The following is a 111,672-nucleotide window of genomic DNA, read 5'->3' on the forward strand; positions in this document are numbered from 1 at the left end:
CCGGCTTTGCGCCGCAGGGCTTCGTGGGCATGTTCGACAAGCTGCAGCAGGCCAACCGCATCAACGACAACGGCAGTTGGCCCTACCTGCGCAGCCACCCCTTGACCACGCAGCGCATTGCGGACATGCACAGCCGCATTCCGCCGGGTGCGGCACAGCCCGCGCGGGCTACGCTGGAGCACCTGATGATGGCTGCGCGCGCGCGCGTGCTGATGCGCCCCGGTGTCGACGCTTGGCGACAGTGGGTTGCCGAGCCGCAGGACGCCGGCTTTGCCGCACGGCCCGCACCGCAGCGGGTAGCGGCCTGGTATACGGCCACCCTCAGCGCGGTGCAGTTGGGCGACATGGCGGCTGCGCGCAAGGCGTTGCGTGCGCTGCAGTCCAGCGCAGGTACCGATGCTGCCGCGTTGCGCCAGGCGCGCCTGCTGGGTGCTGAGTTGGAGCTGGCTGCGGGCGACGCGCCCGCGGCGCTGACGTACCTGCAGGGCAGCGTCGTCACGGAAGGCAGCGGTGTGCCCGGCGCGCCCGCGCCCGCACGGCCCGAGATGCTGCTGCGCACCCAGGCCCTGCTGCGCACGGGCGCGGCGGGCGAGATGACGGGGCCCTTGCAGACCTGGGTGGCCACGCATCCTCGGGACGCGACCGTCTGGCAGGCGCTGGCGCAGGTATGGCAACAGCAGGGGCAGCCCCTGCGCGCCGTGCGCGCCGAGGCCGAGGCACACGCCGCACGCTATGACTACGCGGCTGCGGTGGACCGTTTCAAGGCGGGGCAGGACCTTGCGCGGCGCAGCAGCGCGGCGGGGGACTACATCGAAGCGTCGATCATCGACACGCGGCTGCGTGCGGTGGAGTCACTTCTTAAGGAACAGGCCGCCGAGCGCTGATTCGATCAGCATGCCCAGCAGAGAGTAGATCAGCGAACCGATCAGCGCGGCGGTAAAGCCGTGTACCTGGAAACCGTCGCCCAGCACAGAGGCGGCGGCCCAGAACATGAGCGCGTTGATCACGAAGAGGAACAGCCCGATGGTGACGATGGTCACCGGCAGCGTCAGCACGACGAGGACCGGGCGCAGCACCACGTTGAACAGGCCGATCACAAAGGCCGCGATCAGCGCAGCGCCGAAGCTGCGCACCTCCACGCCGCTGTAGAGGTAGGCCACGCAAAGCAGGGCGGCCGCGCTCAGCAGCCATTTGAGCAGTAGTCGCATGGCGCGCAGCATAGCACCGGGCCGGCGAATGCGCCGCGCCGCATGCGGCATGAGAGCGTGTAAAAAAAAGCCGGCCCATCTGCGCTTGCACGCGATGGGCCGGCTGGGCTGAACCGTGGTTTTGCCGAGTCCTGCCGTGCCGATCAGTCGGCGGCCAGCATGAACAGCAGGCCCAGGCTGGCGAGCGAGCCGGGCACCGTCCAGCGCCGTGGCGGTTTGCGCACGATGACCGGCGCGGCGGCGGGCGCTGCGTCGGTCGGGGTGTTCACCTCCTGTTCCAGCTTGGGGCGACGGGCGTCTACCACCCTGCACGCGCCATGCTCGGACTGCAGCTGCGCCAGCAGCTCGGGCAGCGGCCCCTTGGCCAATACCGTGCTGATGGGCGCACCCTCCGCCCGCAGCCAGGGCTGCAGCTGGGCAAACAGCTTGTCCGCCCATTTGGCGCGCCAGTTCTCGCGTGCGCTATGGCTCACCCATTTGCTGATGCGGTGCGTCATGCGCGGTGCGCAGGCCACCAGCACCCAGTGGATCGTGCCCGCAGTGGCGGGGGCCGTCAGCGGCTCCAGGACTTGCCGCGCGTAGGCTGCGTCGTCCACATACACGATGACCTTGTCCATGGCGGATCTCCTGTCGGGCCTGTGGGTGCGTGTGCAGGAAGGCTTGTTTCAGCCGTGCTGTGCAGGGGCCGTCTTGCCGCGCTGCGCGACGATGGCCTTGCCGACCACCAGCACCAGCAGGGCGCCGGCCACGCTGGCGGCGTACTTCAGAGTGTCGGACTGCTCCAGCTTGAACATCCACTGCCACTTGTCGGGGTTGGCCAGCGCGGGGTCGGAGACCAGCATGCCGCCGGCGATCCAGCCCAGCAGCATGCCGCCGGCGGTGATGATGACCGGGAAGCGCTCCATGAGCTTGATGACCAGTTGGCTGCCCCACACGATGATCGGGATGGAGATCAGCAGGCCCAGCACCACCAGCAGCAGCGAGTGGTCGCCCGCGTTCTGTGCGGCGCCGGCAATGGCGATCACGTTGTCCACGCTCATCACCAGGTCGGCCACGATGATGGTCTTGATGGCGGCCAGCAGCTTGTCGCTCTCGGCCACGCTGCCGTGGCCGTCCTCGTCGGGGGCCAGCAGCTTCACGCCGATCCACACCAGCAGGATGGCGCCCACCACTTTCAGGAAGGGCAGGTTCAGCAGCGTCATCGCGAAGGCGATCAGGACCACGCGCAGGATGATGGCGCCCGCCGTGCCCCAGATGATGCCCTTGGTGCGCTGCGCGGGCGGCAGCTTGCGGCAGGCCAGGGCGATCACCACGGCGTTGTCACCACCGAGCAGGATGTCGATGATGATGATCTGCCCCAGTGCAACCCAGAACTCGGGTGAAGTCAGAAATTCCATAAAGTCCTCGTTATCAGTAACCGAAAGGAGGCCCGCAGCCACTGTAGGTGGCGGTGGGCGGCTCCGCAAGAGAGACACTGCACGGTGACCAGGGACTCGTCCACCCGCGTGGGTTGCGACGCGCGAAGAGGTAAGGACGGCCTTGATCAGCCCCGCAGGGCCATCAAAGGTCTTGCTCAGCCGCGTGCGATGCGTGGCGCATGCCGGGCCCGGGCTGCCGGAAGCGGTGCGCTTCGTACTGACGACAGACCGAGAGCCTCCGCACCCCGGGGCCGATGGCCGTCAGGACTTGGAGGTCAGGAGCTACTCCCCTTCGAACCTGCGATTGGAACATGGCACGAGGGCGGCGCGCAAGCGGCAGGCGTTTTTTGCGCAAGGCGGTTTGAAGAAAATGTTGCCAGACGCGCGACGGAATATGTCTGCCATGCTATTTAAAACATAGCGAATGGCCCTGGCGGCCCCGCCGCCATGCGCATGGAACACACCGGGACGGGCGGTATCATCGGCGCGCCCTTACCCGCCATGTCCTGCATCCACGTCGCCGATATCGAAGCCGCCATCAATCATTGGCGCGCCCGCGCCCCATCGCCCGATGGCGTGGGACTGGCGCCGGAAATCGAGGCGCTGGCCGAGGTGTATGGCCGCATGGTGTTTGCGCGGGCCGAGGACGTGGCGCCGCAGCAGATGCCCGCTGCGGCGCTGGCGGCGTGGCTGGCCTGGTACGAGACCACACCCGACACACCGTGCATCGCCATCTGCTCCACCAGCCAGGGGGATGAATGGTGCAAGGGCTGCGGGCGCAGCTTTGCCGAGGTGCAGCACTGGTTGGCGATGAGCCCGATGGACAAGCGCGCCGTGTGGCGGCGCATCACCCGCGAGGGCACGGCGCTGCGCTTCACGCGCTATGCCGAACGTGCGGCCGAGCGCCCCGCCGATTGCGCCCGCGGCGCTCCCGGCGCTGGTTGACCGGCTTTACGGCGGGGCGCGCGCCGGCTAAGGTGGCCGCATGCTGCGTTTGACCCAGGCCCCCGATATCGCCATGGCCACGCTGTGGCGCGACCTGCTGTGCGAGGCCGGCATGCCCGCCAGCGTGCAGCGCCAGCATCTGGGCGCGGCGGCGGGCCACCTGCCGCCAGGGGAGTGCCTGCCCGAGATCTGGCTGACGTACCCCGAACATGCAGAACGCGCCCGTGCGCTGTTGCGGGAGTTCCAGCATCTGCCGCAGCGCCAGTGGCGCTGCCACGCGTGCGGTGAGGCGATCGAGGGCGGCTTCGAGCAGTGCTGGAATTGCGGCGCCTTGATGCCGCAGTAGATTGCTATTTATTCAGGAGCTGCTGGCGCTTGTTGGTCGGGCGCTAGAGGTGTTTTTTGCTCAAAACGCCACGTTACTTCCAGCGCAGCGGTTCCACATGCACGCTGCCCAGGGTGCTGCTCAGCGTGAGGCCGCCTTCCTGCACCGTCGCCTGCAGCTGCATGCTGCGCTCGGCCAGTGTCGCCAGTTGCTGGGCGGCGTCGGCGGGCAGGCGCCAGACCTGCAGCTTGTCCAGCCGCGTGAGCTTGTTCTCGATGCCCTTCCACCACACCTCGGCTGCGTGGTGAAAACAATAAACGATGACCGCATCGGATTTGCTGCAGGCCTTGGTCAGCGGCTTGTCCTCGGGCTGCCCGACCTCGATCCACAACCGCTTGCGACCCGTGAAGTCGGTCAGCGAAACGTCCGGGTCCTCCGGATCCGACAGGCCCGCGCCGAACGCCAGCGTGCCATCGCCCTGGCAGGTGTCCTGCAGTTCATGGGCCTGCAGCGCCAAGGCGGCCAGCCGCACCATCATGCGCTCGTCGGTTTCGCTGGGGTGGCGCGCCAGGGTGAGTGCATGGTCGGCGTAGTAGCCGTGGTCGATGTCCGCGATTTGGAGGTTCGCCTTGAAGATGGTGGACTTGAGGGCCATGGGATGCTTTCAAAATGAGAGCTGCCCGCGCTTGGCTGGCAAGCGCGGGCAGGCAAAAAGGCTCAAACCGGCTGGATCAGACGCGGCGCGCCAGCTCGGCCGCCTTGCCGGTGTAGCTGCCCGGCGTCATGGCCAGCAGGCGGTCCTTGTCGGCTTGGGGGATCTCCAGGCCGTTGATCAGCGCGTGCAGCGCCTCGGCCGTCACGGTCTTGCCGCGCGTGACTTCCTTGAGCTTCTCGTACGCGCCCTGCACGCCGTAGCGGCGCATCACGGTCTGGATGGGCTCGGCCAGCACTTCCCAGCTGGTGTTGAGGTCGTCGGCCAGGGCTTCTTCGTTCAGCTCCAGCTTGTTCAGGCCGGTCATCAGCGAGGTGTAGGCCAGCGCGGCGTAGCCCAGCGCCACGCCGATGTTGCGCAGCACGGTGCTGTCGGTGAGGTCGCGCTGCCAGCGGCTGATGGGCAGCTTTTCGGACAGGTGCCTGAGCAGCGCATTGGCCAGGCCCAGGTTGCCCTCGGCGTTCTCGAAGTCGATGGGATTGACTTTGTGGGGCATGGTGGACGAGCCGATCTCGCCCGCCTTGAGCTTTTGCTTGAAGTAGCCCAGGCTCACGTAGCCCCAGATGTCGCGCGAGAGGTCCACCAGGATGGTGTTGGCGCGGGCGATGGCGTCGAACAGCTCGGCCATGTAGTCGTGCGGCTCGATCTGGATGCTGTAGGGCTGGAAGGTGAGGCCCAGGCCCAGCGGCTCGGGCGTCTCCACGACCTTGCGGCTGAAGGCTTCCCAGTCGAAGTCGGGCCAGGCCGACAGGTGGGCGTTGTAGTTGCCCACGGCGCCGTTCATCTTGCCCAGGATCTTCACGGCCGCGATGCGCTCGCAGGCCGCCTGCAGGCGCACGACCACGTTGGCCAGCTCCTTGCCCACCGTGGTGGGGCTGGCGGTCTGGCCATGGGTGCGGCTGAGCATGGGCACGTCGGCAAACTGGTGGGCCATCTCGCGCAGCTTGAGCACGATGCGGTCCAGGCCCGGCAGGATGACCTGGTCGCGGCCCGAGCGGATCTGCAGCGCATGGCTGGTGTTGTTGATGTCCTCGCTGGTGCAGGCGAAGTGCACGAACTCGGCAGCCTTCTCCAGTTCGGGGCGGGCCTCGAACTTGGACTTGATCCAGTATTCGACCGCCTTCACGTCGTGGTTGGTGGTCTTCTCGATGTCCTTGATGGCGCTCGCGTCGGCCTCGGAGAAGTTCTTCACCAGGCCCAGCAGGTAGGCGCGCGCGCCGGTGGACAGCGGCTTGAACTCCGCGAATCCCGCGTCCGACAGCGCGATGAACCAGGCCACTTCCACCTGCACGCGGCGGTGCATGTAGCCGTGCTCGCTCATGATGGGACGCAGGGCGGAGAGTTTGGCGGCGTAGCGGCCGTCAAGGGGCGACAGGGCGGTGATGGTGGACAGGCTCATGGGCCGTCATTGTAGGTGGGCGCCTGGAATGCTGAAGGGCTGCGGCCGGCCGGCGCGCCCGCCCCTAGAATCGCGCTCACCCGACCAACCCCATTCCCCCAGGCGCTGCACACCACCATGAAACTGATCGGATCAAATACGAGCCCCTACGTGCGCAAGGTGCGCGTGGTGCTGGCCGAGAAAAAGCTGGATTACCAGTTCGTCGAGGAGAACGTGTGGGCCGACGACACGGCCATCAGCGCGTCCAACCCGCTGGGCAAGGTGCCCTGCCTGATCATGGAGGGCGGTGAGGCGGTGTTCGATTCGCGCGTGATCGTGGAGTACCTGGACACGCTGTCCCCCGTGGGCAAGCTCATTCCCGCCCTGGGGCGCGAGCGCGCCGAGGTCAAGACCTGGGAGGCGCTGGCCGACGGCCTGCTGGACGCCGCCATCCTCGCGCGCCTGGAGGCCACCTGGGCCGGCCGTCAGGACGGCGAGCGCAGCCAGGCGTGGATCGACCGGCAGCTCGCCAAGGCGCGCGCCAGCCTGCAGTCCATGAGCAAGGGGCTGGGCGACAAGCCTTATTGCAGCGGCATCCACCTTACGCTGTCGGACATTGCCGTCGGCAGCGCGCTCGGGTGGCTGGAGTTCCGGTTTCCTGACATCGCCTGGCGCACGGACCACCCCAACCTGGCCCGCCTGATGGACAAGCTGATGCAGCGCCAGAGTTTCATCGACACCCAGCCGCGCTGAACCGCCGACCCACTGGACCTAAAGAAAAAGCGCGCCTTCCGTGAGGAAGTGCGCGCTTTTTGCTGCGGAATAAAAAAAGTTGCGAAGCGCCCCGAAACGAATGAAGAGAGGGAGGGAGGAGAAGCGCCCCAGGGTTGCAGCCAGGCCGGGCCTGGAAGGCTTCGCAACGTTAAAAACGGTTATTCGGATCACGCCGCGATGGACTCGCGGCCACGGTTAGCTCCTAGAGTGGGGGTGATGGTAAAAAGTTCCAGATCTCACCCATAAAAAATTCAAAAAAAATTTCACCAAGCCTCAACGCGGCGCCGCCAGTTGCTGCTCGATGGCCTGGATCAGCGCTTTGCTGTGGGGTTCCACCGAACTTCCGTAGCTTCCCACCACCTTGCCCGAACGGCTGACCAGGTACTTGTGGAAGTTCCACCGTGGCGTCTGCCCCGCGGACGCTGCGGCGAGCTGGCGGTACAGCGGCAGGGCTTCGCCGCCCTTTACGTGGCTCTTGGCAAACATCGGGAAGCGCACGCCAAACGTGTTTTCGCAGAACTGGGCGATCTCGGTGTTACTGCCGGTTTCTTGTGCAAAGTCGTTCGACGGAAAGCCCAGCACCACCAGCCCTTGGTCGCGGTAGCGCGCGTACAGCTCTTCCAGGCCCTGGTATTGGCCGGTAAAGCCGCAGTAGCTGGCCGTGTTGACCACCAGCAGCACCTTGCCGGCGTATTGGCACAAGGCCTGCGGCGCCTCGTCCTGCAGGCGCGGCACGGTGTGCTGCAGCAGAGCGGGGCAGGCCTGGGCATCTACTGCGGGAGTCGCCGCAACATCCGCCGCCTGGGCGGCGGGGCCCAGCAGCGTGGCGCATAGGAGCAGCGGCAAGGTCAGGCGTGGCATGGTGCAGGGATGGCGGGGAGGGCAAAAGCCCGTACACGCCGCCATTGCACCATGTCTGCAGGCGGCGAAAAAGTTTTTGGCTATCGACCATGCTGAAAGCATGGGTTTCACCTTGTTGCGATCTGACCGCCCTCGATGCTGCGTAATTGCTATTAAAAATATAGCTTGTAGCGCTTGCTGTCAAAGCGCTGGAGCCCTAAAACACGCTAGACCCTAGCTGGGTGCCCGCGCCTCGCCTGCCTGCGCCTCGCGCGCATGGGGACGACGCAGTACCCGGTGGCGCAGCCATTGCTCGAAGTCGTCCACATAGGTGAACACCGCCGGCACCACCAGCAGGCTGAGCACCGTGGAGGTGATGAGGCCGCCGATCACGGCCACGGCCATGGGGGAGCGGAAGCTCATGTCCGCGCCGCCCAGCGCCAGGGCAATGGGCATCATGCCGGCGCCCATGGCCAGCGTGGTCATGATGATGGGGCGCGCGCGCTTGTGGCAGGCGTCCAGCAGCGCGTCCATGCGGCTCATGCCGTGGCGCCGCGCCACGATGGCGTATTCCACGAGCAGGATGGAGTTCTTCGTGGCGATGCCCATGAGCATGATGAGCCCGATGAGCGACGGCATGGAGAAGCTCTTGCCGGCCAGCAGCAGCGCGACGAACGCCCCGCCCAGCGACAGCGGCAGCGCCGCGAGGATGGTGACCGGCTGCAGGAAGTCCTTGAACAGCAGCACCAGCACGATATAGATGCACACCACGCCGGTGAGCATGGCCAGGCCGAAGCTGGCGAACAGCTCGCCCATCATCTCGGCGTCGCCCACGTCGATCAGGCGCACGCTGGCAGGCAGGCCCCGTACGGCGGGCAGCTGGCGTACGGCCTCGGTGACCTCGCCCAGGCCGCGCTCGCCCAACTCGATCTCGAAGTTCACGTTGCGCGAGCGGTCGTAGCGGCTGATGACCGCGGGGCCGCCGGCCAGCGACAGCTCGGCCACCTCGCCCAGGCGCACCGGGCCGTGCGCGCCGGGCAGCGTGAGGCGCTCCAGCACCGACAGGTCTTCGCGCGCAGCATCCTCCAGGCGCACGACGATGGGTACCTGCCGCTGCGCCAGGTTGAGCTTGGGCAGGTACTGGTCGTAGTCGCCCACGGTGGCCACGCGCAGCGTCTCTGCGATGGCGCTGCTGGTGACCCCCAGGTCGGCGGCGCGGGCGAAGTCGGGGCGCACGGCGATCTCCGGGCGCACCAGGCTGGCCGTGGAGCTCACGCCGCCGATGCCCGCGATGGTGCGGATGTCCCGCTCCACCGCGCGGGCGGCGGCCGCAAGCGCCTGCGGGTCTTCGCTGGCCAGCGCCAGGATGTACTTGTCGTTGGAGCCGCCCAGGCCCACCTTCACGCGCACGCCGGGCAGCTCTTGCATGGCGGCGCGCAGGCGCTGCTCGATCTCCTGCTTGCGCGGGCGCTCGCCCCGCGGCGTCATGCGCAGCGTGAGCGTGGCCTTGCGCGGGTCGCCCGCGCCCGCGCCGGCGAAGGGGTCGGCCCCGGCCGAGCCGCCGCCGATCGTGGTGTAGATGCTCTCCACATGGCCCACGCCCATGGCGCGCTCGGTGGCCAGGGCCACCACGGCGCGCGTGTCGGCCAGCTTGGCGCCGGGCGGCAGCTCCAGCGTGACCTGGGTCTGGGCGTTGTCGTCCGCCGGGATGAAACCCGAGGGCAGCAGCGGGATCAGCGCCAGCGAGCCCACGAAGAACAGCAGCGCGCCCAGTAGCGTGAGGACGCGGTGCTTCAGGCACCAGTGCGAGGCACGCATGTACGCGGCCAGCCAGCGCGGCTCCTTCTCGTGGTCCACCATGGGCTTCATGATGTAGGCGGCCATCATCGGCGTGAGCAGGCGCGCCACGACGAGCGAGGCGAACACCGCCAGCGCCGCCGTCCAGCCGAACTGCTTGAAGAACCGCCCGGCGATGCCGCTCATGAACGCGGTGGGCAGGAACACGGCGATCAGCGTGAAGGTGGTGGCGATCACGGCCAGGCCGATCTCGTCGGCGGCCTCCATGGCCGCCTGGTACGGCGTCTTGCCCATGCGCAGGTGGCGCACGATGTTCTCCACCTCCACGATGGCATCGTCCACCAGGATGCCCACCACCAGCGACAGCGCCAGCAGCGTGATGATGTTGATGGAAAAGCCCAGCAGGTGCATGCCGATGAAGGCCGGTATCACCGACAGCGGCAGCGCCACGGCGGACACGATGGTGGCGCGCCAGTCGCGCAGGAACAGCCACACCACCACCACCGCGAGGATGGCGCCCTCGTACAGCAGCTTCATCGAGCTGTCGTACTCGTCCTGCGCGATGTCCACGAAGTCCACCGTGCGCGTGAGCTGCAGGTGCGGGTGCTCGGCCATCAACTGGTCCAGCGCGCGCTGCACGCCCGCGCCCACCTCCACCTCGCTGGCGCCGCGGCTGCGCGAGACCTCGAAGCCGATGACCGGTTTGTCGCCCAGCAGCGCGGCGGTGCGTGGCTCGGCCACGGTGTCGGTCACGGTGGCCACCTGGTCCAGGCGGACATGGCGGCCGCCGGACAGCGCGATCTCCAGCGCCGCGATCTCCTGCGCCGTCTGCACTGTGGCCAGCGTGCGCAGCGGCTGCTCGGCCCCGCCCAGCTCGGCGCGGCCGCCAGCGCTTTCCACCTGCACCTGGCGCAGCTGGCGCGAGACTTCGGCCGCGGTGGCGCCCAGCGCCTGCAACTTGAGCGGGTCCAGCGCTACGCGCACCTCGCGCGCCACGCCGCCTACGCGGTTGACCGCGCCCACGCCGGGCACGGCCAGCAGCCGGCGCGTGAGGGTGTCGTCCACGAACCAGGACAGCGCCTCGTCGTCCAGCTGGTTCGAGGCGATGGCAAACGCCAGGATGGGCTGGCTGGACAGCTCCAGCTTGGTGATGATGGGGTCGCGCAGGTCCGCGGGCAGATCGGAGCGCACGCGCGAGACGGCCGAGCGCACGTCGTCCACCGCCTCCTGCACGGGTTTTTCAAGCTGGAACTCGGCCGCGATGGTGGCTGTGCCGTCGGTCAGCGTGGAGGTGATGTGCTTGAGCCCCTGGGTGGTGGCGATGGCGTTCTCGATCTTGCGCGCCACATCGCTCTCCAGCTGCCCCGGCGCGGCGCCGGGCAGGGAGGCCGTGACCATGACCACGGGCAGGTCCATGTCGGGAAAGTTCTGCACCTTCATGGACCGGAAGGCCAGCAGTCCGGCCAGCGTGAGCAGCACGAACAGCATGGCCGCCGGGATGGGGTTGCGGATCGACCAGGCGGAGAGGTTCATGGTCGCTCCTTATTTGCTAGCTGCTTGCGCTTGAGGGACGGGCGCTGCAGCCTCTTTTGGTGCTGAATCTGCGGCAGGCGCAGCCTGCACGCGCACCAGGTCGCCGTCGTTCAGGAAGGCGCCGCCGCGCGCCACGATGCGCGCCTGGGGCGCCAGGCCCGAGGTGATGGCCACGCGCTCGCCGCTGCGCGCACCGGTCTGCACGCGGTGCATGGCCACGCGCGAGTCCGTGCCTACCTCGAACACGTGCGAGAAGCCGTCGCGCACCACCACGGCCGACAGGGGCACCAGCAGCGCGTCGCGCTCGCCCAGCAGGAACTCGCCGCGCGCGAACATGCCCGCCCTTATCTCGGGGTGCGCCGGCAGGTCCACGTACACCAGCGCATTGCGCGTCTGCGGGTCCACCGTCGGGGCCAGCATGCGCACCGTGCCTTCTACCTGCGCGCCGCTGGCGGCCGTCACCACCGCCTTGGCACCGGGACGGATGCGGGGCAGCTCGCTGGAGGTGACCTCCGCGCGCCACTCCAGCCGGCCCTTGCGCACCATGCGAAACAGCTCGGTGCCTGCACCCACCACCGCGCCCACGGTGGCCGTGCGCGCGGAGATCACGCCACTGTCGGGCGCCAATACCTGGGTGTGTTTCAGGCGCAGCTGCTGGGCGTTGAGCGCCGCCTGTGCCGCCGCCACGCGGGCCTGCGCGGTCTGCGCGCCGGTGGCGTATTGCTGGATCTGCTGCTGGCTCAGCGCACCCGAGGCGCTCAGGGTGTTGGCGCGTTCGGCGTTGGCCTGCGCCTCGGCCTGGGCGGCGCGGGCCTCCAGCAGGCTGGCGCGGGCCTGGGCCACGTCGGCCTCGATGGTCTCGGGCGCGAAGGTGGCCAGCACCTGGCCGGCGCGCACCGTGTCGCCCACGTTCACGCGCACGTCGGTCAGCCGCAGGCCGCTCACCTCGGCGCCAATGCTGGCCTCCTGCCACGCGGCCACGTTGCCGTTGGCCGGCAGCCGCTGGGTCACGTTGCCGCGCTGCGGCTGGGTGGTGGCCACGGTGAGGGCGGGGCGGGGCCCCTCGGCCTGTGCGGAGTCCTCGGCATGGGTGGGGCCGCTGCCCAGCAGGACGGCGGTGGTCGCGGCAAGCCCCAGCAAAGCCAGGGCGATCAGGGTGCGGGTCGGTGTCAGGCGCGGCATGGCGGTCGAAAAGGATTTAGTGCGAAGAAGAAGGGGGGGTGGTGGCCGCCTGCGTGGAAGTCTGGGCCGCCGGCGCGTCGGCCTCGGGCGTCCAGCCGCCGCCGGCCGCGCGGTACAGCGCCACCCAGGCGGCCATGCGCTCTTGCTCCAGCGCGACCACGGCGGTGTCCGAGGCGAGGGCGGTGCGGCGGGCATCCTCCAGTTCCACCAGGCTGGCCAGGCCAGCGCGCCAGCGCTCCTGCGTGGCGGTGAAGGAGCGGCGGTAGTCCTCGGCGGCGCGCCGGGCGTCGGTGCTGCGGCGCGCGGTGCTGTCCAGCCGCGCCAGGGCCTGCTCCACCTCGCTCACGGCCTGGCGCACCTGCGCGCGGTAGGCCTGCGCGGCGCTGTCGTAGCGCGCACGGGCGGCATCCACCTGCGCGGCGCGGCGACCGCCGTCGAACAGCGGCAGCGTGACGGCCAGCGGGCCGATGGACCAGGTGTTGCTGGTGGCTTGCACCCCCGCGGCGCGCACCAACCCGCGGCCAATGGTGCCGCTGAGCGTGAGGCGCGGGTAGCGCTGCGCCTGGGCGTCGCCCACCTCGGCGCTGGCGGCCGCCACCTCGCGCTCGGCGGCGTACACGTCGGGCCGCTGCGCCAGCGTCTGCGCGGGCAGGCCGTCGATGCTGAACAGCTGCTCGGGCGGGTGCAGCGGCGGCGCGGCAGCCAGCTGCGAGCGCAGCAGGGGCTCGTCGCGCCCGGTGAGGGCCACCAGTGTCTTGACGATCACCTCGCACTGCAGGCGCTGCTGCTCGGCGCGCACCGCGCTGTCGGCCTGGCTGGCCGTGGCCAGCGCGGCGGTGGCGGGGGCGGTGAAGCCGGCGCGTTCGCTCTCGCGCGTGAGGCGGGCCGTCTCGCCGCGCGAGCGCGCATCCGCCTGCGCCACCTGCAACTGGCGCGCGCAGTGGTGCCAATTGCTGTACTGCAGAGCCGTCTCGGCCGCCACGGAAACGCGGGCCTCGTGCCACTGCGCCTGAGCACCGGCCAGGCGCTCGCGCGCGGCGTCCGCCACGGCGGCGTTGCGGCCGAACAGGTCGATCTCCCAGCCGGCCTGCAGCCCCGCCTGCGCGGTGGTGGCCACGCCGCGCACCTGCTCGTTGAAGCCGCGGCTGGCGCTGGCCTGCGCGTCCAGGCTGGGCAGCAGCGCCGCGCGTGCGGCCGTCTGCTGCGCGCGGGCCTGTGCCAGACGGGCGCCGGCCTCGGCCACCGTGGGACTGAGGGCCTGTGCGTCCACGATCAGCGCGCCCAGCAGCGGGTCGCTGTGGCGCTGCCACCAGTCGGCCAGATCGGCCACGCTGCCTTGGTGGGGCAGCGGTGCGTGCCAGGCGGCGGGTGCGGGTGCCTGCACGGCCGCGGGCGGGCGTTGCACGGCGCAGGCGGCCAGTGCCAGGGGCAGGGTGGAAAGCGCAAGGCGCTGGAGGACGGGGCGCTTCATGGTGCGGTAGACCTGCGGGCGGTGCGCCGGCGGGGGGTGGAAGAGGTCGAAGGGGAGGGCGAGGTCGGGGCCGAAGGGGCGGCAGGCTGAGCGCGCGTGCGCCGGCGCCGCTCGGTGGCCACCATGGCCATGGCGTAGTCGGCCAGGCGTTCCGCCCACTGGTCCACGGCCGCCGGGGATGCGAGCAGCTGTGGCTGCATGGCGCACACCACTTCCTGGTGGCTCCACAGCTGAAAGGCCAGTCCGGTGACGGTGAGCGTGAGGCGGTGCAGGTCGTCGTCGGCCTGCGGCAGCCCCAGGTGCCGGCACAGCAGCGCGGCCATGGCCTCGTTGGGTGCGCGCACGTCTTTTTCCAGCTCGATCTGCCACTGCGCCGTGGGCTCCAGCATTTCACGGATGTGCAGCCGCACCACCTGGCGTGCCATCTCGCCGTCGTGCAGCGGCCCCAGCGCGCCCTGGTAGAAGCAGTGCAGCGCGGCGCGCAGGGACAGGCCGGGGCGCATGAAGTCGGGCACCAGCGATTGCAGCGAGCCGAAGGGCGCGGAAAACAGCGCCGCGTACAGCGCGGCCTTGTCGCCGAAGTAGTAGCTCACCGAGGCCACGTTGACCTGGGCCTCGGCGGCGATCGCGCGGATCGAGGTCTTGGCGTAGCCCTGTTCGGAAAACAGCTTGAGCGCCGCCATCAGCAGCCGGGTGCGCGCCGGCGGCGGGCTGTCGCCGGGGGCGCCGGGGCGGGGGGGCGAGAGGGGGCGGGCCTCGTCATCGCGGCGCATTAGACCGCGATGAATCAAACGTTTGTTTGATTTTTACGGGGCGCTACATCTGCGCACGAATGGAAATTCCATGTATCAAAAGTGCCCCTTGCGCTTTATGGGTAAGCGCTAATAGCTATGAAAAATATAGCTAAATGCCGTAGCCGACTCAGCCGAACACGGCGCGCCACAGCGCGCGCACGGCGCCTTGCTCGGCGGCCAACGTCTCGGGCGGCACGCGGGTGGGCTCTTCGTTGAGCCGCGCGCGGTGCTGCACGTGGCGCAGCGTGCGGTAGGCGTCGGCGGCGGCGCGGCCCACGCCCGCAGGCAACAGGCCGGCGGCCTCGGCGCGCTGCAGCAGCGCGATGTTGCCCACGTTGCCCTGCAGCTCGGGGTGCGCCGCGGAGTGCGCCAGCACCAGGTACTGCACGGCGAACTCGGCATCCACCATGCCGCCGGGGCTGTGCTTCACGTCGAACTGGTCCGCAGGCGCCGGGTGGGCGCTGCGCACGCGCTCGCGCATGGCGACGATCTCGCTGCGCAGCGCGGCGGCATCCCGCGGCGCGGTGATCACGGCCTGGCGCACGGCGTCGAAGCGCGCGTGCAGGCCTTCGCTGCCCATCACGAAACGCGCGCGCGTCATGGCCTGGTGCTCCCAGGTCCAGGCGGTGTTGCTGCCGCGCTGCTGCTGGTAGTCGGCATAGGCCTGGAAGCTGGTCACCAGCAGGCCCGAATTGCCGTTGGGCCGCAGGGCGGTGTCAATCTCGAACAGGTCGCCCTCGCCGGTCTTCACGGTGAGCCAGTTGATGAGCTTGCGCGCGAAGGCGGCGTAGACCTCGGGGGCACGCTCGTCGTCGTCGTCGAACACGAAGACGATGTCCAGGTCGCTGCCGTAGCCCAGTTCCTTGCCCCCCAGCTTGCCGTAGCCAATGACGGCGAACTGCGGCTGCTCACGGTGGCGGTTGCGCAGCCGGCCCCAGCACCACTCGGCCGTGACGCGCAGCACGCTGTCGGCCAGCGCGGACAGGTCGTCCGCAACCTGCTCCACGGTGATGCGCCGCTCCACGTCGCGCGCCAGCGTGCGGAAGGTCTCGGCATGGTGGGCGCGGCGCAGCAGGTCGAGCAGGTTCTCGTCGTCGTCTTCGCCCGTGGACTGCAGCGCGGCCAGGCGCAGCCCCAGTTCGCGTTCGAAGTCGGCGGGCACGAAGCGCTCGGACAGCAGGGCGTCGCCCGCCAGCTCGTCGATCACCCCGGGGTGCTGCAGCATGTAGCGCGCGGGCCACCTGGCGGCGCCCAGCAGGTGCAGCAGATGCTCGTGCACCGAGGGGCGCTCCAGCAGCAGCGCCAGGTAGCTCTCGCGGCGCAGCAGTGGCTCCAGCCAGCCCACCAGGCGCACGGCGGCGTCCTCGTTGACCTGGCCCTCGGCCAGCCAGCGCCCGGTGCGTTGCACGATGCGAAACAGCCGCGCGCGCGCCTCATCGCGCAGGCCCTGCACGCGCGGATGGGTGCGCCACTCGGCCACGCGCTCGCGCACCTTGGCGGGCAGTTGCTCCAGCAGCGCCTCCAGGTCGGGGGCGGGCGACGCAGCCGCTGCGGCGCGCGGGCCGCCGCATCCGCCATTGCTGCATTGCTTGTGGCCCGTGCCGCCGAGCAGGATGTCGAACTCCTGGGCCACCAACTCGCGGTGCGCGTCCAGCGCGCGCAGGAAGTCGCAGCAGTTCAGGCCCAGGGTGCGTGCGATCCAGGCCAGATCATCGTCGCGCGTGGGCAGCACATGGGTCTGCTGGTCGTCCAGGTACTGGATGCGGTGCTCCACGCGGCGCAGGAAGGTATAGGCGGCCGCCAGTTGCTCGGCCGTCTCCTGCGGCATGAGGCCGGCGCGGGCCAGGCGTTCCAGGGCCTCCAGCGTGGGGCGGCAGCGCAGTTCGGGGAACTGGCCGCCGCGCACCACCTGCAGCAGTTGCACGGTGAACTCGATCTCGCGGATGCCGCCGCGCGAGAGCTTCACGTCGTTGGCGCGCTCGGGGTGGCCGGCGCTGCGCTTGGCGGCATGGTCGCGGATCTGGCGGTGCAGCGAACGCAGTGCGTCGAACACGCTGTAGTCCAGGTAGCGGCGGAAGACGAAGGGCAGCACCACGCCGCGCAGCGCCTGCACGTTCGGCATGCCCAGGCAGTCCAGCGGCGCCACCACGCGGCTCTTGAGCCAGGCAAAGCGTTCCCATTCGCGGCCATGCACCAGCAGGTATTCCTCCAGCGACGCCAGCGACACGGCCGGTGGCCCCGAGTTGCCGTGCGGGCGCAGGGCCAGGTCCACGCGGAACACGAAGCCGTGCTCGGTGGTGTCGCCCAGCAGGCTGTAGATGGCCTTGACCGCGCGGGCGAAGTATTCGTGGTTGGAGAGCTTGCCGCGCCCGTCGGGCTGGCCGGCGGTTTCGCCCTCGTGTTCGTAGACGTAGATCAGGTCGATGTCGCTGGAGACGTTCAGCTCGCGCGCGCCGAGCTTGCCCATGCCCACGATCCACAGCTGCACGGGCTGGCCCTGGGGCCCCAGCGGCGCGCCGTGGCGCGCGTCCAGCTCGGCGCGGGCGTGCCGGCAGGCGCGGTCCAGTGCCAACTCTGCCAGCCGGGTCACGGCCAGGGTGATGTCGGACAGCGGTGCGGCCTGGTCGCAGTCCAGCGTGATCAGCCGCTCCATCACCAGTTGGCGCAGGATGCGCAGCGCCGCGCCCAGGTCGTGGCCGCGCGCCAGCAGGGCGTCGCAGGCCTGGGCCATGGTCTCGCGGGTGGGCACGCCCGGGGGCAGCAGCGCCAGCTCGGCCTGGTAGCGGCGGTGCAGGCGCTGGTGAAAGCGCGAGTATTCCGACGGCGGGCCGCCGGCGGTCACGGGATCAGTCGAAGGCATCTGCATGGCAAGGGCTGCTCGGTGCGCTCGCGGGCCACGCCGGGGCGCGGCCGTACATAACGACACCGTGGGGTGCTGAACCCTCAGGGGATGTGCGGGTCATAATTCCTGCCATCGTTTCGCCCGCCATGACAGAGTCTCCGCCCCATCCCTCCCGCCTTCTCAAACTCGTGGCGGGCTGTGCGCGATGGGGATTGGTCGCCTTGGTGACCTTCTGGTTGCTGCTGGCGGCCGCCTGGGGGGGGCTGCATGGCTGGATTGTGCCGCGTATCGGCGACTTCCGTCCGCAGCTGGAACAGCAGGCCCAACGCGCACTGGGGGTACCTGTGCGCATCCATTCCATCAGCGCGCGCAGCGAGGGGCTGATCCCCTCGGTGGAGCTGAAGGACGTGGCCCTGCTGGACGCCCAGGGGCGCGAGGCGCTGCGCCTGCCGCGCGTAGTGGTGGCGCTGTCGCCGCGCTCGCTGCTGCGCTTTGGGTTCGAGCAGATCTATATCGAAGGCCCCGAGCTGGACATGCGCCGCGAGCGCGACGGGCGCATCGTCATCGCGGGCCTGGCCTTCCGCGACAGCGCCGAGGGCGACAGTGCGGCGGCCGACTGGCTGTTCTCCCAGGCCGAGGTGGCGATTCGCGCCGGCACGCTGCGCTGGACCGACGAGCTGCGTGGCGCCGAGCCGCTGGCGCTCACCGAGGTGAGTGTGGTGCTGCGCAACAGCGCGCGCCGCCACCAGGTGCGCCTGGACGCCACGCCGCCCGCCGAATGGGGCGCACCCTTCACCTTGCGCGGCCAGTTCCGCCAGCCGCTGCTGTCCACGCACAGCGGCGACTGGCAGCGCTGGAGCGGCGAGCTGTTCGCCCACTTCCCGCGCGTGGACGTGTCGCGCCTGCACCGGCACGCCGATCTGGAGGGGCTGCAGGTCGCGCAGGGCCGGGGCGCCGTGCGCGCGTGGGTGGATGTGCAGCGCGGCCAGATCGGCGGCGGCACGGTGGACATGGCACTCGACGAGGTCAACGCTACCCTGGGCAAGAACCTGCGCCCACTGGCGCTGCGCACGGTGACGGGGCGGGTGGGCGGTCGCTGGCTGGAGGACGGTTTTGAGCTGTCCACCCAGAATCTGCAGTTCGTGGCCGACGATGGCCTGCGCTGGCCCGGCGGCAATCTGGCGCTGCGCCACAGCGGACAGGGCCAGGCAGGCCGAGAGCGTGGCGAACTGCAGGCCGACCGGCTGGACCTGGCCGCCCTGGCGCAGATCGCGAGCCGGCTGCCGCTGGGCGACACCGTGCTCGGTGCGGTGCGCGACTATGCGCCGCGCGGTCTGGTGGAGCAGTTGCGGGCCGAATGGCAAGGGCCGCTGGCGCAGCCGCAGAAGTACCAGGTTCGCGGCAAGGTCGCAGGGTTGGCGCTGGCGGCGGACGACGCCGTGCCTACCGTCGCAGGTCTCAGTGGTGCGCAGGTGTCTTTCGATCTCACCCAGGCGGGTGGGCAGGCCGAGTTGGCCATGGCCGACGGGACGCTGCGCCTGCCCGGCGTGTTTGAGGAGCCCGTAGTGCCCGTGCAGCGGCTGGAAGCGGGGGTGCGCTGGCAGATCGAGGGCGAGCGCATCGCGGTCCAGACCAGCCAGCTGCGCTTTGCCAATGCGGACGCCCAGGGCGAGGCGCGGCTGAGCTGGCACACGGGCGACCCTGCGGCGTCGCCTGCGCGCGCGCGCTTTCCGGGGGTGCTGGACCTTTCGGGCACGCTGTCGTGGGCCGATGGCACGCGCGTGCATCGCTACCTGCCGCTCACCGTGCCAGCGGAGTCGCGGCACTATGTGCGCGACGCCATCCTTGCGGGGACCGCCAGCCAGGTGCAGTTCCGCGTGAAGGGCGACCTGCACGACTTTCCCTATGGCCATGTTCCGCGCGAGGGCGAATTCCACATCGCAGCGCGTGTCAAGGACGTGACGTACGGCTATGTGCCACCGGCGCTGTTGCACGCGGGCGACCGGCCCTGGCCGGCTCTCACGGCACTGTCGGGGGAGCTGGTGTTTGACCGCGCGGGCATGGAAGTGCGCAACGCCACGGGGCGCTTTGCCGGGTATCCCGCGCTGCGGGTGCAGAAAGTGAACGCGAAGATCGCGGACCTGCAGCACACCGAAGTGGTGGTCGGGGCCGACGTGCGCGGCCCGCTGCCCGACATGCTGGCGCTGGTGAGCGCCTCGCCCATCTCCCGGCTTACGCAGGGGGCGCTGGACCGGGCCGCCGCCACCGGCGTGGCCGAACTGCAGCTGGGTCTGACGCTGCCCATCAGCCACATCGACCAGTCCACCGTGCGCGGCAGCGTCACCCTGGCGGGCAACGACGTGCACTTTGTGCCCGAGGCGCCCCTGGTGAACGCGGCCCGGGGCGTGGTGCAGTTCAGCCAGAGCGGTTTCACGCTGGTGGGCGTGCAGGGGCGCGCCCTGGGGGGCGAGGTACGGCTGGAAGGCGGCATGAATGCGGCGCCGGCGGGGGCGGGAGAGTCCTCGGTGCGCGTGCGTGCGCGCGGCACAGCCACCGCCCAGGGTCTGCGCGAGGCACAGCAGCTGGGCCTGGTGTCGCGCCTGGTGCGCGGCGCCAGTGGCAGCGCCGCCTACACGGTGGCCGTGGGGGTGCGGCGGGGAGTGGCCGAACTGCAGGTGGCCAGCGACCTCGTGGGTCTTTCGCTGACGGCGCCCGCGCCGCTGGGCAAGGCTGCGCAGGCCCCTTTGCCCGTGCGCTTCGAGAACCGCTTGACGCCCGAGGCCGCAGCCTCGGATACCGCGCCCTTGCAGGACGAATTGACGCTGGAGTTGGGCGACGTGGGCAGGCTCAACTACCTGCGCGCACTGGACGGGCCGCAGGCGCGCGTGCTGCGCGGCGCGCTCGCCATCAGCGTGCCGCCGGCGCAGATGCCCGCGCCTCCCGCCCAGGGTGTCGCAGCACACGTCGTGTTGGGTGCGCTGGACGTGGATGCGTGGACGGCGCTTTTGCAGGAGCCCTCGGCACCGTCGGCACAGGCACAGGCAGTAGTGCCGGCACCCGCGCCCTCCGGGGAGGCGCTGACCACCGTTTACCTGCCCACCAGCCTGGCCGTGCGTGCCGCCACGCTCACGCTGCACGGGCGCACGCTGCACGACGTGGTGGTGGGGGCGTCGCGGCAGGGCGCCGTGTGGCGTGCCAACGTGGATGCCGATGAGCTGGACGGGTACCTGGAGTACCGCCCTGCCGGCGCGTCCGCGCCGCGTGCCGATGCGGCCCAGGGGCTGCTGCACGCCCGGCTGGCGCGGCTGGCCATTCCGCAGATGGCCGAGACGCAGGTCAACGCGCTGCTCGATGCGCGCGAACCGGGCACGCTGCCGGCGCTGGACATCGTGGTGGAGGATTTCGAGTTGCGCGGACGGCGCCTGGGGCGCATCGAGATCGAGGCGCGCAACCGCGGCACGGAGGGTGGCCAGCGCGAGTGGCGCCTGTCCAAGTTCAATCTGACCGCCCCTGAGGCCGTGCTGACCTCGCAGGGCCACTGGGCGCTGGTGGGCAGCGGGGCGCAGGCGCAACGGCGCACGGTGATGGACTTCGAGCTGGACATCCGCGATTGCGGCGCCTTGCTGGCACGCTTTGGCATGGACGGCGTGGTGCGCCACGGCAAGGGACGCATCGGGGGCCAGGTGGGTTGGCTGGGCTCGCCGTTGTCACCCGACTACCGCACCATGAGCGGCCAGATGAACGTGAACGTGGAGGCAGGCCAGTTCCTCCAGGCCGACCCGGGACTGGCCAAGCTGCTGAGCGTGTTGAGCCTGCAATCCTTGCCGCGGCGCTTCGCGCTGGACTTCCGCGACGTGTTCAGCGAAGGCTTCGCATTCGACTTCGTGCGTGGCGACATGCGCATCGAAAACGGTGTGGCCACCACCAACAATCTGCAGATGAAGGGCGTGAATGCCGCCGTGCTCATGGAAGGCAGCGCCGACATCGAACGCGAGACGCAGGACCTGCACGTGGTGGTCGTGCCCGAAATCAACGCCATGACGGCTTCCCTCGTGGCCACGGCGATCAACCCCGTTATCGGCCTGGGCAGTTTCCTCGCGCAGGTTTTCCTGCGCGGCCCGCTGATCCAGGCAGCCACGCAGGAATTCCGCATCGACGGCACCTGGTCAGAACCTCGTGTGGAGCGCATCCAGCGCCGCAAGAGCGCTGCGCCGGAAGGCGCAGCGAGCCCTACCGTTCCACCGGCATCAGGAGACAAACCATGAAAGTCGCAGCCTTGCAAATGGTCTCGGGCGTCGCGCTGCAGGGCAACCTGGCGCAGGCGCGCCATCTGCTGGAGCAGGCGGCGCAGGCGGGCGCGGAGCTGGCGGTGCTGCCCGAGTATTTCTGCGCCATGGGCCTGGCCGATGCGGACAAGCTGGCGCTGCGCGAAACCATGGGCGACGGCGTGGTCCAGCGGTTTCTGGCGCAAGCGGCGCGCGAGCTGGGTCTGTGGGTGGTGGGCGGCACGCTGCCGCTGGTGTGCGACCACGAAGAGCGCGTGCACAACACCACGCTGGTGTTCTCGCCCGCGGGGGACTGCGTGGCGCGTTACGACAAGATCCACCTGTTCCGCTTCGACAACGGCACTGAATGCTTCGATGAGGCGCGCGTGATCCAGGCCGGGCGCGAGAGCGTGCGCTTTGCCCTGCCGGCGCGGGATGGCAACGTGTGGCGCGTGGGGTTGTCGGTGTGCTACGACCTGCGCTTCCCCGAGCTGTACCGCCAGCACGCGCGCGCGGGTGCCGACCTGCTGCTGGTGCCCAGCGCCTTCACCTACACCACCGGCCGGGCCCACTGGGAGGTGCTGCTGCGTGCGCGCGCCGTGGAGAACCTGGCCTATGTGCTGGCGCCGGCGCAGGGCGGAACGCACGAGAACGGCCGGCGCACCTGGGGCCACAGCATGCTGGTGGACCCCTGGGGCAGCGTGCTGGCCCAGCAGCCCGAGGGCGCGGGCGTGGTCCTGGGTACGCTGGATGCGGCGCATCTGCGCCAGGTACGCCGCCAGCTGCCGGCGCTTGAGCATTGCGTGCTCTGATGGGCGGCACCGTGGAGCGCGGCGGACCGGCGGGCGGACGGGACAGGGGTGCTGCGGGCCCGCAGCAGGGCCCGCAGTCGCTGCTGCCCCCTTCGGCGCCCGAAGACGGGCCCCAGGACAAGGTACCCCGCCGGTGGCGCCGCTGGGTGGGTGCGTGGCGGCGCTGGTCCCTGTGGACGCTGCTGGTGGCGCTGGTGGCGGGCATGCTGGTCACCCAGGTATGGCTGGCTGGCCGCTACGAGGCCAGCCAGGTGCAGAGCCGCCTGGAACGCGACACTGCCGACGCCGTGGCCGACATCCGCAACGCCTTCGCGCACAACCTGCAGAACCTGCAGGCGCTGCAGGCGGGCGACCCCGATCTGGCCGCGTGGGAGGCGCGCGCGGCCGAGCTGCTGAGCACGCGCCGCGAGCTGGTGCGCATCGAATGGCGCGACACGCAGCTGCTGCTGCGCGCACATGCGGAGTCGCCCTATCGCCCCCTGCCGTGGGACGCCACCACGCGCAGCGGCACGCATTCGGAGACCATGCTGGCCTGTACCAACGCCCGGCGCATCACCGGCCCGTCGTACTCCAGCAGCTATTTCCAGCCCCTGCCCGACGGCATGGGCGCCGAGATGATGGAGGTCTGCCTGCCGTTGATCCAGGACGGACGCGTGCGCGGCTTCCTGGTGGCTACCTACGCGCTGCAGACCGTGCTGCAGGACTTGGTGGCGCCCAGCCTGCAGCGCACCCAGGAGGTGTCGTTCACCGAGGCCGACGGCACGCGGCTGGCGCTGGTGGGCGCGCTGCGCCGCGGCTCGCGCATGTTCACGGCGCAGCAGCTGTTCGACCTGCCGGGCAACACCCTGGTGCTGCGCATGGACGGCTGGCACGCCGCGCCCAGCGTGTTTCCCAACGTCCTCACGGCCCTGGTCACGGCCATGTCGATCGCGCTGGTGTCGGTGCTGGTGGTGCTGGTGCGCGACAACCGGCGCCGCCTGCGCGCCGAGCGCGACCTGGGCGACGCGCTGGCCTTTCGCAAGGCGATGGAGGACTCGCTGGTCACGGGGCTGCGTGCGCGCGACCTCAACGGCCGCATCACCTATGTGAACCCGGCGTTCTGCGAAATGGTGGGCTTTCCCGCATCCGAGCTGGTGGGCCAGACGTCGCCGCTGCCCTACTGGCCGCCCGAGCACGCGCAGGAATATGCGGAGCGGCAGGTGGTGCGCATGTCGGGCCGGCTCGACCCGCCGCGCGAAGGGTACGAATCCACCTTCATGCGCAGGGACGGAACGCGCTTTCCCGTCATGATCTACGAAGCGCCGTTGATCAACGCACAGGGCCTGCACACGGGGTGGATGGGCTCGTTTCTCGACGTGAGCGAGCAGCGGCGCGTGGAGGAGCTGTCGCGCACCTCGCAGGAGCGCCTGCAGGCCACGGCACGCCTGGCCACCGTGGGGGAGATGGCATCGCTGCTGAGCCATGAACTGAACCAGCCGCTGGCGGCCATCTCCAGCTATGCCAACGGCTCGCTCAACCTGCTGGAGCCGGCGCCGGGCGCCGAGTTGCCGTCGCCCCAGGACCTGCAGGACGTGCGCGTGGGCGTGCAGCGCATTGCAGCGCAGGCCGAGCGCGCGGGCCGCGTGATCAAGAGCGTGCACGACTTCGTGCGGCGCCGCGACCAGACCCGCGAGCCGGTCACCGCGCAGGACCTGTTCGATGCGGTGCTGCCCATCATCCGGCTGCAGGCGCGCAAGCTGGGCGTGCGCGTGGTGCTGTCGATCGAGGACGGCCTGCCGCCCGCGCTGTGCGACCGCACCATGGTCGAGCAGGTGCTGTTGAACCTCACGCGCAACGCCATGCAGTCCATGGACGACCCGCAGATCCATCCGCGCATCCTCGATCTGCGGGTGCGGCGCGCGGCCTCCAATGCGTCCAACAGCTGGCTGGAGTTCTCGGTGGCCGACATGGGCATGGGCATTCCCGAGGACGTGGCCGAGCGCCTGTTCACGCCGTTCTACACCACGCGCGTCGAAGGCATGGGCCTGGGGCTGAGCCTGTGCCGCACCGTGGTGGAGCAGCATGGAGGCTTTCTGGACCATGCGGCGCGTGAGCCGCGTGGTACGGTATTCACTTTCACCCTGCCCGCATTTCAGAAAGCCGACCCCTGATGGAACCCGCCTCCAACGCCACTGTGTACATCGTGGACGACGACGCCGAGGTGCGCGAGGCGCTGGCTTGGCTGCTGCGCTCGCGCCGTGTGCTCAGCGAGGCGTTCGCCAGCGCCGAAGCGTTCGAGACCATGCTGGCCGAGCGCACCGCCAGCGGCCTCATGCAGCGCCAGCCCTGCTGCCTGCTGCTGGACGTGCGCATGCCGGGCGGCATGAGCGGCCTGGCGCTGTTCGACAAGATGGTGGAGCGCGGCGACACCGCGGGCATGCCGGTGATCTTCCTCACGGGCCACGCCGACGTGCCCACCGCCGTGGCCACGGTCAAGCGCGGCGCGTTCGACTTCTGCGAGAAGCCGTTTTCCGACAATCAGCTCGTGGACCGCATACAAGCAGCGCTGGAGCTGTCGGCCCGGCACATCGAGGCCTGCCGCGCGCGCCACGAACTGCAGGACCGGCTGGCCGACCTGACCGACCGCGAGCGCGATGTGATGCGGTTGGTGGTCGAAGGCCTGCCCAACAAGCTCATCGCCGATCAGCTCGACATCAGCGTGCGCACGGTGGAGGTGCACCGCGCGCGCGTGTTCGACAAGATGCAGGTCAAGTCGGCGGTGGAGCTTGCCAACCTGCTGCGCGCCGCGCCACCGGCGTAAAAAAAGACGCGGGCCCTTGCGGGCGCGCGTCGTCTTCGTCTTCACATCGTCGGCGGGCAGGATTGCCGCGCCGACGGCCCGCCGCAGATCAGCCGCGGCCCTGGCGCTCACCCACATAGATCTCCACGCGGCGGTTGCGGGCGCGCCCGTCGGAGGTGTCGTTGGAGGCCACAGGTTCACGCGAGCCACGGCCTTCCACGTGGATGCGGTTGCCGTTCACGCCACGCGCCGTGAGGTAGTTGCGCGTGCTCTCGGCGCGGTCCAGCGACAGCGGGTTGTTGATCGCATCGCTGCCGGTGGAGTCGGTGTGGCCGACGATGCGCACCTCGGTGTTCGGATTGTTGCGCAGGCCCTCGGCAAAGCGGTCCAGAATGGGGCGGAAGTTGGGCTGGATGTCCGAACGGTTGGTGGCGAACGAGATATCGCTCGGGATGTCCAGCTTGAGCTGGTTGTCCGGCGTCTGCGTCACCGTCACACCGGTGCCCTGGGTGGCGGCCTGCATGTCCTGCTTTTGGCGCTCCATGTGCTGGGACCAGATGTAGGTGCCCAGGGCACCCACGCCCGCGCCGATCACGGCGCCCTGCGCCGCATGACCGCCCGTCATGGCGCCGATGGCTGCGCCGCCCAGCGCACCCACGCCGGCGCCGGTGGCGGTGCGGCGCTGGGTGTCGGTCATGTTGGCACAGCCCGTGGCCAGCATGACCACCGCGAGACTGCCGATGAGGAGAGGTTTGCGCATGAGAGAACTCCTTTGTTGTTGCTCGGTCGGCTCGCAGCCCTCCAGCGGGCGGCTGGGCCAGTGCGAGCAGCGTAGCAATCCAGCGGTGCCTCGTCTGTAGGACGCGGCGCAACGCGCGTGCGCGGCCTGGGGCCGATCGGCCTGCGTTCGATGGGCCGCGCAGATGCCAGGCCACAACCCGAGAACGACCTCAGCCGTTGGGCGGGGCGTCGTCCCGTGAGGGGGGCTCGCTGGGGGCCGCTGGCGGCTCGCCGCCCTTGCGGCCGCTGAACATGGTCCACCAGACAATGCCCACGAGGAGCACCAGTGCAAGCAATGCTTCAAGCAAAATCAGCCCCATGAATCTTCGTCTCCTGCGCCTGGTGGTATCGGCGCTGATTGTAGGAACGCTGGCCGCGTGCTCCACCCGTCCTCCGGCGCCCGTGACGCCCAGCGTGCCGTCCGTGCAGCCGCCCGCCGCGCCCACTGTACCGGTGCCTGTGCCGGGCACGCTCACGCAGTCCAAGAGCCGCTGGGTGCCGGTGGGCTGGGGCGAGCTGCCGGGCTTTGAGGGCGATGCGCTGCACGAGGCCTGGAACGCCTGGCTGCGCAGCTGCGAGCGCCCCGCGCCGGCGTTCGCGCCGCTGTGCGGCGATGTGCGCCGCCTGAGCATCGCGTCGCCCGAGGAGCAGCGCGGCTGGATGATGCAGCGCCTGCAGCCCTACCGCGTCGAGTCGCTGGACGGAGCGGCCGACGGCCTGCTCACGGGCTACTTTGAGCCCTATCTGGACGCCGCGCGCCAACCGGGCAACGGCTTCAGCGTGCCTTTGTATGCACCCCCGGCCGATCTGGCGGCGCGCAAGCCCTGGTACACGCGCCAGCAGATCGACACCCTGCCGCAGGCCCAGGCGGCGCTGGCCGGCCGCGCCATCGCCTGGGTGCGCGACCCGGTGGAAGCCATGGTGCTGCACATCCAGGGCTCGGGCCGGCTGCGCGTGCAGGAGGCGGACGGCAGCGTGCGCCTGGTGCGCCTGGCCTTCGCGGGCACCAACGACCAGCCGTACAAGAGCGTGGGCAAGTGGCTGCTGGACCAGGGCCTGGTGCGCGATGCCACCTGGCCCGGCATCACCGCCTGGGTGCGGGCCAATCCGCAGCGCGTGAACGAGATGCTGTGGTCCAACCCGCGCTACGTGTTCTTCCGCGAGGAGCCGCTGGACGCGCTGGACGCCGCCTTCGGGCCTAAGGGCGCGCAGGGCGTGCCGCTCACGCCGGGGCGCTCGATCGCCGTGGACCGCCAGAGCATCCCCTACGGCACGCCGGTGTGGCTGGCCTCCAGCGGCCCCACGGCGCAGTTGTCGCGCCTGGTGCTGGCGCAGGACACGGGCAGCGCCATCCTGGGCGCGGTGCGCGCGGATTACTTCACCGGCTGGGGCCCCGAGGCGGGCGAGATTGCCGGGCGCCTGAAGCAGGGCCTGCGCCTGTGGGCGTTGTGGCCGCGGTAGCGCTATTGATTTGGAAGCTGTTCGCGCTTGATTTATGGCGCTTTCAATACAAATTAATGCTGAAATGCCCGTAAGGCAAGCGCTGAAAGCTATCAATATGGTAGTGATTCATTCGCCCTCGACCACGTAGCGCGACACCACGGGCGGCGCGTCGCCCACGTGGAAGGCAAAGCGCCGGTCGCGCAGCGCCACGTCGGAGGCGGTGACGCGGTCAAAGCGCCGCAGGTGCTCCGTCCAGGATTCGTCCACCACGCGCTCCACGTAGCGGCGCGGGTCGGCGATGTCGTGCTGCAGCTCCCAGCTCAAGGCGCCCTGGCGCAGGCGCGCGCGGCGGCTTTCCTGCATCACGGCGCGGAATTCTGCCGCGCGCGCGGGGTTGATGAAGTATTCGATGCTGACCACCAGCCGCAGGCCGGCGGCGGGCGGGCTGTCGGCCCGCGGTGCCTGGAAGGCGCGCGAGGCGCTCAGGTCCTCCTCGCCATGGCGGTTGCTCACCAGGCGCTGTACCAGCGCCATCACCAGCACCCCGGTGAGTGCCGCCAATGCCAGGCTCATGTGCACGCTGGAGAGTGCGGCGACCTGCCCCCACAGCGCCGCGCCCACGGCCGTGGCGCCCATGATGGACATCTGGTAGATGGACATGCCGCGCGCGCGCACCCAGTTGGGCAGCGCCAGCTGTGCGGCCACCGTGAGCGAATTGGCGGTGGTGATCCACGCCGCCCCGCCCACCAGCATGGCCGGCACCGCCACGTACACGTTGGGCGCAATGGCGACCACGGCCGTGGCCAGCGCCTGCAGCAGCGTGCCGCGCGCCACCAGCTGGTCCAGCGACATCATCTGGCGCAGGCGCGGCAGGAACATGGCCGCGCTCACGGCGCCCGCGCCCATGGAGGCCAGCAGCAGCGTGAAGGTGCCTGCGCCGCCGCCCTGCAGGTCGCGCGCCACCAACGGCAGCAGCGCCAGCAGCGCCGTGGCATGCAGGAAGAAGATGGAGATGCGCCACAGCACGGCGCGCATCGGGGGCGACTCGCGCACGAACTGCAGACCCACGCGCATGGCACTGGTCAGGCGCTCGCGCCCCAGCGGGTTGGGCATGGGCTGGCGCCGCCAGCGCATGATGGTGAAACCCGCCACCAGCGACAGCACGGCATTCAGCACGAACACCCAGGCGCTGCCCGCGCTGGCGATGATGGCGCCGGCCACCAGCGGGCCAATGATGCGCGAGGCGTTCATGGCCACGCCATTGAGCGCCAGCGCCGCGGGCAACTGTTGGCGGTTCACCAGCTCCGGCACGATGGCCGCAAACACCGGCCAGCGCATCGCCAGCCCGATGCCGTTGGCGAAGGTCAGCGCCAGCAGCAGGTAGGGGTTGAGCCCACCCCAGAGGATGGCCACGCACAGCACCACCGCCACGGCCGCCACCCAAAACTGCGTGACCATGAAGTAGCGCCGCCGGTCCAGGATGTCGGCCAGCGCGCCGCTGGGCAGGCCCAGCAGGAACACGGGCAGCGTCGAGGCCGTCTGCACCAGCGCCACCAGGGCAGGCGAATCGGTCAGCGTGGTCATCAGCCAGGCGGTGGCCACGTCGTTCATCCACATGCAGGTGTTGGCCGCCAGCCAGGTGAGCCACAGCATGCGGAACACCGGTACCGACAGCGGCGCGAAGGGCGACTGCGGCGCACGCTGCGCCGCGCTGTGCTGCAACTCGGCTGTGGCGGCGGCCTCGGCGGTGTGGGCGGCGGCGGAGGCCGCGTCGGGGCCTGGCGGCGTGGGCTGTGAACTCAGCGGTCCGCTGTCATGGAGGGGCTGGGGCGGCATGTGTGGCCATTGTGACGGGAATGCGGCGCGCTTGCTGCGCCGGGGCCGCAATCTCGGCGGGTGCGAAACGGTGTTCAGCCTCTGTTGGAATTGCCGTTGCCGTTGCCGTTGCCGTTGCCGTTGCCTCCGGCATTCCCGTTCCCGTTGCCGTTGGTGTTTGCGGGAGGAGGCAACGCGGATGGAGGGTCAACTACAGCCCTTTGCCGCACGCGTATCCGCTGCGCGACCAGCACGCCGTTGGCAGACATCCGGCCCGCCACTTCCAGCGTTGCGCCGTTGCGGATGTCATCAGGCCGCCCCCCGGTTATTTGCGCGCCCGAGGCATCGATATCCGTGCCTTGCAGCGCAAAGGATTGTGCAGAGGCGAAGTTCGTCACCACACCTTCCAGCACGACGGGCGCGTCTGCCTGGCGTGAGAGGCTGTGCGCTGGCCGCAGCACGCGGGCCACGAGCACGTTGCCGGACGGTGCCTGGGCTGCATGCACATACAGCGGCATGCCGTTGTCCAGCATGCCCGCCTCCAGACCGTTCAAAAAGGCAGCCTGTGCATACTGGATCTGCATGGTGCCCAACTGGAACCGGCGGGCCACCGTATCGAGGGCCTGCACGCTGCCCCACAGCACGGGCTGTACCGAGGGGAGCGTGGCGGTGGTCAGCTGCAGCCGGGTCGCGCGCATCAGCCCACTGCTGGTGGGCAACGCATGTACCTGCACGATCTGGCCGACTTGCAAGGCGGCCAAGCCGGACAGCCCGTCGAGCACGGTCTCGTCATCGACATATACCCGCGCACCCATTACCTCGATGCGCCCCAGCGCCGCGTCCACGGCATCCACCGCCCCCCGTAGCTCCGGTATCGACAGTACCTGCGCGGCCGTACCCGTGCTGAATCCGGTATCGAGGGTGCCGTTCACTTGCACGGTCATGCCAGGTTTCAGGCTGCTCTGGCCGCTCTTCAGGCTTTGCTGACCATCGGCGTCTTCCTGCGAGACGCCTTCCACTTCCACCTGGGCGTGGCTGATATCGAAGCGCACGCCGTTCACAACCATGTACGACCCGCTGGGTGATTCGCCGAGACTGTCGACGCTGCCAATGGCCACGGAAGACATGGCGATGCCGGTGCCGCCCGAGCCCACGCCGTCGCCGCCTCCACAGGCTGCGAGCACCAGCCCCAGCGTGGTCATCAGCGCGTATATCCCAGTCCTCATGTTTTTTTCCTGCGCCTTGCAGAGCCTGCACGGGTGGTCGGCTTCACGTCCGGCGGCTCGTCCTCATGGTAGACATACACCCCTACGCGCATGCGTGCCGTTCCCATGCCTGCCGCAGAGGCATGGGCTTGGGCCATTTCCCGTACCAGGCGGTAATGCACGGAATCCCAATGTTCCCGTGCCAACTGGTGGATGCGTTCGCACTCCGACACGGTCAAGCCCGAGGCATAGACGGAGCGTTCCAGCATCCGGGGCTGCTGCCCCAAGGTATTGCTGACGGCGGCCAGCAGATGGTCCCGCACATTGTCCCCGGTGAAGGCCAGCATGTCCCGCAGGCTGGTGGCCGGGATGAAGCCGTCGCCCACCAGTTCCACCTCGCCTTCGCCGTCGCCCGTCAGCCCCCTGACCAGATTCAGGCGCTGAAGCTCCTCCAGCAGGGTTCTGTGGTGCACATCGCCGCGGGTGGCGAGACGCGCCACCAGTTCAAAGGAGGGGCCATGGCCGGTGTCCACAATAGGAAGGCGGCGCCGGCTGGGCTCCTCGGCGGCCAGCTGCAACCAGGCCGTGAAAGCCTTGGCGGCCGACGACCCTTCGGTGGCAGGCAAAGGATCGCGTACTTGGCGCACTCTGGCGGTCACGTCCTTGCGATTGAGACCGGTGGTGACCGAGATCTGGCTCAGGTTGGGGTCGGGAATGCCTTGGCTGCGCCAGAGGTGGCGCGCCTCCTCCAGCAGCAGGTCCCTCAGGATTTCTTCGAGTTGGGCGTGCTTCAGTCCCATCGCCAACGCCAGCCTGACCGCGGGGCGAAGGATTCGTACCAGCGCGGACTGCGTCCATTTCAGGCGGTCTTGCATGGGAAGGTGAAAGGGCGAGAGGCTCGTCGCTCAAGTGTGACTGCTTATGCAGCCAGCGGTGCCTAAAAAATGCGAGTGTGCCATCTGCCTGACACCAGGAGAAGGACCGCCAGGCGCGATGGCCGTTGGCGTCATGTTCCCTGAACGCGCTGGAGTCTGACCTCGCTGGAACGAAGCCGCCCCGATGCGCGGCCGGCTTCAGCGGGTTGCTGGCATCGTGGCGCCCGGGCACCAGTTGCAATGAAAATGTGATCAAACCCTTATAGGGAAAGCGGTGCCAGCTACTGAATTAGGAGTGACCCTACGCTGCGGCGCCACGCGCCACGGGCCGCACCGGGCCCAGGTGCGCCAACGGCAGCGCGCCGCCTGCCTTGACCTCGCCCAGCGAGAAGCTGGTGTGCATGTCCTTCACGTTGGGCAGGTTCAGCAGCACGGTGCGTGCGAACTGCGAGAAGCTGTCCAGGTCGCGCGCCACCACCTGCAGCTCGAAGGTGCCGGTGCCGCTGATGTAGTGGCATGAGACCACTTCGGGGATCTGGGCGATGGCCTGCTCCATGGCCAGCGTCAGGTCGCCGGTGTTGCGCTCGGCGTCCAGGCGCACGAACGCCAGTACGCCCAGGCCGATCTTGTGGCGGTCGATTTCCGCGTGATAGCCGCGGATGTAGCCCGCTTCCTCCAGGGCGCGTACGCGCCGCCAGCACGGTGCAGCGGACAGGCCTACGCGTTGCGCCAGCTCGGCGTTGGTCAGGCGCGCCTCGGCCTGCAGCTCGCGCAGGATGGCGATGTCGTATTTGTCCAAGGTTTCCATTTTTGGATTGTTTTAAGAAAGAAGCTTTCGCGCATCAGGGTAAACGCGGCAAATAAAGCAAACACATATCGGTGTCTCGCGCATACACTGCGCAGATCGGGTGGCGCCCACACGGCACCGTCCCGCACGCCGCGCCCAACAGAGGCGGCGGATCACAGAACCCACGGAGACAAGACATGAATGCCCCGCTGCCCGAACACGTCCGCCGCGCGCTGGAGACGGTCACCCTTGAGGACAAATACACGCTGGGCCACGGCCGCGCTTTCATGAGTGGGGTGCAGGCCCTCGTGCGCCTGCCCATGCTGCAGCGCCAGCGCGATGCAGCCGTGGGCCTGAATACCGCGGGCTTCGTGAGCGGCTACCGTGGCTCGCCCCTGGGCGGTTACGACCAGGCCCTGTGGGGCGCCCGCAAGCACCTGGCGGAGCACCACGTGGTCTTCCAGCCCGGCGTGAACGAGGAGCTGGCCGCCACCGCCGTCTGGGGCACGCAGCAACTGGACATCTACCCCCAGTCCAAGAAGTACGACGGCGTGTTTGGCATCTGGTACGGCAAGGGCCCGGGCGTGGACCGTTGCTCCGACGTGTTCAAGCATGCCAACATGGCCGGCACGGCGCGGCATGGCGGCGTGATCGCCGTGGCGGGCGACGACCACATCAGCAAGAGCAGCACGGCGGCACACCAGAGCGACCACATCTTCAAGGCCTGCGGCCTGCCGGTGTTCTTCCCCAGCAGCGTGCAGGACATTCTGGACATGGGGCTGCACGCCTTTGCCCTGAGCCGCTTCTCGGGCCTGTGGTCCGGACTCAAGACCATCCAGGAGGTGGTGGAGTCGTCCAGCAGCATCTCTGTGGACCCCGACCGCGTGAAGATCGTCATGCCCGAGGACTTCACCATGCCGCCCGGCGGCTTGCACATCCGCTGGCCCGATGCGCCGCTGGAGCAGGAGGCGCGCCTCATGGACTACAAGTGGTACGCGGCACTGGCGTACATCCGCGCCAACAAGCTCAACTACAACGTGATCCAGGGCCCGCAGGACCGCTTCGGCATCATCGCCAGCGGCAAGGCGTACAACGACACGCGCCAGGCACTGGTGGACCTGGGCCTGGACGACGACACCTGCCGTCAGCTGGGCATCCGCGTGCACAAGGTCAACGTGGTGTGGCCGCTCGAAGCCACCATCACGCGCGACTTCGCGCAGGGCCTGCAGGAGATCCTGGTGGTGGAGGAAAAACGCCAGGTCATCGAATACCAGATCAAGGAAGAGCTCTACAACTGGCGCGCCGACGTGCGTCCCAACGTGCTGGGCAAGTTCGACGAGATCGAGGGTGACAACTCCGGCGGCGAATGGAGCATGCCCAATCCCAGCCAGAACTGGCTGCTGCGGCCCAAGGCCGACCTGACGCCGGCCATCATCGCCAAGGCGATCGCCAAACGCCTGAAGAAGCTGGGCGTGCCCGAGGACATCGTGGCGCGCATGGACGCGCGCATCTCCGTGGTGGAGGCGCGCGAGTGCGGCCTGCTGGAGGTGAAGACCGACACCGGCGAGCGCATGCCGTGGTTCTGCAGCGGCTGCCCGCACAACACCAGCACCCGCGTGCCCGAGGGCTCGCGCGCCGTGGCCGGCATTGGTTGCCACTACATGGCCAACTGGATGCCCGACCGCGCCACGAGCACCTTCACGCAGATGGGCGGCGAGGGCGTGACCTGGGTGGGCCAGGCGCCGTTCACCAAGGACAAGCACGTGTTCGCCAACCTGGGCGACGGCACCTACTTCCATAGCGGCCTTCTGGCGATCCGCCAGAGCATCGCCTCGGGCGCCAACATCACCTACAAGATCCTCTACAACGACGCCGTGGCCATGACCGGCGGCCAGCAGGTGGGCGAGCGCCCCGAAGGGCACTCGGTGGCGCAGATCGCCCACAGCCTGCGCGCCGAGGGCGTGGTCCGGCTGGTGGTGGTGACGGACGAGCCCGAGAAGTACCACGGCCGCACGCACCCGGCCAACGCCGCGCGCACCGGCCACCCCGAGCTGCTCAACGACCTGCCGCCGGGCATTGAGGTCTTCCACCGCGACGAGCTGGACCGCATCCAGCGTGAGTTCCGCGAGATCGCAGGCTGCACGGCCATCATCTATGACCAGACCTGCGCGACCGAGAAGCGCCGCCGCAGGAAGCGCGGCCTGCTGGCCACACCCGCCAAGACCGTGGTCATCAACGAGCTGGTGTGCGAGGGCTGCGGCGATTGCTCGGTGCAGTCCAACTGCCTGTCGGTGGAGCCGGTGGAGACCGAGTTCGGCCGCAAGCGCCGCATCAACCAGAGCACCTGCAACAAGGACTATTCCTGCGTGAAGGGCTTCTGCCCGAGCTTCGTCACCGTCGAGGGCGGCCAGCTCAAGAAGCCCAAGAAGGAGAAGAAGGGCGACCTGTCCACGATGGCGCCCATCCCCGAGCCGGTGCTGCCGGCGGCCGAAGCCGCGTGGGGCATCGTCGTGGCTGGCGTGGGCGGCACGGGCGTGATCACCATCGGGTCCCTGCTGGGCATGGCCGCGCACCTGGAGGGCAAGGGCGTCATCACGCAGGACGCGGCGGGCCTGGCGCAAAAGGGTGGCTCCACCTGGAGCCATGTGCAGATCGCCAACCGCCCCGAGGCCATCCACACCACCAAGGTGGACACGGCCAAGGCGGACCTGGTGATCGGCTGCGACCCCATCGTTGCCGCGAACAAGGCCACGTTGGCCGCCATGCAGCCGGGGCGCACCTTTGTCGCCCTCAACAGCCACGGCACACCGGCCGCGGCCTTTGTGCACAACCCCAATTGGCAGTTCCCGGCTGACGGCTGCGAGGCCGCCATCGCCCAGGCGGTGGGCGCCGAGCTGCTGGGTGTGTTCGACGCCGAGCAGGTGGCCAGCCAGTTGCTGGGTGACAGCATTTACACCAACCCGCTGATGCTGGGCTATGCGTGGCAAAAGGGCCGCGTGCCGCTGTCCCACGCCGCGCTCATGCGCGCCATGGAGCTCAATGGCGTGCAGGTGGAGAACAACAAGGCCGCCTTCGAGTGGGGACGCCGCTGCGCGCACAACCTGGCCGAGGTGCAGGCGCTGTTCCAGGCCGCGCAGGTGATCCAGTTCGTGAAGAAGCCCGGCTTGGCCGAGATGGTCGCCAAGCGTGTGGACTTCCTCACGGGCTACCAGAACGCCGCCTATGCGGCCGAGTACCAGGCCTTCGTGGACAAGGTGCGCGCGGCCGAGGATTCACTGGGCCAGGGCACGCGCCTCACTGAGGCGGTGGCGCGCTACCTGTTCAAGCTGATGGCCTACAAGGATGAGTACGAAGTGGCGCGGCTGCACACCGACAAGGCGTTCACCGACAAGATCGCCGCGATGTACGAAGGCGACTACAAGCTGGTGCACCACCTGGCGCCCCCACTGCTGGCCAAGCACAACGACAAGGGTGAGTTGGTCAAGCAAAGCTACGGGCCCTGGATGCGCAAGGCCTTCGGCGTGCTGGCTCGCATGAAGGGACTGCGCGGCACGGCGCTCGATGTCTTCGGCAGGACCGAGGAACGCAAGACCGAGCGCGCGCTGATCCGCGAATACCGCGCCTGCATCGAGGAACTGCTGAAGGGCCTGACGGCCGAGCGCCTGGCGCTGGCGGTGGAGATCGCGCGTATCCCTGAGGACATCCGCGGCTACGGCCATGTGAAGGAGCGCCACCTGCAGGCCGCGCGCAAGAAGTGGTTCGCGCTCATGGACCGCTGGCGCGCCCCACACGCGGGTGCGCCCCGCCAAGTGGCCTGAGGCGGTGGGCGGGTCTGTCATGCCCGCCCATTCCTTCTGAGCCCGCCCGTCGCCGCCTGCCCCTGCCCGAGGGCAACGCGGTCGTTCACGCGTTCTGAGGAATGGGCATGCCGGCCGCACTGGACGGGCCTTCTTGCCCGGCCGGCGGGTCGGCCAGCTGCACGCGGCTGACCGGCACCGCCAGCCGCATGCCCAGCGCCTGCAGCCGGCCCAGCAACGCCAGGTTGATGCGCTGCTGCAGGTCCATGTAGAGGTTGTAGTCCGGGTCTTTGACGATGTAGACCACTTCGTAATCGAGCGAGCTGGCGCCAAATCCCTTGAAATGCGCGCGGTCGAAGCGCAGTTGCGGTTCGGCCTCGATGATGTCGCGCACCGCTTGTGCCAGGGCCTGCGCCTGCGCGGGCGAGGTGTCCTGCGCCACGCCAAAGCCAAACACGATGCGGCGCTCGCGCATGTGGCGATAGTTGTTGATGGTCTGCTTGAGCAGCTCGGTGTTGCTCATCACCACCTGTTCCCCGCTCAGGGCGCGGATGCGCGTGGTCTTCACGCCCACCTGCTGCACGGTGCCTGCGATGGGACCCACGACGATGAAGTCGCCCACCTCGAAGGGCTTGTCCACCGCGATCGCCATGGAGGCGAACAGATCGCCCAGCACGCTTTGCACTGCCAGCGCCACCGCAATGCCGCCCACGCCCAGGCTGGCCACGAAGGCGGTGATGTTCACCCCCAGGTTCGAGAGGATGGCCAGCAGCACCGTGGCCCACACCAGCGTGCGCAGCCCCCAGGACATGAGCGTGGCCGAGGCGCTGATCTGCCCCGTGCCCGCGGCGCCATGGTGGCGCCGGTAGCGCTCGACCCCCAGACTGATGGCGCGCGTGCCCCACAGCCCCAGCTGCACCGCCACGGCCAGGAACCAGAGCTGGCTCACACGGTCATGCCAACGCCCAGGCAGGTCCAGCATGCCGGTGCCCACCAGCAGCGCTGCCAGCAGGATGAGCAGACGGCTGGTTCCGGCGAGCACCTGCGCCAGCAGGCTTGCCGCGCCGGCATCGCCGCCGCCGGATTTGCGGTCGGCATGCGCGACGGCCCAGCGCAGCAGCAGCGTGAGCGCCAGGTAGATGCCCATGGCCGTGGCCGCCGCCGCCAATACTTCGGCAGCGGACATGCCCCAGAACCACTCTGTCTCCAGCCAGGCGGATACCGATGCGAAATCCATGGAAAGCGTTTCCTTTCTTGACACGGGGGGTGGGAGGGAAGGGGCCGCGGCGCGGCGCCGGCCGCCGCGGGCGGCACACAGGCATGCTACGAAGCCCTGCCAGGCGCCGGCGTAGGCCCAGGCCGACGATGGGCGCGTCGCATCCGATGCATTAACCGCCCCTGGTTCGGGGCTTTATGCTATATATGTGATAGCTGCTGGCGCTCACTAGGCGGGCGTTGCAAGGTGTTTTTATGCTGAATCCTAGAGGGCGCCCCCAGCCCGCCGGCCGCCGGCGCGCGCAGCCCTGGCCGGCAGCCCCCCGCATACAATGGCCGGCTCACCGCCCGCAGGCCCTGGCGCCTCCCGGCGGAGCCCCTTTGCACCTATTACTACCATTGGAGTTCTTCCCGTGTTGATTTCTTCTGCCTTTGCACAGACCGCCCCCGCCGCAGCCGCCGAGGCCGGCCTGATGGGATCGCTCACCAGCATGCTGCCGCTGGTGCTGATGTTCGTGGTGCTGTACTTCATCATGATCCGTCCCCAGATGAAGCGCCAGAAGGAGCACCGCGCCATGATCGACGCGCTGGCCAAGGGCGACGAAGTGGCCACGGCCGGCGGCTTGCTGGGCAAGGTGGTGGGCCTGAGCGAAGGCTACCTGCAACTGGAGATTGCGCCTGGCGTGCAGGTGCAGGTGCAGCGCAGCGCCGTGGCCCAGGTGCTGCCCAAGGGCACGGTCAAGTAAACCGTCCCAGCTGTAGGCCCACGGGCCTTGTTATGAGGGCAGTGCTGCGCCGCATCCCGCGGCCGCTGCCCCGCATGGATTGAAGAGCGCGATCATGAACCGTTATCCGGTCTGGAAGTACGCGATCCTGGTGATCGTGTTGCTCATTGGGGCCCTGTATACCCTGCCCAACTTCTTTGGCGAGGCGCCCGCGGTGCAGGTGTCGTCGGCCAAGGCCACGCTGAAGGTCGACGCCGCGGTCCAGCAGCGCGTCGAGGACGCGCTGAAAGCCGCCAACGTGGCCTCGGACTCCATCGTGTTCGACGGCAACTCGGTGCGCGCGCGCTTTGACACGCCGGACAACCAGCTCAAGGCCAAGGACGCGATCGAGAAGGCCCTGATCCCCGACCCGAGCGATCCTTCCTACATCGTGGCGCTGAACCTCGTGTCGCGCTCGCCCGACTGGCTCACCGCGCTGCATGCACGGCCCATGTACCTCGGCCTGGACCTGCGCGGCGGCGTGCACTTCATGCTGCAGGTGGACATGCAGGCGGCGATCACGAAGAAGATCGAGTCGTACGCAGGCGACCTGCGCAGCGCGCTGCGCGAGAAGAACATCCGGCACGGCGGCATCGGCCGCGAAGGGCAGGCCGTGGACATCCGCGTGCGCGACGAGGCCACGCTCACGGCGGCACGCAACCTGATCGCCGACCAGTTCCCGGACCTGGCGGTCGTGAGCAGCGCCGACGGCGACGGCATGCGCCTGCGCGCCACCATCAAGCCCGAGGCCCTGCGCAAGGTGCAAGAGCAGGCCTTGAAGCAGAACATGGTCACACTGCACAACCGTATCAACGAACTGGGCGTGGCCGAGCCCGTGATCCAGCAGCAGGGCCTGGACCGCATCGTGGTGCAGCTGCCCGGCGTGCAGGACACGGCCAAGGCCAAGGACATCCTGGGCCGCACCGCCACGCTGGAAGTGCGCATGGTGGACGAGGGCACCGAGGCGCGCGCCGCCGAAATGGGTACGGGCCCCGTGCCGTTCGGTACCGAGAAATACCTGGACCGCAACGGCCAGGCCGTGATCGTGAAGAAGCAGGTCGTGCTGACCGGCGAGAACCTCACCGACGCGCAGCCAGGATTCGACGGCCAGACCCAGGAGCCCACCGTGAACCTCACGCTGGACGCCAAGGGCTCGCGCATCTTCAAGGACATCACGCGCGAGAACGTGGGCAAGCGCATGGCCATCGTGCTGTTCGAAAAGGGCAAGGGCGAGGTGGTGACCGCGCCCGTGATCCGCAGCGAGATTGGCGGTGGTCGCGTGCAGATCTCCGGCCGCATGACCACGGCCGAGGCCAACGACACCGCACTGCTGCTGCGCGCCGGCTCGCTGGCCGCGCCCATGGAGATCATCGAGGAATACACCATCGGCCCGAGCCTGGGTGCCGACAACATCGAACGGGGTATCCAGTCGGTGGTCTGGGGCATGGTGGCCATCGCGGCCTTCATGTGCGTGTACTACAGGCTGTTCGGCGTGTTCTCCACGATCGCGCTGGGCGTGAACGTGCTGCTGCTGATCGCCATCCTGTCGATGCTGCAGGCCACGCTGACCCTGCCCGGCATCGCCGCCATGGCCCTGGCGCTGGGCGTGGCCATCGACTCCAACGTGCTGATCAACGAGCGCATCCGCGAGGAACTGCGCGCTGGCGTGGCCCCGCAGGCGGCGATCGCCACGGGCTACGAGCGCGCCTGGGCCACCATCCTGGACTCCAACGTCACCACGCTGATTGCGGGCCTGGCGCTGCTGGCCTTCGGCACGGGGCCGGTGCGCGGCTTTGCCGTGGTGCACTGCATCGGCATCCTGATCAGCATGTTCTCGGCGGTGTTCTTCTCGCGTGGCCTGGTCAACCTCTGGTATGGCCGCAAGAAGAAGCTCAAGAGCGTGTCCATCGGCCAGGTGTGGAAGCCCGAGGGCGATGAGCACCGCTCGGTGGCTGCCCGCGGCAACAGCAACTAAGAAAGGGGAAAACCATGGAGTTTTTCCGCATCAAAAAAGACATCCCGTTCATGAAGTACGCGTTGGTGTTCAACGCGGTGTCTTTCATCACTTTCGCGCTGGCGGTGTTCTTCCTGGTCACGCGGGGCCTGCACCTGTCGGTGGAGTTCACGGGTGGCACCGTCATGGAGGTGGCCTACACGCAGACGGCCGACATCGGCAAGGTGCGCGACACCGTCGCGGGCCTGGGCTATGCCGACGTGGTGGTGCAGAACTTCGGCACCTCGCGCGACGTGATGATCCGCCTGCCCGTGCAAAAGGGCGTCACCTCGGCCCAGCAAAGCGAGCAGGTGCTGAGCGCGCTGAAGGCGCAGGACCCCGAGGTCACGCTGCGGCGCACCGAGTTCGTGGGCCCGCAGGTGGGCGAAGAACTGGTGCACAGCGGCCTGATGGCGCTGGGCATGGTGGTGCTGGGCATTGTGATCTACCTGGCCTTCCGCTTCGAGTGGAAGTTCGGCGTGGCAGCGGTGATCGCCAACCTGCACGACGTGGTCATCATTCTGGGCTTCTTTGCGTTCTTCCAATGGGAGTTCTCGCTGTCGGTGCTGGCCGGCGTGCTGGCCGTGCTGGGCTATTCGGTGAACGAGTCGGTGGTGATCTTCGACCGTATCCGCGAGGCCTTCCGCAAGTTCCGCAAGCTCAACACGCATGAGGTGATCGACCACGCCATCACCTCCACCATGAGCCGCACCATCATCACCCATGCCTCCACCGAGGCCATGGTGCTGTCCATGTTCTTCTTCGGGGGCCCCAGCCTGCACTACTTCGCACTGGCGCTGACCATCGGCATCCTGTTCGGCATCTACTCGTCGGTGTTCGTTGCCGCGGCCATCGCCATGTGGCTGGGCGTCAAGCGCGAAGACCTGGTCAAGGCGCCGACCCGCAAGGAAGGCGACCCGGCCGACCCGAACTCCGGCGCCGTGGTCTGACGATGCGCGTGCGCAGCCGCCTTGTCCGCGTGCCGATGCAAAGGCCGGGGCGCGACAGCGGCTGGGGCTAATATCGGAGCCCTATGGATTTTTCGCCCACTTCCACTGCCCACCGACGGCTGGCCCACCTGGCCCGCCAGCGTTTCGTGGAGGGGCTGTGCGCCGGCTTGCCGGCGCTGGACAAAACAGTCCATGATTTCCTGACCGAGTTGATGGGGCAGACCGCCACGCAGCGCGACATGCAGTTGCGGCGCGATGCCTGGATGGGCCATCAGGCCCACCGCAAGACCTGGGTGGAACATCTGGGCCGGGCTTGGCGGGAAAGCCTGGCGCCCCCGCCCGTCACGGGGCGCGGCACCCTCAACGCGTCCAAGGCGTTCGATGGGCTTGAACTGCTGGGCGACGACGTGCTGGAGAACAAGATCATCGCCTCGCGGATGGCGCTGACCCTCACCGAGCATGTGGCCGCTCCTTTCGATGCCGCGCGGCAGCGCACACAGCATCTGGAAGGCCGTGAGCTGGCCGGCACCGATATCCTGCGCCCCGAAACCCTGTGCCTGCATCTGGTCGAGCAGTGGTTGGAGGTGGGCCTGCAGCGCGACCATTTGCAGATGGTGATCGACCCGCTGCAGCGCGAACTGGCGGCGCTGGCGCTGGCGCAGTACCAGGCCCTTGTGAAGCTGTACGACGAACAGGGCGTCGTGGCGCAGGACGACCTGCGCGCCCGCGTGCGCCGCGCGGCCGCCGGCCCCAACACCGGCAGCCCCGCCGAGCCGCCGCCCGCGTCCGGTCCCGTGGGGCTGGCCTCGCAGGCATTGCAGCAGTCGCGCGCCGCGCTGGGGCGGCCCACGGAATTTGCCCCCACGCGCCAGGCGGCGTCGGCCTTCATGCCTCCGCCCCCCGGCATGCGCGGGCAGCCGGCGATGGCCGGCATGGGCAGCCCGCTGGTGCGCGCGCGCCAGCGCGCCCAGGGCGTGATGGTGCAGCTGCGGCGCTTGCTCACGCAGCCCACCACGGGCTACGACATGGTCAAGGCACCCCCCGCGTCCGCGGCGCTGGCCCATGCGCTGGCGGCGCACCGCGTCTCGGCCGACAGCTACTACAGCGACGTGGCCACGCTGGTTGAGGACTACAGCCCACAGGCCGTGGTCCGCGTGGCGAGCGCCGTGCGCGAGCGGTCCGTGGAGTTCAAGAAGAAGGCCAGTACCGCCAGCGAGAAGGCCATCATCGAGGTGGTGGCGCTGATGTTCCAGAGCATCCTGAGCGAAGACCGCATCCCGCCCTCGGTGCGCGTGTGGTTTGCACGCCTGCAGGTGCCGGTGCTGCGCGTGGCGCTGGCCGAGCCCGAGTTCTTCAGCAACCTCACGCACCCCGCGCGCCAGCTCATCGACCGCATGGGCGCCTGCGTGCTGGGCTTTGACGCCAGCTCCATCAACGGCAGCGCGCTGGAGGCCGAGATCCGCCGCATCGTGCAGGTGATCGAGCAGTACCCCGAGACCGGCCAGCGCGTGTTCCAGCTGGTGCATGACGAGTTCGAGAAATTCCTCGCCAAATTCCTCACCGAGAAGCAGGGTACCTCGCGTATCGTCAGCGTGGCCCAGCAGGTGGAGCAGCGCGAGACGCTGGCGATCCAGTACACCATCGAGCTGCGCGCGATGCTCAAGGACATGCCGGTGCGCGAGGAGATCCGCGAGTTCCTGTTCAAGACCTGGGCCGAGGTGCTGGCGATGTCGGCCGTGCGCGACGGGGCCCAGCATGCCAGTACCGCGGCCTTCAAGCGCGCCGCGGCCGACCTGGTGTGGGCGGCGGGCGCCAAGCCCAACCGCGCCGACCGTGCGCTGGTCATCCAGAACCTGCCGGCGCTGCTGCAGAGCCTGCGCCAGGGGCTGGCGCTGATCGGCGTGGCGGGGCCCGAGCAGGACGCACAGATCAAGGGAATCACCGACACGCTGGCCGACGCTTTCCTCTCCAAGACGGCCTCGATCCCGCAGGCGCACATCGATGCCATGGCCAAACGCCTGGCGAACCTGGAGGACTACATCGGCGAGAGGCGCTGGGCGACATGCCGCTGAGTGCGGACAACATCGAGATGCTGCTGGGCATCGACGCCTCGTCCATCCACGTCATCGCCGACAACGGTGCGCCTGTGCAGGACGACATGGTGGCCTGGGCGCAGCAGCTGCCGCTGGGCACCTGGTTCACGCTGGACCACAACGGCGCGTCCACCCAGGTGCAATACGCCTGGCACAGCCAGCGCAAGCAACTGCACCTGTTTGCCACGCGCGATGGCGGCAGCTACCTCATCCAGCTGCGCCGGCTGGGGGCTTACCTGCAGGCAGGTCTGCTGGTAGCGCAGGAGGAGGAGAGCCTCACGCTGCGCGCCACGCGCGATGCGCTCACCAAGCTGGACGCCAACCCGGAGCGCCTGCTGGGTTGAGCGGTCGCGCAGCGGCCCAACGCGCACAACGGGGGCCGGCTGCGCACAGCCGCGCCGCGGGCCTCAAGCCTCTGGCATGTCCGTGGCGGCGCTGAAGCCATCGCGCGTATTGCGCGGCCTGGCATTGCACGACGGCGCGGCGTTGCGGGGTGCGACCGGTGGCGGACTGCGCGTCGACAGCTGCTATGGATGAAATAGCTTTGACGCTGGACAGAAGCGCGCCAAGCCCCGTTCTATTCCCATTCATCACCACCCCGCACCACGCGGCGCACCACGTCGGCGGCGAAGCCACGCGTGGCCAGAAAGCGCATCTGGCGCGCACGCTCCTGCGGCGTGTCGGCGGGCTGGTCGCCAAAGCGCTGGCGCCACACGGCCCGGGCGCGCTGCAGTTCGGTGCCCGCCAGCTGGGCGGCGGTGCTGCGCACCAAATCCTCGTCCAGCCCCTTGCGCCGCAGCTCCTGCAGCACGCGCTGGGTGCCGAAGCGCTCCGCGCGGCGGTGCACCACGGACTCGGCCACGCGCTCTGCATTGATGAAGTCGCGCGCCTGCAGCTCGTCCAGCAGCGCCGGCAGATCGTCGCCCTCCTGCACGTGGCGCGCGAGCTTGGCCTGCAGTTCGCTGCGCGAATGCTCGCGCTGGGCAAGCAGGCGCAGCGCACGGCCCTTGAGGGAGAGGGCGGTGAATCCCATGAATGCTATTGAAAAAAGAGCTTCCAGCGCTTGATGGTCAAGCGCTGGAAGCAGATTTCGTTCAAAAACCCCGGTGCGCGGTTACGCTTCGATCTCGCCCGTCTTGTCGGCCTTCTTGCCGCGCGCAGGCTTGTCTTCGGGCAGGTCGGCCGCCGGGCTCGCGTGGCCCGTGGGCAGCAGTGCGATGCCCAGGCTTTCGCGCACCTTGTTCTCGATCTCCACGGCCAGGCCGGGGTTCTCGCGCAGGAACTCGCGGGCGTTGTCGCGGCCCTGGCCGATCTTTTCGCCGTTGTAGGCATACCAGGCGCCACTCTTTTCCAGGATGCGCGCGTTCACGCCCATGTCGATGATCTCGCCCTCGCGCGAGATGCCCTCGCCGAACAGGATGTCGAATTCGGCCGTCTTGAACGGGGGCGAGACCTTGTTCTTCACCACCTTCACCTTGGTCTCGTTGCCGATCGCCTCGTCGCCCTTCTTGATGGTGCCGGTACGGCGGATGTCCAGGCGCACCGAGGCGTAGAACTTCAGCGCGTTGCCGCCGGTGGTGGTCTCGGGGCTGCCGAACATCACGCCGATCTTCATGCGGATCTGGTTGATGAAGATGACCATGCAGTTGGTCTTCTTGATGGTGGCGGTGAGCTTGCGCAGCGCCTGGCTCATCAGGCGTGCCTGCAGGCCGGGCAGGGCGTCGCCCATCTCGCCCTCGATTTCGGCCTTGGGCGTGAGGGCGGCGACCGAGTCCACCACGATCAGGTCCACGGCACCCGAGCGCACCAGGCTGTCCACGATTTCCAGCGCCTGCTCGCCCGTGTCCGGCTGGCTGATGAGCAGGTCGGTGAGCTGAACGCCGAGCTTGCTGGCGTACTGCACATCCAGCGCATGCTCGGCATCCACGAAAGCGCACTGGCCGCCTTGCTTCTGCATCTCGGCGATGACCTGCAGCGTGAGCGTGGTCTTGCCCGAGCTTTCCGGCCCGTAGATCTCGATCACGCGGCCGCGCGGCAGGCCGCCCACGCCCAGGGCGATGTCCAGACCCAGCGAGCCGGTGGAGACCACCTGGATGTCCTCAATGGCCTCGCCCTCGCCCAGGCGCATGATGGTGCCCTTGCCGAACTGCTTTTCGATCTGCGCGAGGGCGGCTTGCAGGGCCTTGGCCTTTTCGCTGTTGACGGCGGTTGCGTTGCCTTTGACGGTGGCGTCCATGAAATGCTCCTTCGGGTCGGGGTCACGGTGAAATCGTGTGCCTGCCTGGAAACTGTTTCCAATGACAGGCTGGATGCTTGAACAGTAGTTTATGGGCGGTTGATGCGTTATCCAATCAATTTTTGGTCAGTTTGGCTGACAATGTGCGGATGACCGCTCCCCCCAGCCTCGACGACCGCTGGCGCCAGACCCACCTGGGCCGCCTGCTGGGCCATGCCATGCGGCGCTTCGATGCGCGCGTGCTGCAGCTCATGGCGCGCGACGTGCAGGTGCCGCTGGCGCTGTCCAACCTCGCGGCGCGCGACCAGGTGAGCGCCGCGCACATCCACATCACGCGGCATCTGTCGCTGCAGGGGGACCGCCTCACCGACCTGGCCGAGCGCGCGGGCATGGCCAAGCAGTCCATGGCCGCGCTGGTGGAGCAGTGCGCGGCCTGGGGTCTGGTCACGCGCGAGCCCGATCCGCGCGATGCGCGTGCGCGCCTGGTGCGTTTCACGCCCACGGGACTGGCGTGGCTGCAGGCGTTTCGCGCGGCGGTGGCGCAGGCCGAGGGCGAGTTCCGCGCCGAGGTGGGGCAGGACGTGGCCACGGTGGTTGCGCTGGGTCTGGAGGCCTATGCCGGCGGCGAGGGCACGGCGGCCTAAAATTCAGGCAGAGCGCAGGCCGGCGCACGACAACCAGGAGAGACACCCCATGCGCATCCTCATCGCCGAAGACGACCAGGTGCTTGCCGACGGGCTGCTGCGCACGCTGCGCGGCTCGGGCGCCGTGGTGGACCATGTGGCCAGCGGCACCGAGGTCGATACCGCGCTCCTGACCAACAACGAGTTCGACCTGCTGATCCTCGACTTGGGCCTGCCCAAGATGCACGGCCTGGAGGTGCTCAAGCGCCTGCGCGGGCGCGGCTCGGCGCTGCCGGTGCTGATCCTCACGGCGGCCGACAGCGTGGACGAGCGCGTGAAGGGCCTGGACCTGGGCGCCGACGACTACATGGCCAAGCCGTTCGCGCTGTCGGAGCTGGAGGCGCGCGTGCGTGCGCTCACGCGCCGCGGCATGGGCGGCACCAGCAGCGCCATCCGCCACGGGCCCCTGGTGTACGACCAGGCGGGCCGCGTGGCCACCATCGACGGCAAGATGGTGGAGCTGTCCGCGCGCGAGCTGGGCCTGCTGGAGGTGCTGCTGCAGCGCGCCGGCCGCCTGGTGAGCAAGGAGCAGCTGGTGGAGCGCCTGTGCGAGTGGGGCGAGGAGGTGAGCAACAACGCCATCGAGGTCTACATCCACCGCCTGCGCAAGAAGATCGAGCGCGGGCCGATCCGCATCGCCACCGTGCGCGGACTGGGCTACTGCCTGGAAAAGATCCCCGGCTGACAGCACCCGTGGATGCTCTGTTATTGATAGCTGCTTGCGCTTGATGCATAAGCGCTATCGGCCAAAAACGCCCACCACCTTGAAAATCTTCCAGCGCGAGCAGCGCTCCCTCTTCGGCGAAATCCTGGACTGGATGCTCACGCCGCTGCTGCTGCTGTGGCCGGTGAGCCTGGCGCTGACCTGGCTGGTGGCCCAGGGCCTGGCCAACAAGCCCTTCGACCGCGCGCTGGAGTACAACGCCCATGCGTTGGCGCAGCTCGTCACGGTGCACGACGGCAAGGTGCTGTTCAACCTGCCCCAGCCCGCCAGCGAGATCCTGCGTGCCGACGAGTCCGACATCGTCTATTACCAGGTGCTCTCGCCCACGGGCGACTACCTCTCGGGCGAGCGCGACCTGCCGCGCCCGCCGCCCGAGGAGCAGGCGTTCTCCGGCGAGGTGCGGCTGCGCGATGCCGAGCTGCGCGGCATCGACATCCGCGTGGCCTACATCTGGGTGCGCGTGCCGCTGCCCGATGCGCCCGCCGCGCTGGTGCAGGTGGCCGAGACACGCGCCAAGCGCAGCGTGCTGGCCACCGAGATCATCAAGGGCGTGATGCTGCCGCAGTTCGTCATCCTGCCGCTGGCGGTGCTGCTGGTCTGGCTGGCGCTGGCGCGCGGCATCAAGCCGCTGCACCAGCTGGAGGAGCGCATCCGCGCGCGCAAGCCCGACGACCTCTCGCCGCTGGACCACAAGGCCGTGCCGATGGAAGTGGCGCCGCTGGTGGATTCGGTGAACGACCTGCTGCGGCGCCTGTCGGAATCCATGGCCACGCAAAAGCGCTTCCTGGCCGACGCCGCGCACCAGCTCAAGACCCCCCTGGCCGGGCTGCGCATGCAGGCCGACCTGGCGCAGCGCGAGGGCACCAGCACCGAGGAGCTCAAGCAGTCGCTCAAGCAGATCGGGCGTTCGTCCATCCGCGCCACGCACACCGTCAACCAGTTGCTGGCGCTGGCGCGGGCCGAGGGCGGCAGCGCCGTGGTGCAGCGCCAGCCGCTGGACCTGGCGCGGCTGGTGATCGAGGTGGTGCGCGACAGCGTGCCGCGCGCCATGGACAAGCACATCGACCTGGGCTACGACGGCGTCGAGCCCGGCACCAATGGCGTGTGGATGGACGGCAACCCCACGCTGCTGAAGGAACTGGTGCGCAACCTGGTGGACAACGCCATCAACTACACCCCATCCAGCGCGCAGCAGCCCGGCGTGATCACCGCGCGCGTGCTGCCCGACCCGTTCAGCCATGTGCTGCTGCTTCAGGTGGAGGACTCGGGCCCCGGCGTGCCCGAGGCTGAGCGCGAACTGGTCTTCCAGCCCTTCTACCGCGCGCTGGGGACGGACGCCGACGGCTCCGGCCTGGGCCTGCCCATCGTGCGCGAGATCGCGCGCCAGCACGGCGCCGAGGTGGAGCTGGAGGACGTGCGCCCCGGCGCGGCCATGCCCGGCGCGCGCTTCAGCGTGCGTTTCGCGGCACGCGAATCGGGGCCATAGCGCTGCCGCTGTCCGATGCTATCGATCAAATAGCTGCTCGCGCTTGATGGGCAACCGCTGGAGGGCATTTTGAGGTGGATTCAAGCAGCCGGTGCGGCCGTGCCCGCCGCGGGGTCCGCCAGCGCCAGCAGCCAGTCGCGAAAGCGCACCAGCGTGGCCAGCTGCGCACGCGACTCGGGGTAGCACAGCCAGTAGCCCAGGTCGCTCGTGTAGCCGCCGCCGGGCAGCGGCTCGGTGACGGTGCCGGCGGCAATCTCGTCCCGCACCAGGCAGCGCGGCACCAGGGCCAGGCCCATGCCCACCGACACCGCGCGGATGATGGTCTGGAACTGGTCGAACTGCGGGCCGGCCAGCGGGTCCAGGCCGTTCACGCCATGCGCCTCGGCCCAGTGCTGCCAGGCGCCGGGCACGCTCACGTGGCGCAGCAGCGTGTGGCGTGCCACGTCCTGCGGGCTGTGCAGGGGCGGCGCGCCGGCCAGCCCGGCGCGCGGGCCGATCAGGGCCACGTCGTTGCCCGTCAGGTAGTGCGCGCGTGCGCCCGGCCAATGTCCGTCGCCGAACAGGATGGAGCAATCCAGCTCGGGGTCGGCAAAGTCGTAGCCGTGCACGTAGGGCACGAAGTGCAGCGTGATCTGCGGGTGCTGCGCACGCAGCTGCGGCAGGCGCGGAATCAGCCACTTGGCGGCCAGCGTGGGCAGCACCGACAGGTGCAGCGCGCCGCCCTCGTCGCCGCTGGTGATCAGCTCCAGCGTGGCCGCCTCCAAGCGGGCGAGCAGGGCGCTCACGGCCTTTTCGTAGCGCTCCCCGGCGGGCGTGAGCGACAGGCGCTTGCGGCTGCGCTCGAACAGCGCAACGCCCACCCAGCGCTCCAGCTCCTGCACCTGCTTGCTCACCGCGCTCTGGGTGAGGTGCAGTGCCTCGGCCGCGCGCGAGATGCCCCCGAAGCGGGCCACGGTACAGAACGCCCGCAGCAGGTGCAGCGGCGGGTGAAGGCGGCGCAGGATCATGGGGTTTGCCGATCAAAACATTCCACAATGGAATGATAACAGGCACAGCTATTGCTTTTCCGTCCGCACCCCTTCGTTTATCTTTCGTGCACCATCAAAGGAGTGAGTCCATGCAACGTCGCAAACTGATTGCCGCGCTGGCGGTTACCTCTGTAGTTTCTGGAATGACCTTCGCCCAGGACAACAGCCGTCCCCTGCGCATCGTCGTGCCCTTCCCGCCGGGCGGCGCCACCGACATTGCCGGGCGCTCGCTGCAGGAACCCCTGCAGCGCCTGCTGGGCCAGCCGGTGGTGATCGAGAACAAGGCCGGTGCGGGCGGCTCCATCGGCATGGCCGAGGTGGCGCGCGCCACCGACGGGCTGACCTTCGGCGTGGCCACGCTGTCCACCCACGGCGTGAACCCGGCCGTGCTGGGCAAGCTGCCCTACGACCCCATCAAGGACTTCGTCGGCGTGACCGAGATCGTCAAGGCGCCCGGCATCATCGTGGTCAACCCCAAGGTGCTGCCCGTCAAGGACTTCGCCGACCTCGTGAAGCACCTGAAGGCCCATCCCGGCAAGGTGGAATACGCCACGCCGGGCAACGGCACCATCGGCCACATGTGGGGTGAGCTGTTCAAGAGCGCCACGGGCACCAGCATGGTGCACATCCCCTACCGCGGTGCGGGTCCGGCCACCAACGACGTGCTGGGCGGCCAGGTGCCGGTGTACTTCGACCAGGTGGCCTCGTCGCTGCCGCACGTGAAGGCCGGCAAGCTCAAGGCCTTGGCCGTGTCCTGGCACGAACGCCTGGCCGTGCTGCCCGACGTGCCCACCTATGCCGAGCTGGGGTACAAGCAGGCCAACGATGCGTCGTGGTTCGGCCTGGTGGCGCCCAAATCCACCCCCGCGGCCCAGGTGCAGCGCGTGCAACAGGCCGTGGCCCAGGCCCTCAAGGAGCCGGCGGTGCGCGATCGCCTGGCGGCCCAGGGGCTGTATGCGTCGGGCACCACGCCCGCCGAGTTCTCCGCGCAGATCGCGCGTGAAATTGACAAGATGAAACAGGTGGCAGCCTATGCCAAGATCAAACTGGACTGATTTCCACGGAGTGTGCCTATGCAAGCAGTGCTGAAACTGATCCACAGCCAGTACCTGCAGGCCGAGCCCGGCGCAGCCGGCGCCCCTGCGGCGCCGCCCGCTGCGTCACCCGCACGCATGGTCTCCCGCATCGCGGGGCGCACGCCCCTGGTGCTGGATTCGCCGCACAGCGGCACCGTCTACCCCGCCGACTTCCGCGCTGCGCTGGACCTGCCCGTGCTGCGCCGTGCGGAGGACACCCACGTCGAAAAGCTCTACGCCTTCGCGCCCGGGCTGGGCGTGGGCTGGGTGGAGGCGCATTTCCCGCGCATCTACCTGGACGCCAACCGCGACACTACCGAACTGGACGCCACCCTGCTGGACGCGCCCTGGCCCGACCCGGTCACCACCGACCCCGTGGTGCTGCAGAAGGTGCGCCTGGGCAAGGGGCTGATCTGGAAGTTCACCGACGAGGGCGAGCCCATCTACGACCGCCCGCTGGGCGTGGAGGAGGTGCGTGCGCGCATCGATCGCTGCTGGCGGCCCTACCACGCGGCGGTGGCGGCCGAGATCGACGCCGCCCACGCGCGCCATGGCTACAGCATCCACCTCAACTGCCACTCCATGCCCGCCGTGGCCGCCAGCCATGCCACGCTCTACCCGGGCCTGCACCATGCCGACTTCGTCGTGGGCGACCGCGACGGGGCCACCGCCAGCCCGGCGCTGTCGCAGCAGATCTGCGCATTCCTGCGCAAGCGCGGCTACAGCGTGGACTACAACCATCCCTACAAGGGTGTGGAACTGGTGCGCCGCTACGGCAACCCGGCGCAGCACCGCCACAGCATCCAGGTGGAGATCAACCGCAAGCTCTACATGGACGAGCGGACGCTGGACATCCTGCCGGCAGGGTTCGACCGGCTGCGCGCCGACCTGCGCGCGCTGGTGGAGTCTCTGCTGGCGACCGACCCGCGCGGCTGACCGCTGGCGGCGGCATTCAGGCGGCGGCCTCGGCAGCGAAGGGGCCGCAGTCGTCTGTACCGAGGTTCCCAACGCAAGGCCCGTTCCCATGGACGGGCCTTTGTCATTCCACGCGCTTGTGCAGGCGTGGCGATAAAAAACATAGCTGCTGGCGCTTACCAGGCAAGGGTGAATGCGGGATTTCTTCCCTACGGCCACCGGGCGCTGCCGCGGTGTGCGCCGGCAGTGCATTCCGCATTGAAATGAGATGTGTCGCAATGCTCATTGGTCAGCGGCCCGCGGGGTTACCAGAATGGTTTGTTACCAAAGACCAACCTTGAGGGAGCATTGCATGCAGCGTAGAGACATCCTGACACTGGCGGCCGCTGGCGCCATCCCCGGCCTGGCGAGTGCCCAGGCCTCCAGCAGCACCCTGCGGCTGGTGGTCCCCTTCCCGCAGGGCGGCGCCACCGACATCACCGCGCGTGTGCTGGCCGCGCCGCTGTCGCGCATCCTCGGCATGCCCGTGAAGGTGGACAACCTGCCCGGCGCGGGCGGCGCCACCGGCATGCAGGCGGTGGCCAAGGCTGCGGCCGACGGGATGACGCTGGGCGTGGCCACGCTCTCCACGCACGGCGTGAACCCCGCCGTGTACAAGAAGCTGCCCTACGACGCGATCAAGGACTTCGCGGCGGTGACCGAGATCGTCAAGGCTCCGGGCGTGCTGGTGGTGCACCCCAGCGTGCCGGCGCAAAACTTCGAGCAGTTCATCAAGCTGCTCAAGAGCCAGCCGGGCAAGATCACCTATGCCACGCCCGGTGCGGGCACCATCGGCCACATGTGGGCCGAGTTGCTGCAAAGCACCACCGGCACGTCCATGAAGCACGTGCCCTTCCGTGGCGCGGCGCCCGCCGTGCCCGACCTGCTGGAGGGCAAGGTGCAGGTGTACTGCGACCAGGTGGCGTCGTCGCTACCGCACATCCAGGCGGGCAAGCTGCGCGCGCTGGCCGTGTCGTGGAACCAGCGCCTGGCCGTGCTGCCCAAGGTGCCCACCTATGCCGAGCTGAGCCTGTTCACCAACAACGATCCGTCGTGGTTCGGTCTGGTGGCACCCGCCGGCACGCCCGCCGTCGTGGTCCGCGCGCGCCGTGACGCCGTCGCACAGGCGCTGGAGGAGCCCGCCGTGCGCAAGGCGCTGGCCGACCACGGGCTGTTCCCCTCGGGTTCGCTGCCCGCGGAATTCGGGGCCCAGATCCAGAAGGAAGTGGACAAGATGCGGCGCGTGAGCCGCTTCGCGCAGATCAGCCTGGACGCGGGCTGACGGCTGACGGCGGGCCGGCAGCGGCGCTGCCGGTGCGAAGGCCGCCATCCATCAAGGCTGCCGCGCGCCATGCCGCGCAGGCCACCGCGGTCGGCAAACCGCGCCGGCGGCGTGCCAGGGATCAGGCGCAGGGGCGCAGCGTCTTGCCGGCCAGCGCCGGCTGCAGCGTGGTGTCCAGGCGTGTGCGCAGCGTGTCGTTCACGGCCGGCAGGCGCAGCATGAAGCCGGGCGCGTCGGCGCGCTCCTGCACCACGCGCGCGGTGCGCACGCCCTGGTTGGCCAGCAGGGCCATGCCGCGCTGCGCGGCCTCCTCGGTGGAAAAGCGCCCCAGCGACAGCCCCGGCTCCAGTGCCGCGCCGGGCCGGTCGTAGGGGATCTTGAGCGCGCGCAGCTCGGCGCGCTTCTTGGCCACCGCTTCTTCGTCGGGAAAGCGCCCCATGTACACCATCCAGCGGCCCGTGATCGGCGTGGGCTCCAGGGTCCAGCTGCCCTCGGGCAAGACGGCAGCCGCCCGCCGCAGCGCGTCGGCCTGGCGCGCGTCGAACACGCCCGCCTGCAGGCAGGCCGGGGGCTCCGCGGGCGCGGCGACGGTTGCGGGGGACGACGCCGGGCCCGCCGGTGCCGCGGACGACGCGGCCCCCTTGCTGCCCTGGGGCAGCAGGCGCAGGTTCTGCGGGGCGATCTGCTGCTCCATGCGCTGCGGCTCGGACTCATCCACCGGCGCCAGGCCCCAGCCGCGCAGCAGCCCTTGCGACCAGGCGTAGTAGCCGGCGTTGGCCAGCAGCAGAAGCACGACGGCAAGGCGCAGCATGGCTCAGTCCTTCAAGGTGCGGGGGCGCGCAAAAAGCGCGGGGAACGCGGCGTGGCGGTCATTGCGGGCGCACGCTGATCTCGGCGCTGGTGACGGGCTGCATGCCGCGCGCGGTGTGCACCAGCAGCGTGCCGTCCTCGGTCACGCCGTGGGCCGTGCCCTGCGTGCCGTCGCTCAGCGTGACGGCGCGCCCGGCCAGCAGGTCGCGCTGCGCAAAGCGCGCCTGGAAGGGGGCGAAGCCATGCTCGGCAAAACCCAGCAGCGCATGCACCAGCGGCGGCGCGATGCGCTGCAGCGCGCTGGCCGCGGTGAGCGTGGTGTCCACCTCGCGCAGGCACGCGGGGGGCGTGCGCAGCCCGTCGGCCAGCACGGGCAACACGTTCAGCCCGATGCCCACCACCACGTAGCGGCTCTGGCCCGCCACCAGCGGCGGCACGGCCGCGCCGGGCGCGGTCAGCGTGGCCGTCTCCACCAGGATGCCGCCGAGCTTGCGCCCATCCTGGAGCCACAGGTCGTTGGGCCACTTGAGCAGGACGCGCGGGTGCCCGCTGCCTTCGGGGGGCAGGACGGGCTGCAGCGCCTGCGCCACGCTCACGCCCACGGCCAGCGACAGGCCCGACCAGTCGTGCGGCGCCAGCGGCAGGCCCAGCGAAAACGTGAGCGCGGGCACCACGCCGGTGTCGCGGTAGGTGGCGGCGCTGTGCCAGTCGCGCCCCAGGCGGCCGCGACCGGCGGTCTGCTCCTCCGTCACCAGCAGCGTGGGCTCCAGCCGGCCGTCGCGCGCGCGGCGCATGAGCTCGCTGTTGGTGGAGTCGATGCTGGGCAGGACCTCCACGGTGAAGCCGGGCAGCAGCGGAGCAATCGCCTCCCACAGGGCCTCGGCCGGCCAGCGCACGGGGGTGGCGGCGGGGCTCACCGCTGGGCGCTCCTGCGGCCCTGGCGGGGTTTCGCGGATTTGGCGGGCTTGCCGGCTTTGCCGCTGCCTTTGGCTTCCTCGGCCTTGCGGGTCTTTGGGGCCTTCCCGGCTTTTTCGGTGGGAGGTTGGGGCGCCAGGCCCGGCGGCGCCCAGCCGCGCTTGGGCGCCAGCAGCGTGCCGCGGCAATTCTTGCTGCCGCACCAGCAGGGGTATTCGGCCTTCAGCTTGGGCGTGTAGCGCTCTTCGATGATCAGGCCGTAGTCGTAGTTCAGCTCCTCGCCGGCGCGGATGTTGCGCAGCGCGGTGATGAAGATGCGGCCGCCCTGCTCGTCGGCAAAGCAGTTGGGGTCGCAGCTGTGGTTGATCCAGCGCGAGGAATTGCCGCCGAACTTTGCGTCGATCACGCGGTCTTCATCCACGTGGAAGTAGAAGGTGTGGTTGGGCTGCGCGGGGTCGTGCGGGTGGCGGTCCTGGGCTTCCTGCCAGCTGATGACCTCGCCCGTGTACTCGACGAGGACCTCGCCCTCGGCAATGTCCTGCACGGCGAACACACCCTTGCCATGTACGCCCGAGCGCCGGGTCTGGATGCGCCGACCGGCGGCGGGCGTGGGGGCGGCGGTGGAAGCGGTGCGGGGCATGGGGAAACTCTGTTACTTTGAATGTGTGCACACATGCGTGCGCGTGCGCGCGTGTGAGGCGGATTGTAGAAGCGCCAGCAGGGCGCGGTATGGCGTAAGAGACCCACAAAATGACCAAAACACTGGTAATTGCAGAAAAGCCCTCGGTGGCGCAGGACATCGTGCGCGCCCTCACGCCGGTTGCCGGCAAGTTCGAGAAGCACGAGGACCATTTCGAGAATGAGCGCTACGTGGTCACCAGCGCCGTGGGCCACCTGGTGGAGATCCAGGCGCCCGAGGAATTCGACGTCAAGCGCGGCAAGTGGAGCTTTGCCCACCTGCCGGTGATCCCGCCGTATTTCGACCTGAAGCCCGTGGACAAGACCAAGAGCCGCCTGAACGCGGTGGTCAAGCAGGCCAGGCGCAAGGACGTGACCGAACTGGTCAACGCCTGTGACGCGGGCCGCGAGGGGGAGTTGATCTTCCGCCTGATCGAGCAGTACGCCGGTGGCGCCAAGGGCGGGCTGGGCAAGCCCGTGAAGCGCCTGTGGCTGCAGAGCATGACGCCCCAGGCCATCCGCGATGGCTTCGAGAACCTGCGCAGCGACCAGCAGATGCAGGGCCTGGCCAGCGCCGCGCGCAGCCGCTCCGAGGCCGACTGGCTGGTGGGCATCAACGGCACGCGCGCCATGACGGCCTTCAACTCGCGCGACGGCGGGTTCTTTTTGACCACCGTGGGCCGCGTGCAGACGCCCACGCTGTCGCTGGTGGTGGAGCGCGAGGAAAAAATCCGCAAGTTCGTCAGCCGCGACTACTGGGAAATCCACGCGGGCTTTCATGCCGAGGCCGGCGAATACCTGGGCAAGTGGTTCGACCCGAAGTGGAAGAAGAGCGACGACCCCGAGGCCCGCGCCGACCGCGTCTGGTCGTACCACCAGGCCAAGGACATCGCCGACGCCGTGCGCGGCAAGGCCGCCACCGTCACCGAGGAAAGCAAGCCCACCACCCAGGCATCGCCGCTGCTGTTCGACCTGACCAGCCTGCAGCGCGAGGCCAACGGCAAGTTCGGCTTCTCCGCCAAGACCACGCTGGCCCTGGCGCAAAGCCTGTACGAGCGCCACAAGGCGCTGACCTACCCGCGTACCGACTCGCGCGCGCTGCCCGAGGACTACCTGCCCGTGGCCAGGCAGACCTTCGGCATGCTGGCCGGCAGCGGCATGCGCCACCTGGCGCCGTTCGCGCAGCAGGCGCTGGACGACGGCTACGTGCGCCCGTCCAAGCGCATCTTCGACAACAGCAAGGTGAGCGACCACTTTGCCATCATCCCCACTACGCAGGCCCCCAGCGGCCTGTCCGAGGCCGAGCAAAAGCTCTACGACCTGGTGGTGCGCCGCTTCATGGCGGTGTTCTTCCCCAGTGCCGAATACCAGGTCACCACGCGCATCAGCCAGGTGGTGGGTCACTCGTTCAAGACCGAGGGCAAGGTGCTGGTCAAGCCCGGCTGGCTGGCCATCTACGGCAAGGAAGCCGCCAACGAGGTCGAAGACGGCAAGGCCGGCGACAAGGGCCAGCCGCTGGTGCCCGTCAAGCCCGGCGAGATGACCCACACCGAGTTCGCCGAGGCCAAGGGCCTGAAAACCAAGCCGCCCGCGCGCTACTCCGAAGCCACGCTGCTGGGCGCCATGGAAAGCGCCGGCAAGCAGATCGACGACGACGAGCTGCGCGAGGCCATGCAGGAGAAGGGCCTGGGCACGCCGGCCACGCGCGCGGCCATCATCGAAGGCCTGCTGACCGAAAAATACATGCTGCGCGAAGGCCGTGAGCTGATCCCCACGGCCAAGGCCTTCCAGCTCATGACGCTGCTGCGCGGCCTGGATGTGCAGGAGCTGTGCCGCGCCGACCTGACGGGCGAGTGGGAATTCAAGCTCGCGCAAATGGAAAAGGGCCAGCTGAGCCGCGAGGCCTTCATGCAGCAGATCCAGGCCATGACCGAGAAGCTGGTCAAGAAGGCCAAGGAATACGACCGCGACACCATCCCCGGCGACTACGCCACCCTGTCCACGCCGTGCCCCAACTGCGGCGGCGTGGTGAAGGAGAACTACCGCCGCTACGCCTGCGTCGGCCGGTCGGACGACGCTTCAGGTGCTGGCGCGGGCGGCAACGGCGAGGGCTGCGGCTTCTCGTTCACCAAGTCGCCCGCGGGCCGCACGTTTGAAACCGCCGAGGCCGAGCAGCTATTGCGCGACCGCCGCATCGGCCCGCTGGAGGGCTTCCGCTCCAAGGCCGGCTGGCCCTTCGTGGCCGAAGTCACCATTGCCCGCGACGAAGAGGCGGGCAACTACAAGCTCGAATTCGACTTTGGCGACGACAAAAACGCCGAGGAATCGGGCGAGATCGTGGACTTTGCCGGCCAGGAAAGCTTAGGTGCCTGCCCCAGCTGCGGCGCCCCCGTGTATGAACACGGCAGCAACTACGTGTGCAGCAAATCCGTGCCCACCGCCCAGCAGCCCACGCCGTCGTGCACCTTCAAGAGCGGCAAGGTCATCCTGCAGCAGCCCGTGGAGCGCGCGCAGATGCAAAAGCTGCTGGCCACCGGCAAGACCGACCTGCTGGACAAGTTTGTCAGCATGCGCACGCGCCGCGCGTTCAAGGCCTTCCTGGCCTGGGACAAGGAGGCGGGCAAGGTCAACTTCGAGTTCGAGCAGCGCGAATCCAAATACCCGCCGCGCAAGACGGCTGCTGCAAAAACAGGAGCTGCCAGCGCACGTGGGACGGGCGCTGGAGCCGTAAAAGCCTCTAAACCCGCCACCAAGGCCGCCGCCAAGAAGGCCGCGGCCAAAACCACGGCCGCCAAGACCCCGCGCAAGGCCAGCACCGCCGCTGGCAAGGCGCCCAGCGCCCAGTTGGCCGCCGTGATTGGCACTGAACCCGTGGCGCGCCCCGAGGCCGTCAAGAAGATGTGGGACTACATCAAGGCCCACAACCTGCAGGACCCGCAGGACAAGCGCACCATCGTCGCCGACGACAAGCTGCGCGCCGTCTTCGGCAAGGACCGCATCGGCATGTTCGAGCTGGCCGGCATCCTGGGGCAGCACCTGGCCTGACGCCATGCTGAGCCGCGGCGAGCGCATCTTCTGGGGCGGCCTGGCCGCCGTCGTCATTGCCGGCGCCGCCGCCGCGTGGTGGACGGCCGACCAATGGACGCCCCACGCCGCCCCCTGGGCCGCGCAGGTGTGGCGCAAGATCACCCGCCCCGGCCCCGACACCCTGCCGCCGGGCAAGGCCGGCCGGCCCGCCCCCGCCGCACAGGGCGCGGCCGGTGCCGCATCGGCGCCCCTGGCGCCGCCGCGCAAATGCCAGCAATCCGATGGCCGCGTGATCTACACCGACCAACCGTGCCCACGGGGCAGCCGCGAGCAGACGGTGGACGGGGCGGTCACGTCCCTGCCGGCGCGCTGAGCGGGCTTTGCCGCGCCGCCGGGGGGCTCCCCTGCGCTTGGTGCGGCGCCGTGTCTGTCGGGCATTGACGCCCTGAATTCAAATTGCTCCTGATTGAATAGCTATTAGCGCTTACTACATAAGCGCTAGGGGCTATTTTCATCTTAAGCCGCGCACCGTGCCCCCATGCAGCCGGATGCCGCAGGCTTGGGGGTTTCGTCAGTTTGGAGTCAGCTTCGCCGCCTATAAGGTTTCAATCCGAAACAAATAGGACGGGCGGGGAAGGAATGGCGACGTTGATACCCGCACTTGGCTCATGCGCGGGACGCATGCAGTCGGGTGAACGCAGGCTGGCCGAGCGGCTGGAACAGAAACTCGAAGACGACTACCTGCTGTGGTGGGACGTACCCATCGGCCCCAAGCAGACCTTCACCGAATGCGTGATAGTGCCTCGCGCTTAATTCAATGTTTCAGCATCACGGAATAAAAGGGAGGAACGCAGTGCGTGTGCATCGGCTAAATTTTAGGCGGTCTAAATTTCTACAACGCTCAGAAATATGCGGTGCTGTATGCGCCGCACATGTGTTTGGCACGCCTTTGACTGCGTTCGTACGATTGTCTAATCCTAGTTAGCCTTACACTGACGCATCAGTATACCCCTCACATATAATTTCATACACCAATAGAAAAATGAAAAATTTCATTTATACATTTAATCTCCATGCAGCAACAATAGCGTGCATGATTTTTTTTGCAACACCCACAACCGCACAAACATCAAACTCAATTCAAATTGAGTGCCAAGTCTCAGGATCCGAATTGCTTATGGGAAACGAAAGTCAAATAAGAGATATTATTCAGATTCAAATATTTGAAAATCCAATCCCCAGGATTATGATTAAGGGAAATAAAATTCGCTTAGTCATCATAGGTACCAATGCCACCAATCCCTCAGGATTTAAGGCAATTGGTGTTAATCGAAGCACTGAGGATGCCTGGGATATGACCAGCCGTGACACCGGCCCAGACAACTGGCAATTCGAAAACGAAGCTCGCATTAATCGTTTTACTGGATCAATAGTATTACAAAGCATCAGCACTTCACCACAAGGCGTCAAAGCGACCACCAAAGCAAGTGGGAATTGCTCTGCAGCAAATCAAGGACAGCGAAAATTTTAAATTTTAACGCACTGCCCATGTTTTCATTTACGCATGATGCACTCGTTTTATGTAATTTTTCTATTCTTCCCAGTTTCAATGTTGGCCCCAAAAATTTCAGTCAAGCCAACTTGCCAAAGAGGTCAGCTTACTTCATTTTTTAGCTAAAGGAGAGTGTGTGGTTGATAAATTACCAAAGGCACGTAGAAAGGCGCTTATCCAATTGGAAAGCATTCTGGGCAATGAGTGCTACAACGCAAGTATTCAGAACTATGGACCAGGCGGCATCCGAGAAGCCGATGGGCGCGCTTTTCGTTATCCACTCATGGTTCGACTGAGTGACCAGGAAAAGCAGAAGATCAGAGATCATAGTGTGCCAGATAACATCTCCGACGAGGCGCTCCGTAGTGGGTATTACGCGTTTGGTGCAAACCAACTCGACGTAATGACAGCCCTCGAAAGGATGCTGCGGTATCTCGAAAAGCATCATGGCTTGATCATTAAATAGAATGGCTAACATTTCTTTCCAGCGGACCGCCTTTGGCATCCACTGAAGTCATTCGCTAGTTAAAGGAACAACCACCATGCGAATTGCAATTTCTATTCTGATTGCATCCGCCATTACATGGACCCCTTTAGTTAAAGCCGAAAATTTTGGCGCATGGTTCACCGGAAAAACGAATGATGACAATTTTGTTTTTGCAGCCACGGTCAACGATAGCGGGCACCTGCTTGGTCAATATTGCTCCCCAGACACCGGCAACTGTCTTTGGATGCTTGGAATTAACACAACCTGTAAACTCGGTGATAAATACCCGATATTAGCCAACTCAGATAGTGGCGCAAACCATCTCTCCGTTCACTGCAATAAACAGTTGGACGATGGGAAGTTCAGATATGTCTTCAGCAAATTTGACGAAATCGACGGAATAATTAAAGGTGGTTTGCGGATTGGTTTTGCGCTTCCATTGCAAAGCGATAATTTCCGTGTCATAAGATTTGATCTATCCGGTGCGAATCGTGCTATCAAATTTATGCATAACAACGGAGCCAAAACGACACCAAAAACAAAGGGCACGAAGGATCAGTATCTATAACCATTGCCTAAGATTCTCGGTGTTGCTCATCTCACCCTTTTCGTCCGTCGGATCTAACCCAGCAGTCAAGCCGACCCGCCAAAGGCGGGCGGCTTACCTTGTCTGTTAGGTAAAAATACACGATGAGAAAATTTTTATATCTACTTTTGGTCACCATAGTTTTTGTTACTTCTATAAGTGCATGCTCCAAATCAAAAAATGACGAGGCCAAAACTCCCGAACAAGCGATTAACCATTTAATAAACGCATATGCAGACAATGATCTTGAACGCATTAGAGGCTCCCTTGGTTCAAATCATCGATTCGGAAGTAATATAGTTGAAGGCCTAGAATGGATTGGAAATTGTCTGAAAGTGATGAAGCAGTGTATAAAAACACCAATTCAGGTAGTAGAAACTAAAACGGTTGGGAGTGAGATTGCTGTTGCAGTTATGGCGAAAAATTTGATGGGTGCACCGATGAGCGTCTGGTTTGTAACGAATTTAGAAAATGGAAGCTATAAAGTTACTGGAATGAACACCAGATACGAGTGCGTGTTCAAAACCCCAGAACAAAAGGCAAATGATCTCGAAAAACGTAAACCTGGCGACTATACATTCTGTTAGTAACCCGCGTTGGATCTAACCCGGCGCTCAAGCCGACCCGCCTACGGCGGGTGGCTTACCTAGTTCGTTAGTCATTACAGAAAGGAAAACATGGATACCAAAGCAGAAGCACCCAAGAAGAACAACGTCAACTCATTCCGTCCAAAAAAAGTTGCCGATCATGAAATTATTGATTCAGAAGGAAAAGTAGTCGGACATATCCGAGTGAAACCAAGCGGTGTACTTTGGTCACCGAAAAATGGCAAAGATTGGTTTGGTGTATCCCTTGCTGAGTTCGCGGCATTTCTTGAAAATAACGGGAAAAAGCAGAAAAAATAGGCTGTCTAACATTTCGGTCAAGCCGACCCGCCTACGGCGGTCGGCTTACCTCGCCCGTTGGGCGTCAAAGAGGCAGTATGACAACTCTCTATAGCATTGGGTACGGAAACAGATCATGGGAGGAAGTTCGCAGCTTACTCTCCGCGAGGGGCTGCGAATTTCTAATTGATGTTCGCAGTAATCCATTTTCGAAATTCAATCCCTCATTCGGGAAAGATTCCCTCGTGCACCTATGCCAAGAATCCGGGATGCGCTACGTATTTATGGGTGACACCTTAGGGGGGAAGCCTGTATCCGACGAGCACTTCGACAAGGATGGAAAAGTGAACTATATACGCCTGTCAGAGGGTGCCGAATTTCAGCACGGCCTTTCTCGACTAATCACTGCAAGCAATAAGGGGATATGCGCTTGCATCATGTGTAGCGAGCTTCGGCCACAAGAGTGCCACAGATGCAAGCTCATTGGCTCAGAGTTGAAGGAGCTTGGGGTTGAAATGATTCACATTGATGAGACTGGAATTGACATATCTCAAGATGAAGCAATACGCCGGATTACTGGCGGGCAGGACGACATATTTGGCCCCCCCCCTATAATTACTAGATCACGAGGAGCGTATAAAAAATGATCGAAATAATTCACACAATTGGGGGGTATGGGCACTCCAAGGAAGGATTCTTTAAGAGTCTCAAAGACAATGGAGTTGACATTCTTGTTGATATTCGGCAGCGGCGCGGAATGCGGGGGAAATCATATTCGTTCCTCAATTCAAACGCACTCCAAACTGAGTTGTCCAGGCAAGGAATTGCTTACATTCACATTAAAAACCTTGCGCCAACTGATGAAGTGCGTAACGCCCAGAAAGAAGAGGACAAAAAATATGCAGAAAACAAAAGAAGCCGCACCGAGCTCTCTAACATATTCAAAGAAGAGTACCAAGAAAGAATCTTGGCGAATTCTGATGTGAATGAAATTATTCAAGAAATTCAACCCTATCGCCGTCCCTGTTTCTTTTGTGTTGAAGGGCCAGCCAAAGCGTGTCATCGGTCGCTCGTTACGGACTGGATACTAAAACACAAGAATTACCCCATCAACAACATAACTGCCTTATAGAGGCGAAAGATTCGACTTAAGCGCAGGGGGAGATATGGCTATCAATTTAAGAACGTTTGGGAGTAGATCTGCAGCAATCGCTCCACAGCAAGCAGATGTTCTGATCGTATCTCGCACCAAAATGGGAGGTGGAAACGTCTGTATTGGCGGATTCGACATAAGCCAAAATCGAAATGTCCGATTGCTTACGTCGAATGGAGGAAATCAGCCGGGAGACGCTTCATTCCAGATTGGCCAGATATGGAAGATCGCCTATACGCCAAAAACGAACCTTGTTCGCCCACATTTAGAAGACGTGATGGTTCAATCTTCTCATCTCAGCACCACTCTGAGTAGAACAGCCGTCAAACGCTTCATATCTCAAAATTGCAATGTCATACCAGGGTCACTAAGCAACTTATTTGGCGGGTCAGTTCACTCACCGTTGCGCGCAGCATCCTATATTGATGCGACTAGCATTCCAGATCATAGTGTGTGCTTCTGGAGGCCAAACTCGAACCTAACGTATACAAACTCATTCAACAAAGACAAGTATCATTATACAGACCCGGAACACGACGCCTACTTTGCATACGTCGGGATCGATCCAGCCATAGAAATAATCCCCCAAGGGTCAATTGTAAGAATGTCACTTGCGCGATGGTGGACTCCACCAAACTCGGAATCAAAATCGTGCTATTTGCAACTTTCTGGTTGGTTCTAGGCAAGACACCCAACAATTCATTCAAGCCGACGCCGCTTCGCGGCGCGGCTTAACTCAGGCGTTAGACTTTTGGGCGGCGCGAATCTTGCTGCCCAAAGGCTTGCATTTACGGAGCAAAAAATGAGCACTCACCGCGTGTATAAGTCCCATGAATTCATGCAGCCAGCCGAGAAAGAACCAATACGGTCTGTTGTTGTTGAATCTTCGCATTCAGTTATCGTGGCTTGGCATGTGGAGCCCGGCCAAACTATTGCGCCACATATTCACCCCGACGGACAAGATACATGGACCATCCTTTCAGGGGAAGGTCAATATCAAATTGACGAGCAAGGCAACACCGTTGCAATTGTTCCGGGGGATATCGTAGTTGCAAACAAAGGGCAGGTGCACGGTGTTCTTTGCACCAGCGTTGGCCCACTTCGGTTCATTTCAGTGGTTGCGCCTTTGGATGCTGGTTATGAACCGCTATCAGCAAAAACATAGGGGATATCAAGTGCAACAAGCTGCCTCCGCTCCCCAGCCTAACTGTTTGGTCAAGCTGACGCCAACAGGCTCCGCCTGTTGGTACCCTCCGCTTCGCTCCGGCGCAGCTTACCGCGGGCGTTAGTCCCATTCCGAAAATCGTATGCTGAAGACGTTTGACTCCTTTCGTAGCCACTGCCGTTCTTTGGAAGGCAAAGTTCTCTATACAGGAACAAGAAATAAGCCATTTCATGTTGAAGTAGAAGGCAACACGGTTTATTTCACTCCAGAATCATCGGGCAAGCGGCGCACAGCAAATAGTGAAAAAACCGAGCGTGTATTAGCATTACTGGCAGAAACTAACGAATGGACACCTGGAACATATCAGGCCATTAGCTATCACGCCTCATATATTCTTGCAGTTGCCAAACACGCCCGTGTCTAACACGTCGTCACAGCCGACCGCCTACGGCGGCGGCTGAACTCAACCGTTAGCGTACATCATTCGCTTTTTCGACCTCCTCTCATGAAACGCAAAGTTCTACTAATTGGGATTGCTACTCCAATTATTGTTTTATCTGCAGTTGCAACAACCATATATTTTGAAAATCAAAGTACTATTAAAAATAGCGTTCGAATTTTAAAGAGAGCCGTTACAGATAAACTTAACGACCCTGAATCCGCGCGCTTTCGATCATTGCAACTCCAATCATTAGAAGGCTCAGTCGTAGATCGGTTAAAATTATTAGAATTAAAACAATATTCATTGTTATTTGAAAATTGGGGTCTTCTATTTAAATACGATCCTGAATTATTTCAACTTTGCGGAGAAATTAACGCGAAAAATGGATTTGGTGCGTATGTGGGCTATAAACAGTTTTACATTAGCGGAGGCAAAGACCCCATTCCATTTATTGCCGCAGAGAATTCAAATAATTTTCCAAAGGATATGTGCAATATAGGAAAAGATGGTGTCGTGTATACCGAACCGGATTATCAGTAAATCCATCGGCTTCCTAACCATTCGTCGCAGCCGACCGCCCAAGGCGGCTGCTGAACTTATTCGTTAGCCTGCTTTTTATTCTTGCTCATTTCAGCCCATGAATATTCAAACGCCATTTACCCTCGCAAGCGTTTATCCGCTGGGTGTTTGGCGTTCGTTCGGGCTTCGCCTGCGTAGGCTGTGCCAGTTTCAAGCCTTTTTGGCTTCTAGCCCTTGTGCAGCAAGCGCTGGCAGCTCTGGTTTTCGTAGTCCGTTGCCCGTGCGGTCACATTCTTTTTTGCGCTTTGGGTCTAACCCAGCGCTCAAGCCGACCCGCATACTGCGGGCGGCTTACCTAGTCCGTTGGACGTCGCCAGGGCCGCTCTGCTTTCCGTAGCGCCCGTGCGCCAGCCCGCGGTGTTTTTTTGCTTCCGTGTTCTAAAGTGTTTATGGGATAAATTTAGGCGCCGCCTGCGGCGGCGCCGGGGGCGCCCTTACGGACACCCCCAGCGCTCGCCGCAGGCAGCACCCCTCCCGGCCAGGGTGTTGCCGGCCTCCCGGGAGCTGTATGGATCACCAGCATTTCGCCCCCCCCACCCACGGAAAAGCGCCCCTGCCGGGGCGACGTCGCGGTCGGCCCCTGCCTCTTCGGGAATCCCCCGGCGTCGCCAAGGCAGGCTACCCCCCCTCCCTTCCCCGCATCAAGGCTCCCCTGCGGCGCGTGGCGGCCTTGACGCGGGGGCCCCTGGAGGGGGGGGTTCCCGCCTCGCCGCCCCCGGTGGCCCCCCTGCGCGTCAGCGCCCAACCACGACGTTCAAGCCGACACGGCTTCGCCGCACGGCTTAACTTTACGTTAGGCTTTAAACTCAAAAAAACATGGCAGCAAATATCACCTTTATTGAGCAAAGTGCGCCCGTAGACGAGTATGGGAGAGCCCTCTATGCAGTTGCAAGATCAGTTCTAAGAGCACTAATCGATTCGATATCGGACGAAGATCTCACTGATCTAAACACGCCACTAGCCGAAGTGCGGATGAGGCAACTGGCAAAAATTGCACGACTAGAGCGAGACAAAGGCATGAGGGGCGACGGCTTCGAATGGGCCGTTCACGAAGCGCTCCTGGGTAAGGAGCCGAGCGTTATGGAGCCAATAGCAATGGCGCTTCGACGATCTTCCAAGTCGGTAAAGGATGCCGAACCCACATCTTTAATGTTCGGGCAGGAACGCGCAAAGTACCTGGGGTTCCTGGAAGCAGTGGTGGATGAGGCAGGTAAAGACTCATATCTCCTCCCTCAAGGCCAAGGAAAGCCTTTTAATTTCGGCCCCTGGGTCTCAGTTGCCGCACAAGGCCACTTGGCAGAACCGTTGCTAAACGAACGCATCAAGAAAATCTGGAAAACTGATTTGTTTTTGTCATCAGCAGGAGACAAGAAGCATCTGGCCGCTACAGTGAAATCAAACTACGCGCAACTTGAGGGCGGCCAAGGGCTTCGCATTGGCATCGTTCCAGAATCGACTCACTTTAACAATTCCGCTGGGGTGAAGTACGATCACAAACACGGCTTGTGGGTTGTCTCCCTGGCTGACCCAAATGGCTTTATGGGCCTTTTCAACGATGCATATCATGCTGTCGCAAGAGCGATATGCACACTCGGAAAACAACCGCAGCCCCCGTACTTCGTGAAGCCGAGTGCCAAAGCGCAAAAGATTCAAGAACAGATCGAAAAGTATCCTGACGCAAAGGCCGTCGAAATTGAGGAAGCTCTAAATGAGGCTGCTCAGCAAGATTTGGTCACGTCAAAACATCAGCTAATCAGTGTGAATGCCCCAGACTGGCTTCACATTAAGGCCATGGCGCCAAAAATAATCTCACCAAAGCCCAAGTTCATAAAACTTGACTAACCAAACTCATGCGCTTCATTACAACCAAGTGGGTAGGCGGTTCAGACGGGATTTGTACGAGGGACGTCATATGAACACTGCAGCGTCCATCCTCAGCCTAACTGGTTGTTCAAGGGGACGTCAACGTGCTTCGCACGCTGTCGCCCCTTAACGTGGGCATTAGGGTTAGGCATACGACTCGTCCCACGATCATCGGCTGCAAGTAGGGGTCGTTGATACCTCCTCGCAGCTTTCCTGCGGCCCAGCGCTTCGCCCGCTACTATCTGTGCCCGCGGCGCATGTGCCGCGCGCCTGTCCTCCAGGTGCCCACCAAGCATTTCACCAAGGAGACCCACCCCCCATGTTCAGCCACGTCATGCTGGGAGCCAGCAACCCCGATCAATCCAAGCAGTTCTACGACGCCTTCCTGGGCGCCCTGGGCTGCAAGCCTGGCTTCACCGACCCCAAGGGCCGCACCTTCTGGCGCCACGCGGGCAACACCTTTGCCATTTCCGCGCCCATCAACGGCGAGCCGGCCTGCTTTGGTAACGGCGCCACCACGGGCTTTGCGGCCGAGTCGCCCGAGCAGGTGGATGCGGCGCACGCGGCGGGCGTGGCCAGCGGCGGCGTGACGTGTGAAGACCCGCCGGGCTGGCGCGAGCATGCGCCGGGCGGGCGGCTGTACCTGGCCTACCTGCGCGACCCGGCCGGCAACAAGCTGTGCGTGCTGCACCGCCCGCCCAAGGCCGCCTGACCCCCGGAGCGTTCACGCATGCAACTGTCTGAACAATGGGTGCTGGTCACGGGCGGCGCCCGGGGCCTGGGCCAGGCCATCACGCGCGCCGTGGCGCGCGAGGGCGCGGGCGTGGTCATCAACTACCACCGCAGCGATGCCGCCGCCAAGGCGCTGGCCGACGAGCTGGGCCCGCGCGCCATTGCGCTGCAGGCCGACGTGACCGACGCCGCCGCCGTGCAGCGCCTGTTTGCCACCGCGCGCGAGCGCACGGGCGCCCCCATCAGCGCCGTGGTGAACAACGCGCTGGCGCAGTTCTCGTTCGACGGCGATGCGCGCCCCAAGCTGGGCGAGATCACCTGGGAGCGCGTCAGCCAGCAGATCGAGGGCGCGGTCAAGGGCGCGCTCAACACCATGCAGGCCGCGCTGCCCGCCATGCGCGCGCAGGGTTTCGGGCGCGTCGTGAACGTGGGCACCAACCTGTTCCAGAACCCGGTGGTGCCGTACCACGACTACACGGCGGCCAAGGCCGCGCTGCTGTCGCTCACGCGCACGGCGGCGCACGACCTGGGGCCGGATGGCGTCACGGTGAACATGGTGTCGGGCGGGTTGCTGCGCACCACCGACGCCAGCAGCGCCACGCCCGAGGCGGTGTTCGACCTGATCGCCAGCATGACCCCGCTGCGCCGCGTGACCACGCCGGCCGAGTTTGCCGACGCGGTGCTGTTCTTCCTCTCGCCCTGGGGCCGCGCCGTGACGGGGCAGAACCTGGTGGTGGACTGCGGCCTCGTCAAGGATTGAAAAAGGAGTTGCCCATGGCATGGACCCACCCCATCATGGCCAAATGGCCCGCCGCGCACCCCGACCGGCTGCAGCTGTATTCGCTGCCCACGCCCAACGGCGTGAAGGTGTCGATCCTGCTGGAAGAGACGGGGCTGCCGTACGAGCCGCACCTGGTGAGCTTTGAGACCAACGACCAGCTCTCGCCCGAGTTCCTCGCGCTCAACCCCAACAACAAGATCCCCGCCATCCTCGACCCCCATGGCCCAGGTGGTGGCCCCGGCGGCCAACCGCTGGCGCTGTTTGAGTCCGGCGCCATCCTGGTCTACCTGGCCGAGAAGACCGGGCGCTTTCTGCCGCAGGACGCCGCCGCGCGCTACGAGACGCTGCAGTGGCTGATGTGGCAGATGGGCGGCGTGGGGCCGATGTTCGGGCAGCTCGGGTTCTTCCACAAGTTCGCGGGCAAGGACTACGAGGACAAGCGCCCGCTGGGCCGCTACGTGGCCGAATCCAAGCGCCTGCTGGGCGTGCTGGAGCAGCGCCTGACGGGCCGCGACTGGATCATGGGCAGCGACTACACCATCGCCGACATCGCCGTGTTCCCCTGGGTGCGCAACCTCGTGGGCTTCTACGGCGCGGGCGATCTGGTGGGCTTTGACGCCTTCCCGCAGGTGCAGCGCGTGCTGGCGGCCTTCGTGGCACGCCCCGCCGTGCAGCGGGGGCTGGAGATCCCGGCGCGGGGCATCCCGGCGCGGGGCATCCCGGCGCGGGGCTAACCCGGCGCGGGGCATCCCGGCGCGGGGCTAACCCGGCGCGGGGCTGATCCGGCACGGGGCTAGTCAGGCGCGGGGCATCCCGGCGCGGGGCTGACCCGCCCGAGGCTCACCCCACCCAGGGCACACGCGTGGCGCGGCGAGCCCTCACGCATCCGGCCCGGCGCGGCACAAGCGCACGCACCAGCGGTGGACGTGCGGCGCGCCCCGGTCAGCGCGCCGGTTCATGGTCAAAAACGGCTCTAGCGCTTATGTAGCAAGCGCAAGCAGCTATGCTTTTGATACTTCCACCAGCGCATCCACCACCACGGCGCCCTGGCCTGCGGCGCCCACCATCACCGGGTTCAAGTCCAGCGATGCAATGGCGCCGCCGGCACCCGCGATCACCTGGCCCACGGCCACGGCGACGCGCGACAGGGCGGCCACGTCCAGCGGCGGCTCGCCGCGCACGCCATCCAGCAGCGGGGCGATGCGCAGCGTGCGCAGCGCGGCCTGCACGTCGGCCTCGGAGAACGGGGGCAGCAGCACGGCGCAGTCCTTGAGCGCCTCGACGTACTTGCCGCCGTCGCCCACCACCACCACGGGGCCAAAGATCGGGTCCATGCGCGCGCCCACCATGAACTCGTGCTGGCCCTTGCGCGTGGCCGCCACGATCACCCCGTCGCGCTGCACGCCCATGGCGTCCATCTTGGCCCAGAAGCGCTCGAACAGCTCGGCCGCCTGCTCGCGCGTCTGCACGTTGAGGGCCACCAGCCCGTGCTCGGACTTGTGCGGCACCTCGGCCGAGCAGGCCTTGACGACCGCGGGCGCGCCGATGGCGTCCAACGCCGCGCGCGCCTCGTCGGCGGTGCAGCACAGGTGCATGGGCACCGTGGGCACGCCGTGGCGCGCCAGCAGGCCCAGGCTGTCCACCTCGTTCAGAAAGCCTTGCGCGTCGGCAGGCACCTGCACCTGGGGCAATGCGGGCCAGGTGGCGCGCGGGCGGCGCATCAGCGTTGTGTGGCCGGTCACCTGGGCCAGCACGGCAATGGCCTCGCCCTCGTTGGGGAAGGTGGCAATGCCGTGGGCGCGAAAGGGCGCGGCCACGCTCTCCTGCCACGCGGCCACGGCCACGGGCTTGCCCGTCGCGGCCTCGAAGGCCGCGGCGTCGCGCGCAAACCGCTCCACGTCGTAGCCCGCGCCGGCCACGGGAATGTTCAGGAAGAACAGGTCCGCCGCCGGGTCCTGCGCCACGGCGGGCAGCACGTCGCCGAACAGGCCGCTGTTGGACAGCAGCGCGGCGGTGACGTCGATGGGGTTGCTGGCGGTGGCAAAGCCCGGCAGCTTGGAGGCCACGTCGGCCTGCGTGGCGGGGCTCAGCTCCGCCAGGGACAGGCCCATGTCTTCGGCGGCGTCGGCGCCCATCACGCAGCTGGCGCCGGAGTTGCTGATCACCACCAGGCGGCGGCCCTCGGGGCGCCAGCCCTTCAGGTAGGCGTGCGCGGCGCGTGCCTGCTCATGCGGGTCGCGCACGCGCCAGATGCTGTGGTGCTTGAAGAACGCGTCCACCGTGCGGTCCTCGTTGGCCAGCGCGCCCGTGTGGGACGACGCGGCCTTCTGCCCGCTGGCCGACCGCCCGGCCTTCACCGCGACGATGGGCAGGTCGCGCTCGCGCGCGTAGGCGGCGGTGGCGGCCAGCATCTCGGGGTGGGCGATGTTCTCCAGGTACAGCAGCAGCAGCCGTACGTCGGGGTCGTGCGCCACGGCCCAGGCCATCTCGGACGCGGTCACGTCGGCCTCGTTGCCCGTGGCATGCACATGGCGCACGCCCAGGCCGCGCCCGCGCAGCAGGCCGTAGGCCATGGCGCTCATGCCGCCGCTCTGGCTCACGATGCCCACCGGGCCGTCCATGGGCGGCACCTCGATGAACATGGTGGAAAAGCCCGCGATGGCGCCCGTGCCGAAGTTGGCCAGGCCCTGCGTGTTGGGGCCGTACAGGCGCATGCCGGCGGCGCGCGCGGTGGCCACCATGTGGTCCTGCAGCTCGCGCCCGGCGGGGCCCGTCTCGCCAAAGCCCGAGGCGATCACCACGGCGGACTTCACGCCGCGCGCGGCGCATTCCTCCACCGCGGCGACGGTCTTGTCGCCGCCCACGGCGATCAGCGCCAGGTCGGGCACCTCGGGCAGCGCGGCCAGGCCGGCGTAGCTCTTGTGGCCCTGCACTTCCTCGCGCGCCGGGTTGATGGGATAGATCGTGCCCCGGTAGCCGTGGCGCTGCATGTAGTGGATGGGCCGGCCGCCGATCTTGTGGATGTTCTCGGAGGCGCCAACGATGGCGACCGAGCGGGGGTTGAGTGCGGAGGTAAGAAGGTCAGACATGATGGGTCGCGAGACGTTGGGCGTTCAGTCGCCCCGCCGCTGGCAGGGGCGTGGAATGCAATGGCAGGGACAGGGGCGCGGCGCAGGCAGCCAGCACACGCCAGCTCGGCGGCAACCCGGCCGGGGCCTGAAGCCGGCCGCGCCGCCCCCGCAGCGCCCAGCGGGGCGAGCGTGTAGCGCGCGGCGCGGCCATTCAGCGGGCCTCAGTCAATCCGGGCGCCGGAGGCCTTGACCACCTTGCCCCACTTGTCCACCTCGGCCTGCAGGAAGCCGGCGTAGGCGGTGGGCGTGTTCCAGGCGGCGGCAAAGCCCTGGGCCTCGAAGCGCTGCTTCACCTCGGGGTTGTCCAGCGCCTTCTTCAGCTCGGCGTTCAGGCGGTCCACCACCTCTTTGGGCGTGCCAGCCGGTGCCAGCACGCCGTTCCAGGCGATGGCCTCGTAGCCGGGCAGGCCGGACTCGGCCACCGTGGGGATGTCCGGCGCGCTGGGCGAGCGCTGGCTGCTGGTGACGGCCAGCGCTTTCAACTTGCCGGCCTTCACGTGCGGCATGGACGAGAGCATGGTGTCGAACATCAGGTCCGCCTGGCCGCCCATCACGTCGGTGAGTGCGGGCGCGCTGCCCTTGTACGGCACATGCGCCATCTTCACGCCGGCCGACGCGCTGAACAGCTCGGCCGACAGGTGCGTGGACTGCCCGTTGCCGGACGATGCGTAGTTGAGCCCGCCTTGCTTGGACTTGGCCAGCGCGATCAGCTCCTTCACGTTGTTGGCGGGCGTGGCGGGGTGGGTCACGATGACCAGCGGCCCGCTGGTGAGCTGCGAGACGGGCGCGAAGTCCTTGGTGATGGAGTAGTTGAGCTTGGTGAACAGCGAGGGGTTGATGGCATGCGCCGTGGTGGCCACCACCAGCGTGTAGCCGTCCGCGGGGCTGCGGGCCACGGCCTCGGCGCCGATGTTGGCACCCGCGCCGGGGCGGTTGTCGATCACGAAGGGCTGGCCCATCTGCTCCTGGAGCTTTTGCGCCACCACGCGCGCCACGATGTCGGTGGGGCCGCCGGGCGGGTAGGGCACGACCAGCTTCACGGGCTTGTTCGGGTAGTCATTGGCCCAGGCCAGCGGCGCGGCGGCAGCGGCGCACAGCGCGGCGCAGACGACGCCAATGACATGGCGACGCGGGGCGATGGGGGTGGTTTTGGGCATGTCTTTGTCTCCTTGATCGTTGTGGTGAAAAAAGCGGTCAGGCGGCCGGCACGAAGCGCAGCAGCGGCCGGCCCAGGTGTTCGAAGAAATCAGCGCGCACGCGCTCGCCGATCTGCACGCCCGCGGCCGCGTGGCCCATGAGGCGCGGGCCCTCGTCGAGCTGCACGATCGCCAGCGTGTAGGGCGCCAGCGCGCGGAAGTCCTCCGAGGGCGCGCGCGCCACCACCGTGGTGGCGCGCACGGTGGCGGTGCCGGCGGCGTCGCGCCAGTCCAGCCCCTCGTGGCCGCAGCGTTGGCACGCGTAGCGCGCCAGGGTCTGGGCATGGCCGCAGGCGGCGCAGCTTTGAAAGCGCACCACGCCCGCGCGCAGGCCGTCGTTGAAAGGGGTTGCCAGTGAGGTCATGGCGGTCAGCCCTCCGTTGAAAGAATGAGGCTCACGTGGGACGACATCACGCCCCCGTCGGCATGGATGAAGGCGCGCTGCGGGGTGCGGATCTGCCGCTCGCCCGCCTGGCCCGTCATCTGCCGCCAGGCCTCCACGGTGTGGGCCATGCCGCCGGCCACGCCGCAGTGGCCGAACGACAGCAGGCCGCCGTGCGTGTTCAGCGGCAGCGCGCCCGTGGGCGCGAAGTCGCCCGCGCGGGCCCGCGCGGCGGCGCCGGCGCGCGGCGCGAAGCCGATCTCTTCGAGCAGCATCACCAGCGTGATCGTGAACGAGTCGTAGATGCCCAGGTAGTCGATGTCCGTAGGGGTCAGGCCGGCCTCGGCAAAGGCCTGGGCGGCGGCATCGGATGCGCCGCACCGCATCACGTCGGCCATGGCGGTGAGGTGCTGGTGGCGGTGCGCCTGGCCCGCGCCCGCCAGGCGCACCGGGGCGTGCGGGCCGGGCTCGGCCGAGACGACGAACGCCATGGCGCCGTCGGAAATGGGGCAGCAGTCCAGCAGCGACAGCGGCGCGGCGATGGGCTTGGCGGCCAGCACCTCGGCATGGGTGATGGGCGTGCGCAGGTGCGCCTCGGGGTGGCGCGCGGCGTTGGCGCGCATGAGCACGGCGAACTCGGCCAGGTCGGCGCTGGTGACGCCCGTGCGGTGCATGTATTCCGAGGCCATCAGCGCGTAGTACGCGGGCACGCTGGCACCGTTGGGCACCTCGTAGTCGGCGTCGCCCACCTGGGCCAGGGTCTGGATGGAGCTGTCGCGCGACTGACCCGTGAGGCGGTTCTCGCCCGCCACCACCAGCACGTTGCGGCAGCGGCCCGAGCGCACCAGCTCACGCGCGGCCATCAGCATGGCCGCGCCCGTGGCCCCGCCCAGCTGCATGCTGTGCGCGTAGTGCGGCGCCAGTGCGAAGCGCTCGCAGAACAGCGTAGACAGCATCAGGTGCGGCAGCGTGGTGGCGTAGCCGCACAGCACGCCGTCGATGTCGGCGCGTGCCAGGCCGGCGCTGGCCAGCGCCTGGTGCGCGGCGCCGGCCATCAGGTCGAGCGCGCCGCGCCCTTCGTGGCGGCCAAAGGGGGTGCTGCCCGCGCCGCGCAGCCAGGCGGGGGAGGGTGAGGTCATCGCAATGTCTCCAGGGATGGGGGCTGTGGGGGTGTGCCCGCCTGCCGGCGGCTGGTGCGCATGGCCTCGGACCAGCGCACCTGGCACACGGTGGATTCGTGGATCAGCGCATGCGCCATGGCGGACTCGCGCGCGAGGATGCGGTCATTCAGCGCGGCAATGCTCAGGGCGGCCACGGGGCGGCCCTCGGGGTCGAGCACGGGCACGCCAATGCCGCCCATGCGCTCCACCACCACGTCCAGCAGCACCACGTAACCGCGTTCACGCGCATCGGCAATGCGCTCGCGCAGCAGCGCGGGGGTGATACGCGGGTAACGGCTCATCTGGCTGGCCAAAATTTCCAGCGCCGCCTCGCGCTCGGCATCGGGCATCCAGGCCAGCAGCGCCAGGCTGCCTGCGCCCGCGCCCAGCGGGCGGCGGCTGCCCACGCGCAGGTAGTTGGCGCGGATGGGGTAGGTGCCGTCTTCCACGTCAATGCACAGCGACTCCACGCCGCTGGGGATGGACAGCACCGCGCTGTCCTCAAACTGGCCCACCAGCCGCAGCAGGCTGGGGCGTGCCAGCGGCCGCGGGTCAAAGCGCCGCAGCGCGGCCGCGCCCAGCACCATGAGTTCGGGCCCCAGCGAGAACTGCTTGCTCTGCGCATCGCGCGCGACGAAGCCGTCGCGCACCATCACCTCCAGCAGACGCAGTGTGGTGGCCTTGTCCAGTTCGGCCGCAGCGGCAATGTCGGTCAGGCGCGCGTTGCCGCCCTCGGACATCACCCGCAGCACGCGCATGGCGCGCTCCACGGTGGACGTGCTGCCACCGGGCAGGTGGTTCACCACGGCCTTGGGGCGTGCGCTGGAGGGGGTGGGGGGCATGGCGTGTGTTTCTTTGGATGAAACGTGATCTGTCATGAAATTTAGGGATGCCCTGAATAACTCGAATGCGTAAGTGCTACAAGGTCACCGGTTTCAGATAGTGCGATGGATGGCGTTTAGCCTGGGTCTTCGCACCACTTTCCACGCCCTTGCGGGCCATCTGCACCGCCTTTGCGGCCATTTGCCTGATTTCAGGGGCACTCATCCCTGCGCCTCCAGCAATTGATGGCGCACCATCCAAAGATTGGACAGCGCAAACAGCGTCTTGAGCTGCAACGTGTTCTTCTTCAATCCCCGGTAGCGCACCTTGGTGTATCCAAACTGTCGTTTGATCACCCTGAAGGGATGCTCCACCTTGGCACGGATGCTCGCCTTGATCTTCTCCACTTGGTCTATCAGCGCGTCAACGGGGTTGTTCTCTTTGTCCAGCGCTCTGCGTTTGCCTGGGCGCATCGCGATGTGCCACCGCACTGCCTCCTTGGCATCCGGGCGCTTGTCGATACCTTGGTAGCCCGCATCACCAAACCCGTCTGTCTCCTGCCCGTGCAGCAAGCTGTTGCCCTCTACAACGTCGGCCACGTTACCCGAGGTGCCTATGACGGTATGCACGAGTCCCGAGTCCGCATCCACGCCGATATGGGCCTTCATGCCAAAGTGCCATTCGTTGCCCTTTTGGCTCGAATGCATCTCTGGATCGCGCTTTCTGTCCTTGTTCTTGGTAGAGCTAGGCGCTGCGATCAGTGTGGCATCGACCGCAGTGCCTGCCTTGAGCAGCAAGCCCTGGGCTGCCAGAAGCTCGTTGACAGTGGCCAGAATCTGCTCGGCCAGCTTGTGTTTCTCCAGCCGATGACGAAACCTCAGGATGGTGCTCTCGTCAGGCACCCTCCCATGGGCATCAAGACTTGCAAACTCCCGGTAGATCGGGGTGTCAAAGAAGGCCTCTTCCATCGCCAGATCTGACAGGGTGAACCACTGCTGCATGCAGTGGATGCGCAGCATGGTCTCCAGGGCAAAGGGTGGGCGGCCGTTCTTGCCTTCGGGGTAATAGGGCGCAATGAGTTCGACCAGAGCAGCCCAGGGAACCACCAAATCCATCTGGATCAGCAGTTCTTGCTTGCGGGTCTTTTTGGTGCTCAGTTTCAGGTCAAGGCTGCTTTGCTTCATGGGCGGGGAGGATGCCATGACTTCCTGGCTTCTAGCAGACTGCGTTCGGGGTTTTGCAGGATTTCCCTAGGCGTGGGTGCGGTAGTTGGTCAAAGACCGTGTTTCAAATTTCAATGGCTAGGGCCTGTTCACACTATTTTTGCCAGATGCGTTGCGATCAAAAAGGGCCAGGCGCAAGGCGCCAAACGAAGCTGGGGTGCTACCCCAGCGAGGCTTGGCAACGCCGCGAATGGCCCTTTTTGATCGCAACCCGGAGGGAACGGAGTGAAAACCGCGCCATTCGTCGTTGCCCTCCTAGCCAAGGCCCCGGCCTTGGCGTCGTCACGCGCCTAGATTGGCGCGGTTTTCACGCCATTCGCACTGGCAAAAATAGTGTGAACAGGCCCTAAAACAGTTGCGCCGCGATGCGAGGGCTTACCCTGATGAAAGCGGCGGCCGCGCCGCGCGCATGCCCCACAATCGCCGGCTTGCCGACCCTTGTGCGCGCCCGTTGCGGCGCACGCCGCCCTTCCATGCCCCATGCCGTTTCCTTGCTGCGCGCCGCGCGCCTGGCCCGCAGCGCCAAGCCGTTCCTGGCGCGCGGCGGCTCGCGCCGCGAGCGTTGCGAGGGCTGCCGCCTGCCCCTGAGCCACTGCCAGTGCGCGCTGCGCCCGCAGCCCGCGGTGCGCGCGGGTATGTGCCTGCTGATGGCGGACACCGAGCCGCTCAAGCCCAGCAACACGGGCTGGCTGATCGCCGACCTGGTGCCCGACACCCACGCGTTTGGCTGGGCGCGCACCGAGGTCGATCCCGCCCTGCTGGCGCTGCTGGCCGACCCGCAGTGGCAGCCGTACGTGGTGTTCCCGGGTGAGTTCGCGCAGGCCGCGCGCGTGGTGCAGGCCGTGGCGCCACAGGCCGACGCGGCTGCGCCCGCCGCTGCGCCGCAGGGCCCGCGCCCGCTGTTCGTGCTGCTGGACGCCACCTGGCCCGAGGCGCGCAAGATGTTCCGCAAAAGCCCCTATCTGGACCGCTTCCCGGTGCTGAGCCTGCACAGCGACGAGGCCTCGCGCTACCGCCTGCGCCGCTCCAAGCGCAGCGACCATTTCTGCACCGCCGAGGTGGCGGCGCTGTGCCTGGCGCAGGCGGGCGACACCCACGCGGCCGCGTTGCTGCTGGCCTGGCTGGACGTGTTCAGCGAGCGCTACCTGCTGGCCAAGCACCAGCGCCCCGTGGACCTGGACAGCGCTGCGCACCAGCAGCTGCGCGCGCTGGCCGGCGCGCAGCACACCGGTTGACGCAGTTGGTTGCACTGCGGGCCGCGGCGCTGCGCACAATGCCAGGTCTTTCGCTGACAACGCCATGCACCGCCGACTCGCCCTCTCGCACGCACTGACCGCCGCCCTGGCCCTGGCCGCCGGCTGCGCCAGTGCGCAGCCCAGCTACACCATCAGCACCCAGCAGCTGCAGCAGGCACTGGCCGAGCGTTTCCCGCGCAGCTACCCGCTGGGCGGGCTGCTGGACCTGCAGTTGCAGACGCCGCAACTCACGCTGCTGCCCGAGCGCAACCGCCTCAACGCCGTGCTGGACGTGGCGGCCAGCGGCGCGCTGCTGCAGGCGCGGCGATACACGGGCGCGTTCGATGTGGACTTCGGCCTGCGCTACGAACCCACCGACCGCACCATCCGCGCGCACGACCTGCATGTGAACGCGCTGCGCCTGGACGGTGTGCAGCCCTCTGCCGCCGGCATGCTGCAGCGCTACGGCCAGCAGTTGGCCGACCAGTCGCTGCGCGAGGTGGTGCTGCACCAGCTGCGCGACAAAGACCTGGCGCTGGCCGACGGCATGGGCCTGCAGCCCGAGAGCATCACCGTCACCCCGCGCGGGCTGCTGGTGCGCTTCGGCACCAAGCCGCTGTCGTGAATGCTGCGCTACCCATAGCGCTTCGCGCTGGATACGCAAGCGCTGCGGGCTGTTTGGATGCAAATGCGCAGCGTGAGGGCGGCTGTCCTACGCCGTTGCGCCGCCAGCGCGGTTACAAATAGGGTTTTGCCCTTCGTTGCGCCGCGCAGCGTCTGCGCGGCCCGCCGCACCATGACCACAGCTTTGCCCGCCAGCCCGTCCAGCGTCTTTGCGTCCTCGCCCAATCCGGTGGTGGTGATCACCGGCGCCTCCAGCGGTATCGGCCACGCCACGGCGCTGGCGTTTGCGCGCCGCGGCGCGCGCCTGGTGCTGGCCGCGCGCAACCCTGACACGCTGGCCCCTGTGGCGCTGGCCTGCCGCGCCGAGGGTGGGCAGGCGCTGGGCATTCCCACCGACGTGACCGACGCCGACGCGGTGCAGGCCCTGGCCGACAAGGCGGTGCGCCACTTCGGGCGCATCGATGTGTGGATCAACGGCGTGGGCGTGGGAGCCGTGGGGCGCTTTGACGATGTGCCGCTGGCCGCGCACCGCCGCGTGATCGAGTCCAACCTGCTGGGCCACGTGCACGGCGCGCACGCGGCGCTCACGCGCTTTCGCGCGCAGGGCCACGGCCTGCTGGTGAACCTGATCTCGCTGGGCGGCTGGGTGCCTGCGCCCTACGCGGCCGCCTACACGGCCAGCAAGTTCGGCCTGCGCGGCCTGTCCGAAAGCCTGCGCGCCGAGGTGGTCGACCTGCCCCAGGTGCATGTGTGCGACGTGGCGCCCACGTTCGTCGATTCGCCGGGCCTGTCGCATGGCGCCAACTACACGGGCCGGCGCATCCGCCCGCCGCTGCCCATGGTGGACCCGCGCGCGGTGGCCCAGGCCATCGTGGACCTGGCCGATGCGGCCCAGCCGCGCGCCGTCACCTGGCTGGGCCTGGGCGCGATGCCCGGGCGTATGGCGCATGCGCTGGCGCCGCAGGGCACGGCCCGCGCCATGCGCTGGTTCAGCGACCTGGGGCTGCGCCGCGCAGCGCCCGCGCCGCTCACCCAAGGCAATCTGTTTGCCCCCTCGCACCAGACCTCCATCGACGGCGGCCATCGTCAGCGCATGGCGGGATCGGCCACGGTGGTGGCGGTGCTCGGTGTGGTCGGCCTGGCGGTGGGCTGGTGGTGGGGGCGCGGACGGCGCTGATGCTCCTATTTGCATAGCTGTCAGCGCTTGATGGACGGGCGCTGCAGGCCTTTTTTATGCAAAGCAGCAGCGCCCGGCGTTTTCCTACAGCCCGCGCGCGGCCGGCTGCCTACGATGGCGCTGCCGGGGCCGCACCATGTGTGGCGCGGCATCCCACCTGCCACCGCCAGGACGCCGCCATGACCTCTCGCCCCTCCCACACCGACGCCACCGAGGCCGCGCCGCCGCCGGCCGAAAGCCACCCCGCCCACACCTTCACGCTGTACGCGTCGGGCGGGCGCGTGTACGCCAGCAATGTGCGCGACAAGCTCATCGACCTGGGCGCCCTCGCACCGCAGGCGCAGGGCTGGGCCTACCAGCTGGATGGCGACGGGCGCGTGGAGGCCGAAGGCTTTGACGATGCGCGGCAAGCGCTGGCCCACATTGCCGCCAGCATCACCTTCCTGTACCTGGACGGGCAGTTCACCGCGCTGCAGGACCTGGGCGACCGCGCCCGCCCCGACGTGCGCGGGGCGCCGCAGATCCAGGTGGCGCTGGACCCGCGCGGACAGGCCCGGCCCGCCATCGGCGCGGCGGCGTAGGCGGTGCCTTTCAACCCCACGGCCCTTTGTGCGGAGAACGCGATGCAAGTCCAACCCTATCTGATGTTCGATGGCCGCTGCGAAGAGGCGCTGGCGTTCTACGCCCAGGCGCTGGGCGCGCAGACGCAGTTGCTGATGCGCTTTCGGGACAGCCCCGAGCCGCCCGCGGGCGAATGCTCCGCGTCGGCCGCCGTGCCCGGCGACAAGGTCATGCATGCGGAGCTGCGCGTGGGGGAGACGACCCTCATGGCCTCTGACGGCATGGCGGGCGGCCAGCCGGTGTTCAACGGCATCTCGCTCACGCTCTCGGTGGCCAGCGAGGTGGAGGCGCGCAGCAAGTTCGACGCGCTGGCCGACGGCGGCACGGTGGTGGCGCCGATGGCCAAGACCTTCTTTTCGCCCGCGTTCGGCATGGTCAACGACTGCTTTGGCGTGTCGTGGATGGTGCTGGCGGACTCCGCGCCGGGCTGAAGGCGCGGGGCAGGTGACGCGGGCGGGCCTTCGCTGCGGGAGCTGGGGCCCGCGCACAGGGCGCCAGGTTGCTCATGAAAAGATAGCTGCCAGCGCTCAGCCCGACTGCCTTTGCGACGGTTTTTGCTCGAAGATTGGGCTGCCATCGTTCCACGCATGGGCCGCAGTGTCGCGCCGGCGCCCGCTGGGCAAATGGCCTTCCGTCCCCACATGATGCACAGTGCCTGCGCCGTGTCGCCGCGCCGGCCTTGGAAAGGAACCCCATGAACACCCGCGCCAGTCCCGTCCTGCAATCCCAGCCCCTGGGGCCGCTGTGGCCCACGCTCGATCCGTTCCTGTTCTGCGCCCACCATGACGACGCCTACCCCGCCGGCGACGGCGCCATGGGCGTGCAGGCGGTGGCGCTGGAGGGGCGCCAGATGGGCAGCGACTTCAGCCGCAAGGACGGCTTTTCGATGTACCACGGCGAGCACGTGCCCGGCTTCCCCGGCCACCCGCACCGGGGCTTCGAGACCGTCACGCTGGTGCGCAAGGGCCTGATCGACCATGCCGACTCGCTGGGCGCGGCCGCGCGCTTCGGCGGCGGCGACGTGCAGTGGGTCACCGCCGGCGCGGGCATCATGCATTCGGAGATGTTCCCGCTGCTGAACACCGACGCGCCCAACCCGCTGGAGCTGTTCCAAATCTGGCTGAACCTGCCCGCGCGCCACAAGATGGTGCGGCCGCACTTCACCATGCTGTGGAACGAACGCATCCCGCGCCTGGAGCATGCCGACGCGGCCGGCCTGCGCACCACGGTCACCGTGGTCGCCGGCGCGCTGGACGGCGCCGGTGCGCCGCTGCCGCCGCCCCCCGAGTCCTGGGCCGCGCAGGCGGACGCCGACGTCGCCATCTGGACGCTGCGCATGGAGCCCGGCGCGCATTGGACGCTGCCGGCGGCCCGCGGACAGGGCACGCGCCGCATGCTGTACTGGTTCGTGGGCGAAGGGCTCTCGATCGCCGGCGAGCCCCAGGGCGGCCACGCGGCGCTGGAGGTGGCGGCCGATCGGGCGCTGGAGCTGGTCAACACCGGCGGCGACACCGTGGAATGCCTGCTGCTGCAGGGCCGTCCCATCGGCGAGCCGGTGGTGCAGTACGGCCCGTTCGTGATGAACACCCAGCAGGAAATCATGCAGGCCATGCAGGACTTTCGCCGCACGCAGTTCGGCGGCTGGCCCTGGGACGCCAGCGACCCGGTGCACGGCAGCGCCCCCCGGCGCTTTGCGCGCCACCCGGGCAGCGCGCAGGACGAGGTGCCGCAGGCCTGAACGCCTGCGCAGCGGCCGGCCCGGCCGCCCGCGCGGCCTTGGCGTGTGCGGGACAATGGCGGCCTTGCGGCGGCGCCTGTCCGCGCCGCCGCCCTCCACGGAAACCAAGCCATGAACATCACCCAAGACACCGCCGTCACGCTCAGCTACCGCGTCACCGATCCCGCCACGGGCAAGCCGCTCGATGCCGGCAATGTGGCCTACCTGCACGGCGGCTATGAGAACATCTTCCCCAAGGTCGAGGCCGCGCTGGAAGGCCAGGCCCCGGGCCATGCCGTCACGCTGGACCTGGCGGTGGAGGACGCATTCGGCGCGCGCGACGAGAGCCTGGTGCGCACCATCCCCAAGAGCGAGTTCCCCCCCGGCGTGAAGGTGGGCGGCCAGTTGCAGGGGCCCGGCGCCGACGGCCAGCCGCAGATGTTCCACGTGGTCAAGATCAAGGGCCCCGTGGTGCACCTGGACGGCAACCACCCGCTGGCCGGCAAGGCGCTGCGTTTTGCCTGCAAGGTGACCGAGGTGCGCGCCGCCACGGCCGAGGAGATCGCCCACCGCCATGTGCATGGCGGGCATGGGCACCACTATTGATGCTGCGTTATTGATAGCTGTCAGCGCTTGTCCATCAAGCGCCAGCGGCCATTTTGGTTAACGCCTGCGCAGCAGCGCGCGGCGCAGCAGGCGCTCCGCGCGGTCGCGGATCTGCAGCGGGCTGTGGCCGGGTCGGGGCAGCACGCGCGCCCGGCTGCAGGCGGCCAGGAAGTCGTGCAGCAGCGGCGAGTCGTCCAGCGTGACGGCCGCGCTGGCGCGGAATTCCGGGTGCCACTGCGTCGCCGCGATGTAGCCGCGCCCGTGGCTCGGGTTGCGGCGTATCGCCTCGGGCACGCCGTCGGGGTAGCTCCAGGCCTCGATGTCGAAGCCGGGCGCCAGGTTCTTGATGCCCTGGTGGTGGATGCTGTTCACGGTGACGCGCGGCTGCTCCGGGTACAGCCGCGCCAGCCGCGTGCCGGGCACGATGTCCACCTCGTGGAAGTGTTGGTCGTAGGTGCTCGGGTTGCGGTGCTGCAGCGCGCCGGGGTGCTGGGTCTCGATGTCCTGGTACAGCGTGCCGCCAAAAGCCACGTTGATGAGCTGCAGCCCGCGGCACACGCCGAAGATGGGCTTGCCGGCCTGCTCGAAGGCCTCCACCACCGCCAGGTCGTACAGGTCGCGCACGCGGTCGCCCAGCCAAGCGTCCTTGAGCGGCACCTCGCCGTAGCTGCCGGGCCAGACGTCCGCCCCGCCGTGCATCACCACGCCGTCGAGCCACTCGGCATAGTGCTTGAGCGTGACGTCTCCGCGCGCGGTCTCGCCCGTGGGGCAGGGCACCATCACCACCAGCGCGCCGGCCGACATGATCCAGTGCGCGATGGACTGCTCCACGTACTGCAGGGTCTTGTTGGTGAACAGCGGCCGGCCCGGGTCCGCATGCGAAAAGCACGCGGACAGGCCGATCTTCAGGCGCGGCTGGGAGGGCGTCACCGACGGCATGCGGTCGGGCTGTAGCCAGGGCGGCAGGACAGTCATCGGCTCAGTTGTAACACCGCGCTTGGCCGTACGCTGTAGGAACGAGCCGCAGAGCGCGGCTGTGCGTTTTGCTTGATGCGAATCAAGCATGCAGGCGCCTACTGGGGCATGATAAAGACAGGGGCGCTACCGTCCGCCCCATCGACCCATCCACTTCACGAAGGAGAAAACATGCAGATCCAGGTGCATACCGACGACCACATCCAGGGCGGCGAATCGCTGGCCCGCTGGGTGCAGGAAGAAGCCACCGCCAAGCTGGCGCGCTTTCGCGAGCACGTGACGCGCGTGGAGGTGTTCCTGTCCGATGTGGACGGCGGCAAGTCCGGCGCGGCCGACAAGCGCTGCGTGATCGAGGTGCGCCCCGCTGGCCGCCAGCCTGTGGCTACGCGTGCCGAGGCGGCCAAGGTGGCCGATGCTTTCACGGCGGCCGTGGAGAAGCTGGTGCGCGCGCTGGGCGACGACATCGAGCGCGCCAAGGACCGCAACGGCCGCGACACCATCCGCACGGCGGAGTGAGCGGGCGCTATTGATGCAATAGCTGCCAGTGCCCGACAGCAGGGCGCTGCAACGCGCAAAAGGCCGCAGGGGCGTTGACTCCTGCGGCCTTTTGCCTTCAGAAGCTGCTGCCCGGCTGCTGCAGGAAGGCGAGCTCCTCGGCCGTGCTGGCGCGGCCCAGAGCGGCGTTGCGGTGCGGATAGCGGCCAAAGCGCGCAATGATGTCCCGGTGCGCATGCGCGAAGTGCAGGCTGCCCGGGTTGCCCAGCGCGGTGAACAGGCGCACCGATTCTTCCTGCACGCGCGGCGACTCGCTGTGCATGTAGGGCATGTACAGGAAGGCGCGCTGCGCGGGCTCCAGCCGCGCGTCCAGACCCTGTGCCAAGGCCTCCTGCGCCAGCACCAGGGCCATGCCGTCCTGCGCGAAGGCGGCGGGGGTGTCGCGGTGCAGGTTGCGCGAGAACTGGTCGAGCACCAGGATTTCCGCCAGGCGGCCCTGGGCATCGCCGCGCCAGTGCCACAACTCCCCCTGCGCGGCCTGCGCATGCAGCGCAGCGAAGCGGGTGCGGATGGCGGCGTCGAACGCGGCGTCCTTGGCGAACCATTGCTGCGGCGTGGCCTCGTCGAACCAAAAGCGCAGCACGTCGGCGGCGGTGGGGAGGGCGGGAGAGGTGGTCATGCCGCAAGTATGGGGTGCCGGCCGTGGACGTGCTTTGCTATTGAATAAATAGCTACCTGCGCTTGATGGATAAGCGCTGGAGGCATATTTGACATAAAAAACGCGCCCGAAGGCGCGTTCTCTGTGAGCGGCGGAGGCTGCGGCTTACTTGCCGGCCATCACGCGCACCATTTCCAGGCACTTGTTGGAGTAGCCCCACTCGTTGTCGTACCACGACACGACCTTCACGAAGGTCTTGTCCAGGGCGATGCCGGCGTCGGCGTCGAACACCGAGGTGCAGGTCTCGCCCACGAAGTCGGTGGCCACCACCTTGTCCTCGGTGTAGCCCAGCACGCCCTTGAGTGCACCCTGCGACTGGGCCTTCATCTCGGCCTTGATCTCGTCGTAGCTGGCTTCCTTCTCCAGCTCCACCGTCAGGTCCACCACCGACACGTCGGAGGTGGGCACGCGGAAGGACATGCCGGTCAGCTTCTTGTTCAGCGACGGGATCACCACGCCCACGGCCTTGGCGGCGCCGGTGCTGCTGGGGATGATGTTTTCCAGAATGCCGCGGCCGCCGCGCCAGTCCTTGTTGCTCGGGCCGTCCACGGTCTTTTGCGTGGCGGTGGCGGCGTGCACGGTGGTCATCAGGCCGCGCTTGATGCCCCACTTGTCATGCAGCACCTTGGCCACGGGAGCCAGGCAGTTGGTGGTGCAGGACGCGTTGGAGATGATGGCCTGGCCGGCGTAGGTGGCGTGGTTCACGCCGAACACGAACATGGGCGTGTCGTCCTTGGACGGGGCCGACATCAGCACCTTCTTGGCGCCGGCAGCGATGTGCTTCTCGGCGCTGGCCTTGTCCAGGAACAGGCCGGTGGACTCGATCACGATGTCGGCGCCGACTTCGTTCCACTTCAGGTTGGCGGGATCGCGCTCCTGCGTCAGGCGGATCTTCTTGCCGTTGACGATCAGCGTGTTGCCCTCGACCGAGACCTCGCCCTTGAAGCGGCCATGCACGCTGTCATAGCGCAGCATGTACGCGAGGTAATCGGGCTCCAGCAGGTCGTTGATGCCAACGACTTCGATGTCGGAGAAGTTCTGCACGGCCGAGCGCAGTACGTTGCGGCCGATGCGGCCGAAGCCGTTGATGCCAATCTTGATCGTCATGGTGTGAGCCTCTAGGGATGGATGGATTGCAAAAAAACGAGAACCGGGAGGGATCAGCGCGCGCGCTGCAGCGCGGCCAGCACCGTGTCAGCGACGTTCTCGGCCGTGAAGCCGAAGTGCTTGAACAGCACGCCAGCCGGGGCTGACTCGCCATAGGTGTCGATGCCGACCACCGCGGCGCAGCCGTACTTCCACCAGAAGTCGGACACGCCCATCTCGACGGCGATGCGCGGGATGCCGGCGGGCAGCACCAGTTGCTTGTACTTGGTGTCCTCGCGGTCGAAGGTGGTGGTGCTGGGCATGGAGACCACGCGCACGGCGATCTTCTTGGCGGCCAGCAGTTGCTGCGCGGCCAGGGCCAGCTGCACCTCGGAGCCGGTGGCGATGATCACGGCCTGGGCCTTCTTCTTCAGACCCACGGCGGCGGGCTCGGAGAGGATGTAGGCGCCGCGCGAGATGTCGCCCAGGTCGCTCTTGGGCGCGTAGGGCAGGTTCTGGCGGGACAGCAGCAGAGCGGTGGGCTTGTCGCGGTTGGACAGGGCCACGCTCCAGGCCACGGCGGTCTCGGCCGTGTCGGCGGGGCGCCACACGTCCAGGCCGGGGATCAGGCGCAGGCTGGCGGCGTGCTCGATCGACTGGTGCGTGGGGCCGTCCTCGCCCAGGCCGATGGAGTCGTGCGTGAACACGTGGATCACGCGCTGCTTCATCAGTGCGGCCATGCGGATGGCGTTGCGGCTGTAGTCGCTGAACGTGAGGAAGGTGCCGCCGTAGGGGATGAAACCGCCGTGCAGCGCCAGGCCGTTCATGATGGCCGCCATGCCGAACTCGCGCACGCCGTAGTTGATGTGGCGGCCCACCTGGCCGGCCTCGGTCTTGGCCACGGCGCCGTTGGGCTCGATGCGCAGCGCGGGCGTGCTCTTGGTGTTGGTGAGGTTGGAGCCGGTCAGGTCGGCGCTGCCGCCCAGCAGCTCGGGCAGTGCGGCGGTGAAGGCTTCCAGTGCGATCTGGCTGGCCTTGCGGCTGGCCACGGTCTCGGCCTTGGTGTGCGCGGCCACCACGGTGTCCACCGCCACCTGGGCGAAGTGCTTGGGCAGGTCGCCAGCCATGCGGCGGGACAGCTCGAATGCCAGCTCGGGGTAGGCGGCCTCGTAGGCGGCAAAGCGCAGCGTCCACTCGGCTTCGGCGGCCTGGCCGGCCGCCTTGGCATCCCAGTCGGCGTACACCGACTCGGGGATCGCGAAGGGCTCGTGCGACCAGCCCAGGGCAGCGCGCGTGAGGTTGATTTCCTCGGCGCCCAGGGGCTCGCCATGGGCCTTGGCCGTGTTGGCGCGGTTGGGGCTGCCCTTGCCGATGACGGTCTTGCAGACGATCAGCGTGGGCTTGTCGGCGCTGGCCTTGGCTTGGCCGATGGCGGCGGCCACAGCTTCCACGTCATGCCCGTCCACGGCGTCGATCACGTTCCAGCCGCAGGCCATGAAGCGCTGCGGGGTGTTGTCGATGAACCAGGGCGCCACCTGGCCGTCGATGCTGATGCCGTTGTCGTCGTACAGCGCGATGAGCTTGTTGAGCTTCCACGCGCCGGCGAGAGCCACGGCCTCATGGCTGATGCCTTCCATCAGGCAGCCGTCGCCCAGGAACACGTAGGTGTGGTGGTCCACCACGGCGTGGCCTTCGCGGTTGAACTCGGCGGCCAGCAGCTTCTCGGCCAGCGCAAAGCCCACGGCGTTGGCCACGCCCTGGCCCAGCGGGCCGGTGGTGGTCTCCACGCCGGGGGTGATGCCGTGCTCGGGGTGGCCGGGGGTCTTGCTGTGCAGCTGGCGGAAGTTCTTCAGCTCCTGCAGGGGCAGGTCGTAGCCCGTGAGGTGCAGCAGCGAGTACAGCAGCATCGACGCGTGGCCGTTGGACAGCACGAAACGGTCGCGGTCCATCCACTGGGGGTTGGTGGGGTTGTGCTTCAGGTGCCGGCCCCACAACGCCACGGCCATGTCGGCCATGCCCATGGGGGCGCCGGGGTGGCCGGAGTTGGCTTGTTGAACGGCATCCATTGCGAGTGCGCGGATCGCATTCGCCATTTGTTGAGAGTTGGCCATGAGGGGTGGCTCCGCAGAGGGGGCGGTGTTCTTGTGAAGAAACCCGGGATTTTACCGGGGGCCCCGCAGCCTGGGCGGCGCGGAGGCTGATGGGCTGGTTGGCGGGGCGGCTGGCTGGCCTGTTGCACGGTTGCGCGGGGCGCATGCACTACAGTGCGCAGCCATGCCCACGGTGCCTTCCTGCTTCGCAGATTCCTCCATCACGACGGCCCCCGGCCCGGCGCACGGCTGGGCGCAAGTGCCGGCCCTGCTGCTCGCCGCCGGCCGCGGCGAGCGCATGCGCCCGCTGACCGACGCCTGTCCCAAACCATTGCTCGAAGTGCGTGGTCGGCCGCTGCTGGAGTGGCACCTGCGTGCGTTGGTCGAAGCGGGTGTCGAGCGCGCCGTGATCAACACCGCGTGGCTGGGCGAGCGGATTGGCCACCGGTTTTCAGATGTTTTTGCCGTCGAAGGCAAGCAGGACAAGCGCGAGCAGCTATCAATTTCATACTCCCATGAAGGCCGGGATTTCGGTCGCGCGCTGGAGACGGCCGGCGGTATCGCACGCGCGCTGCCGCAGCTGGGGCCGGTGTTCTGGCTGGCGGCGGGCGATGTGTTCGCGCCCGACTTCACCTTCAAGGCGCAGGCCGTGCAGCGGTTCGTGGCCGGCGATGCCCTGGCCCATCTGTGGCTCGTGCCCAACCCGCCGCACCACCCGCGCGGCGACTTCGGCCTGTCGCCCGAGGGGTTGGCGCTGAATCTGCCGGCGCAGGACCCGCGGCCGCGCTACACCTACAGCACCATCGCCCTGCTGCGCGCCGAGCTGTTCACCGCGCCCTGGTGCGACATCGCACCCGGCAACCCCGAGGGTGTGGCCGCGCCCCTGGCGCCGCTGCTGCGCCGCGCCATGGATGCGGGGCGGGTGACGGCGACGCTCCATACCGGGCGCTGGACCGATGTGGGTACGCCCGAGCGGCTCGCTGAGCTGAACGCCGGCTGAGGCAGCGTCCGTCGGCTATCGGCTCAGGCGCCTGGCGCGGATGCGGGGGCCGAGGCAGCGCCCGACGCGGGCTCGGAGGGGTCTGATGCCGGCTCGGCGGGCGGCGGCGGAGGCAGCAACTCGGGCGCGGGCGCCAGCGCGGTGGCCGATGCGGGATGGGCGGGCTGCACATCGATGGCCGGGCCGTTCTCGCAGTTGCGGAACTGCCACTGGCTGGGCAGAAAGCGGGCCTGCGGCCCGTCGGGTGCGGGCTTGCCCACTTCGGCCTGCACGTCGTAGGGAATGTGCGGCACCTGGAACAGGGCGATCTGGCCCTGGCGGCACAGCAGCGCGGGTACCACCTTGTTCAGCTCCCAGTCCTTGGTGTCGGTGTTGTAGCGGTACAGCGGGCCAATACGCTGGTCCTGGGCCAGTTCTACGCGCATCGGCAGCACCTGCATCGCCTGGGCCCATACGCCGGCCACGAGCACGGGCTGCGGAAAGCGCACCGCCTCCAGGCCGCGCAGGGACACGGGCTGCACCGGCGCGCCGTTGTCGAAGGGGTCCAGCCGGTTGATCAGGCTGCCCGCGGGAATCACCAGTTCGCCGTACTGCACGTCGTGCGGCAGCACGAAGCGTTCGCGGTGGGTGCGATGCACGGCGCTGTCCTGGCGCGTCTGCTGCGCGCGTCCCGACAGGTACAGGCGCAGGCCCAGCCAGGCATCGCACACCACGGCCACGGCGCACAGGGCGACCAGCACGCGGCGGTCCAGCCGCGGCTTGTTGGGAACATCGATATACCGCGCATAGAACGCGTAGAAAAGCAGGGCCACGGTCAGCACCAGGCCCAGCAGGGGGATGAGGGTGGTCAGCAGGAAGGACATGCGGCGAGTCTGCCACGGCGCCTGGGCGCCGCCGCGCGCGCCGGCCGTTGGGCCCACAATGGCAGCATGACCACGCCCAGCTCCCTCTACGCGCAGCGTCGCGCCCGCCTTGCCGCCCAGTTGGGCGCGGGCGGCATCGCCATCGTGCCCACCGCCCCGCTGCAGCAGCGCAACCGCGACAGCGAGTTTCTCTACCGCCACGACAGCTACTTCTACTACCTCACGGGCTTTGCCGAGCCGGGCGCGTGGCTGGTGCTGACCGCGGAAGGCCACAGCACTCTGTTTTGCCAGCCCAAGGACCTGGAGCGCGAGATCTGGGATGGCTACCGCCTGGGGCCCGAGGCGGCCCTGGCCACCCTGGGCGTGGACGCCGCGCACTCCGTGGCCGATATCGACGCGCGCCTGCCGCGCCTGCTGGAAAACCGCGGCAGCGTCTGGTTCCCCTTCGCCACCCACCCAGGACTGGCTGCGCGTGTGGAAGGCTGGCTGAACCAGGTGCGCGCACGCGTGCGGTACGGCGCGCTGTGCCCCGCGCAGCAGGGTGATCTGTGCACGCTGCTCGACGAGATGCGCCTGATCAAGGACGGGCATGAGCAGGACCTGATGCGCCGCGCCGCCGCCATCAGCGCCCGCGCCCATGTGCGCGCCATGCAAAGAAGCGCCCGCATGCTGCGCGCCGGCCAGGACGTGCGCGAATACCACCTGGATGCGGAGCTGCTGCACGCTTTCCGCGAAGAGGGCTCGCAGTGCCCGGCGTATGGCTCCATCGTGGCTGCGGGGGCCAACGCCTGCGTGCTGCATTACCGCGCGGATGCCGCGCCGGTGCGCGCGGGCGAGCTGGTGCTGATCGACGCGGGCTGCGAGCTGGACGGCTACGCTTCGGACATCACGCGCACCTTTCCGGCCGATGGCCGCTTCACCGGCCCGCAGCGCGCGCTGTACGACCTGGTGCTGGAGAGCCAGAAGGCGGCCATCGCCGCCACGCGTGCAGGCAACCGCTTCAACGACCCGCACGACGCCACGGTGGCCGTGCTGGCGCAGGGCTTGCTGGACTTGGGCCTGCTGGACGCCAACAAGGTCGGCAGCGTGCAGGACGTGATCGCGAGCCGTGCGTACTTCCAGTTCTACATGCACCGCACCGGCCACTGGCTGGGCATGGATGTGCATGACTGCGGCAGCTACGTCGAGCCCTCAGAAGTGGGCCAGGTGAGCGAGCGGCGCGACCCGCTGTCGGGCGAGCTGATCCAGAACCGCCCCAGCCGCATCCTGCGCCCGGGCATGGTGCTGACCATCGAGCCCGGCTTGTACGTGCGCCCGGCGCCGGGCGTGCCCGAGGCCTTCCACCACATCGGCATCCGCATCGAGGACGACGCCATCGTCACCGAGACTGGCTGCGAACTGATCACCCGCGGGGTGCCCGTGGAGGGTGACGAGATCGAGGCGCTGATGCGCGGCTGAGCGGGTGTTTTCAGGAACCGCGATGTAACTGATTTTGTGCAAAAATCGAAACTCGATTACATCCACGGAAAAGAGACACCCCCATGCAGATCCGCCGCGCCACCAAGATCGTTGCCACCCTGGGCCCCGCCTCCAGCGACCCGCAACTGCTGGAGCAGATGATCGCGGCGGGCGTGAACGTGGTGCGCCTGAACTTCAGCCACGGCAAGGCGCAGGACCATGTGGAGCGCGCCGCCATGGTGCGCGAGGCCGCCCAGCGCGCCGGGCGCGAGGTCGCCATCATGGCCGACCTGCAGGGGCCGAAGATTCGCGTGGGCAAGTTTGCCGAAGGACGGGTGATGCTGGAGCCGGGCCAGCCTTTCGTGCTGGACGCGTCGCGCAGCGAGCCCGGCGACCTGCAGGGCGTGGGCCTGGACTACAAGGAACTTCCCCGCGACGTGAAGCCTGGCGACGTGCTGCTGCTGAACGACGGCCTCATCGTGCTGCAGGTGGATGCCGTGCGCGGCGAGGCGGTGTACACCACCGTGAAGATCGGCGGCGAGCTGTCCAACAACAAGGGCATCAACAAGCAGGGGGGAGGCCTCACGGCGCCCGCCCTCACGGCCAAGGACATGGAGGACATCAAGACCGCCATGAGCTTCCAGGCCGACTATGTGGCCGTGAGCTTCCCCAAGAACGCCACCGACATGGAGATGGCGCGCCAGCTGTGCAACGTGGCCGCGGCCGAGTTCCGCCACAAGCCCGGCCTGATCGCGAAGATCGAGCGTGCAGAGGCCGTGCCGCTGCTGGAGGAGATCCTGCGCGTGTCCGACGGCATCATGGTGGCGCGCGGCGACCTGGCCGTGGAGGTGGGCAACGCCGCGGTGCCCGCGCTGCAGAAAAAGATGATCCGCATGGCGCGCGACATGAACAAGGTGGTGATCACCGCGACCCAGATGATGGAGAGCATGATCGCCAACCCCGTGCCCACGCGCGCCGAAGTGAGCGACGTGGCCAACGCCGTGCTGGACGGCACCGACGCCGTGATGCTCAGCGCCGAGACGGCGGCCGGCAAGTACCCGCTGGACACGGTGCGGGAGATGGCCGCCATCTGCGCCGCCGCGGAAGCGGCCGAAGACCTGGAGCGCGACTCCGACTTCATCGGCCAGACCCTGGGCCGCATCGACCAGTCCATCGCCATGGGTGCGCTGTTCACGGCGCACCACCTGGGTGCCAAGGCCATCGTGGCGATGACCGACAGCGGTTCCACGGCACTGTGGATGAGCCGCCACCGCATCCACATTCCCATCTATGCATTGACGCCGAAGGTGGCCACGCAGCGGCGCATGGCCATGTTCCGCAACGTGCGCCCGTTGCTCATGGACACCAGCGCCGACCGCGACACTGCACTGGACCAGGCCGAGAGCCACCTGAAGATGCGCAACATCGTGCAACAGGGCGACCTGTACGTGATCACCTGCGGCGAGCCCATGGGTGCGCCCGGCGGCACGAACATGCTCAAGATCTGCCGCGCACGATGAACTCGCGGTAGCGCATCCTTTCACCCCGTGAACGCAGGCGGGGCGATGGGGGGTATTGGGGGCAAGGGTCCAGGAAACGGTAGGGCGGCTAAAATTACGGGTTACCAAGCGGTTACCGCCGCTCATCCATCAACCCTCGAACGGATCCACCCCATGCCTCTCGTCTCGATGCGCGAACTGCTCGACCATGCCGCCGACCACGGCTATGGCATTCCCGCCTTCAACGTCAACAACCTGGAGCAGGTGCAGTCCGTGATGGCCGCTGCCGACGAGGTGGGCGCGCCGGTGATCCTGCAAGCCAGCGCCGGCGCCCGCAAGTACGCCGGCGAGAGCTTTATCAAGCACCTGATCGCCGCCGCTGCCGAGGCGTATCCGCACATTCCTCTGGTCATGCACCAGGACCACGGCACCAGCCCCGCCATCTGCAAGGCCGCGCTGGAGCTGGGCTTCGGCTCGGTGATGATGGACGGCTCGCTGCGCGAAGACGGCAAGACCCCCGCAGACTTCGACTACAACGTGCGCGTCACCCAGGAAGTGGTGGCCATGGCGCACAAGATCGGCGCTACCGTCGAAGGCGAACTGGGCTGCCTGGGCAGCCTGGAGACCGGCGAGGCGGGTGAGGAAGACGGCGTCGGCGCGGCTGGCAAGCTCAGCCACGCCCAGCTGCTCACGGACCCCGAGGAGGCTGCGCAGTTCGTCAAGGCCACGCAACTGGACGCCCTGGCGATCGCCATCGGTACCAGCCATGGGGCCTACAAGTTCTCCCGCCCGCCCACGGGCGATGTGCTGTCGATCCAGCGCGTCAAGGAAATCCACGCGCGCATTCCCAACACCCACCTGGTGATGCATGGCTCGTCCAGCGTGCCGCAGGATCTGCTGGCCCTCATCAACCAGTTTGGCGGCAAGATGAAGGAAACCTACGGCGTGCCCGTGGCCGAGATCCAGGAAGCCATCAAGCACGGCGTGCGCAAGATCAACATCGACACCGATATCCGCTTGGCCATGACCGGGGCGGTGCGCAAGTTCCAGGCCGAGAACCCGGATAAATTCGACATGCGCGAGTGGATGAAGCCCGCGCGCGAAGCCGCCAAGGCCATCTGCAAGCAACGCTACCTAGAGTTTGGCTGCGAGGGCCAGGGCGCGAAGGTGAAGGGCTATACCCTCAGCGAAATGGCTGCCAAATACGCCAGCGGCGCGCTGCAGCAGGTCGTGAACTGACGCAATGAGGCGCGCGGCGGAGCCGTCTGCCGCCCACGCTTTCCCAAGCCCGGCGCCCCATGGCCGCCGGGCTTTTTCTTTGGCCTCCCTCCGTGCCATGTCGCGCGTGCGTCGAAGGTGTAAAATTCTTCATGTAAGCTCACGGTAAGTAGAAATACGCAATGCTGCGTGGACCAACGCCGTAGGGCGCTCGCGTGCAGGAGGAGATGACATGCTGATAGGTGTGCCCGCCGAAACCCTGGCAGGCGAGACGCGGGTGGCCGCCACGCCAGAAACCGTCAAGAAACTCGTGGCCCAAGGCCACACGGTGCGGGTGCAGTCAGGCGCCGGCGTCTGCGCCAGCGTCACCGATGCCGGCTTTGCCGCCGTGGGAGCCGAGATCACCGACGCGGCCGGCGCCTGGGGCTGCGACCTGGTGCTCAAGGTGCGCGCGCCGCAAGAGTCCGAAGCCGGCCTGCTGCGCCCGGGCAGTACCTTGGTCGGCATGCTGAATCCGTTCGACGCCGCAGGTCTGCACCGCCTGGCCGCTGCCGGCGTCACCGCCTATGCACTGGAAGCTGCGCCGCGCACCACGCGCGCGCAGAGCATGGACGTACTCTCTTCGCAGGCCAACATCGCCGGCTACAAGGCCGTGGTGATGGCCGCTGATCGCTACCAGCGCTTCTTTCCCATGCTCATGACTGCGGCGGGCACCGTGAAGGCGGCCCGCGTGGTCATCCTGGGCGTGGGCGTGGCGGGCCTGCAGGCGATTGCCACGGCCAAGCGCCTGGGCGCGGTGATCGAGGCCAGCGATGTGCGCCCCAGCGTCAAGGAGCAGGTGGAGTCGCTGGGCGCGAAGTTCATCGACGTGCCCTACGAAACCGCCGAGGAGAAAGAAGCTGCCGAGGGCGTGGGCGGTTACGCCCGCCCCATGCCGCAAAGCTGGCTGGACCGCCAGAAGGCCGAGGTTGCCAAGCGTGTCGCGCAGGCCGACGTGGTCATCACCACGGCGCTGATCCCCGGCCGCGCCGCGCCGGTGCTGGTCACGCAGGAGATGGTGGAGTCCATGAAACCCGGCTCCGTCATCGTGGACCTGGCGGCCGCGCAGGGCGGCAACTGCCCGCTGACCCAGCCGGGTCAGACCGTCGTGCACCACGGCGTGACCCTGGTCGGCGAGACCAACCTGCCCGCGCTCGTGGCGGCTGATGCCTCCGCGCTGTACGCGCGCAACGTGCTCGACTTTCTCAAACTCATCATCAACCCCGAAGGCGCCCTGCACCTCAACCGCGATGACGACATCGTGGTGGCCTGCTTGGTGGCGCATGAGGGGGCCGTCACGCGCGCGTGACCCTGTTCTGCCCGCAACCTTGGAGTGACTTTCTTGCGTCTTCGTTGGAACCCCTTTGTCCCCGCCATCGCGGCCCTGCTGTCGCTCGTTGCATGCGCGCCAGCGCAGCCGGACCTCGTACGGGTGGGCCGTGCCGAACTGCAGTTGCCCGCGGGCACCTGGCAGCCTTTGGGCGGTGACGCCGAGCAGTTTGACGTCCGCCCCGATGACACCGCGCACGATCTGCCCATGCAGACCCGCGCAGTGGCCCTGCGCGGCCGGACCAAGGAACCGCTGGCGGTTCTGGTGGTGCAGACCAATGCCAGCAACCACCCGCGCGACACCACGCTGTGGACCGCGGCCTGCCTGCCGCAAAAGGGCGTGCAGGTGGAGGACGCGGCGCGCGGCAGTCCGGTGCGCATCGACTGCCTGCGCTACAAGCGCAGCGCGGGCACCGACGGCTACCTGGCCAGCGCGCGTCCGGCGCTTGCCCAGTGGCTGACGCAGCAGCAGGCAGTGCCAGCCAACCCGTATTCCCACGTCTCGTACCGCTACTCCACCCCCGAAGGTGGCTATGTGTCCGTGGATGTGCTGGCCGATCAGCGGTTGCTGCGGCCAACCGTGCGCAACAACGAGGAGTTCCTGCGTGCAGGCCGTCCTGCGCAGGCGTGGATGGAGCAGCTCGCCCAAGCGGCCCGCCAGAGCATCACCATGCTGGACGGCCGTTTCGTCGTGCCCCCGTTTCCCCAGGCCTTGCCCGAATAGCTGTCAATTGGGGCCGTGTAGAGGTCCCCTTTCCGAAGGAGCGTCGAGATGGAGTCGGTTTCGCCCACGCTGATCAACCTGATCATCTTCGTGCTGGCCATCTACGTGGGCTACCACGTGGTCTGGAACGTCACGCCCGCGTTGCACACGCCCTTGATGGCGGTGACCAATGCCATCTCGGCCATCGTCATCGTCGGGGCCATGCTGGCCGCGGCGCTCACCGAAACGCCACTGGGCAAGACCATGGGCGTGCTGGCCGTGGCGCTGGCGGCGGTGAACGTGTTCGGCGGCTTCCTGGTCACCCGGCGCATGCTGGAGATGTTCAGAAAGAAAGAGCGCAAGGCGCCCGCCGAACAAGCGAAAGCAGCTACGAAATAAGGAGCGTTGGTATGAGCATGAACCTTGTCACGCTGCTGTACCTGGTCGCCAGCGTCTGTTTCATCCAGGCGCTCAAAGGCCTGTCGCACCCCACCACGTCGATCCGCGGCAACCTGTTCGGCATGGCGGGCATGGCGATCGCCGTGCTGACCACGGCGGCGCTCATCGTGGAGCTGGCCAGCGACAAGGGCGTGGGCATGACCTACGTGCTGGCCGGCCTGGTGGTGGGCGGTGGCGCGGGCGCGGTGATGGCCCAGCGCGTGGAGATGACCAAGATGCCCGAGCTGGTGGCTTTCATGCACAGCATGATCGGCCTGGCGGCGGTGTTCATCGCCGTGGCGGCCGTGGCCGAGCCCTGGGCCTTCCAGATCGTGGCGCATGGCCAGCCGATCCCGCTGGGCAACCGTCTGGAGCTGTTCCTGGGCGCGGCCATCGGCGCCATCACCTTCAGTGGCTCGGTGATCGCCTTCGGCAAGCTCTCGGGCAAGTACAAGTTCCGCCTGTTCCAGGGCGCGCCCGTGGTCTTCAAGGGACAGCACCTGCTGAACCTGGTGCTGGGCCTGGCCACCGTCGGCCTGGGGCTGGTGTTCATGCTCACCGAGCGCTGGGATGCCTTCTTCGCCATGCTGGCGCTCGCCTTCGTGATGGGCGTGCTCATCATCATTCCCATCGGCGGCGCCGACATGCCCGTGGTGGTGTCCATGCTCAACAGCTACTCGGGCTGGGCAGCGGCGGGCATCGGCTTCTCGCTGAACAACAGCATGCTCATCATCGCGGGCTCGCTGGTAGGCAGCTCGGGCGCGATCCTGAGCTACATCATGTGCAAGGCCATGAACCGCTCGTTCTTCAACGTGATCCTGGGCGGCTTCGGCGGCGACGCGGCAGCTGCGGCCACGGGCGGCGGCGTGCAGCGCACGGCCAAGAGCGGCAGCGCCGACGATGCGGCCTTCATCCTGAGTCAGGCGGAGACCGTGGTCATCGTCCCCGGCTACGGCCTGGCCGTGGCGCGCGCGCAGCATGCGGTGAAGGAGCTGGCCCAAAAGCTCACCGACAAGGGCATCACCGTCAAGTACGCCATCCATCCGGTGGCGGGCCGCATGCCCGGCCATATGAACGTGCTGCTGGCCGAGGCCGAGGTGCCCTACGACCAGGTGTTCGAGATGGAGGACATCAACGGCGAGTTCGGCCAGGCCGATGTGGCCATCGTGCTGGGCGCCAACGATGTGGTGAACCCCGCCGCGCTGCACAAGGGCAGCCCCATCTACGGCATGCCGATCCTGGAGGCTTACAAGGCCAAGACCGTGATCGTCAACAAGCGCTCCATGGCCGCGGGCTACGCCGGCCTGGACAACGAACTGTTCTACATGGACAAGACCATGATGGTCTTCGGCGACGCCAAGAAGGTGGTCGAAGACATTGGCAAGGCCGTGGAGTAGTGCCGCATCCGCGCATGCCGGCGGGGCCGGCACGCTAGGGTAATTCCAGACGCGCTAACGCTGCAGGCCATCCACAATGCGCCGCACTTTGCCGTCATTCGTAACTAGAAGATTCCAGGAGAGACATCTATGACCGACCGCCCATGGCTTGGCGCCTACCCGCAGGGCGTTCCTGCCGACATCGACCCGACGCAGTACACGTCGCTGGTGGAGCTGATGGAGCAGGCCTTCCGCGACTATGCGGACCGCACGGCCTATAGCTTCATGGGCAAGGAGACCAGCTACCGCGAGACGGACGCGCTGAGTCGCCAGCTCGCGGCCTACCTGCAGAGCCTGGGCCTGGTGCGTGGCGACCGCGTGGCGCTCATGATGCCCAACGTGCCGCAGTACCCGATTGCCGTGGCGGCCGTGCTGCGCGCGGGCTTCGTGGTGGTCAACGTGAACCCGCTGTACACCCCGCGCGAACTGGAGCACCAGCTCAAGGACTCGGGTGCCAAGGCCATCGTCATCATCGAGAACTTCGCCGCCACGCTGCAGGCCTGCATCGCCAACACCCCCGTGCAGCACGTGGTGCTGTGCGCCATGGGCGACCGGCTGGGCCTGCTCAAGGGCCTGCTGGTCAACTACGTGGTACGCAACGTCAAGAAGCTGGTGCCGGCCTACCAGCTTCCCGGCGCAGTGCGCTTCAACGACGCGCTGGCCAAGGGCGCGGGCCTGCAGTTGAACAAGCCGTCTTTGAAGAGCGACGACATCGCACTGCTGCAGTACACCGGCGGCACCACGGGCGTGAGCAAGGGCGCCGTGCTGCTGCACCGCAACGTGATCGCCAACGTGCTGCAGTCCGAGGCCTGGAACAAGCCCGCGACGAGCAAGATCCCCGAGAGCGAGCAGCCCACGGCCGTGTGCGCGCTGCCGCTGTACCACATCTTCGCGTTCACGGTGAACATGATGCTGTCCATGCGCACGGGCGGCAAAACCATCCTCATTCCTAATCCACGCGATCTGCCGGCCGTGCTCAAGGAGCTGTCCAAGCACACGTTCCACAGCTTCCCGGCGGTGAACACGCTGTTCAACGGCCTGGCCAACCATCCCGACTTCAACACGGTCAACTGGAAGAACCTCAAGGTTTCCGTGGGCGGCGGCATGGCTGTGCAGGCGGCCGTGGCCAAGCTCTGGCTGGACAAGACCGGCTGCCCGATCTGCGAAGGCTACGGCCTGTCGGAGACCAGCCCGTCGGCCAGTTGCAACCCGGTCACCGCCACGGAGTTCTCGGGCACCATCGGCGTGCCGTTGCCCAGCACCTCCATGCGCATCCTGGACGACGAGGGGCACGACATCTCCGCCACCGGCCAGGCGGGCGAGATCGCCATCAAGGGCCCGCAGGTCATGGCCGGCTACTGGCAGCGCCCCGACGAGACCGCCAAGGTCATGACCGAGGACGGCTACTTCAAGACCGGCGACATCGGCGTGATGGACGCGCGCGGCTACTTCAAGGTGGTGGACCGCAAGAAGGACATGGTGCTGGTCAGCGGCTTCAACGTCTACCCCAACGAGGTGGAGGACGTGGTGGCGCTGATGCCCGGCGTGCTGGAATGCGCGGTGGTGGGCGTGCCCGACGAGAAGACGGGCGAGGCCGTGAAGCTGGTCATCGTCAAGAAGGACCCGGCGCTCACCGAGGCGCAGGTCAAGGACTTCTGCCGCGCCAACCTCACGGGCTACAAGCAGCCCAAGGTGATCGAGTTCCGTACCGAACTGCCCAAGACCCCCGTCGGCAAGATCCTGCGCCGCGAGCTGCGCGACAAGAAATAAGCCGAGAACCCGAGGGCCCCGCGCGGGCTCTCGCCGCTACAGCCGGGATAATCCCGGCTTTTTTACGCCCGGCCCTCGCCCTCATGACCACTGCCATCCTCAGCGCCCTGCCCGAAGAGCAGGGCGGCCTCATGCACGCCCTGCAGCAACCTGAGCAACTGCAGCATGCGGGCCGCGTCTTCTGGCGCGGCCACCTGCATGGGCAGCCCGTGGTGCTGGCGCTGTCGGGCATTGGCAAGGTGGCGGCGGCCACCACGGCTGCAGCGCTGGCCGAGCGCTTCGGCGTGGCGCGCATGGTGTTCACCGGCGTGGCCGGCGGCGTGGGTGAGGGCGTGCAAGTGGGCGATGTGGTGGTCGCGCAGGACTACCTGCAGCATGACTTTGATGCCTCGCCCATCTTCCCGCGCTGGGAAGTGCCGGGCTACGGCCGTGCGCGCATGGACTGCGATGCGGCGCTGAATGCTCTGCTTTTGGAAGCTGCTCGCGCTTACCTGGCGGACGCTGGAGCCCATTTTGTTGCTGATCTTCCCAACGCTGCGCGCGCCCCGCAGGTGCACCACGGCCTGATGGCCAGCGGCGACCGCTTCGTCTCCACGGCGCAGGAATCCAGCGCGTTGCGCGCGGCGCTGCTGGCGTCGGACCACGACGTGCTGGCCGTGGAGATGGAAGGCGCCGCCGTGGCCCAGGTCTGCCGCGACTACGGCCTGCCGTTTGCGGCGGTGCGCACCATCTCCGACCGCGCGGACGACAGTGCGCATGTCGACTTCGCCCACTTCGTGCAGAACGTGGCCAGCCGCTATGCGGACCACATCGTGCAGCGCTTCGTGCAAATGCTCCCAAAATAAGAGCTGCTAGCGCTTGATGCGTAGGCGCCAGAGGCCGATTTTGTTTGAAATTGGCGCGCCCTTATCCATCCGATGGCCGCGGAGCAGGCCACCCCAGCAGACGCCGTGGAACTGGCTTTGCCAGGCCACCGGCGTCGTTCCCCTTCCCGCAGCGCGCAGCGGTGCGAGAGAAGGGGGAAGCGGCGCAGCCGCTCAGGGGGATGTACTTATTTCAACCAGCCCCGCTTGCGGAAGTACAGCATCGGCCCCAGCGCGCTGGCCACCATCAGTGCCAGCACGTAGGGGTAGCCGTACTGCCAGTCCAGCTCGGGCATGAACTTGAAGTTCATGCCGTAGACGCTGGCGATCAGCGTCGGTGGCAGCAGCGCCACGCTGGCCACGGAGAAGATCTTGATGATCTTGTTCTGGTTGATGTTGATGAAACCGACCGTGGCGTCCATCAGGAAGTTGATCTTGTCGAACAGGAAGGCCGTGTGGCTGTCCAGCGACTCGATGTCGCGCAGGATCTGGCGCGCGTCCTCGAACTGCTCGGAGCTGAGCATGCGGCTGCGCATCATGAAGCTCACCGCGCGGCGCGTGTCCATCACGTTGCGGCGGATGCGGCCGTTCAAGTCCTCCTGACGCGCAATGGCCGCCAGCACCTCGCTGGCGCGTGCGTCGGTCACGTTGCCGGCCAGCACCTGGGTGCTCACCTCTTCCAGGTCGTCGTAGATGCCCTCCAGCGTGTCGGCGGAATACTCGGCATCGGTGTCGAAGAGGCTCAGCAGCACGTCCTTGGCATCGTCGATCAGGCCGGGGGCGCGGCGTGCGCGCATGCGCAGCAGGCGAAAGACGGGGATGTCCTCGTCGTGGATGGAAAACAGCACGCCCTTGCTCTTGAGGGTGTCGTTGACCAGGTTCAGGATGAAGGCCACGCGGGCCGAGGCGGGCTCGTCGTCCACATCCACCAGAAAGTCGCTGCGGATGTGCAGCTCGCCGTTGTCTTCCTCGTAAAAGCGCGCGGACTCTTCGATGTCCTCGTCCATCGCGTCTTCGGGGATGGACAGGCCGTAGTGCTGCTTGATCCAGCGTTTTTCCTCGGGCGTGGGGGACTCCAGGTCCACCCAGATCGGCTGAAAGCGCGCCAGCTCTTCCAGGGACTCGATTTCTTCCTGGACGAGCCGGCCGTTGGCGAGCGTAAAGATGTTGAGCATGGCTCACTCTCCCGGTTGTCTTGTGGCGTCTGCAAAAGGGGCGGGGGGCGCTTTCAGTCCCTTCGGCATGTCAATGGGCCGGGAGGCTGAAAGCTACCAACTAGGGTAGGTTTCCACGGAGCTGTCTCCATACGTTGTGCAAGACGGGAATTATCGCATCCGCTCCCCAATGGAAGCACCGCCGCATGACACGTTCTTGGCGCCTTTTCGGGGGAAAGGCGCCGCACCGCATCACCCCCCGCCGCGGTGCGTGTGCAGGTCCAGGTGCCGCATGAAAGCCTGGCGCTCGGCGGGCGGGACGCCGTCGAACGCGAAGTGCAGGTGCAGCGTGGGCAGGCGCAGCAGCGCGATCTGGCGCGCAGGCCCCGGCGCCCAGTGCAGCGTGAGCGCGCCCCCCGCGAGCGCGATGCGTACCTGGGCGTCGCCCTGTGCGGCCCAGGCGTGCCCCGCCAGCGCCCGCTGCAGCAGCCGCTGCCATTCGGTGGGCGCGCAGCTCATGTCGCGCGTGAAGTGGTCAGGCCAATCGCTCAAAAGGTGCGGGGAGGGTAGGAGGCTGCGATTCAGCCGCCGGCGATCGGCGGCCAGATGGCGAGCGCGTCGCCCTCTTGCAGCGTGGTGGTGGCGCGCGCCGCGGGGGCGATGTAGCGGCCGTTGACCAGCACCAGGTGCACCATGTCCGGCGGCAGGCGGAAAGGCGCGATGATCTGGCTGATGCTCTGCGTGGGGGCGACTTCCAGCGCCATCTGGTTGCCTGGGCGCACCTCGGGCGGCAGGTAGTCGGTGAGCGAGGCAAAGAGCTTGAAAGTGATGCGCATGTGCCTATCCGGTTTCATGCCAAATCAGCCGTTTGCACTTGTGGGGTAAGCGCTGACAGCTACTTTTAGCATAGCAAATTCCCTGGCCTCAGCGCCGGCGCGCGTCCTGCGCGCCACTCCAGCGCCCCTGCGCCTGGGCGCAGGCCAGGTAGGCCTCCATCAGCCGCGTGGGGTCGCGGCGCAGGTGTTCCTTCCAGGGGCCCAGGCGCACCTGGCCTTCCACCAGGCCGCGCATGGCGCCCACGTGCTGCGTCATGCCCACGGAGTTGCAGCCGATGAGCCGGTCGCCCTCGAACTGCAGGCTCAGGTGTTTGCCGGCCGCCGCGTCGGTCAGCGCCACCTGTTCGCCGCCGGGCACGCCCTGCCAGTTGCCGAAGCTGGTGGAGATGAGCCCCAGCGTGTCCAGCACGTTGATCTGGGTGACCACCGCCAGCGCCGCGGGAAGCCCCAGCATGTTGAGCGCCGCCACGCGCGCCTGCTCGGCCGCGTTGGGCTGGATGGCGCTGACCACGGTCTTGCGCGTGAAGGGGTCGAACGCCTCGGCGCAGTCGCCCGCGGCATAGATGCCGGGCACGTTGGTCTGCATGCGCTCGTCGGTCAACACGCCCTGCAGGCAGGTGACGCCACTGCCCGCCAGAAAGCCGATGGCCGGGCGCACGCCCGTGGCGCTGATGACGAGGTCGGCATCCAGCACCCTGCCGCCCGACAGGTGCACGCGCAGCGCGTCGCCGCTGCCTTCACCTTGTGCGCGGTCGATGCGCTCGACCTTGTGGCCCGTGAACACCTGCACGCCCTGGCGCTCGCACCAGTCGCGGATCATGCCGCCGGCCACCGCGCCCATCATGCGCGGGACCATGCGGTCGCCCATCTCGACCACGCTGAGCTGCACGCCGCGCTTTTGCAGCGCCTCCATGATGATGCAGCCGATGAAGCCCGCGCCCATTTGCAGCACGCGCGCGCCGGGCCGGGCGCGCGCGGCGATGGCTCGGGCATCGGCCAGCGTCCAGCAGGTCTGCACGCCCGGCAGGTCCAGCCCGGGGATGGGCGGGCGCACGGGGTGGGAGCCGGTGGCGATGAGCAGCCGGTCGAAACCCAGCGTGACGCCACCCTCCAGCGCGACGGTGCGGGCCTGCACATCCACGCCCGCGGCGCGCGCGCTCAGGCGGTCGATGCGCTGCTGTGCGAAGTGGTCGGCGCGCTTGCGCAGGTAGGTGCCGCGCTCGTCGATGTCGCCCACCAGCAGGTAGGGGATGGCCATGCGCGAGTAGGGCGGCTCGGCCTCGTCGCCCACGAGGGTGATGCGGTCGCCCGGCGCATGCTTGCGCAGGGTTTCCGCGGCGATGACGCCGGCCGGGCCGGCCCCGAGGATCAGGTGGTGCATAGGGATGCTCGGTTGCTGCAGTATTGATAGCTGCTAACGCAGGATAGGTAAGCGCTGCATGCCGATTTGCCTTTTATCCTTGCGCCGCGGGCAGGCCCCTGCCGTGGCCCGCGGCAGATGGCCTCACAGTCCCAGGCGCGCGCGCGTTTCGGGTGTGGGCCGGCCTTCGGGGTCCCAGCCGCGCACGGCGTAGTACTTGGGCAGCATTTCGGGCAGGTGGCTCACCGTGCCCTTGGAGCCGCCGGTCTTGGCCGCCTCGGTCAGCAGGCGCCGGGGCAGGCTGTCGTCGGCCTTGGTGAAGCCGGCGGCGTTGTTGAACTCGCGCTCCATGTTCCAGATGCGCTCGCCGATCTTCTCCAGCTCCGGCACCGTGAAGCCTTCGTCGCACGCCGCCTGCAGTTGGGGGGCGAGGTCGGGCAGGCTCCAGGCGAAGGTGGTGAAGATGCACACGCCGGCCGAGTCAAACGCCGCCGTCGCGTCCTGGAAGGCCTTGACCAGCTCGGGCTTGCCCTCGGTGGCCGTGGGCTCGGTCTTGACGGGGATGCCCAGGATCTCGGACGCGATGGTGTAGCCGCGCAGGTGGCAGCCGCCGCGGTTGCTGGTGGCGTAGGCCAGGCCGATGCCCTGGATGGCGCGGCCGTCGTAGGCGGGGAACTCCTGGCCCTTGGAGGACATGGACAAATCAGGATGGCCGTACTGGGTGCACAGGCGCTTGGAGCCCTGCCCCACCTCCTTGCCAAAGCCGCGGCCGTGGATGGTTTCTTCGGCCAGAAAGGCCAGCGCCTTGGCCGAGCCGAAGGGCGCCTCGATGCCGATCTGCTCGCGGGTGAGCACGCCCATTTCGTACAGCTCCATCACCGCGCCCACGGTGGCGCCGAAGCTGATGGGGTCGATCCCCTGCTCGTTGCACAGCAGGTTCACGTACTGCAGGCATTCCAGGTCGTTCACGCCGTTGGCCGCACCCAGGGCCCAGGCGGCCTCGTATTCCAGGCCGCCGCTGGCGCCCCAGTACTGCGGCTTGTTGACCACCGTGAAGTGCGTCTCGTCGATCTTGCTGATGCGCCCGCAGGCGATGGTGCAGCCAAAGCACGCCTGGTTGGTCACCAGGTGCTTCTTGCCGTCGCTGGCGCGCGGCGTGGCCATGGCCTCGGCGGAGATGTCCTTGGCGCCCTCGAACTGCACGTCGCGGTGGTTGCGCGTGGGCAGGGCGCCCACCTCGTTGATCACGTTCATCAGCACCTGCGTGCCGTAGGTGGGCAGGCCCTGGCCGGTGACGGCGTTGTCGTGCAGGATCTTCTTGCGCGCGAAGGTCTCGGCCATGAAGGCCTTGGGGTCGCGGATGTTGCCCACGCCCTTGGTGCCGCGCACGGCGATGGCCTTGAGGTTCTTGCTGCCCATGACCGCGCCCACGCCCGAGCGGCCCGCGGCGCGGTGCAGGTCATTGACCACGGCGGCGAACAGTACCTGGTTCTCGCCCGCGCGGCCGATGCCGGAGATGCGCGTGAGCGGGTCCTGCAGCGTGGTCTTGAGGTGCTCCTCGGTCTCCCACACGCTCTTGCCCCAGATGTCGGCGGCGTCGCGCAGCTCGGCCACGTCGTCGTTGATGTACAGGTACACGGGCTTGGGGGACTTGCCCTCGAAGATGACCATGTCCCAGCCGGCCATCTTCAGCTCGGCACCCCAGTAGCCGCCCGAGTTGGAGCAGGCGATGGCGCCGGTGAGCGGCCCCTTGGTGATGACGGTGTAGCGCCCGCCCGTGGAGGCCATGGTGCCCGTGAGCGGACCCGTGGCCCAGATGATCTTGTTGTCCGGCGACAGCGGGTCGACCTGGGGGTCGATCTCGCTGACCAGGTACTTGGTGCCCAGGCCGCGCGAACCCAGGTACTGGCGTGCCCAGTCCATGTTCAGCGGCTCGGGGGTAACGGTGCCCGCGCTCAGGTTGACGCGCAGAATCTTGCCAGCCCAGGACATGATGTGTGCTCCTTGATTGATAGCTGCTAGCGCTTGGTGGTCAAGCGCCAGCGGGCTGATTGGCTTGATTGCCCAGCTTGTCGGCCCACTGCTTCATGCGCTCCAGGCCGGTCCAGTTGGCGTCGATGTAGGTGATGGCCGTGGTCGGGCAGGCCTCCACGCAGGCCGGGCCCTCGGCGCGGTCGTGGCACAGGTCGCACTTTTGCACCTTGCCCGTGTCGGCCACGTAGTTGATGGTGCCGAAGGGGCAGGCGATGGTGCAGACCTTGCAGCCCACGCAGGTGGACTCGGACACGATCTTGGCGCCGCTCAGCTTGTCCACCGTGATCGCCTCCACCGGGCAGGCGTGCAGGCACCAGGCCTCGTCGCACTGGGTGCAGGTGTAGGGCACCTTCTTGCCCGTGGTGTGGAAGTCGAACACCTTGATGCGCGATTTGGCGGTGGCGTAGACGCCGTAGTTCTCGAAAGAGCAGGCCATCTCGCACTGCAGGCAGCCGGTGCACTTGTCGGCGTTGATGTGCAACACCTTTTGCATGAATGTCTCCTTGGGTACCGGCGCCCAGGGCAGGGGACGCCTTGCCTATGAAAAGATTTGCATAGGTATTGTAGGCAGCCCAGGGGAGGGGACTTGCAGAGGGGAAACCCGCGTCGGGTATGGGGTGCGCGCCGTACCCCGCCAGGCGCGTGCCGGGCGGGCCGTTCGGTCGCGGCGGGTCAGGGTGCGGTGCTGCGCCGCACCAGGGCCAGCGCCCGGCACAGGTCGGCCCAGGCGGCGGCCTTGGCATCGGGTGCGCGCAGCAGGTAGGCCGGGTCGTAGCTCACCACGGCGGGCGTGCCGTCTGGCAGGTGGTGCGCGGTGGCGCGCAGGCGCCCCAGGGGCTCGCGGCTGCCCAGCACCACGCGCGCCGCGCCCAGGCCCAGCACCAGCACCAGGGAGGGGCGCAGCGTCTGCAGCGCCTGTTGCAGGCCGGCGGCGGGCTCCAACCCCTCGGCGGTCAGGCCCGGCGCGTGCCGGTTCAGCGTGGCGACGAAGGTGCGCGGGTGCCGGTGCAGGCGCATGGCGCGCAGCATGTTGTCCAGCAGGCGGCCGCTGTCGCCCGCCAGCGGCTCGGCCGGCGTGGGGCTTTCCAGCACCACCAGCCAGCCGGCGCCCAGCTCGGGCGGAACGGCCTGGGGGTCGGCCTGCGGGTACAGCGCCACGGGCGCGCGCAGCAGCAGGCCGGTGGGCGCGGCGCCGGCCGTGCGCGGCTCGGACGCGGGTGCGGCAGGGGCAGCGGCATGCGCGGGCTGGCGCGGGGCGGCTGGCGTAGGTTGCGCGTGCAGCACTGGCGTGGGCGCGGCGGCGGATGCGATGGCCGCTTCCGCTTCCGCTTGCGCAGGCGCGGCCACTCGGGGCGGCAGCGGGCGTGCCGGCGGCGGCGCCCAGACGGTGACGCCCATCTCTTGCAGCATGGCGCGTTGGCGCGCGTCCAGGGACAGGCTCATAGCAGCAGGCTCATCACCACGGCGTCCTCGCGCTCGCCGTCCGCGGCGGGGTAGTAGCGCTTGCGCTCGCCCACACGGCGGTAGCCGTGGACTTCATAGATGCGCCGCGCGCGCTCGTTGCTCGCGCGCACCTCCAGCCACAGCCATTGCGCGCCCTGGCCGCGCGCCCACACGGCCAGCGCGTCCAGCATCACATGGGCCCAGCCCTGGCGCTGGAAGGCGGGCGCCACAGTGATGTTGAGCAGGTGCACCTCGTCCACGCCGCGCATGGCGACGAAGTAGCCCAGGATCTGTCCATCGGCCACGAGCAGCTGGGCCTGGTAGCCGGCGGCCATGGCGTCGATAAAGTTGCCGCGTGTCCAGGGATGGCTATAGGCGCTGTTCTCGATGGCCAGGAGCGCATCCAGCCGCGCGGGCGTCAGCGGCTCGAAGGCGGCCTCGAAGGCGTGGGGGGGCTGGACGATGGCGCTCATGTCTGGGGGGCCGGCGTGGCCTGGCGGGCGGCTTCTCGCTCGGCGGTGGTTTGCGCCACTTTATCGCGGATGTAGCGCGGCAGCGCTGCGTCGGCCGCCACGCCCGCGCCCGCGGCCAGCAGCGCCGGTGCCAGCCGCAGCAGGGCCGCCGCCATAGGCAGGGCGTGCATGTGCGGGGCCTGCGGCGCGAGGCGCTCGCCGTAGGCGGCGCGGGCATTGCCGGCGACCGTCCAGCCATCCGCCACGGCCAGGGCCTCGGGCGCCAGCAGTTGGAAGTCCTGCGGCACCTGCCAGCGGCCGTCGGCCTGCCACTCAAAGGGTGCCGCGTAGACCTCGTTCATGCGGGCGTCCAGCGTCGCCACCACCCGCGTGCAGCCGTGCTGCGCGCGGGCCTCTTCGGCCACGGCGAGCAGCGTGTCCACCGGCAGCACGGGCACGCCCTGCCCGCCGCGCGCGCCAAAGGCCAGGCCCTGGGCCACCGCGCACGCGGTGCGCAGCCCCGTGAACGAGCCCGGGCCGCGCCCGAACACCACGGCATCCAGCTGATCGAACGACAGTTCGGCCTGCGCCAGCAAGTCGCGGATGGCCGGGATCAGCGTGGCCGAGGCCTGGGCGCCGCCGGCGCCGCTGTGCTGCCACACGCGCGCGCCGTGTTGCACGGCGATGGACAGCGCGTCGGTACTGGTGTCGAAGGCAAGCAGGTTCATGGAGGGCGTGATTATCGGCTGCGCGCCAAGCCATGGCGGGGCGGGCGGCCATGGCGCCCCCTAAACTCGCCGCCATGTCGGCTATGTCGTTTTCTTTCCTTGGGCAGGCCCGCCGCCTGCGCTGTGCGGCCGGGTGGGCGCTGGCCCTGGCCTTCCTGACACCCTGGGCGGGCGCCCAGCCTGTGCCCGCCGATGCATCGGTCTTGCCACCTTCCGTCGAGGCCGCGCTGCAGCGCGCCAAGGTGCCGCGCGAAGCACTCTCCGCCTTGGTGGTGGAGGTCGAGGGGCGCCAGCCGCGCCTGGCCCACCGCGCCGATGCGCCCGCCAACCCGGCCTCGGTCATGAAGCTGGTCACGACGTATGCGGCGCTGGACCTGCTGGGGCCGGCATTCACCTGGGACACGCCCGTGTACCTGGACGCCGCGCCCCAGGGCGGCAGCCTGCGCGGCAACGTGTACATCAAGGGGCAGGGCGACCCCAAGCTGGTGGTGGAGCGCCTGTGGTTGCTCATGCGCCGCCTGCGTGCGACGGGGGTCGAGGTGATCCTGGGCGACATCGTGCTGGACCGCAGCGCCTTCGCGCTGCCGGCGCACGATCCGGCGCTGTTCGACGGCGAGCCCTGGCGCCCCTACAACGCCGCGCCCGACGCGCTGCTGCTCAACTACAAGGCGGTGTCCATCGGCTTCGTGCCGGATCTGGCGGCCGGCGTGGCGCGGCTGCGCTATGAGCCGCCGCTGGCCCAGGTGGAACTGCCCGCCACCGTGCCGCTGGCGGCGCAGGGCGCGGCCTGCGGCGATTGGCGTGCAGGGCTGCGGGCGGATTTCGCGGACCCTGCGCGCATCGCCTTCCAGGGCGTGTACCCGGCGGCCTGCGGCGAACGCGAGTGGTCCATCGCACCGGCCGACCCGGGCGGCTACGCGGCGCGCGCGGTGGAAGGCATGTGGCGCGAACTGGGCGGCAAGCTCACCGGCCGCGTGCGCGACGGCAAGGTGCCTGCGGGGCTGGCGCCGGCATTCGGCAGTACCTCGCCGCCGTTGTCGGAGGTGGTGCGCGACATCAACAAGTACAGCAACAACGTCATGACGCAGCAGGTGTTTTTGACGCTGGGGCTGCAAAAAGCCGGCGCAGGCAGCTTCGACCAGGCGCGCAGCGTGCTCGCACAGTGGTGGCGCCAGCGCCTGGGCGCCGCCGAGATGCCGGTGGTGGACAACGGCGCCGGCTTGAGCCGTGAGGCGCGCGTGAACGCGCGGGCGCTTGCGCGCATGCTGCAGCACGCCTGGGCGTCGCCGGTGATGCCGGAATTCATGGCATCGCTGCCCATTGCCGGGGTGGACGGGACGCTGCGCCGCCGCCAGGGCCAGGCTGCGGGCTTCGCGCACCTCAAGACGGGTGCGCTGCGCGACGTGGTGGCGCTGGCCGGCTATGTGCATGCCGCGGGCGGCCGGCGCTATGTGCTGGTGGGCTTCGTCAACCACCCAAATGCCTCCGCGGCACGCCCGGCCCTGGACGCGCTGGTGGACTGGGCCGCGAGCGACCGCTGAGGCGGCGCAGCCGCCGTCCGCCATCGAACGCCCGGGCCGGCCCACCGGCAGACGTGTCGTGCTGCCCGCGCGGCGCGGCGGGATGCCTCCGATGTTGGTATTTACCCGCAGACGGCCTCTCGCGCTTCATCGGTAATACTCCTGAAAAAAACGAACGTTCGTTCTATTCATAACAGGAGTTCCTGATGAAACCACGCATGCAGTGGGTCGCCGTTGCCGTTTCCGCCGCCGTTCTGGCGGCCTGCGGGGGCGGCGGCGCCGACACACGCCCGCCACGGCGGTCACCGCAGTCAAGGTGATGGGTGACAGCCTGGCGGACAGCGGCACCTTCGGGCTGAAGTTCACGGTCCAGGGCACGGCCCCTACGGGCGCGGGCTCCACGGCCATCTGGCCCGAGCGCGTGGCCGCCAGTTATGGCCGCACGCTGTGCCCGCACTATGTGTCCGCGGGGGGCAGCTTCAGCGCCAAGGCCGACTGCACCAACTACGCGGTAGGCGGCGGGCGCATCAACAACTTCACGGCGCCCACCTCGCCCGTGTCCATCCTACAAGAGCTTCCTCAAGACCACGGCCCACTTATCCAGCGGCCAGAGCATCGGCATGCGGCTGAACCCCAACGTGGTGGCGGTGGGGGTGGGCTACCGGTTCTGAGAGCGCCCCAGGCGCCGAGGGAGGGGGCGCGCCGCGCGGGGTGCGCGAAGTGTCCCAGGTTTTCGTCTCCGAGGCTTGAAAGGCCGGCTCCTTGCGGGGCTGGCCTCTTTTTTTGGGGGCTCTGACGATCAGGGGAGCGAACGGGGGCGGATGCGCCCCCGTGGCTGGCCGGCGCAGCACCGGTGTGGCCGCCGGCGGGTGCCCCGCGGGCGGCGTGCTTGCTTACCAGCGGTTGCGCAGGCGGTCGTAGGCGTAGTTGCCGAATTCGCGGTGCGCGGCCGGAGTGATGTACACCTTGTCGGCGAACAGGAAGCGGTCCGGGTTGGCGTTGGGCAGCAGCGTGGCGGTGGTGCACAGCGCGGAGTTCACCTCGCCCGCGCCGATGCCGATGCCCGGGCCTGCGTCCACCGACGTGCACACGGGTGTGCTGCTGTCGGTGAAGCCGTACCCGCCGGGCGATCCCTCGAACAGGTTCACGTAGTAGGCCACGTCCACGTAGAGCACGGTCTTGCCCATGTCCACGATGTTGACCAGCAGGTCGTCATTGAAGCGGCGGCTGGCGCTGCTGATGAGGCTTTCCTTCTTGATGGCCTTGGCCCAGGGTGTGCGGCTCAGGTCGTAGGTGCCGGTCATCAGGATGTGCTTGGCGCCCGCGTCCGACAGGCGGCGCACTTGCGCGGCCAGCTCCTGGCCTGCCTTGCCCGCAGCCTCCACGTACTGCTCTTCGGTGAGCGTTCCGGCCTGCACCGCGGCCATGCCGGCGATGATGTCGCTCGCGCCGGCGCTCAGCATCACCAGATCAGTGTCGGCAAACTTGTTGGCAGCCAGGAACTGGTCGATCTGCTGCGTGACCGTGGGGGTGGCGGCGTTGCCTGCGGCGTCGGGGGTGGCCGTCACGCGGGCATTGCCCTGCGCGTAGCTCAAGCCGCCTGCCGACACGGGCTTCAAGGTGCCGCCGTAGTTGGAGGAGATGCGCAGCATCCAGTTGTTGATGCTGCCGTCGTTGATCGTGTAGCTGGAGCCCTTCTGGCCCACGTCGGCCAGGCCGTCGCCGAAGGCGATGAAGCGCTGGGGCGAGATTGCCGATTCAGTGCTGCTGGAACCGCAGGCCGCGAGCAGCGCGGCCGATGCACAGGCGGCGGCCACAAGAGTGCGGCGCATCCAATTTGCTGCCATGTATTTCTCCGATTGAAGTGGGCGAGAGTGTAACGAGGGTGCGGACAAGGCTTGTAGCTTGATGTAGGCGCGTCAGCCCGCGGCCGCGGCGCGCTGCAGGCGGTCGCGCACGCCTTCCCATGCGGGCGCGTCGGGCGGCGTTTCGATCCAGATCAGCTTCACCCCGGCCTCGTCGAAGCCGCGCAGCGCGGCGAACAGCTGCTGCGCGGTGGCGGCGGCGTCATCGGGCATGCGCCGCACAAGGATCTTCGACGACGCCGCGCGCAGCGGCGCGCGTGCATACACGGCGATGTGGGCCGCGTCCGCCCCCAGCACATCCAGTCCGGCCTGCAGCTGTTTGGCGTCCATCAGGCGCACGCGCGCCGTTGGGGCGTAATGGGCTAAAAGTGTGCCTGAAGCCCGCGGGGTCAGTGCTGGAAGCTCTTCTTTCGATAGCGGCCGTTGGCCGCAGGCGCGCTGCACGTCCTCGCGCGAGATGGCGCCGGGGCGCAGCAGCACGGGCACGCCGC

General features: G+C 67.5%; 103 protein-coding genes and 4 pseudogenes (2 of these 107 cut by a window edge). 60 read left to right on the forward strand and 47 right to left on the reverse strand.

Translation table 11 applies throughout. The annotated features are described in order from the left end of the window. Positions 1–884, forward strand: the 3' portion of a protein-coding gene (locus tag I3K84_RS13955) for a M48 family metalloprotease (protein ID WP_231403333.1). 616 nt of this gene lie to the left of the window's left edge; the window shows 884 of its 1,500 coding nt (coding positions 617–1,500); its start codon lies beyond the left edge, outside the window; the stop codon is at positions 882–884. Here the strand turns inward: I3K84_RS13955 and I3K84_RS13960 are convergent. The 3 genes from I3K84_RS13960 to I3K84_RS13970 form a co-directional block, all read right to left on the reverse strand. Beyond that, complete coding sequence (locus I3K84_RS13960) at positions 852–1,208, reverse strand: phage holin family protein (protein WP_041836445.1); 357 nt, start codon at positions 1,206–1,208, stop codon at positions 852–854. The two genes, I3K84_RS13955 and I3K84_RS13960, sit on opposite strands and share 33 nt — an antisense overlap. A gap of 143 nt (positions 1,209–1,351) precedes the next feature. Further along, positions 1,352–1,825: a hypothetical protein gene (locus tag I3K84_RS13965; RefSeq protein ID WP_196994792.1), complete on the reverse strand. Its 474-nt coding sequence runs from the start codon at positions 1,823–1,825 to the stop codon at positions 1,352–1,354. Between the two features lie 48 nt (positions 1,826–1,873). After that, entirely contained in the window at positions 1,874–2,605 is a 732-nt protein-coding gene (locus tag I3K84_RS13970) for a TerC family protein (protein WP_011807113.1), read from the reverse strand. Between the two features lie 522 nt (positions 2,606–3,127). Here I3K84_RS13970 and I3K84_RS13975 point away from each other — a divergent pair. Next, positions 3,128–3,571 carry a DUF3717 domain-containing protein gene (locus I3K84_RS13975; protein ID WP_011807112.1) on the forward strand — a complete coding sequence of 148 codons (444 nt, stop codon included), beginning with the start codon at positions 3,128–3,130 and terminating at the stop codon, positions 3,569–3,571. A 40-nt stretch (positions 3,572–3,611) separates the two neighbouring features. Beyond that, positions 3,612–3,917 (forward strand): putative signal transducing protein, encoded by a 306-nt coding sequence (locus I3K84_RS13980; protein WP_011807111.1) that lies wholly within the window; start codon positions 3,612–3,614, stop codon positions 3,915–3,917. A gap of 73 nt (positions 3,918–3,990) precedes the next feature. Here I3K84_RS13980 and I3K84_RS13985 read toward each other — a convergent pair whose 3' ends face one another. After that, on the reverse strand, positions 3,991–4,551 hold the full coding sequence (locus tag I3K84_RS13985; protein ID WP_011807110.1) for a YaeQ family protein: 561 nt from the start codon (positions 4,549–4,551) through the stop codon (positions 3,991–3,993). 76 nt (positions 4,552–4,627) lie between these two features. Next, positions 4,628–6,007, reverse strand: coding sequence for an adenylosuccinate lyase (gene purB / locus I3K84_RS13990; protein ID WP_011807109.1), 1,380 nt, complete (start codon positions 6,005–6,007; stop codon positions 4,628–4,630). 117 nt (positions 6,008–6,124) lie between these two features. On the opposite strand from purB, the gene I3K84_RS13995 reads away from it, so the two are divergent. Beyond that, positions 6,125–6,739: a glutathione S-transferase family protein gene (locus tag I3K84_RS13995; RefSeq protein ID WP_011807108.1), complete on the forward strand. Its 615-nt coding sequence runs from the start codon at positions 6,125–6,127 to the stop codon at positions 6,737–6,739. A gap of 294 nt (positions 6,740–7,033) precedes the next feature. On the opposite strand, the gene I3K84_RS14000 is transcribed toward I3K84_RS13995, so the two are convergent. The 6 genes from I3K84_RS14000 to glnE form a co-directional block, all read right to left on the reverse strand. Then, entirely contained in the window at positions 7,034–7,621 is a 588-nt protein-coding gene (locus I3K84_RS14000) for a glutathione peroxidase (RefSeq protein WP_041836126.1), read from the reverse strand. 213 nt (positions 7,622–7,834) lie between these two features. After that, entirely contained in the window at positions 7,835–10,930 is a 3,096-nt protein-coding gene (locus I3K84_RS14005) for an efflux RND transporter permease subunit (protein ID WP_011807106.1), read from the reverse strand. Between the two features lie 9 nt (positions 10,931–10,939). Continuing rightward, positions 10,940–12,112 (reverse strand): efflux RND transporter periplasmic adaptor subunit, encoded by a 1,173-nt coding sequence (locus I3K84_RS14010; RefSeq protein ID WP_196994793.1) that lies wholly within the window; start codon positions 12,110–12,112, stop codon positions 10,940–10,942. Between the two features lie 16 nt (positions 12,113–12,128). Beyond that, positions 12,129–13,583 (reverse strand): efflux transporter outer membrane subunit, encoded by a 1,455-nt coding sequence (locus tag I3K84_RS14015; protein ID WP_196994794.1) that lies wholly within the window; start codon positions 13,581–13,583, stop codon positions 12,129–12,131. Continuing rightward, positions 13,580–14,356 (reverse strand): CerR family C-terminal domain-containing protein, encoded by a 777-nt coding sequence (locus tag I3K84_RS14020; protein ID WP_196994795.1) that lies wholly within the window; start codon positions 14,354–14,356, stop codon positions 13,580–13,582. Before I3K84_RS14020 ends, I3K84_RS14015 begins: the two co-directional genes overlap by 4 nt. A 148-nt stretch (positions 14,357–14,504) precedes the next feature. Beyond that, positions 14,505–17,243, reverse strand: coding sequence for a bifunctional [glutamate--ammonia ligase]-adenylyl-L-tyrosine phosphorylase/[glutamate--ammonia-ligase] adenylyltransferase (gene glnE / locus I3K84_RS14025; RefSeq protein ID WP_196994796.1), 2,739 nt, complete (start codon positions 17,241–17,243; stop codon positions 14,505–14,507). 122 nt (positions 17,244–17,365) lie between these two features. Here glnE and I3K84_RS14030 point away from each other — a divergent pair, with 122 nt between their 5' ends. From I3K84_RS14030 to I3K84_RS14045, 4 genes are read left to right on the forward strand one after another with little or no spacing between them, the layout of a single operon-like run. After that, positions 17,366–21,484 carry a YhdP family protein gene (locus I3K84_RS14030; protein ID WP_196994797.1) on the forward strand — a complete coding sequence of 1,373 codons (4,119 nt, stop codon included), beginning with the start codon at positions 17,366–17,368 and terminating at the stop codon, positions 21,482–21,484. Then, positions 21,481–22,296: a carbon-nitrogen hydrolase family protein gene (locus tag I3K84_RS14035; RefSeq protein WP_196994798.1), complete on the forward strand. Its 816-nt coding sequence runs from the start codon at positions 21,481–21,483 to the stop codon at positions 22,294–22,296. Before I3K84_RS14030 ends, I3K84_RS14035 begins: the two co-directional genes overlap by 4 nt. After that, positions 22,296–24,446, forward strand: coding sequence for a nitrogen regulation protein NR(II) (locus tag I3K84_RS14040; RefSeq protein WP_196994799.1), 2,151 nt, complete (start codon positions 22,296–22,298; stop codon positions 24,444–24,446). The genes I3K84_RS14035 and I3K84_RS14040 overlap by 1 nt, the downstream gene beginning before the upstream one ends. Beyond that, positions 24,446–25,096, forward strand: a complete 651-nt coding sequence (locus I3K84_RS14045; protein WP_011807098.1) for a response regulator transcription factor — start codon at positions 24,446–24,448, stop codon at positions 25,094–25,096. The genes I3K84_RS14040 and I3K84_RS14045 overlap by 1 nt, the downstream gene beginning before the upstream one ends. A gap of 88 nt (positions 25,097–25,184) precedes the next feature. Here the strand turns inward: I3K84_RS14045 and I3K84_RS14050 are convergent, their stop codons facing one another. Then, on the reverse strand, positions 25,185–25,835 hold the full coding sequence (locus I3K84_RS14050) for an OmpA family protein (protein WP_011807097.1): 651 nt from the start codon (positions 25,833–25,835) through the stop codon (positions 25,185–25,187). A 190-nt stretch (positions 25,836–26,025) separates the two neighbouring features. Beyond that, on the reverse strand, positions 26,026–26,175 hold the full coding sequence (locus I3K84_RS14055) for a hypothetical protein (protein WP_187148588.1): 150 nt from the start codon (positions 26,173–26,175) through the stop codon (positions 26,026–26,028). Here I3K84_RS14055 and I3K84_RS14060 point away from each other — a divergent pair. After that, positions 26,108–27,316, forward strand: a complete 1,209-nt coding sequence (locus tag I3K84_RS14060; protein WP_162844526.1) for a murein transglycosylase A — start codon at positions 26,108–26,110, stop codon at positions 27,314–27,316. The two genes, I3K84_RS14055 and I3K84_RS14060, sit on opposite strands and share 68 nt — an antisense overlap. A 108-nt stretch (positions 27,317–27,424) precedes the next feature. Here I3K84_RS14060 and I3K84_RS14065 read toward each other — a convergent pair whose 3' ends face one another. The 4 genes from I3K84_RS14065 to I3K84_RS14080 all read right to left on the reverse strand — a co-directional run bounded on the left by I3K84_RS14065 (position 27,425) and on the right by I3K84_RS14080 (position 32,001). Next, on the reverse strand, positions 27,425–29,134 hold the full coding sequence (locus I3K84_RS14065) for an MFS transporter (RefSeq protein WP_011807095.1): 1,710 nt from the start codon (positions 29,132–29,134) through the stop codon (positions 27,425–27,427). 74 nt (positions 29,135–29,208) lie between these two features. Further along, positions 29,209–30,315: a DUF5666 domain-containing protein gene (locus I3K84_RS14070; protein WP_231403334.1), complete on the reverse strand. Its 1,107-nt coding sequence runs from the start codon at positions 30,313–30,315 to the stop codon at positions 29,209–29,211. 20 nt (positions 30,316–30,335) lie between these two features. Beyond that, the gene (locus I3K84_RS14075; RefSeq protein WP_196994801.1) at positions 30,336–31,193 is read right to left on the reverse strand and encodes a DUF6502 family protein; all 858 of its coding nucleotides are present in this window, start codon (positions 31,191–31,193) and stop codon (positions 30,336–30,338) included. Positions 31,194–31,494: 301 nt separating this feature from the next. After that, a complete protein-coding gene (locus I3K84_RS14080) occupies positions 31,495–32,001 on the reverse strand; it encodes an Lrp/AsnC family transcriptional regulator (protein ID WP_196994802.1) in 507 nt (168 codons plus the stop codon). Positions 32,002–32,177: 176 nt separating this feature from the next. On the opposite strand from I3K84_RS14080, the gene I3K84_RS14085 reads away from it, so the two are divergent. Further along, the gene (locus I3K84_RS14085; RefSeq protein WP_196994803.1) at positions 32,178–35,798 is read left to right on the forward strand and encodes an indolepyruvate ferredoxin oxidoreductase family protein; all 3,621 of its coding nucleotides are present in this window, start codon (positions 32,178–32,180) and stop codon (positions 35,796–35,798) included. Positions 35,799–35,883: 85 nt separating this feature from the next. Here the strand turns inward: I3K84_RS14085 and I3K84_RS14090 are convergent, their stop codons facing one another. Then, positions 35,884–37,014 (reverse strand): mechanosensitive ion channel family protein, encoded by a 1,131-nt coding sequence (locus tag I3K84_RS14090; RefSeq protein WP_047351245.1) that lies wholly within the window; start codon positions 37,012–37,014, stop codon positions 35,884–35,886. A 391-nt stretch (positions 37,015–37,405) separates the two neighbouring features. Between I3K84_RS14090 and yajC the strand changes: the two genes are divergently transcribed. From yajC to I3K84_RS14110, 4 genes and pseudogenes are all read left to right on the forward strand, one after another. After that, on the forward strand, positions 37,406–37,738 hold the full coding sequence (gene yajC / locus I3K84_RS14095; RefSeq protein ID WP_196994804.1) for a preprotein translocase subunit YajC: 333 nt from the start codon (positions 37,406–37,408) through the stop codon (positions 37,736–37,738). A gap of 94 nt (positions 37,739–37,832) precedes the next feature. Continuing rightward, positions 37,833–39,731, forward strand: coding sequence for a protein translocase subunit SecD (gene secD, locus I3K84_RS14100; protein WP_196994805.1), 1,899 nt, complete (start codon positions 37,833–37,835; stop codon positions 39,729–39,731). 14 nt (positions 39,732–39,745) lie between these two features. Next, positions 39,746–40,699 carry a protein translocase subunit SecF gene (gene secF / locus I3K84_RS14105; protein ID WP_196994806.1) on the forward strand — a complete coding sequence of 318 codons (954 nt, stop codon included), beginning with the start codon at positions 39,746–39,748 and terminating at the stop codon, positions 40,697–40,699. A gap of 83 nt (positions 40,700–40,782) precedes the next feature. Then, a pseudogene (locus tag I3K84_RS14110) lies at positions 40,783–43,136 on the forward strand (DUF1631 family protein). Between the two features lie 233 nt (positions 43,137–43,369). On the opposite strand, the gene recX reads toward I3K84_RS14110, so the two are convergent. Together recX and recA are read right to left on the reverse strand one after the other, a co-directional pair. After that, a complete protein-coding gene (gene recX, locus I3K84_RS14115) occupies positions 43,370–43,825 on the reverse strand; it encodes a recombination regulator RecX (protein ID WP_011807085.1) in 456 nt (151 codons plus the stop codon). Between the two features lie 81 nt (positions 43,826–43,906). Beyond that, complete coding sequence (gene recA, locus I3K84_RS14120; RefSeq protein ID WP_011807084.1) at positions 43,907–45,028, reverse strand: recombinase RecA; 1,122 nt, start codon at positions 45,026–45,028, stop codon at positions 43,907–43,909. A gap of 149 nt (positions 45,029–45,177) precedes the next feature. Here recA and I3K84_RS14125 point away from each other — a divergent pair, with 149 nt between their 5' ends. From I3K84_RS14125 to I3K84_RS14135, 3 genes are all read left to right on the forward strand, one after another. Then, complete coding sequence (locus I3K84_RS14125) at positions 45,178–45,672, forward strand: MarR family winged helix-turn-helix transcriptional regulator (protein WP_088888100.1); 495 nt, start codon at positions 45,178–45,180, stop codon at positions 45,670–45,672. A 49-nt stretch (positions 45,673–45,721) separates the two neighbouring features. Then, entirely contained in the window at positions 45,722–46,396 is a 675-nt protein-coding gene (locus I3K84_RS14130; RefSeq protein WP_011807082.1) for a response regulator transcription factor, read from the forward strand. A gap of 79 nt (positions 46,397–46,475) precedes the next feature. Beyond that, entirely contained in the window at positions 46,476–47,921 is a 1,446-nt protein-coding gene (locus I3K84_RS14135; protein WP_088888101.1) for a sensor histidine kinase, read from the forward strand. A gap of 80 nt (positions 47,922–48,001) precedes the next feature. Here the strand turns inward: I3K84_RS14135 and I3K84_RS14140 are convergent, their stop codons facing one another. Beyond that, positions 48,002–48,928 (reverse strand): LysR substrate-binding domain-containing protein, encoded by a 927-nt coding sequence (locus I3K84_RS14140; protein ID WP_196994807.1) that lies wholly within the window; start codon positions 48,926–48,928, stop codon positions 48,002–48,004. 110 nt (positions 48,929–49,038) lie between these two features. Here I3K84_RS14140 and I3K84_RS14145 point away from each other — a divergent pair, with 110 nt between their 5' ends. The 3 genes from I3K84_RS14145 (at position 49,039) to I3K84_RS14155 (ending at position 52,261) form a co-directional block, all read left to right on the forward strand. Then, positions 49,039–50,004: a tripartite tricarboxylate transporter substrate binding protein gene (locus I3K84_RS14145; protein ID WP_011807079.1), complete on the forward strand. Its 966-nt coding sequence runs from the start codon at positions 49,039–49,041 to the stop codon at positions 50,002–50,004. A gap of 18 nt (positions 50,005–50,022) precedes the next feature. Beyond that, positions 50,023–50,961 (forward strand): N-formylglutamate amidohydrolase, encoded by a 939-nt coding sequence (locus I3K84_RS14150; RefSeq protein ID WP_196994808.1) that lies wholly within the window; start codon positions 50,023–50,025, stop codon positions 50,959–50,961. 331 nt (positions 50,962–51,292) lie between these two features. Beyond that, positions 51,293–52,261 (forward strand): tripartite tricarboxylate transporter substrate binding protein BugE, encoded by a 969-nt coding sequence (locus I3K84_RS14155; protein ID WP_196994809.1) that lies wholly within the window; start codon positions 51,293–51,295, stop codon positions 52,259–52,261. 121 nt (positions 52,262–52,382) lie between these two features. Here the strand turns inward: I3K84_RS14155 and I3K84_RS14160 are convergent, their stop codons facing one another. From I3K84_RS14160 to I3K84_RS14170, 3 genes are read right to left on the reverse strand one after another with little or no spacing between them, the layout of a single operon-like run. Next, the gene (locus tag I3K84_RS14160) at positions 52,383–53,072 is read right to left on the reverse strand and encodes an SPOR domain-containing protein (protein WP_196994810.1); all 690 of its coding nucleotides are present in this window, start codon (positions 53,070–53,072) and stop codon (positions 52,383–52,385) included. Positions 53,073–53,130: 58 nt separating this feature from the next. Further along, positions 53,131–53,988 (reverse strand): biotin--[acetyl-CoA-carboxylase] ligase, encoded by an 858-nt coding sequence (locus I3K84_RS14165; protein WP_088888105.1) that lies wholly within the window; start codon positions 53,986–53,988, stop codon positions 53,131–53,133. After that, positions 53,985–54,626: an SET domain-containing protein gene (locus I3K84_RS14170; protein ID WP_196994811.1), complete on the reverse strand. Its 642-nt coding sequence runs from the start codon at positions 54,624–54,626 to the stop codon at positions 53,985–53,987. The genes I3K84_RS14165 and I3K84_RS14170 overlap by 4 nt, the downstream gene beginning before the upstream one ends. 110 nt (positions 54,627–54,736) lie before the next feature. Here I3K84_RS14170 and I3K84_RS14175 point away from each other — a divergent pair, with 110 nt between their 5' ends. The 19 genes and pseudogenes from I3K84_RS14175 (at position 54,737) to I3K84_RS14255 (ending at position 68,649) form a co-directional block, all read left to right on the forward strand. Next, entirely contained in the window at positions 54,737–57,709 is a 2,973-nt protein-coding gene (locus I3K84_RS14175; RefSeq protein WP_196994812.1) for a DNA topoisomerase III, read from the forward strand. Positions 57,710–57,713: 4 nt separating this feature from the next. Next, a complete protein-coding gene (locus tag I3K84_RS14180; RefSeq protein WP_196994813.1) occupies positions 57,714–58,064 on the forward strand; it encodes a DUF4124 domain-containing protein in 351 nt (116 codons plus the stop codon). 266 nt (positions 58,065–58,330) lie between these two features. Then, positions 58,331–58,492: pseudogene (locus I3K84_RS14185) on the forward strand (nuclease-related domain-containing protein); the annotation flags it as partial. A gap of 241 nt (positions 58,493–58,733) precedes the next feature. Next, complete coding sequence (locus tag I3K84_RS14190; protein WP_172734578.1) at positions 58,734–59,222, forward strand: hypothetical protein; 489 nt, start codon at positions 58,734–58,736, stop codon at positions 59,220–59,222. Between the two features lie 563 nt (positions 59,223–59,785). Next, entirely contained in the window at positions 59,786–60,298 is a 513-nt protein-coding gene (locus I3K84_RS14195; RefSeq protein ID WP_011807068.1) for a hypothetical protein, read from the forward strand. 19 nt (positions 60,299–60,317) lie between these two features. After that, entirely contained in the window at positions 60,318–60,407 is a 90-nt protein-coding gene (locus tag I3K84_RS22555; protein WP_370567744.1) for a DUF1010 domain-containing protein, read from the forward strand. Positions 60,408–60,420: 13 nt separating this feature from the next. Beyond that, on the forward strand, positions 60,421–60,903 hold the full coding sequence (locus tag I3K84_RS14200) for a hypothetical protein (protein WP_196994814.1): 483 nt from the start codon (positions 60,421–60,423) through the stop codon (positions 60,901–60,903). Beyond that, positions 60,897–60,974: a DUF1010 domain-containing protein gene (locus I3K84_RS22560; protein ID WP_370567831.1), complete on the forward strand. Its 78-nt coding sequence runs from the start codon at positions 60,897–60,899 to the stop codon at positions 60,972–60,974. The genes I3K84_RS14200 and I3K84_RS22560 overlap by 7 nt, the downstream gene beginning before the upstream one ends. Before the next feature lie 19 nt (positions 60,975–60,993). Beyond that, the gene (locus tag I3K84_RS14205; RefSeq protein WP_196994815.1) at positions 60,994–61,221 is read left to right on the forward strand and encodes a hypothetical protein; all 228 of its coding nucleotides are present in this window, start codon (positions 60,994–60,996) and stop codon (positions 61,219–61,221) included. Between the two features lie 77 nt (positions 61,222–61,298). After that, on the forward strand, positions 61,299–61,847 hold the full coding sequence (locus I3K84_RS22565; RefSeq protein WP_196994816.1) for a DUF488 family protein: 549 nt from the start codon (positions 61,299–61,301) through the stop codon (positions 61,845–61,847). Then, positions 61,844–62,332, forward strand: a complete 489-nt coding sequence (locus I3K84_RS14215; RefSeq protein WP_196994817.1) for a DUF488 domain-containing protein — start codon at positions 61,844–61,846, stop codon at positions 62,330–62,332. The genes I3K84_RS22565 and I3K84_RS14215 overlap by 4 nt, the downstream gene beginning before the upstream one ends. Before the next feature lie 823 nt (positions 62,333–63,155). Beyond that, on the forward strand, positions 63,156–63,518 hold the full coding sequence (locus I3K84_RS14220) for a cupin domain-containing protein (RefSeq protein WP_013722854.1): 363 nt from the start codon (positions 63,156–63,158) through the stop codon (positions 63,516–63,518). A 142-nt stretch (positions 63,519–63,660) separates the two neighbouring features. Further along, positions 63,661–63,942: a hypothetical protein gene (locus I3K84_RS14225; protein ID WP_196994818.1), complete on the forward strand. Its 282-nt coding sequence runs from the start codon at positions 63,661–63,663 to the stop codon at positions 63,940–63,942. A gap of 81 nt (positions 63,943–64,023) precedes the next feature. Further along, positions 64,024–64,500, forward strand: coding sequence for a hypothetical protein (locus I3K84_RS14230; protein ID WP_196994819.1), 477 nt, complete (start codon positions 64,024–64,026; stop codon positions 64,498–64,500). 97 nt (positions 64,501–64,597) lie between these two features. Next, entirely contained in the window at positions 64,598–64,876 is a 279-nt protein-coding gene (locus I3K84_RS14235) for a DUF1010 domain-containing protein (RefSeq protein ID WP_196994820.1), read from the forward strand. 479 nt (positions 64,877–65,355) lie between these two features. After that, a complete protein-coding gene (locus I3K84_RS14240) occupies positions 65,356–66,381 on the forward strand; it encodes a hypothetical protein (protein ID WP_196994821.1) in 1,026 nt (341 codons plus the stop codon). Between the two features lie 340 nt (positions 66,382–66,721). Further along, positions 66,722–67,114: a VOC family protein gene (locus I3K84_RS14245; RefSeq protein WP_011807063.1), complete on the forward strand. Its 393-nt coding sequence runs from the start codon at positions 66,722–66,724 to the stop codon at positions 67,112–67,114. 18 nt (positions 67,115–67,132) lie between these two features. Continuing rightward, positions 67,133–67,894, forward strand: a complete 762-nt coding sequence (locus I3K84_RS14250) for a 3-oxoacyl-ACP reductase (RefSeq protein ID WP_196994822.1) — start codon at positions 67,133–67,135, stop codon at positions 67,892–67,894. A gap of 14 nt (positions 67,895–67,908) precedes the next feature. Then, complete coding sequence (locus tag I3K84_RS14255; RefSeq protein ID WP_196994823.1) at positions 67,909–68,649, forward strand: glutathione S-transferase N-terminal domain-containing protein; 741 nt, start codon at positions 67,909–67,911, stop codon at positions 68,647–68,649. Between the two features lie 267 nt (positions 68,650–68,916). Here the strand turns inward: I3K84_RS14255 and I3K84_RS14260 are convergent, their stop codons facing one another. The 7 genes from I3K84_RS14260 to I3K84_RS14285 all read right to left on the reverse strand — a co-directional run bounded on the left by I3K84_RS14260 (position 68,917) and on the right by I3K84_RS14285 (position 75,790). Continuing rightward, on the reverse strand, positions 68,917–71,004 hold the full coding sequence (locus I3K84_RS14260; RefSeq protein WP_196994824.1) for an acetate--CoA ligase family protein: 2,088 nt from the start codon (positions 71,002–71,004) through the stop codon (positions 68,917–68,919). Positions 71,005–71,207: 203 nt separating this feature from the next. Further along, entirely contained in the window at positions 71,208–72,203 is a 996-nt protein-coding gene (locus I3K84_RS14265) for a tripartite tricarboxylate transporter substrate binding protein (RefSeq protein ID WP_196994825.1), read from the reverse strand. Positions 72,204–72,240: 37 nt separating this feature from the next. Continuing rightward, positions 72,241–72,606, reverse strand: coding sequence for a Zn-ribbon domain-containing OB-fold protein (locus I3K84_RS14270; protein WP_196994826.1), 366 nt, complete (start codon positions 72,604–72,606; stop codon positions 72,241–72,243). 5 nt (positions 72,607–72,611) lie between these two features. Further along, positions 72,612–73,763 carry a thiolase family protein gene (locus I3K84_RS14275; protein WP_196994827.1) on the reverse strand — a complete coding sequence of 384 codons (1,152 nt, stop codon included), beginning with the start codon at positions 73,761–73,763 and terminating at the stop codon, positions 72,612–72,614. Beyond that, on the reverse strand, positions 73,760–74,626 hold the full coding sequence (locus tag I3K84_RS14280; protein WP_196994828.1) for an IclR family transcriptional regulator: 867 nt from the start codon (positions 74,624–74,626) through the stop codon (positions 73,760–73,762). Before I3K84_RS14280 ends, I3K84_RS14275 begins: the two co-directional genes overlap by 4 nt. 76 nt (positions 74,627–74,702) lie before the next feature. Next, positions 74,703–74,831 carry a hypothetical protein gene (locus I3K84_RS22455; RefSeq protein WP_255352815.1) on the reverse strand — a complete coding sequence of 43 codons (129 nt, stop codon included), beginning with the start codon at positions 74,829–74,831 and terminating at the stop codon, positions 74,703–74,705. Further along, positions 74,828–75,790, reverse strand: a complete 963-nt coding sequence (locus tag I3K84_RS14285; RefSeq protein WP_011806097.1) for an IS5 family transposase — start codon at positions 75,788–75,790, stop codon at positions 74,828–74,830. The genes I3K84_RS22455 and I3K84_RS14285 overlap by 4 nt, the downstream gene beginning before the upstream one ends. 512 nt (positions 75,791–76,302) lie before the next feature. Between I3K84_RS14285 and I3K84_RS14290 the strand changes: the two genes are divergently transcribed. The 7 genes from I3K84_RS14290 (at position 76,303) to I3K84_RS14320 (ending at position 81,809) form a co-directional block, all read left to right on the forward strand. Beyond that, entirely contained in the window at positions 76,303–77,064 is a 762-nt protein-coding gene (locus tag I3K84_RS14290; protein ID WP_088888163.1) for a tRNA-uridine aminocarboxypropyltransferase, read from the forward strand. A gap of 64 nt (positions 77,065–77,128) precedes the next feature. After that, positions 77,129–77,689, forward strand: a complete 561-nt coding sequence (locus I3K84_RS14295; RefSeq protein WP_011807054.1) for a hypothetical protein — start codon at positions 77,129–77,131, stop codon at positions 77,687–77,689. 171 nt (positions 77,690–77,860) lie between these two features. Continuing rightward, positions 77,861–78,865, forward strand: coding sequence for an SDR family oxidoreductase (locus tag I3K84_RS14300; RefSeq protein WP_196994829.1), 1,005 nt, complete (start codon positions 77,861–77,863; stop codon positions 78,863–78,865). Positions 78,866–79,044: 179 nt separating this feature from the next. Further along, entirely contained in the window at positions 79,045–79,446 is a 402-nt protein-coding gene (locus I3K84_RS14305) for a hypothetical protein (RefSeq protein WP_196994830.1), read from the forward strand. A 42-nt stretch (positions 79,447–79,488) separates the two neighbouring features. Further along, on the forward strand, positions 79,489–79,917 hold the full coding sequence (locus I3K84_RS14310; protein WP_196994831.1) for a VOC family protein: 429 nt from the start codon (positions 79,489–79,491) through the stop codon (positions 79,915–79,917). Positions 79,918–80,180: 263 nt separating this feature from the next. After that, positions 80,181–81,224, forward strand: a complete 1,044-nt coding sequence (locus I3K84_RS14315) for a pirin family protein (protein ID WP_196994832.1) — start codon at positions 80,181–80,183, stop codon at positions 81,222–81,224. A gap of 111 nt (positions 81,225–81,335) precedes the next feature. Further along, positions 81,336–81,809: a peptidylprolyl isomerase gene (locus tag I3K84_RS14320; protein WP_196994833.1), complete on the forward strand. Its 474-nt coding sequence runs from the start codon at positions 81,336–81,338 to the stop codon at positions 81,807–81,809. A 57-nt stretch (positions 81,810–81,866) separates the two neighbouring features. On the opposite strand, the gene I3K84_RS14325 is transcribed toward I3K84_RS14320, so the two are convergent. Continuing rightward, entirely contained in the window at positions 81,867–82,784 is a 918-nt protein-coding gene (locus I3K84_RS14325) for a gamma-glutamyl-gamma-aminobutyrate hydrolase family protein (RefSeq protein WP_011807048.1), read from the reverse strand. Positions 82,785–82,955: 171 nt separating this feature from the next. Here I3K84_RS14325 and I3K84_RS14330 point away from each other — a divergent pair, with 171 nt between their 5' ends. Further along, a complete protein-coding gene (locus I3K84_RS14330) occupies positions 82,956–83,300 on the forward strand; it encodes an HPF/RaiA family ribosome-associated protein (protein ID WP_011807047.1) in 345 nt (114 codons plus the stop codon). 97 nt (positions 83,301–83,397) lie between these two features. Here I3K84_RS14330 and I3K84_RS14335 read toward each other — a convergent pair whose 3' ends face one another. The 3 genes from I3K84_RS14335 to tkt all read right to left on the reverse strand — a co-directional run bounded on the left by I3K84_RS14335 (position 83,398) and on the right by tkt (position 87,194). Beyond that, positions 83,398–83,958 carry a DUF924 family protein gene (locus tag I3K84_RS14335; RefSeq protein ID WP_047351172.1) on the reverse strand — a complete coding sequence of 187 codons (561 nt, stop codon included), beginning with the start codon at positions 83,956–83,958 and terminating at the stop codon, positions 83,398–83,400. 144 nt (positions 83,959–84,102) lie between these two features. Then, on the reverse strand, positions 84,103–85,104 hold the full coding sequence (gene gap, locus I3K84_RS14340) for a type I glyceraldehyde-3-phosphate dehydrogenase (RefSeq protein ID WP_196994834.1): 1,002 nt from the start codon (positions 85,102–85,104) through the stop codon (positions 84,103–84,105). Positions 85,105–85,157: 53 nt separating this feature from the next. Next, entirely contained in the window at positions 85,158–87,194 is a 2,037-nt protein-coding gene (tkt, locus tag I3K84_RS14345) for a transketolase (protein ID WP_196994835.1), read from the reverse strand. Between the two features lie 163 nt (positions 87,195–87,357). On the opposite strand from tkt, the gene I3K84_RS14350 reads away from it, so the two are divergent. Continuing rightward, a complete protein-coding gene (locus tag I3K84_RS14350; protein WP_196994836.1) occupies positions 87,358–88,173 on the forward strand; it encodes a nucleotidyltransferase family protein in 816 nt (271 codons plus the stop codon). A 23-nt stretch (positions 88,174–88,196) separates the two neighbouring features. Here the strand turns inward: I3K84_RS14350 and I3K84_RS14355 are convergent, their stop codons facing one another. Next, on the reverse strand, positions 88,197–89,036 hold the full coding sequence (locus tag I3K84_RS14355; RefSeq protein ID WP_041836122.1) for a hypothetical protein: 840 nt from the start codon (positions 89,034–89,036) through the stop codon (positions 88,197–88,199). A 66-nt stretch (positions 89,037–89,102) separates the two neighbouring features. On the opposite strand from I3K84_RS14355, the gene I3K84_RS14360 reads away from it, so the two are divergent. From I3K84_RS14360 to I3K84_RS14400, 9 genes are all read left to right on the forward strand, one after another. Beyond that, positions 89,103–90,494: an aminopeptidase P N-terminal domain-containing protein gene (locus I3K84_RS14360; protein ID WP_196994837.1), complete on the forward strand. Its 1,392-nt coding sequence runs from the start codon at positions 89,103–89,105 to the stop codon at positions 90,492–90,494. Between the two features lie 83 nt (positions 90,495–90,577). Beyond that, on the forward strand, positions 90,578–92,014 hold the full coding sequence (gene pyk, locus I3K84_RS14365) for a pyruvate kinase (protein ID WP_196994838.1): 1,437 nt from the start codon (positions 90,578–90,580) through the stop codon (positions 92,012–92,014). A gap of 153 nt (positions 92,015–92,167) precedes the next feature. Then, positions 92,168–93,232, forward strand: coding sequence for a class II fructose-bisphosphate aldolase (fba, locus tag I3K84_RS14370; RefSeq protein WP_196994839.1), 1,065 nt, complete (start codon positions 92,168–92,170; stop codon positions 93,230–93,232). Positions 93,233–93,443: 211 nt separating this feature from the next. Next, positions 93,444–94,559 carry a Re/Si-specific NAD(P)(+) transhydrogenase subunit alpha gene (locus I3K84_RS14375; protein WP_088888171.1) on the forward strand — a complete coding sequence of 372 codons (1,116 nt, stop codon included), beginning with the start codon at positions 93,444–93,446 and terminating at the stop codon, positions 94,557–94,559. Positions 94,560–94,583: 24 nt separating this feature from the next. Further along, positions 94,584–95,303, forward strand: coding sequence for a hypothetical protein (locus tag I3K84_RS14380; RefSeq protein ID WP_231403335.1), 720 nt, complete (start codon positions 94,584–94,586; stop codon positions 95,301–95,303). A 48-nt stretch (positions 95,304–95,351) separates the two neighbouring features. Continuing rightward, entirely contained in the window at positions 95,352–95,681 is a 330-nt protein-coding gene (locus I3K84_RS14385) for an NAD(P) transhydrogenase subunit alpha (RefSeq protein WP_011807037.1), read from the forward strand. An 11-nt stretch (positions 95,682–95,692) separates the two neighbouring features. Further along, entirely contained in the window at positions 95,693–97,117 is a 1,425-nt protein-coding gene (locus tag I3K84_RS14390) for an NAD(P)(+) transhydrogenase (Re/Si-specific) subunit beta (protein ID WP_011807036.1), read from the forward strand. A 129-nt stretch (positions 97,118–97,246) separates the two neighbouring features. Beyond that, positions 97,247–98,926 (forward strand): long-chain-fatty-acid--CoA ligase, encoded by a 1,680-nt coding sequence (locus I3K84_RS14395; RefSeq protein ID WP_196994841.1) that lies wholly within the window; start codon positions 97,247–97,249, stop codon positions 98,924–98,926. Positions 98,927–99,009: 83 nt separating this feature from the next. Continuing rightward, positions 99,010–99,771 carry a 5'-methylthioadenosine/adenosylhomocysteine nucleosidase gene (locus I3K84_RS14400; protein ID WP_103738476.1) on the forward strand — a complete coding sequence of 254 codons (762 nt, stop codon included), beginning with the start codon at positions 99,010–99,012 and terminating at the stop codon, positions 99,769–99,771. A 206-nt stretch (positions 99,772–99,977) separates the two neighbouring features. Here the strand turns inward: I3K84_RS14400 and corA are convergent, their stop codons facing one another. The 9 genes from corA to tsaB form a co-directional block, all read right to left on the reverse strand. Further along, positions 99,978–100,964, reverse strand: coding sequence for a magnesium/cobalt transporter CorA (gene corA / locus I3K84_RS14405; RefSeq protein ID WP_196994842.1), 987 nt, complete (start codon positions 100,962–100,964; stop codon positions 99,978–99,980). A 231-nt stretch (positions 100,965–101,195) separates the two neighbouring features. Beyond that, positions 101,196–101,495, reverse strand: a complete 300-nt coding sequence (locus I3K84_RS14410) for a hypothetical protein (protein WP_231403336.1) — start codon at positions 101,493–101,495, stop codon at positions 101,196–101,198. Between the two features lie 29 nt (positions 101,496–101,524). Then, positions 101,525–101,779 (reverse strand): MoaD/ThiS family protein, encoded by a 255-nt coding sequence (locus I3K84_RS14415; protein WP_196994843.1) that lies wholly within the window; start codon positions 101,777–101,779, stop codon positions 101,525–101,527. Positions 101,780–101,867: 88 nt separating this feature from the next. After that, entirely contained in the window at positions 101,868–103,160 is a 1,293-nt protein-coding gene (locus tag I3K84_RS14420; RefSeq protein WP_196994844.1) for an NAD(P)/FAD-dependent oxidoreductase, read from the reverse strand. Between the two features lie 123 nt (positions 103,161–103,283). Next, complete coding sequence (locus I3K84_RS14425; RefSeq protein ID WP_196994845.1) at positions 103,284–105,131, reverse strand: aldehyde ferredoxin oxidoreductase family protein; 1,848 nt, start codon at positions 105,129–105,131, stop codon at positions 103,284–103,286. 40 nt (positions 105,132–105,171) lie between these two features. Then, entirely contained in the window at positions 105,172–105,666 is a 495-nt protein-coding gene (locus I3K84_RS14430) for a 4Fe-4S dicluster domain-containing protein (protein WP_047351546.1), read from the reverse strand. A gap of 179 nt (positions 105,667–105,845) precedes the next feature. Further along, complete coding sequence (locus I3K84_RS14435) at positions 105,846–106,616, reverse strand: uracil-DNA glycosylase family protein (RefSeq protein ID WP_172208837.1); 771 nt, start codon at positions 106,614–106,616, stop codon at positions 105,846–105,848. Beyond that, a complete protein-coding gene (rimI, locus tag I3K84_RS14440) occupies positions 106,613–107,089 on the reverse strand; it encodes a ribosomal protein S18-alanine N-acetyltransferase (RefSeq protein WP_011807026.1) in 477 nt (158 codons plus the stop codon). Before rimI ends, I3K84_RS14435 begins: the two co-directional genes overlap by 4 nt. After that, on the reverse strand, positions 107,086–107,796 hold the full coding sequence (gene tsaB, locus I3K84_RS14445; RefSeq protein ID WP_196994846.1) for a tRNA (adenosine(37)-N6)-threonylcarbamoyltransferase complex dimerization subunit type 1 TsaB: 711 nt from the start codon (positions 107,794–107,796) through the stop codon (positions 107,086–107,088). Before tsaB ends, rimI begins: the two co-directional genes overlap by 4 nt. Before the next feature lie 50 nt (positions 107,797–107,846). Between tsaB and dacB the strand changes: the two genes are divergently transcribed. From dacB to I3K84_RS22295, 3 genes and pseudogenes are all read left to right on the forward strand, one after another. Next, entirely contained in the window at positions 107,847–109,337 is a 1,491-nt protein-coding gene (dacB, locus tag I3K84_RS14450; RefSeq protein WP_231403337.1) for a D-alanyl-D-alanine carboxypeptidase/D-alanyl-D-alanine-endopeptidase, read from the forward strand. Positions 109,338–109,522: 185 nt separating this feature from the next. Continuing rightward, positions 109,523–109,893, forward strand: a pseudogene (locus I3K84_RS22290) (phospholipase); the annotation flags it as partial. Continuing rightward, positions 109,883–109,987: pseudogene (locus I3K84_RS22295) on the forward strand (OmpW family protein); the annotation flags it as partial. The pseudogenes I3K84_RS22290 and I3K84_RS22295, both read left to right, overlap by 11 nt. A 222-nt stretch (positions 109,988–110,209) precedes the next feature. Here I3K84_RS22295 and I3K84_RS14455 read toward each other — a convergent pair. Both I3K84_RS14455 and I3K84_RS14460 read right to left on the reverse strand, forming a co-directional pair. Further along, the gene (locus tag I3K84_RS14455; RefSeq protein ID WP_196994848.1) at positions 110,210–111,163 is read right to left on the reverse strand and encodes an SGNH/GDSL hydrolase family protein; all 954 of its coding nucleotides are present in this window, start codon (positions 111,161–111,163) and stop codon (positions 110,210–110,212) included. Positions 111,164–111,235: 72 nt separating this feature from the next. After that, a protein-coding gene (locus tag I3K84_RS14460) for an L-threonylcarbamoyladenylate synthase (protein WP_011807021.1) crosses the window boundary here: on the reverse strand, positions 111,236–111,672 show its end. Its footprint extends 562 nt past the window's final position; the window shows 437 of its 999 coding nt (coding positions 563–999); its start codon lies off the right edge, out of view; its stop codon occupies positions 111,236–111,238.

The organism is Diaphorobacter sp. JS3051 (genome assembly GCF_015832135.1).
Classification (GTDB): domain Bacteria; phylum Pseudomonadota; class Gammaproteobacteria; order Burkholderiales; family Burkholderiaceae_C; genus Diaphorobacter; species Diaphorobacter nitroreducens.

Excerpts from the sequence above, each read along its gene's own strand:
- I3K84_RS13960 (WP_041836445.1), bottom strand. The coding sequence starts at position 1,208 with ATGCGACTACTGCTCAAATGGCTGCTGAGCGCGGCCGCCCTGCTTTGC.
- I3K84_RS13965 (WP_196994792.1), bottom strand. The coding sequence starts at position 1,825 with ATGGACAAGGTCATCGTGTATGTGGACGACGCAGCCTACGCGCGGCAA.
- I3K84_RS13970 (WP_011807113.1), bottom strand. The coding sequence starts at position 2,605 with ATGGAATTTCTGACTTCACCCGAGTTCTGGGTTGCACTGGGGCAGATC.
- I3K84_RS13975 (WP_011807112.1), top strand. The coding sequence starts at position 3,128 with ATGTCCTGCATCCACGTCGCCGATATCGAAGCCGCCATCAATCATTGG.
- I3K84_RS13980 (WP_011807111.1), top strand. The coding sequence starts at position 3,612 with ATGCTGCGTTTGACCCAGGCCCCCGATATCGCCATGGCCACGCTGTGG.
- I3K84_RS13985 (WP_011807110.1), bottom strand. The coding sequence starts at position 4,551 with ATGGCCCTCAAGTCCACCATCTTCAAGGCGAACCTCCAAATCGCGGAC.
- purB (WP_011807109.1), bottom strand. The coding sequence starts at position 6,007 with ATGAGCCTGTCCACCATCACCGCCCTGTCGCCCCTTGACGGCCGCTAC.
- I3K84_RS13995 (WP_011807108.1), top strand. The coding sequence starts at position 6,125 with ATGAAACTGATCGGATCAAATACGAGCCCCTACGTGCGCAAGGTGCGC.
- I3K84_RS14000 (WP_041836126.1), bottom strand. The coding sequence starts at position 7,621 with ATGCCACGCCTGACCTTGCCGCTGCTCCTATGCGCCACGCTGCTGGGC.
- I3K84_RS14005 (WP_011807106.1), bottom strand. The coding sequence starts at position 10,930 with ATGAACCTCTCCGCCTGGTCGATCCGCAACCCCATCCCGGCGGCCATG.
- I3K84_RS14010 (WP_196994793.1), bottom strand. The coding sequence starts at position 12,112 with ATGCCGCGCCTGACACCGACCCGCACCCTGATCGCCCTGGCTTTGCTG.
- I3K84_RS14015 (WP_196994794.1), bottom strand. The coding sequence starts at position 13,583 with ATGAAGCGCCCCGTCCTCCAGCGCCTTGCGCTTTCCACCCTGCCCCTG.
- I3K84_RS14020 (WP_196994795.1), bottom strand. The coding sequence starts at position 14,356 with ATGCGCCGCGATGACGAGGCCCGCCCCCTCTCGCCCCCCCGCCCCGGC.
- glnE (WP_196994796.1), bottom strand. The coding sequence starts at position 17,243 with ATGCAGATGCCTTCGACTGATCCCGTGACCGCCGGCGGCCCGCCGTCG.
- I3K84_RS14030 (WP_196994797.1), top strand. The coding sequence starts at position 17,366 with ATGACAGAGTCTCCGCCCCATCCCTCCCGCCTTCTCAAACTCGTGGCG.
- I3K84_RS14035 (WP_196994798.1), top strand. The coding sequence starts at position 21,481 with ATGAAAGTCGCAGCCTTGCAAATGGTCTCGGGCGTCGCGCTGCAGGGC.
- I3K84_RS14040 (WP_196994799.1), top strand. The coding sequence starts at position 22,296 with ATGGGCGGCACCGTGGAGCGCGGCGGACCGGCGGGCGGACGGGACAGG.
- I3K84_RS14045 (WP_011807098.1), top strand. The coding sequence starts at position 24,446 with ATGGAACCCGCCTCCAACGCCACTGTGTACATCGTGGACGACGACGCC.
- I3K84_RS14050 (WP_011807097.1), bottom strand. The coding sequence starts at position 25,835 with ATGCGCAAACCTCTCCTCATCGGCAGTCTCGCGGTGGTCATGCTGGCC.
- I3K84_RS14060 (WP_162844526.1), top strand. The coding sequence starts at position 26,108 with ATGGTCCACCAGACAATGCCCACGAGGAGCACCAGTGCAAGCAATGCT.
- I3K84_RS14055 (WP_187148588.1), bottom strand. The coding sequence starts at position 26,175 with ATGGGGCTGATTTTGCTTGAAGCATTGCTTGCACTGGTGCTCCTCGTG.
- I3K84_RS14065 (WP_011807095.1), bottom strand. The coding sequence starts at position 29,134 with ATGCCGCCCCAGCCCCTCCATGACAGCGGACCGCTGAGTTCACAGCCC.
- I3K84_RS14070 (WP_231403334.1), bottom strand. The coding sequence starts at position 30,315 with ATGACCACGCTGGGGCTGGTGCTCGCAGCCTGTGGAGGCGGCGACGGC.
- I3K84_RS14075 (WP_196994801.1), bottom strand. The coding sequence starts at position 31,193 with ATGCAAGACCGCCTGAAATGGACGCAGTCCGCGCTGGTACGAATCCTT.
- I3K84_RS14080 (WP_196994802.1), bottom strand. The coding sequence starts at position 32,001 with ATGGAAACCTTGGACAAATACGACATCGCCATCCTGCGCGAGCTGCAG.
- I3K84_RS14085 (WP_196994803.1), top strand. The coding sequence starts at position 32,178 with ATGAATGCCCCGCTGCCCGAACACGTCCGCCGCGCGCTGGAGACGGTC.
- I3K84_RS14090 (WP_047351245.1), bottom strand. The coding sequence starts at position 37,014 with ATGGATTTCGCATCGGTATCCGCCTGGCTGGAGACAGAGTGGTTCTGG.
- secD (WP_196994805.1), top strand. The coding sequence starts at position 37,833 with ATGAACCGTTATCCGGTCTGGAAGTACGCGATCCTGGTGATCGTGTTG.
- secF (WP_196994806.1), top strand. The coding sequence starts at position 39,746 with ATGGAGTTTTTCCGCATCAAAAAAGACATCCCGTTCATGAAGTACGCG.
- recX (WP_011807085.1), bottom strand. The coding sequence starts at position 43,825 with ATGGGATTCACCGCCCTCTCCCTCAAGGGCCGTGCGCTGCGCCTGCTT.
- recA (WP_011807084.1), bottom strand. The coding sequence starts at position 45,028 with ATGGACGCCACCGTCAAAGGCAACGCAACCGCCGTCAACAGCGAAAAG.
- I3K84_RS14125 (WP_088888100.1), top strand. The coding sequence starts at position 45,178 with ATGACCGCTCCCCCCAGCCTCGACGACCGCTGGCGCCAGACCCACCTG.
- I3K84_RS14130 (WP_011807082.1), top strand. The coding sequence starts at position 45,722 with ATGCGCATCCTCATCGCCGAAGACGACCAGGTGCTTGCCGACGGGCTG.
- I3K84_RS14140 (WP_196994807.1), bottom strand. The coding sequence starts at position 48,928 with ATGATCCTGCGCCGCCTTCACCCGCCGCTGCACCTGCTGCGGGCGTTC.
- I3K84_RS14145 (WP_011807079.1), top strand. The coding sequence starts at position 49,039 with ATGCAACGTCGCAAACTGATTGCCGCGCTGGCGGTTACCTCTGTAGTT.
- I3K84_RS14150 (WP_196994808.1), top strand. The coding sequence starts at position 50,023 with ATGCAAGCAGTGCTGAAACTGATCCACAGCCAGTACCTGCAGGCCGAG.
- I3K84_RS14155 (WP_196994809.1), top strand. The coding sequence starts at position 51,293 with ATGCAGCGTAGAGACATCCTGACACTGGCGGCCGCTGGCGCCATCCCC.
- I3K84_RS14160 (WP_196994810.1), bottom strand. The coding sequence starts at position 53,072 with ATGCTGCGCCTTGCCGTCGTGCTTCTGCTGCTGGCCAACGCCGGCTAC.
- I3K84_RS14170 (WP_196994811.1), bottom strand. The coding sequence starts at position 54,626 with ATGCCCCGCACCGCTTCCACCGCCGCCCCCACGCCCGCCGCCGGTCGG.
- I3K84_RS14175 (WP_196994812.1), top strand. The coding sequence starts at position 54,737 with ATGACCAAAACACTGGTAATTGCAGAAAAGCCCTCGGTGGCGCAGGAC.
- I3K84_RS14180 (WP_196994813.1), top strand. The coding sequence starts at position 57,714 with ATGCTGAGCCGCGGCGAGCGCATCTTCTGGGGCGGCCTGGCCGCCGTC.
- I3K84_RS14190 (WP_172734578.1), top strand. The coding sequence starts at position 58,734 with ATGAAAAATTTCATTTATACATTTAATCTCCATGCAGCAACAATAGCG.
- I3K84_RS14195 (WP_011807068.1), top strand. The coding sequence starts at position 59,786 with ATGCGAATTGCAATTTCTATTCTGATTGCATCCGCCATTACATGGACC.
- I3K84_RS14200 (WP_196994814.1), top strand. The coding sequence starts at position 60,421 with ATGAGAAAATTTTTATATCTACTTTTGGTCACCATAGTTTTTGTTACT.
- I3K84_RS14205 (WP_196994815.1), top strand. The coding sequence starts at position 60,994 with ATGGATACCAAAGCAGAAGCACCCAAGAAGAACAACGTCAACTCATTC.
- I3K84_RS22565 (WP_196994816.1), top strand. The coding sequence starts at position 61,299 with ATGACAACTCTCTATAGCATTGGGTACGGAAACAGATCATGGGAGGAA.
- I3K84_RS14215 (WP_196994817.1), top strand. The coding sequence starts at position 61,844 with ATGATCGAAATAATTCACACAATTGGGGGGTATGGGCACTCCAAGGAA.
- I3K84_RS14220 (WP_013722854.1), top strand. The coding sequence starts at position 63,156 with ATGAGCACTCACCGCGTGTATAAGTCCCATGAATTCATGCAGCCAGCC.
- I3K84_RS14225 (WP_196994818.1), top strand. The coding sequence starts at position 63,661 with ATGCTGAAGACGTTTGACTCCTTTCGTAGCCACTGCCGTTCTTTGGAA.
- I3K84_RS14230 (WP_196994819.1), top strand. The coding sequence starts at position 64,024 with ATGAAACGCAAAGTTCTACTAATTGGGATTGCTACTCCAATTATTGTT.
- I3K84_RS14235 (WP_196994820.1), top strand. The coding sequence starts at position 64,598 with ATGAATATTCAAACGCCATTTACCCTCGCAAGCGTTTATCCGCTGGGT.
- I3K84_RS14240 (WP_196994821.1), top strand. The coding sequence starts at position 65,356 with ATGGCAGCAAATATCACCTTTATTGAGCAAAGTGCGCCCGTAGACGAG.
- I3K84_RS14245 (WP_011807063.1), top strand. The coding sequence starts at position 66,722 with ATGTTCAGCCACGTCATGCTGGGAGCCAGCAACCCCGATCAATCCAAG.
- I3K84_RS14250 (WP_196994822.1), top strand. The coding sequence starts at position 67,133 with ATGCAACTGTCTGAACAATGGGTGCTGGTCACGGGCGGCGCCCGGGGC.
- I3K84_RS14255 (WP_196994823.1), top strand. The coding sequence starts at position 67,909 with ATGGCATGGACCCACCCCATCATGGCCAAATGGCCCGCCGCGCACCCC.
- I3K84_RS14260 (WP_196994824.1), bottom strand. The coding sequence starts at position 71,004 with ATGTCTGACCTTCTTACCTCCGCACTCAACCCCCGCTCGGTCGCCATC.
- I3K84_RS14265 (WP_196994825.1), bottom strand. The coding sequence starts at position 72,203 with ATGCCCAAAACCACCCCCATCGCCCCGCGTCGCCATGTCATTGGCGTC.
- I3K84_RS14270 (WP_196994826.1), bottom strand. The coding sequence starts at position 72,606 with ATGACCTCACTGGCAACCCCTTTCAACGACGGCCTGCGCGCGGGCGTG.
- I3K84_RS14275 (WP_196994827.1), bottom strand. The coding sequence starts at position 73,763 with ATGACCTCACCCTCCCCCGCCTGGCTGCGCGGCGCGGGCAGCACCCCC.
- I3K84_RS14280 (WP_196994828.1), bottom strand. The coding sequence starts at position 74,626 with ATGCCCCCCACCCCCTCCAGCGCACGCCCCAAGGCCGTGGTGAACCAC.
- I3K84_RS22455 (WP_255352815.1), bottom strand. The coding sequence starts at position 74,831 with ATGAGTGCCCCTGAAATCAGGCAAATGGCCGCAAAGGCGGTGCAGATG.
- I3K84_RS14285 (WP_011806097.1), bottom strand. The coding sequence starts at position 75,790 with ATGAAGCAAAGCAGCCTTGACCTGAAACTGAGCACCAAAAAGACCCGC.
- I3K84_RS14290 (WP_088888163.1), top strand. The coding sequence starts at position 76,303 with ATGCCCCATGCCGTTTCCTTGCTGCGCGCCGCGCGCCTGGCCCGCAGC.
- I3K84_RS14295 (WP_011807054.1), top strand. The coding sequence starts at position 77,129 with ATGCACCGCCGACTCGCCCTCTCGCACGCACTGACCGCCGCCCTGGCC.
- I3K84_RS14300 (WP_196994829.1), top strand. The coding sequence starts at position 77,861 with ATGACCACAGCTTTGCCCGCCAGCCCGTCCAGCGTCTTTGCGTCCTCG.
- I3K84_RS14305 (WP_196994830.1), top strand. The coding sequence starts at position 79,045 with ATGACCTCTCGCCCCTCCCACACCGACGCCACCGAGGCCGCGCCGCCG.
- I3K84_RS14310 (WP_196994831.1), top strand. The coding sequence starts at position 79,489 with ATGCAAGTCCAACCCTATCTGATGTTCGATGGCCGCTGCGAAGAGGCG.
- I3K84_RS14315 (WP_196994832.1), top strand. The coding sequence starts at position 80,181 with ATGAACACCCGCGCCAGTCCCGTCCTGCAATCCCAGCCCCTGGGGCCG.
- I3K84_RS14320 (WP_196994833.1), top strand. The coding sequence starts at position 81,336 with ATGAACATCACCCAAGACACCGCCGTCACGCTCAGCTACCGCGTCACC.
- I3K84_RS14325 (WP_011807048.1), bottom strand. The coding sequence starts at position 82,784 with ATGACTGTCCTGCCGCCCTGGCTACAGCCCGACCGCATGCCGTCGGTG.
- I3K84_RS14330 (WP_011807047.1), top strand. The coding sequence starts at position 82,956 with ATGCAGATCCAGGTGCATACCGACGACCACATCCAGGGCGGCGAATCG.
- I3K84_RS14335 (WP_047351172.1), bottom strand. The coding sequence starts at position 83,958 with ATGACCACCTCTCCCGCCCTCCCCACCGCCGCCGACGTGCTGCGCTTT.
- gap (WP_196994834.1), bottom strand. The coding sequence starts at position 85,104 with ATGACGATCAAGATTGGCATCAACGGCTTCGGCCGCATCGGCCGCAAC.
- tkt (WP_196994835.1), bottom strand. The coding sequence starts at position 87,194 with ATGGCCAACTCTCAACAAATGGCGAATGCGATCCGCGCACTCGCAATG.
- I3K84_RS14350 (WP_196994836.1), top strand. The coding sequence starts at position 87,358 with ATGCCCACGGTGCCTTCCTGCTTCGCAGATTCCTCCATCACGACGGCC.
- I3K84_RS14355 (WP_041836122.1), bottom strand. The coding sequence starts at position 89,036 with ATGTCCTTCCTGCTGACCACCCTCATCCCCCTGCTGGGCCTGGTGCTG.
- I3K84_RS14360 (WP_196994837.1), top strand. The coding sequence starts at position 89,103 with ATGACCACGCCCAGCTCCCTCTACGCGCAGCGTCGCGCCCGCCTTGCC.
- pyk (WP_196994838.1), top strand. The coding sequence starts at position 90,578 with ATGCAGATCCGCCGCGCCACCAAGATCGTTGCCACCCTGGGCCCCGCC.
- fba (WP_196994839.1), top strand. The coding sequence starts at position 92,168 with ATGCCTCTCGTCTCGATGCGCGAACTGCTCGACCATGCCGCCGACCAC.
- I3K84_RS14375 (WP_088888171.1), top strand. The coding sequence starts at position 93,444 with ATGCTGATAGGTGTGCCCGCCGAAACCCTGGCAGGCGAGACGCGGGTG.
- I3K84_RS14385 (WP_011807037.1), top strand. The coding sequence starts at position 95,352 with ATGGAGTCGGTTTCGCCCACGCTGATCAACCTGATCATCTTCGTGCTG.
- I3K84_RS14390 (WP_011807036.1), top strand. The coding sequence starts at position 95,693 with ATGAGCATGAACCTTGTCACGCTGCTGTACCTGGTCGCCAGCGTCTGT.
- I3K84_RS14395 (WP_196994841.1), top strand. The coding sequence starts at position 97,247 with ATGACCGACCGCCCATGGCTTGGCGCCTACCCGCAGGGCGTTCCTGCC.
- I3K84_RS14400 (WP_103738476.1), top strand. The coding sequence starts at position 99,010 with ATGACCACTGCCATCCTCAGCGCCCTGCCCGAAGAGCAGGGCGGCCTC.
- corA (WP_196994842.1), bottom strand. The coding sequence starts at position 100,964 with ATGCTCAACATCTTTACGCTCGCCAACGGCCGGCTCGTCCAGGAAGAA.
- I3K84_RS14415 (WP_196994843.1), bottom strand. The coding sequence starts at position 101,779 with ATGCGCATCACTTTCAAGCTCTTTGCCTCGCTCACCGACTACCTGCCG.
- I3K84_RS14420 (WP_196994844.1), bottom strand. The coding sequence starts at position 103,160 with ATGCACCACCTGATCCTCGGGGCCGGCCCGGCCGGCGTCATCGCCGCG.
- I3K84_RS14425 (WP_196994845.1), bottom strand. The coding sequence starts at position 105,131 with ATGTCCTGGGCTGGCAAGATTCTGCGCGTCAACCTGAGCGCGGGCACC.
- I3K84_RS14430 (WP_047351546.1), bottom strand. The coding sequence starts at position 105,666 with ATGCAAAAGGTGTTGCACATCAACGCCGACAAGTGCACCGGCTGCCTG.
- I3K84_RS14435 (WP_172208837.1), bottom strand. The coding sequence starts at position 106,616 with ATGAGCCTGTCCCTGGACGCGCGCCAACGCGCCATGCTGCAAGAGATG.
- rimI (WP_011807026.1), bottom strand. The coding sequence starts at position 107,089 with ATGAGCGCCATCGTCCAGCCCCCCCACGCCTTCGAGGCCGCCTTCGAG.
- tsaB (WP_196994846.1), bottom strand. The coding sequence starts at position 107,796 with ATGAACCTGCTTGCCTTCGACACCAGTACCGACGCGCTGTCCATCGCC.
- dacB (WP_231403337.1), top strand. The coding sequence starts at position 107,847 with ATGGCGCCCCCTAAACTCGCCGCCATGTCGGCTATGTCGTTTTCTTTC.
- I3K84_RS14455 (WP_196994848.1), bottom strand. The coding sequence starts at position 111,163 with ATGGCAGCAAATTGGATGCGCCGCACTCTTGTGGCCGCCGCCTGTGCA.